The following is a 115,343-nucleotide window of genomic DNA, read 5'->3' on the forward strand; positions in this document are numbered from 1 at the left end:
TTCCAGGTCTCCCGAACGGCGGCCGATGTCATGCCGGGCTCGGAACTGCGGGTGCTCACCGAAGCCGGCCACTGGTGCCACCGCGAGAAACCCGGCGAGTTCAACGCCGCGCTGCGGGAATTCCTCAACCGCGGCGGGAAGCCCTGACTCACGCGGCGGGAAGCCTTGATTCGGATCGCCGGAACCGCTTCGGGGCGGCGTCGATTTCTCGCGAAATCGCCGCGCCGCGGGGCGCGGACTCACGTGCACGGCTGCCCGACCGCGCGCGGGAGCTCCGTCACGAGCTCCCGGAGGGGCCCTGGGGTTTCTTCTCGGCCGTGGCGAAACGAGGCCGCCCCGCCAGATCCGAATGATCCTGCACCTCGGTCAGCGTCCCGCTGTCGTTCATGAGCGCGGGCACCGCCTCGGCGTGCGTGTCGTCGTGCTCGACCGCGAGAACACCACCGGGACGCAGCAGGCCGATGGCACGCGTCAGCACGTGCGGCACGATCTCGAGACCGTCACGACCGGCGAAGACCGCCGCGTACGGGTCGTACTCCCACACCTCCGGAGGCACCGGAGTGCCTTCCGGCACGTAGGGCGGATTGCAGACCACCAGGTCGACGATCCCGTCGAACCCGGTGAGCAGGGTGGGGTCGGTGACGTCCCCGGCGACCACCTCCACGGAGGTGTCCGCGGTGGCACGGAGCGAGTCGGCGTTGTGCCGAGCCCATTCCAACGCGGCCGGATCGTTGTCCACGGCAAGCACGCGAGCGTCGGTGCGCTGCCGGGCGACGGCCAGCGCGAGCGCACCGGATCCACTGCACAGATCGACCACGAGGGGGTCACGCACCGACCGGATGCGGGTCAATGCCCATTCCAGCAACTGCTCGGTTTCCGGGCGAGGCACGAACACGCCGGGGCCGACGGAGAGCGTCGTGCTCCCCAGCGCGGCAGTACCGGTCAGATGCTGCAGCGGGACGCGCTCCGCGCGGCGACGTACCAACTCCTGCAACGAGTCGAGCACGGCGGGTTCGAGGGGTGGCAGCAGCAGCAACCGAGGGCGCTCGACACCGAGCAGGTGAGCCGCGAGTGACTCCACATCGGCACGTGGACTGGGAATCCCCGCCGCTGCCAACACGCGCTCGCCTTCCAGGATGGCCAACCGCAACGGCTTTCGTTCCACGGTGGTAACGATCCTTTCAGGATGCTCGCGGAGGGCGAGTTCGGCGAGAATCACCGTGCGCTGCCCCGGAGGCTTCGGAGACGTCCGAGAACGGACCGACCGAGGCCCGGTGTTCCCGGTGGTCGAGCACGGACGGACTCACGGGCCCCGACCGGCGGATCGGGCGGAAAACCGGAATCAGACCCCGGCCTGCATCCGTTCGTTCCGATCGGCCTCACGCAACGCGCCGAGCACTGAATCCAACTCACCTTCGAGCACGTGGTCGAGGTTGTACGCCTTGAAGTTGATGCGGTGGTCGGAGATCCGGTTCTCCGGGAAGTTGTAGGTGCGCACCCGCTCCGAGCGATCCACGGTACGGACCTGGCTGCGTCGTGTCTCCGCCACCTCGCGTTCGGCCTCTTCCTCGGCCATGGCCTGCAGCCGAGCGCGCAGCACCTGGATGGCGCGCAGCTTGTTCTGCAGCTGCGACTTCTCGTTCTGGCAAGCCACCACGACACCCGAGGGCAGGTGTGTGATCCGCACCGCGGAGTCGGTCGTGTTCACGCTCTGTCCGCCGGGGCCCGAGGAACGGTAGACGTCGATGCGCAGGTCCTTCTCGTCGACCTCGACCTCGACCTCCTCCGGCTCCGGGTAAACCAGCACGCCGGCGGCGGAGGTGTGCACTCGTCCCTGCGACTCGGTGACGGGAACACGCTGCACCCGGTGCACCCCGCCCTCGAACTTGAGCTTGGACCAAACTCCTTCGAGACCGGGCTCGCCCTTGGACTTGACCGTGGCGATGACGTCCTTGTACCCGCCGAGGTCGGATTCGGTGGCGCCGAGTATCTCGGCATGCCAACCCTGCCGCTCGGCGAACCGCAGATACATCCGGAGCAGATCACCGGCGAACAGTGCCGACTCCTCGCCACCCTCGCCGGACTTGATCTCCAGCACGACATCGGAGCCGTCGCGTTGATCCCGCGGCGCCAGCAGTTCGGCGAGCCTGTCCTCCAGTTCCGGAATCCGCTGCTCGAGCTGCTCGGCCTCACTGGCCAGACCGGGATCCTCGTCGGCGAGTTCCCGTGCGGTGGCCAGGTCGGAGCGGGCGTTCTCGAGCTCTCGCGCCGTGCGCACGATCGGAGTCAACTCGGCGTGTCGCTTACCGAGCTTACGGGCCCGCGCCTGGTCGGCATGCACGTCCGGATCCGCGAGCCGCCCTTCAAGCTCGGTGTACTCGGCGAGCAACTCCTCGAGCCTCGACGTCTCCACGGTGCTCCCCACTTTCGCTACGAGTCCGATACGAGAACGGCGCCCGCCACGTTGTCGAAACGGCGGGCGCCGCGGACCCGGCTACTTCTTGGTGCGAGCGTTCTGCGGACGACGACCGTACCGAGCCTCGAACTTGGCCACGCGGCCGCCGGTGTCCAGGATCTTCTGCTTGCCCGTGTAGAACGGGTGGCAGTTGGAGCAGACCTCGACGCTGATGTGCCCGCTGGTCTTGGTGCTGCGGGTGGTGAAGCTGTGCCCGCAGTCGCAGATGACCTGGGTCTCGACGTACTCGGGATGAATGTCGCTCTTCATGTCTCGTCCTCTCTTCGTGGCACCGGGTCCTCGCGGTGTCAACCGGAGGTGAACCGGCACCGGAACCGGAACAGGTCCCGATTCTGTCAGACCGGGGACCGCTGCTCGGCAACGCCCGAAGCAGCGTGGGTATTCCCGGAGGAGGCGCGCCCGGGGACGATGTGAACCGCCCGCGCCAGCTGCTCGTCGATTCCCCGTAGCTCGCGCCACTCGAGAGCGGCCCAACGCCGCGAGGCGAAACCTCACGTGACCTCACGGGCCGGGCACGGCCTGCCCCCGCGAATTTCGTCACGGGCTCCACGAGCCGCAAGGGTCGAGCTTGGGTCGGGCTTGTGTCGCTACGTCGGTTCGGCATCCCCGAGAAGCGGTGGGAACCGCTTCGCGACGGCTCACCGCACCACCGACACAGCCCGTCCCACGCGCTCCCCTACTCGTCCTCCTTGCCCGGAGTGGTCTTGGCGACCTGGGTGAGGAACTCGATGTTGGTACGGGTCTTGCGCAACTGGTCCCGGACCAGTTCGAGAGCCTGCTGCGTGTCCAACGCCGCCAGCACCCGGCGCAGCTTCTGGTGCACGGCCAGTTCGTCGGACGACATCAGCAGCTCGTCCTTACGAGTGCTGGAGGCGTCCACGTCCACCGCCGGGAACAGCTGCTTGTTGGCCAGCTTGCGGTCGAGCTTGAGCTCGGCGTTGCCGGTTCCCTTGAACTCCTCGAAAATCACGGTGTCCATGGCGGAACCGGTTTCCACCAGCGCGGTGGCGAAAATGGTCAGCGAACCGCCGTTCTCGATGTTGCGTGCCGCACCCAGGAACCGCTTGGGCGGATACAGCGCCGTGGAGTCCACACCACCGGACAGGATCCGTCCGGACGCCGGCGCGGAGAGGTTGTAGGCACGGCCGAGACGCGTGATCGAGTCCAACAGCACCACCACGTCGTGTCCCATCTCGACCAGCCGCTTGGCACGCTCGATGGAGAGCTCGGCGACCGTGGTGTGGTCCGACGGCGGACGGTCGAAGGTGGAGGCGATGACCTCACCCTTGACCGAGCGCTGCATGTCGGTGACCTCTTCGGGGCGCTCGTCGGCGAGCACGACCATCAGGTGGCACTCGGGGTTGTTCGTGGTGATCGAGTTGGCGATCGACTGCAGGATCATCGTCTTGCCCGCCTTCGGCGGGGAGACGATCAACGCACGCTGCCCCTTGCCGACGGGCATGACCAGGTCGATAACCCTGCTGGTCATACCCTGCGGGTCGGTTTCCAGGCGGAGCCGTTCGTTGGGGTAGAGCGGAGTGAGCTTGTGGAACTCCGAACGCTTCTTGGCGGCCTCGGGCTCCAGCCCGTTGATGGCGTCGACCCGCACCAGCGGGTTGAACTTCTGCCGTTGCTGCTCACCCTCGCGCGGCTGCCGGACCACACCCTTGAGGGCGTCGCCACGACGCAGTCCGTACTTGCGAACGAGCGAGAGCGAGACGTAGACGTCGTTGGGTCCGGCGAGATAGCCGGAGGTCCGGACGAACGCGTAGTTCTCCAGCACGTCGAGGATGCCTGCCACGGGTAGCAGCACGTCGTCGTCGCGCACCTCGGGCTCGTTGTCGCCGCGGCCACGCCCGCGTCTGCGGTCCCGGAAACGACGGCTGCGCCTGTTGCCGCGATCCTCGTCGTCCTGCCTGTTGTTGTCGTTGCGGTTGTTGTCGCCACGACCGTCCCGACGGTTCTCCTGCCTGTCACCGTTACCGCCGTCCTGGCGGTCCTGGCGATCCTGGCGGTTGTCGGTGCGTTCCGCCCGACCCCCGCCGTCCGCGCCGCCGCCCCGGTCGTTGCGGTCGCCGCGCTCGTCCTGGTCCTGGTTGCCGGACGGACGCTGCGAGGAACGGCGACGACGGTTGTTCCGACGTCCCTCCTCACCGGATCCGTCGTTACCGGAGCGACGTGAACCGCCCCGATTCGGTGCGGAACCGTTGGAGCGTTTCTCGGTGCCGGATTCGGTGGCCGGGTCCTGGGCATCGTCCTTATCGGAGGGCGAGCCCGCGGCGGGTTTGCCGGAGGTCCGCTCCGCCGTCCGGTTCCCGGCGCCCTGATCCCTGCCGCCTCGACCCTTGGTCTGCTGACCCTTGGTGCCTCGGCTTTCGGTGTCCTGGGTGTTGTTCTCCGGGGCCGCCTGCTGGTCGAGAGTCGGCTGACGGGTACCGGACTCCGCCTGGCGTGGCGCGGCGGTACCTCCCTGGCGCTCCTTGATTGCGGCGATCAGGTCGCCCTTACGCAAGCCCGTGGTGTCGATCCCCAATTCGTCGGCGAGTTGCCGCAGTTCGGCGAGCACCATGCCCGACAGGCCACCCCGGCGGCGTGCGCTGCCGTTGGTTCCTGATCCGGAGGCTGCCTGCTGCGACTCGGACTCCTGCCGGCCGGACGGAGAGACGCCGTTGGTCGTCTCGCTGCTCAACAGATCGGTGTTGCTCACGAATGTCCTTCCTGACCGGATCCGCGCCTCCTACGCGGCCCAGCGGATTACCCCGCTCGCTGCGAACACGAGCGGCCTTGTAGTGCTACCGGCCCCTTTATCGAATGAACTCGACGAGGACACCCGGCGCGCGTGGTGTCGGCACCCACTCGAAAACCGGCAGCACCGGGCAGCGGAGGCGCCCGACTCGCGCACCCGTGGTGATATCACTCGTCCACAGCGGTACCACCACCTGCCGGAACAACCGTGACCGTGTCCGTTCACCACTCCCGGATGCGTACCTTGCTGCTCACTCGTTACCGGACTCACCGAATCGACCGATGTCGAGGAGGTCCGCACTGTTCGTTCGGAGCGCGATCCCGCGCGGTCGCGGAATACGGTGACCAGAGAGGCCGAAACCTCCACTGTGGTCACCGAGTTATTCGTGACTGCCGTGCGGAACCACAATCCGTAACGCCAGAGCTCCCAGTCCGACACCGGCAACTGCGTGAAGTTCGACTCGACGACGCGAACCCCATTGAGTTGACAACTCCTGCCTCGGCCACCGCGATCGGCCACCCGCCGTCCTGATCTTCACCCGTAAGGTGCAGTCGATTCACAGCGAGGGATGCATCCCGGAAAGAAGCTCCCGGGCAAGGCACCGGCGCCGATGCGCCCGGTGACTGATTGACCTTGAGGGTATACGCCGAGTCACTCCGGTGCAACAACCAAGAGCATGACACGCCCACAGCTGGAGCGTCCCCTACTCGGTCACGAGTCTGTCGGTCTCACCCGCCGAACCACGAACCCGGTGCGACAGCACGGGAATTCACCGGCCCCGGCTACCGTGCCCCGGGCCTCGCAGGACCGCCGGTCCGACGACGGCGATGCCGACATTCCCTTTATACCACTCGAAACACCGGCCACCACGACCCCGGCCCCGATCGGGATCCACCGTCACGGAACACCTGCCGGGAAACCCCATCGGGGACGAGTTGGGACCGGCGTCACCGCCCCGAGGACGAGCGACGGACGAGGCCGGTGACCACCGCCCCGGTCAACTCATCCGGTCGACCCGCACGCCGGTCCGGTCCACATCCAGCCGCCTGACCTCGAAGTCCCCCACCACCGACGAATCGGGAAGCTCACCGCCGGGTGGCAGGGCGAACACCGTGGGGCCTGCCCCGGAAACGACGGCCGGCACTCCGTTATTCCGGAGCCGGTGGACGAGTTCCAGCGTTTCCGGCATCGCGGGCCCACGGTACTCCTGGTGCAGCCGGTCCTCGGTGGCTTCGAGCAGCAGTTCCGGCTCGGTGGTCAGCGCGTGCACGGCCAGAGCCGTGCGCCCGGCGGCGAACACCGCGTCGGAGTGCGGCACCGTCTCCGGCAGCAACCCCCTCATCGTGTGAGTGGCGGACTCCACGCCGGGGATGAACACCACGGGAGCCAGCTCCGAATGCGGTTCCAGTCGAACGGATCGATAACGATTTTCCACATTCCACGCGACGATCAACCCGCCGAACAGCGCCGCCGCGACATTGTCGGCGTGTCCCTCGTAGGAGGCCGCCAGTCGCAGCGCCTCCGCACGAACCGGCTCGGCGCGAACGTCGAGCCCGGCCAGCCGATAACCGGCTGCCACCCCCGCGACGATCGCGGCGGCGGACGAACCGAGCCCCCGCGCGTGCGGTACGGCGTTCGTGCAACGCAGCCGCAGCGCGGGCGGTGAAACACCGAGTCGATCCATGGTCGCGTGCAGCACCCGAACCACCAGGTGACTCTCGTCGACGGGGACCTCACCGGCGCCGGAGCCGGTGACCTCGACACGCGCGGTCCGCGGTGCGGCATCGGTGCGGGTGATCTCCACGACATCGTGCAGTGCCAACGCCACGGCCAGCGTGTCGAACCCGGAACCGAGATTCGCGGTGGAAGCGGGAACGGTCACCCGGAAAGCGGAATCCGTTCCACCCGCGGCCGATTCGGCGTCGTAACCGGAGGGAAGGACGGCACCGGAACTCAAGACAGCTCCAGAGCCGTGGCCACCGCATCCGGATCGACCGGGAGAGGCTCCACCTCCACCATGTCGGCCAACGCGGTGTCCGGATCCTTGAGGCCGTGCCCGGTGACCGTGCACACAACAGTGGAACCGCTCGGCAACCGGCCGTCGGCCGAGGTGGCGAGCAGCCCGGCGATGCTCGAAGCCGAGGCGGGCTCCACGAAAACGCCCTCCTTCGAGGCCAGCAGCCGATAAGCCTCCAGGATCCGCTCGTCGGTGATCGCCTCGAACAACCCGTTCGAGGCGTTCTTGGCGTCCACCGCCCCGGCCCAGGAGGCCGGGCTGCCGACACGGATCGCTGTGGCCACGGTTTCGGGCGACGCGACGGGCTCACCGGAAACCAGCGGTGCGGCGCCGGCGGCCTGGAAACCGAACATCGCCGGGGCGCGATCGCTGCGCCCCTCGTCGGCGTACTGGCGGTAACCGGCCCAGTAGGCGGTGATGTTTCCCGCGTTGCCCACCGGGAGGCAGTGCACGTCCGGTGCCGTGCCGAGGGCGTCGCAGATCTCGAAAGCCGCCGTCTTCTGGCCCGCCAACCGAACCGGATTGACGGAGTTGACCAGCGTCACCGGGTACTCCACCGCCGTTTTGCGCGCCAGTTCCAGGCAGTCGTCGAAGCTTCCCCGCACCTGCAGGATGCGCGCGCCGTGCACCACGGCCTGGGCGAGCTTGCCCATGGCGATCTTGCCCTGCGGCACGAGCACGGCCGAGGTCATTCCGGCGCGTGTGGCGTAGGCCGCCGCCGAGGCCGAGGTGTTGCCGGTGGAAGCGCAGATCACGGCACGCATGCCCGCGGCCTTGGCGTGGGTCATCGCCATCGTCATACCGCGGTCCTTGAACGAACCGGTCGGATTGGCCCCCTCGACCTTGACGAGGACCCGGCAACCGGTCAGTTCCGAGAGGTACGGGGCGGGCACCAGCGGGGTGTTGCCCTCGTACAGGGTCACCACCTCGGCGTCGTCGGGAACGCCGATCCGGTCACCGTAGGCTTCGATGATCCCACGCCAACCGGTACCTGCCCCGGACGCCGCGAGTTGTGCTTGCGAGGTCAAGACGGTTCACCCTCCACACGCATAACGCTGGCGACCTCGTTGACCGAGGAGAGCCGTGCGATCTGTTCCACGGTGGCGCGCAGCGCGGAGTCCGCGGCGGTGTGGGTGACCACCACGAGGCTGGCATCGGCCCCCCGGCCCTGCTGTCGAACCACGGAGATACTGACGTCGTGCTCGTTGAACGTGGCGGCCACCTGGGAAAGCACACCCGGCCGGTCGGCCACGTCCAGACTGATGTGGTACCGCGTGGGAGTCCAGTCCATGGAACGCGCGGGGAGCTGCGCGTGCGCGGACTCGCGCGGTCCCTTGCCGGAAACCACCACGTTGCGGGCGGCGGCGACGAGGTCGCCCAGCACCGCACTGGCGGTGGGAGCACCACCGGCTCCCTGCCCGTAGAACATGAGCTGCCCCGCGGACTCGGCTTCGACGAAGACCGCGTTGAACGCCCCGCCGACCCCGGCCAGCGGGTGGTCGCGCGGAATCATGGCCGGATGAACGCGCGCGGATACGGACTCGGTGCCGTCCTCGTCGAACACGCGCTCGCAGATGGCCAGCAGCTTGACCGTGCGGTTCAGCGAGCGTGCCGCCTCGATGTCACCGGCTCCGATACCCGAGATCCCCTCCCGGTGGACGTCACCGGCGCCGACCCTGGTGTGGAAGGCCAGTGAAGCCAGGATGGCCGCCTTGGAGGCGGCGTCGAATCCGTCGACGTCTGCCGTGGGGTCGGCCTCGGCGTAACCGAGCCGGCCCGCCTCTTCCAGCGTCTCCTCGTAACCGGCACCCGTGGAGTCCATGGCGGAGAGGATGTAGTTGCTGGTGCCGTTGACGATCCCGGTCACGCGGTTGATGCGATCACCCGCCAGCGACTCCCGCAGCGGACGAAGCAGCGGAATCGCCCCGGCCACCGCCGCCTCGAAGTAGATGTCCACCCCGTTGGCGTCGGCGGCCGCGTACAGTTCCGAGCCGTGCTCGGCCAGCAGTGCCTTGTTGGCGGTCACCACGGACTTACCGGCGCGCAGCGCGGCCAGCAACAGCGAACGCGCGGGTTCGATACCGCCGATCAGCTCCACGACCACGTCCGCACTGCCCTCCACCAGGGCGGCGGCGTCCGTGGTCAGCAGCTGCTCGGGTACATCGGGGTGCTTGTGCGGACGACGTACCGCCACTCCGGTGACACGAACCGGCGCACCGGTTCGAGCGGCGTACTCGGTGGGGTACTCCTGCAGCAGGCGCACCACCTCGGTGCCGACGGTGCCGCAGCCCAGCAGCGCCACCCTGATCGGTTCCCGATCCTCGATCACTCACACCTCCAGGCGAAGCAGGTCGTCCTCGGTCTCCCTGCGGAGCAACAACCGCGACTGCCCGTCGCGTACCGCGACGACCGCGGGCTTGGGGAGTCGGTTGTAATTGCTGGCCATCACGTAGCAGTACGCACCGGTGGCGGCCACCGCCACCAGATCCCCCGGTGCGACATCCTCGGGCATCCAGCTGTCGCGCACCACCACATCGCCGGATTCGCAGTGTTTGCCCACGATGCGGGACAACGCACCGCTCCGTTCCCCGGCGCGCGAGACCAGTCGGCAGTCGTATGCGGCGTCGTAGAGCGAAGTGCGGATGTTGTCACTCATACCGCCGTCGACGCTTACGTAGCGGCGGGAAGCCCCACCGTCGAGGGCGACGTCCTTGATCGTGCCCACTTCGTAGAGCGTGACCGTGCCGGGTCCCGCGATGGCACGACCCGGTTCGACGGCTATCCGCGGCGGGTCGAACCCGGCCGCCGCGCACTCCTTGCGCACGATCTCGTTCAGCCCGGCGGCGAGCTCGGCGGGCGGCAGCGGATCGTCGTCGGCGGTGTAGGCGATGCCCTGGCCACCGCCGAGGTCCACCGTTCCGACCGTCTCCAGCGCCCGCTCACCGTGTTCGGCACGCAGTTCGGCCAGCAGACCGATCACCCGGTGTGCCGCCAGTTCGAAACCGTTGTCGTCGAAGATCTGCGAGCCGATGTGGCTGTGCAGCCCCACCAGCAGCAGCGAATCCGACTTCAGCACACGGCGCGCCGCTTCGGCGGCGTCGCCGGAGGCGAGCGAGAAACCGAACTTCTGGTCCTCGTGCGCGGTGGCGATGAACTCGTGGGTGTGCGCCTCCACGCCCACGGTCAGCCGGATCATCACCCGCTGACGCGTACCGTGCTCGGCGGCGAGGTGCTCCAGCCTGGCGATCTCGTGGAACGAGTCGAGCACGATCGCGCCGACCCCGGCTTCGAGCGCGGACGTCAGCTCCGCCGTTGACTTGTTGTTGCCGTGCATCGCGATGCGCTCCGGTGGGAAGCCGGCTCGCAGCGCCACTCGCAGTTCGCCACCGCTGCAGACGTCCAGCCCGAGGCCCTCCTGGTCGACCCAGCGGGCCACCTCGGTGCACAGGAACGCCTTGGCGGCGTAGTGCACGGCGGCGGGATCGCCGAACGCGGCGGTGTACTCCCGGCACCGGGCACGGAAGTCGTCCTCGTCGAGCACGAACAGCGGCGTGCCGTACCGCTCGGCCAGTTCCCGGACGTCGCATCCGGCGATGGTGGTAACCCCGTCGGCACCCCGCGTCGCGTTGCGGGGCCAGACGGCGGGGTGCAGTCGATTGGTCTCCTCCGGGGAGGAGGGGGCCGGTCCGGCGGCATCGGCGTTCACGGCGACGTCGGCGTGCCTCGGCCCGGCTGGATGGGCGCGCATCATGCGCCTCCTCTACATCTGTTCGGGAGCACTGACACCGAGCAGGCTCAGGCCGTTCGCCAGCACCTGGCGGGCCGCTTCACAGAGCTGCAGCCGGGCGATGGTCAACGGCCCCGGCTGATCGTCCCCTGGTTGCAGGACGCGGCAGGAGTCGTAGAAGCGGTGGTACGCGCTGGCCAGGTCCTCCAGGTAGCGGGCCACGCGGTGCGGCTCGCGCAGCTCCGCGGCCGAGCGCACCACCCTGGGGAACTCGCCCAGCGTGCGGATCAGGTCGCCTTCCCGGTCGTGCGTGAGCAGCGCCAGGTCCGCGGCCTCGACGTCACCCCGGTCGATACCGAGCGAAAGCGCGTTGCGCTGCAACGAGGACAGCCTGGCGTGCGCGTACTGCACGTAGAAGACCGGGTTCTCGTTGGTGTGCTTGCTGATGAGGTCGAGGTCGATGTCCACGGCCGAGTCGACCGAGGAACGGATCAGGGAGTAGCGAGCCGCGTCCACCCCGACCGCCTCGACGAGGTCCTCGAGCGTGACGACCGTGCCCGCGCGTTTGCTCATCCGCACCGGCTCGCCGTGCCGAACCAGGTTGACCAGCTGGCCGATGAGAACTTCCACCGAGTCGGGGTCCTGGCCCATCGCCGCCGCGGCGGCCTTCAGCCGCGAGACGTAGCCGTGGTGGTCCGCGCCGAGCATGTACAGGCAGAGTTGGAAGCCGCGGTCACTCTTGTCCCGCAGGTAGGCGATGTCACCGGCGATGTAGGCGGGTGCGCCGTCGCTCTTTATGACGACCCTGTCCTTGTCGTCGCCGAACTCGGAGGAGCGCAACCACCACGCCCCCTCGGCGTGGTAGAGGTTGCCGGAGTCCTTGAGCCGCTGCACGCATTCGGCGACCGCGCCGGAGTTGTGCAGCGAATCCTCGTGGAAGAAGACATCGAAGTCGGTGCCGAACTCGTGCAGGCTGCGCTTGATCTCGTCGAACATGAGCCCGACGCCGACCCTGCGGAACACCTCGTCGCGTTCCTCGGCGGGCAGCGCGAGCACGTCGTCCGAACGGGATTTCACGACCTCGGAGGCGATCTCGGCGATGTACTCCCCGCCGTAACCGTCCTCGGGGATCTCCTCGCCCAGCGCGGTGGCGACGAGTGACCGCACGAAGCGGTCGATCTGCGCGCCGGCGTCGTTGAAGTAGTACTCCCTGGTCACCTCGGCGCCCTGTGCCGTGAGCACGCGCCCGAGCGCGTCACCGACGGCGGCCCAACGACTTCCCCCCAGGTGAATGGGACCGGTCGGATTGGCCGAGACGAATTCCAGGTTGACCCGCAGCCCGCTGTAGAGCTCACCAGCGCCGAAGGCAGCCTGCCTGGTCAGCACGTCGCGGACGATGGCCGCCTGGGCATCGGCGGCGAGCCGCAGGTTGAGGAAACCGGGTCCCGCTACCTCCGCGGAAGTGATCTCGTCGCGCTGTGCGAGCGATTCGGCGAGCCACCCCGCCAGCTCCCGGGGATTGAGACCGGCCGGTTTGGCGACCTGCATGGCCAGGTTGGTCGCGTAGTCGCCGTGCTCCGGGTTTCGGGGACGCTCGACCGTGACCTTCTCCGGCAGCACCGAGGTGTCCACCCCTCGGGCGGACAGGACGTCGGCAGCGGTCGTTCGGACGAGTTCGGCAAGCGCGGCTGGTGTCACCTGATGAAGTCTAAGAAAGCAATGCCGCTGGTTAACGAGCGGGTGGCCGGGACAGTGGGTTCCGGAACGGACCGGGCGAACATGGTCTCACCATCTGAGAGAATGACAGCCGGTGGTGCGGTCGTGCGGCTCGATCTGCAGGGTCGCGTGCTCGATGTGGTATCGCTCGGAAAGCAGCCGCTGCGCACTGGCCAGCACGTCGCAGTGGTCGGCTTCGGAGACCGTGGTGAGGTGCGCCGAGGCCACCTCCATGCCGGAGGTCAGCGTCCACACGTGCAGATCGTGCACCTCCGTCACCGGCTCGATGTCGACGAGATCACCGTGCATCCGTTCGACGTCGACCCCTTCCGGTGCCTGTTGCACCAGAATGCGCAGCGCCTGTCGTGCCAGCTTGTAGGTCCGGGGCAGCACGAACAGTCCCACTGCCACGGCCACGATCGGATCCGCCAGTCCCCACCCGAAACCCCAGGTGAGCGCACCGCCGATCAGCACACCGACCGAACCGACCGTGTCGGCGAGCACCTCCAGGTAGGCGCCGCGCACGTTGAGGCTCTCGTCCGCGCCGCGTCGCAGCAGCGCGAACACCACGAGATTGGCCACCAGCCCGGCCGCGGCGGTGAGCATCATCGGCAGCCCAGGGACCTCCGGAGGGCTCGCCAGGCGCCCGATCGCCTCGTAGAGGATGTATCCCGCCACGCCGAACAGCAGCACGGCGTTGGCCAGGGCGGCCAGCACCTCCACCCGGTAGAGCCCGAAGGTGCTCCTGGAACCGGAGGTCCGACGTGCGGCGGTGATGGCGGCCAGGGCCATTCCGATGCCGAGCACGTCGGTGAGCATGTGGCCCGCGTCGGAGAGCAGGGCCAACGAGGACGTCATGAAGCCGACGACGACCTCGACGACCAGGAACGCCAGTAGTACGAGCAGGGACAGCGCCAGTCTGCGCACGTAACGTCCCGAGGCACTGGCGGCCGCTTCTCCGGTTCCGCCGTGTCCGTGACCGTGTCCCACAGCCGCACCTCCCGAATGACTTCCGACGGACACATAGTGACATATGCATAAGTCGACGCAACAAGAGATACGCACCGCATGGGTGACATCACTCACGAAGGGGCGCCCGGCGGGGTTTCGCCCCGAGGTAACCGGTCAGCGACACCCGGACGTGGAACTCCCGAACCGAAACACCCGAGTCGGGATACCCGCGAGGAAGGCACGGAACACCCGGATCCGACCCGCGAACCACGGCATCGCGCGAACGTGAACACGCACGCGCGAGCTGCCTCCCCGAAACGAACGGACAGGACCGACTCGGCGACGAGGCACGGGATCCGAGACACGGGTAGCCGCGACGCTGGTCACGACTATCCGATCACCCCCACCGTCGAACCCCGGCGCGGCATGGGTTAGGCTTTGGGAAGTTCAACAGTAAAGCCCTCGTAGCTCAGCGGATAGAGCACCGCCCTCCGGAGGCGGGTGTCGCAGGTTCGAGTCCTGCCGAGGGCACCCTTCGTCAATTTCTCGCGAAATCGCCGGGCGCGTACCCCGCGGCCTCGCACGGGGCACGTTTCCCGGCCACCGGCAGAGAGATTCCCGGTCACCGGTAGAGATCCGCCGTGAGCATCGGCCAGGAACGGTGCAGTGCGCGTTCCCAGTACGGCCAGCTGTGCGTTCCCCGCCCGTAGAAGTCCGTCGTCACGGAAATGCCGTTGGTCCGCAGCTTGCGCACGAACAGCTTCGAGGTGTACAGCGCCGCCGGTTCGAGGGCGTCGAACTTCGGCTTCGGGTCCAGCGGTCCACCGATGCCGTTACCACCGGACACGTAGAGATCGGTGCCGCGCAGCGCGCCGACGTTGTTGTAGGGGTTGTGGGCGCGCCACAGCTCCCGGTTGGCCCGATCGTCTCCCCAGAGCGCCCTCCAGTCGTAGTATCCCTCGCGGATGAGGATTCCCTTGACGATCTCGGGCACGAACGGACCGGTGGTGTGGAGCATGCCACTGTAGGAGGCGGCCGCCCGGAACATGTCCGGACGCCGGAACGCGTAGTGCATCGCCCCGAAACCACCTATGGAGACACCGGCGACCGCTCTGCGGGTCCCCGCGTTGTAGTTGCGTTCGAGGATCTGCCGCACCTCGGTGAGGTGAAAGGTCTCCCAGTCCGGGACGGTCGCCATTCCGAAGTTGCGCCACTGGCTGTACATCCCCGCGGAGCCGTCACTGGGCATGACCACCATGACGGGCTTGTCGGCGACGAACCGGCGAACATCGGTGAACTCGGTCCACGACCGGTAGTCGGCCGGCTCACAGCAGCCGTGCAGCAGGTAGAGCACCGGCCATTCCTTCGAGGGCTGCGCGCGCCAGCCGGGGGGCAGCAGCACCCGCACCATCCCGACATCCGCCAGCGAGGGGGACCGGATCCCCAGGTCCAGTGCTCGTTGCCCCACCCAGTTGCGCGAGACGACCCGCGCACCGTTGTCGGCGGGCTCGCCGCGTGCGCCGGAGCCGTCGTGTACCCAGGACGGCAGACCGGCCGAGAAGAGCTCGGTATCGGGGCCGTTGTCACCGCCGGAGTCGGCCGCGACCCCGGGGGCGGTGGCGACGGGTAACTGCGAAATCACCAGTACGAGTGATAACGCGAGTGCTCGTCCGGCAACGCGTAGGGTTCTTCGTATCGACAAGAGTTCATCGCCTCGAATTCTTCACTCGACTCGTCGGTCGCTCCCCTGGAGCGGGGGCGTTGGAAACGGGTCGCAGCAGTGACCAGGCCAGTACCGCCGCGATCACCTGCAGCGAGGCCGCGAGCAGGACTCCGTGCGTGTACCCCGCGGCCAGCGCGGCCGGTTCCGGACTGCCGGTAGCGATCCGGTGCCGCAGCACGGTGGAAACGACCAGTCCGACAACCGCCACCCCGAAAGCGCTGGACAGTTCCCGGGACGCTGTGAGCACCCCGGAGGCGGTCCCCGCGTCGTCCTCGTCACTGCGGTCCAACGCGTGGGAGGTGATCGGGGCGGTGAAGGCCGACCCCGCACCGATCAGCAACAGCGCCGGGACGCGCGGGAGTATCGCGGCGACGGTGTTGACCGCGGCGAGTCCGAACAGCCCCAGCGCGACCACACCGAGCCCGCAGGCGACCACCCGATGTGTGCCGAACCCGCGGGCCGCCGGCCCCACCAGCGGTGTCGCGGCGGTCACCCCGAACGCGACCACCACCAGTGGGAGACCGGCCGTACCGGGGTCCAGCCCGAGATAACTCTGGTGCACCAGCGGTGTGAAGAAGACCACTCCGCTGATGCCGATCCCCCACAGCAGCAACAGCACGTTGGCTCCCGGGAACACCCGCCCGCGCAACAGCCGCCGCGGAACCAGGGGTTCGGCGGCACGGCGCTCACCGAGCACGAACCCCACCAGCAGCAGTGCGCCGAGCACTCCCAGCGGCACTGACCACGAGGGATCCGTGCCGGTTTCCGAAGCTGTCACCAGTGCCGATGTCAGCAGCACCAGTCCGGTGGTAACCGCCAGCGCGGCGGGCAGGCGCACCTTCGCGGCGCGCCGCCGGTCTCCTTGTGAGGTCCCGAGCGAGACCAGCACCACGGCGGGCAGCACGAACGGCAGATTGCCGTAGAAGATCCAGCTCCAGTGCAGGTACTGCGAAACCACACCCCCCAGCCAGGGCCCGAGTGCCAGCGCGGCGGCCAGGGCCGCGGTCCAGGTGGCGGCGGCGGTGGCGCGCAGCCGTTCCGGGAGTTCGGTGCGCAGCAGTCGCAGCGTCCCCGGCACGATGAAGGCGGCGGCGACTCCCTGACAGGCCCGTCCCAGCAGCAACGGGACGGCACTGCCCGCCGCACCGCAGACCACGGCTCCGGCCGCGAACACACCGAAACCGGCCAGCAACGCACGATCCCCGAGTCGGTCGAGCACGGTTCCCGCGACCAGCACCAACCCTGCGTAGGGCAGCATGTAGGCGATGCTGACCCACTGCAGCGTCGCGAGGCCGATTCCCAGGTCACGTCCCACGGAGGGCGCGGCGGCCGCGACGATCGTGTTGTCCAGCGCCGTGACGAAGCCGACGAGCGCCACCACGGTCAGCACCGTCACGGGGGACCGTCCCGGGCTCGTCACGACGGGAGCGGTGTCACTGGGGACCGCTCTCATGGGATCAGCTGATCGGGGCTCGTCATGGGATGCCGACACCTCCGGCTGGTCGAAGTCGTGAACGGGATCTCGCGAGAGACACACCGCCCGGCAGCGGAGCACTCGTGTCCGGTGCATCGAAGTGGGACGGGAATCCGAATCGACACGTCAGGTCCACACGCGACTCCCGAACAATCCGGTCCTCGCCACACCGAAGCCCGTGGCGGAAAGCTACTGCCGAAGGGATCTCCGCACAACCGAAAACCGCTGTGCCGGAAACGATCCATAATCCCGGTGACAAACAGGATCCGCACCGGACTCACTCCGGTGCGCGAAACCGCGCTGTTGGCACGTGGTTGCCATAACCGGAATCCGGAGTTGTCCGCGAAATGACAGAAAAGCGAGCGAATCCGCTCCGCTGGTCGCTTTCCACTCGTTTGGAGCATTGAACCGGTTCCCTCGTACTCGGACGCTGAACTCGCCGTTTCACGCTTCCAACGACTCGGCGCCGTCCCACGAGGAAAACCGGGTTTCGGTTCGGGAGTCGGAGCGAAAACGGCGACCTGAAAATCCTCGGTCTCCGCGCGCGAACGCGGTTTCACCCAGTGCGCTTCGGACGACCGGGAATTCGAGAGGAGCCAGGATGAACCGAGCGGCGCGACTACTGCGCGGTCTGGTGGCGGGCACGGGTGCCCTGGCACTGGCCACTGTCACCGGAATCGGGATGACGGGTGTTTCCAGTGCCGAGGACACCGCGGTGGAAACCGGCCCACGACAGGACGACTTCCTGAGCGCGTTCGCGTACTCGCAGCAGCACCCGAACGCCGTACCAGCCGGATCGAACGATTTCTCGTGCGAACCGGGTGACGAGCATCCGGATCCGGTGGTGCTGGTGCACGGGACCTTCGAGAATCGGTACGACAACTGGGCGGAGCTGTCACCGGAACTGGCCGAACGTGGCTACTGCGTGTTCTCGCTGAACTACGGCGGCGGCGCGAACAGCGCTATCAAGGGAACCGGCGAGATCACCCGTTCCGCCCGGGAGCTGAGCGGGTTCGTCGACCGAGTGCTCGCCGCCACCGGAGCGGAGGAGGTGGACATCGTCGGACACTCCCAGGGCGGGATGATGCCCAGGTACTACATCGAGAACCTCGGCGGCGCTTCCGAGGTGGATTCGCTCGTCGGCCTCGTTCCGTCCAACCACGGCACCACGCTGTACGGGCTCGACCAACTGGCCGGATTCCTGCCCGAGGGGCAGCCCCCGTGCGCCTCGTGCACGCAGCAACTGGCGGGATCCGACTTCATCACGGAGCTGAACTCGGACGGTGAAACGGTACCGGGCGTGGACTACACCAACATCGCCACCAGGTACGACGAGGTGGTCACGCCCTACACCTCCGCCTTCCTGGAAGAAGGTCCCAACGTGACCAACCTGACGTTGCAGGACTTCTGTGCCATCGACCTGACCGAGCACATCGGTATCTCTTACAACGGAACGGCACAGCAGCTGGTGTTCAACGCTCTCGATCCCGCCGACGCGCAGCGCCCCGGCTGCTGATGTAACGAGTGCCCGACGGGATCGCTCGGATGGTCGGTTAGCCGTCACGTGAGTCGGCGCCTTGCCGCGTTGGTCCGGCGCGGCGATTTCGCGAGAAATCGACACCGCGCCGAAGTCGGGGCGGAACCTCTCGCACGGCTCTCGCTGTGGGGAGGCCCGACATCGAGTAGGTAGGGCTGCTCGAGTGGCGGGGCGCGGGGTGGGCGGGAACTCCGGTGACCGGGTTCCCGCTCACGCGTTCTCGCCGGTCCGCTGCTCGAGCGGACCCGCCGCCAGTAGCGTCTCGAGTTCCGCCAAGGGCATCGCGGGCGCGAACAACCACCCCTGGAAAGTGTGCACACCGACGTCACGCAACAGCTCGAACTGCTCGAACGTTTCCACTCCCTCCGCGGTGCAGGTGCACCCGATCGCCTTGGCCAGATCGGCGATCGCCTTGATGACCATGAGGTCGGCCCGGGTGTTCGCGACATCGGTGACGAAACCCCGGTCGATCTTGATGACGTCGATGGGAAGTTCGCGCAACCGCGCCAGTGAGGAGTACCCGGTGCCGAAATCGTCCACGGCGAACCGCAACCCCTGCTCGGTGAGTCCGCGCATGGTCCTTCTCCCCCGGTCGGAGAGGTTGATCAACGAGGTTTCCAGCAGTTCCATGACCACGTGTCGCCGGTCGAGCCCGGTCTCTGCCTCGGTCGTGTCCAGCGTGGCCGCGAAATCCGGATCGCCGGGTGACAGTTCGGCGAGGTTGATCGACACCGCTGCCTGCTTCCCGTCGGGCTTGACGGGCCAGCCCGCGGCGTCACGCATGGCCGTGCGCAGTACGCACCGGTCGAGTTCCCCGAGCAGGTCGGCGCTCTCGGCCACCGGCAGGAAAGTGTCGGGGCCGAGCAGCCCCCGGCTGGGATGGCGCCAGCGAACGAGTGCCTCGGCGGCCACGATCGCGCCGCTCGCGCGGACTATCGGCTGGTAGAACAGCGTCAGCTCGTCGGACTCGATCGCCGCGCGCAGCTCGCTTTCGAGCTCCACTTTGCGGTCCGTCTCCGAGATGGTCCCCGGTCCGGCGACCGAGATCCGTCTGCGCTCGTTCGCCTTGGCTTCCATGACGGCCGCGCCTGCCGAACGCAGCAGGTCGTCGACGGTGGAGGTGGTCTCGTCGCCCACCGCTATGCCGATGGAGGCGGAGACCCGGATCGGTGGGTGTCCGCGCAGGTACACGGGACGGTGGAACAGCTCGCCGACACTGTCGGCGATCGTCTCGATTCCCCCCACCGTGGCGGGCTCGGGGCACACGATCAGATACTCGTCCGCTGCCATCCGGGCGGCCAGCCAGTCCCTCGGCAGGTCGCTGCGCATCCGCTTGGCCAGTTCGATGAGCAGCTCGTCCCCCGCGCGCAACCCCAGTGATTCGTTGATCCGCCGGAAGTTGATGATGTCGCAGTACAGCATCGCGAAACCACGCGTGTCGGTTCCGCTGAGCAGCTCGTTGACCGCCGCTCGGTTCGGCAGTCCGGTCAGGCTGTCGTGCGTCGCCCAGTAGCGCCATTCCTCCGCGCGCCGGTGGCGTTCGGTAACGTCCTGGAACACCGCCAGCCAGAACGACTCCCCGCTGGCGCGAACAGATTTCGCGATGTGTAGTTCGCAGATCACCCGTCGTCCGTCGGCACGGATCATGGACCACTCCTGAGTGAGGTCCTCGTTCGGCGGGTTCCCGGAACGGAACGCCCGACGCAACGGTTCCCTGCCCGGCTCGTCCGGGTGGACCATGTTGGCGATGTGCGCGCCGCGCATCTCGTTCTGGTCGTATCCGAGCAGCTCGCGCAGCGCCGGGTTGGAGTCGAGCACGTAACCGTACCGGTCGAACACGCCGATGCCGACCGGTGTGAGTCCGAACAAGTCGCGGAACTGACGCAGCGAACGCTCCAGCCTGGAGTGCAGCTCGGTGTCGTCCCTGGTGACGCGGGCGAAACCCCGCAGCGTCCCCGTGCTGGACCACAGCGCGATGGTGGTCACGTGCGCCCAGAACCTGGTGCCGTCCTTGCGCACCCGCCAGCCCTCGTCGGTGTGGCTGCCGAAGCGGGCGGCCCGTTCGAGCAGTTCCTCCGGTTCGCCCGCGGCGAGCTGCTCGGCGGTGTAGAACACCGAGATGTTGCGCCCGATCACCTCCGCGGCCGAGGCACCTGTGATTCGTTCCGCTCCGGGGTTCCAGGTCGACACGACGCCGAACGGGTCGAGGGTGTAGACGGCGTACTCCCAAAGCGACGCGCCGAACCTGCCGATCAGTTCCTCCGCGTCGGCCCCGATACCGGGTTCGTTCTCCACTCCGCTCATCACCAGCTCCGGCCGCCGGGACACGACGACCTGCACGAACCGAGTCGTCACCGGTATGCCCACCCGGGCACGGAGCTCACCCGCGGTGTGAGCTCCGAGACCCCGGAAGCGACGTCCCGGCCGTGAGGCCCACCCCGAGTGTCCGCCCGCCCCACCGTGTGTGCACGGCACCGCGGGAAACGAAAAATGCTCGGCTCAGCCGTCCGGTAATGCTCTGTCGGGGCTCACCGTACTCGCGGCACGAGAGCCCGCGCGGGTTCCCGCCGAGCGGTGACAGGGAGCGGTCACAGGGGAGCGCGAAGTCAACGAATCCCCGTGATGGGGATCTCGAAGTGGACCGTGGAACTGTGCCCGGGATCCCGCCTGGCGTCGTGGACCTCCTTGGCGATGGCGCGCCAGAAGGGCTCGGCACCGTCGATGGCCGGGTTGGTGTGCAGATAGATCGACTCGTAGCCGGGTACGGAGGCGATGAACGAGCAGGCCGACCGAACCAGTTCGGTGGCCAGACCCTGCCTGCGGTGTTCCGGGTCCACGTAGGTGCGGAAGATCTGCGCCGTGGGGCCGGACGGGTAGCGCTCGGCGATCCATGCCGGGTGGGGCGGGCTCTTGGGGCCGTCGGCGCGTACCGAGGCGGTGCCCACGACCCGCTCGCCGCGCACGGCGACGAACAGCGCGTGTCCCGGAGTGCGGAAGTAGGTTCCCTCGATGTCGATCACGTCGGCGTGCCACCGCGGCACGTAACCGTGTCCCAGCACCCGGTAGAAGGTGTCCAGCATCAGGGTGCGCGCACCCTCGACGTCGGCGGGTTCCGCGGGGCGGACCACGTACTCCCCCACCACCCGGGTCTCCTCGGTCATCTCGCTCCTTCGGGAGTTCTCGAACGGCTCGAACGAACACGGCAGTCGCCATGCGATGTCTGTTGCACAATAGTTGCATCGAATTCGTTCGTACGGGTGGCCGGACACACCCCGCTGAGCTGGAAAAGTTCTCGGATGCCGCGATGTCGTGATCCGCCGCACCTTGACAGGGCACCTACGGGCTGTGAACGTCTGACTCCGGAACAACCGAACGACGGCGTCCAGGAAGCCGGTGCGACTCCGGCACGGTCCCGCCACTGTGAGTGGGTAGCCACCACCAACATGCCACTGTCGAGTGAGTCGACGGGAAGGCGGTGGACGGTGAGGAACCACGAGTCAGGAGACTGCCGCCGTCGTGCCGATTCGTACGGGGTCGCGGAGCCCCGGAGGAGGTAACGACGTTGCCGCACCGAGTTGCGAGCACGACACCGTTCGAGCCGTCCCGTCGCGGAAGCCGCGACGCACTCGCGCTGACACCCGCCCCACTCGGCGTGCGCGCCTGAACGACCTCTCGCCAACAGTCGCGGCCGACTCCTCCGATTCCCCGGAGCGAACCGGGACGCGCGGAGACACCTATGTCTACTACGGACTTATCTTCTCCGGATCCTCATCGCACCGTGCTGGACGACCTGATCCGGCGCACCCGCACGGCAGCGAACGGGCTCCCCGACGAGAACACCCCACGGCGAACGACCGCCTCGGTGGCGTTCCGCACCGAACAGAGCGCACGACACAGCGGCAGAAGCACAGGATACGTGAACTCGGTGCTCAGCATCCGTGTCGGCGAGGTGATCGGTTCCTGCGCCACCGAGCCCGGCGAACTCCACGCGGGAGCGCTCACCGGGATAGCGGGCAGCAGTGTCGACGAGCTGCTCCGACACCCCGTGACGGCGGTGCGGGTCGCCGCGCTGGACGCGTATCTGACCTGGCTCCGGCCGCACACCTCCCATCCCGCTGCCCGAACCGTGCGTGTCCCGGCCGGCGACTCGCTGCGGAAGTCGACCGCGCGGGCCGAGATCGTGGCGAACCTGCTGCCCGAGAGCGCTACCGGTCCGGTGGCGGTGATCGGCGTGGTGAACTCGCTGCTGGCGGCGCTGACCGGACGCGGCTTCGACTACGTCCCCTGTGATCTCAAGGGTGGACACACCGAATGGGGCGAACCGATCCGGACCGAGCACTCCGAGGCGATCCAGGAGGCGGGAGCGGTGCTGGCCTCCGGCATGGTACTCGGAAACGGGACCTTCGACGGGATCGCGGCACACTGCCGCGACAGCGGTGTTCCGCTGGTGGTGTTCGCGCAGAGCGGCAGCGCCGTCTTCCGGGAACTGCTCGGCGACGAGGTGACCGCCCTGTCCGCGGAGCCGTACCCGTTCTTCTGGCTGACCGGCGAGGCCGGTGACATCCACACCTACCCGGCCACGACCCCACCGCGGGCCGACGAGCGCACCGAGGCGGGCACCGCCCCACCACCCTCTCGGACGGCGCCCAGCACGGAAGGTGGTGCGGTGTGAGCGATCCGGAGCGCGTACCCGGCGGCAGGAAGTACCACTCCCTCTCCGAACTGGTCGGCAACACCCCGCTGCTGCGCGTCACCACCCCGCTTCCCGATCCGCAGCCGGGGTTCTGGGCGAAGCTCGAAGGACTCTCCCCCGGTGGCATGAAGGCCAGAGCGGCACTGTCCATGGTGACCGGAGCACGCCGCCGCGGCGAGCTCGCCGAGGGCGGCACGATCGTGGAGTCCACCAGCGGAACACTGGGTATCGGACTGGCCTACGTGGGAATCGCGCTCGGCCACCCCGTGATCCTGGTGACCGATCGGGAGATCGACGCGCTGACGCTGACGCTGCTGCGCGCCTACGGTGCACGGGTCGAGATCGTCGGAGAGCCACACCCGCGCGGCGGTTGGCAGCGGGCACGCCGCGACAGGGTGAACGAGCTGCTGGCCGAGCACGCGGGATCCTTCTGGCCGGATCAGTACAACAACCCGGACAACGCCGCGGGCTACGAACCTCTCGGCCGAGAGCTGCTGAACCAGCTCGACCGACTGGACACAGTGGTCTGCAGCGTCGGCACCGGTGGTCACAGCGCCGGTATCGCGTCCGCCATCCGCCCGCACCGGCCGGACGTCCGCATCGTCGGAGTCGACTCCCCCGGTTCCACCCTGTTCGGCGAACCACCGGAGAAACGCCTGATGCGGGGGCTGGGAAGCAGTATCCATCCGGACAACGTCGCCTACGACCGGTTCGACGAGGTGCACTGGGTCGGCCCGGCCGAGGCGGCGCGGACGTGTCGGGAACTGGCCCGGGGAAACTTCGTCAGCGGGGGCTGGAGTACCGGCGCGGTCGCTCTCGTCTCGGCCTGGTACGCGGCCGAGATCGGGTCGGACCGGATCGTGGGCGTCTTCCCGGACGGCCCACACCGCTACTGGGAAACCATCTACGACGACGAGTTCGTCGATCGCAACGGACTGCACGCCACGCGGGGAGAGCGGCGTCCGGTCGATCGGGAGGACGAGCGCCACGAGGGGACCGCCCGCTGGAGCAGGTCCCGCCGCGTGGCCGACCCGTGCCCGGGGCGTACCGCCGGAACCGACTGCCCGGTGTGCGGACAGGACGGTGCACTGTCTTGAGCGGAACCACTTTCCGCGGGTTGTCCCCCGCGGCACGACTGCTGGTCGTCAACCAGTTCGGCATCACCCTCGGCTTCTACATGCTGTTGCCGTTCCTGGCCTCGTACATGAGCGGGCAGCTAGGGTACGGCGCGGCCGTGATCGGGCTGGTGCTGGGAATCCGCAACCTCAGCCAACAGGGCATGTTCCTCGTCGGCGGCACCGCGGCCGACCGGCTGGGATGCAGACCGATGATCATCACGGGCTGCGCGTTGCGCGTGGTGGCGTTCGGCTCGTTCGGGCTGTTCACCTCGCTGCCCGGACTGATCGTCGCCGCCGTGCTCACCGGGCTCGCCGGTGCGCTGTTCAACCCCGCTGTGCGCACCTACCTCATCCACGAGGCGGGCGAGCGCAGGGCGGAGGCGTTCGCGGTGTTCAACGTGTTCGCCCACGCGGGCACCCTGGTCGGACCGCTACTCGGTGCGGCGCTGCTCAGCGTCGACTTCCGACTGATCGCCACCTCGGCCTGCGTCGCCTTCGCGGTGCTGACGGTCGCGCAGCTGGCGGTACTGCCACACCGGGACATCGAGCGGCAGGAGAACGGTGTGCTGGGCAGCTGGCGAGAGGTGATCGCCAACCGCCGTTTCGTGGCCTTCACGCTGTCGCTGTCGGCTTACTTCGCGCTGTACAACCAGCTGTACCTGACGATGCCGCTGGAGATTCAACGTGTCTCCGGACTGTCCTGGTCGATCGCCGCCGTGTTCGTGGTCTCCACGCTGATCGGGGTGTTCGGGCAGGTGCGGATCACCGACTGGTGCCGCCGCAACTGGGGCGCGGGACGCTCGGTCTCGACCGGGTTGTTCTGCATGGGTGCGTCCTTCCTACCGGTTCTGCTCACGAACCCGTTCATCCCGACGCACTCGGGCGCGGGCGACGACTCCTGGCTCGGGATCGCGCTGGCCTGTCTGCCGGTACTGCTGGGCACGGTGCTGTTCACCGTGGGCATGGCCGTCACCAACCCCTTCGCCATGGAACTGCTGCCCATCGTGGGCAGTGAACGGCTGGCGGGCACGTACTACGGCTTCTACTACCTGGTTTCCAGCGTCGTGGCCGCGGCGGTGAGCTGGCTGGCAGGCAGCCTGCTCGACGGCTTCAGCGGCTCGGCGCTGGGATGGCTGCCCTGGCTGGCGCTGCTTCTGGTGGGGCTCGCCGGCGGCAGCGGCGCCGCGGCGATGCGGCGGCGCGGGCTGCTCGCTCGATCGAGCGAGCCGAATCGATCGGAAGGAAAGGAGACCTCGGCGTGAACGCGGGAGGTATCAGCAGAAGACGGGTGCTGTCGACGACACTGGGCGCTCTGGCACTCGGCCCACTCGCGGCCTGCGGGGCGAACACGGGCGCGAGTTCGAGCGAGAACCGGCTGCGGGTGGCGTTCTCCACCTCCGGGGACCGGGAATCACTGGATCCGCACACCAGCACCCTCTTCGTCGACCAGGCCCGATCGAAGGCGCTTTTCGACACCCTGCTCGGTTACGACCAGGACATGAGCCCCATCCCTCGCCTCGCCGAGTCGTGGGAACCCGACGATACCGGCAAACGGTGGCGGATCCGGTTACGCGAGGCCAGGTTCCACGACAACAAGCCGGTGACCGCCGAGGACGTGCTCTACAGTTACCGACGCATCGCCGATCCCGCCACCGGCTCCCCCGCCCAACCCCAGTTGTCGGGAGTGGATTTCGAATCCAGCAAGGCGAACTCGGATCGCGAACTCGTCCTGGTGCTGTCCGAACCGGACTTCACCTTCCCCACCGCGATGGGCGCCCCTGCCACCGAGATCGTGCCCGCGGGCACCACGGACTTCGGCAAGCCGATCGGCAGCGGCCCCTTCCGGTTCGTCTCGTTCGAGACCGGCGAATCGGCGGTGTTCGAGAAGTTCGCCGACCACTGGAACGGCGCCCCGAAACCGGCCGAACTGGAATTCGTGTCCGTCAACGAGGAGGACGCACGGGTATCGGCACTGCTGTCCGGGCAGGTGCACTACTCGCACGACATCGGCGCCAACTCGGTGTCGACCGTGGACAACGACAGCGGGGCGAGGATCCTGGCCGCGCCGTACAGCACCATGCAGGCGGTGGCGTTCAAGGTGGACAGGCCACCGTTCAACGACAGCCGGGTCCTGCGCGCGGTGCTCTCGGGCGTCGACCGCGAGGCGCTGGTCAAGGTCGTGCTCAACGAGCGCGGCAAGCTCGGCAACGACCTGTTCGGCAAGGGACTCAAGTACTACCCGGATGAGATTCCGCAACGCGAACGCGATGTGGACCACGCCCGGGGCCTGCTGCGCGAGGCCGGGGCGGAAGGGCTCGACTTCGAGCTGAACACCAGCTCCGCCGACCCCTACTTCGAACCGGCCGCGAACCTGATCGCCGAGCAGCTGGGCGAGATCGGTCTGAAGGTCACCCCCCGGGTCGGCCCATCCGAGACCCACTACTCGGACATCAAGAAGAAGGGCGTCGCCGGGCACACCAGGACGGCGACGCTGCCGATCACCAGCTACCTGTCCAAACGACTGCGCGAGGCATCGGTCAGCGCCAACTACACCGGTTACGACTCGTCCGAGTTCAACAACCGCTACGACGAGGCCGTCGCCACGCCGGACGAGCGGAAGCGCGACGAACTGCTCACCGAGGCACAGCGGCACGCACGCGACCACAGCGGCATGATGGTCTGGGGATTCAGCAACTGGAACGTCGGAGTGTCCAAGCGGGTCAGCGGTCTGCGCGCGGCCACGCCGAACTCGACGCGCTGGGCCAGGTTCGACGAGGCCGAACTGGGTTGACACTCGCGTACGTACCGAGACGGGTGGCGGTCGCGGTACTGCAGATCCTCGGTGTCGCCGTGGCGGTCTTCGCACTGAGCGCGCTGCTGCCCGGCGACACCGCGGTGGTGATCCTGGGCAAGCACGGCACCCCGGAGCAGATCGAGACGCTGCGGCAGCAGCTGGGCCTGGACGAACCGTTCGTGCGGCGCCTGCTGGCCTGGTTCGGAGGTCTGGCGCACGGCGATCTCGGCACTTCGCTGCTGACCGGCGCGCCGGTCACCGCCGAGCTGGCCGACGGACTGGCCACCACCGCCGTGCTCACCGGTGTGGCGCTGGCCGTGATCGTGCCGCTGGCGCTGCTCATCGGAGTCACCACCGGGCTGCGCCAGGGCTCACGGCTGGACAAGGCGGTCAACTCCGTCATCGTGGTGCTCGACTCGATACCGGAGTTCGCGCTGGGACTGCTGCTGGTGGCGCTGTTCTCACTGCGGCTGGGCTGGTTGCCCGCCACCGCGGCCGGGCTTTCCGGGACCTCGCTGGCGACGCACCCCGCGGTGCTGGTGCTGCCGGTGGTCGTGCTGGTGTGCAAACAACTCTGCGCGCTGACCCGGCAGATCCGGATCGGGGTGGCCGAGGGCAACACCGCGGAGTACACCAGGCACGTCCGTACGCACGGGCTGCGGGAAAGCACCGTGCTGTTCAAGCACGTGCTGCCTAACGCGGCAGGACCATCGGTGCAGCAGCTCGCGCGCACCGTGGACGGCCTGCTGGGAGGCGTGGTGGTCGTGGAAGCGCTGTTCGCCCTTCCCGGCCTGGGTTCGGGTTTCGTCGACGCGGTGATGGCTCGCGACCTGCCCACGGTGCAGGGCTACGCGCTGGTGTTCGCGGGCACGACGGTGACGGTCAACCTGCTCGCCGACATCGCCGCGTACCGGCTTGTACCGCGACACCGGAGTGCGTCTTGAACCGATCACGACACCGTTTCCCGATCACACCGGTCGGCTGGATCCTGCTGCTGGTGCCGGTGCTGACGGCGTTCCTCGGGCCGCTGGTGGCCGGTTCGACGCGTTCGGAGGGTGGTTCGCTCTCACCTCCCGGCCCCGGACATCCGCTGGGCACCGACGAGCTCGGGCGCGACGTGCTGGCGCTGGCGCTCAGCGGCGGCACCTCCATCGTGACCATGGCCGCGGCCGCGCTGCTGCTGTCCTACCTGATCGGGGTTCCGATCGCGCTGGTAATCGCCGGAGGACGACGGCGGTGGGCGGACCGACTGGTGCTGCGGCTGCTGGACTTCCTGCTGGCGCTGCCCGGACTGCTGGTGCTGCTTGTGCTGGCGGCGACAGGCTGGCGGGGCACCACGACACTGGTACTCGCGATAGCCACGCTGCAGCTGCCCGCCGTGGTCCGGATAGCGCGCACCGCCGCGCTGAGTCCCGGGACCAGCACCGCGGTGGAGTCGATGCTCATGCAGGGCGAGGGGCGTGCCCGGATCAGGCTGGGTTATCTCGGCCGCTCGGTGCTCGGGCCGGTGCTGGTGGACGCGGCGTCCCGGCTCAACCTGGTGCTGTACCTGATGGCCTCGGCGAACTTCCTGGGGCTCGGGCTGGCCTCGTCGGCCACCGACTGGGCGGTGTTGATCGAACTGAACCGGGACGCGCTGTTCATCCAGCCGTGGGCGGTGACCGTCCCCGCACTGCTGCTGGTGTCGCTGTGTACGGGGGTCAATCTCGTGGTGGACCGGAGCCTGTCGAACCGACGGACGGTACGACGTTGAACCAATCGCTTCTCGAAATCACCGGCCTGGCGGCGAACGCGGCGGGAACCCGCCTGCTCGACGACGTGACGCTGGGCGTGAATCCCGGGGAAACGCTGTGCGTACTCGGGGAGTCCGGCAGTGGCAAGACGACACTGGGGCTGGCCGCCCAGGGCGAGCGCGGCAGCGGTGTCGAGCTGTCCGGCAGCGTACGGCTACGCGGGCTGGATCTGCTCTCGCTGCGTGAACGGCGACGGCGAGCCGCCCGCTCCCGGCGGATCGGTTACCTGCCCCAACACCCGGCCGCGGTGCTCAATCCGGCGCGGCGGATCGGCAGTGTGCTCGGTGAACTGGCCCCGCCGAGCCACCGGAGCCGCGAGCGGCGCCGCGATGCGGTTCGCCGGGCGCTCGAAGCGGCGCACCTGTCCCCGGACGAACGACTGCTGCGGCGGTTTCCGCACCAGCTCTCCGGAGGACAGCAACAACGAGTGGCCCTGGCCCACGCGCTGATCATCGAACCCGAACTGTTGATACTGGACGAACCCACCAGTGGCCTGGACACGGTGACCCGGGCCGAAACCGTCGACACGCTGCGCGAGCTCATCGGCACGGGGACCGGGGTGCTGCTGCTGACGCACGACCTCGGGTTGGCGCGGGAACTGGCGGACGGGGTGATGGTGCTGCACGACGGGGAGGTCGTGGAGCGGGGAGTCACCGGAAGGGTGCTGCGCGAGCCGGCGCACGAGTACACGGGTGCGCTGCTCGCCGCCGAACCACGGCTCCCGGAGTCCGGACACGGAATCGCCGAACCGGATCGGTCTCCCCCGGTGGGTGGTCTGCGCGCGGACGGTCTCCGCAGTACGAGCCCCACCGGTGTTCCGCTGCTGCACGAGGCCGAACTGGCCGTTCCCCCGGGGCACCGCGTTGCCGTCGTGGGACGTTCCGGTGCGGGCAAGACCACGCTGGCACGCTGTCTCGCCGGGCTCACCCCGGCCGATTCCGGTCGGATCGAGCTCGACGGCGCCGTACTGGACAACGACATCCACCGACGGAGCAGACGGCAGCGCGGCGCGGTGCAGTACGTACACCAGGACGCCAGGGCCTCCTTCGACGAGTTCCGCACCGTCGGAAGGCAACTGGCCCGCACCGTCCGGCTGAACCGGGGTGGCACCCTACGGTCGGCGCGGGAGGAGACCGCACGTGCGCTCCGCTCCGTGGGGTTGGACGAGGCCACGCACGAGCGGCGTCCGGCCGAGCTGTCGGGAGGCCAGCTGCAACGCGCGGCCCTGGCTCGGGCGTTGCTGGCCGAGCCGGCCGTGCTGATCTGCGACGAGATCACGGCCGCGCAGGACGTGGTCAACCAGTCCGAACTGCTCGGGCTGCTGCGCGAGATCACCGAACGTTCCGCGATCGGGCTCGTGCTGATCAGTCACGACCTGGCGGCGGTGGCACCGTTGGCCGACGAGGTCCTGGTACTGGCGGAGGGGCGCTGCGTGGAACGGGCTCCCACCGGAAGGTTGCTGGGATCGCCCCGATCGACCGTGGCAAGCCGTATCGTCACAGCCGCACGGCGGTAGCACTCGACCTGCCCTGGGGGCGGCGATTTCTCGCGAAATCGCCGCCCCCAGGGCCGCTACCCGATGTCGGGGCACCCGCGGCGAGAGCCGCGCGAGAGGTTCCGCCACCCGGCCACCTCGACGAACCGAGCGGCGACCCCCTACTCGGTGGAGGTCCATTCGAAGTGGACGCGGTGCGGGAAGTGGTCGGACAGCGGTTCGCCGGATTCGTCCAGGAACGCGGTGTGCTCGTTGCCGTAGTCGACCGCCGTGAGGTCGAGACCACCCCTGTCGCGGTACAGGATCTTGTCCACCACCTCGCAGGAGTCGCTCGGCGCGTCGGGATCGCACTCCAGCGGAGCGGCACCGGCGGCGGGACGGCTCCCGCCCCGTTCGAGCCGCACCCAGGCGTCGGTGAGCCCGTTGTCGTCCACCAGTTGGCGAATGTTGTCACCCTCCCTGGTGTAGCGGGTGTTGGTGTCGCCCATGACGATCACGGCCCTGTCCCGCGAGTTCCGCTGGATGTACTCGGAGAGCTGTGCCAGGTTGGACCGACGGGCCGCGAGATCGCCGGAGTCGGTTCCCGCGTTGGCGTGCACGTTGTACAGGTCGAACCCGGTTCCCGCGGCGAGCTCGATCCGGGCGTGGCTGAAGCCTTTCGGCGTCAGGCAGTCGGTTCCGTAGCACTCGTCCCAGGTGATCCGTCGGAAGTCGGTGATCGGATCGCGGGAGAGCGTGTTGAGCCCGTCGCCGAAGACGGCGGGACCACTGGTCTCGGTGCGATGCCGGTGGTCGTCGGCGGCGTACAGCTCGTCGTGGTAGTTGAAGTCCTCCTGAACGTTGATCAGGTCGTAGTGCGGCAGCCGCTCGCTGATCAACGGTGTGTTGGTCGCCGGGTCGCTGCCGGAGACAAAATCGGGCAGTCCGGCCACGTTGTAGGTCAGTGCGGAGAAGCTCCCGTCGGTTCGGGGCTGTTCGGCCGCGTGCGCGACCCCGGGGCCGGTGGCCAGCGGCGCGGCCAACGCGAGCGAACAGAGGGCTGCGACCGAGCAGAGGGCGCTGCGTCGAGGCATGTCGTTACTCCGAATGAGACTGCGATCACCAAACGAATACGAAAACAACTCGCATTGAAGGTACGGTCGGGCGCCCGGAACCTCAACCCGCGACAGGAGCACCCGGAAACGGCCTTCGGAAGTATGCTCTGTGCCATGCCGAGCGAATCGCCCGACTTGCGTGCGTCAGACGACGACAGGGAACAGATCGCGGCCCTGCTGCGACAGGCACAGCAGGAAGGTCGGTTGACGCTGAACGAGTTCGACGAGCGGGTCGCCGAAGCGTATCGTGCGCGAACCTACAGCGAGCTGGCACCGCTGATCAGCGATCTGCCCGACGAGACCGGCAAAGCGGCGGGGACCGGCACGTCCTCCCGTGACTCGACCTCGGACTCGACCCCGGGCAGGACGGCGGTGGGGATCATGAGCTACACCGAGCGCGCCGGCCCCTGGCGCGTGCCTCCGCGTTTCGCCACGTTCGCCTTCTGGGGCGGTGGCAGCATCGACCTCCGGGAGGCCTACCTCGACGCGGACGAGGTCGAGATCCGCTGCTACGCGATCATGGGCGGAATCGAGGTCATCGTGCCCCCGGGCACCAGGATCGAGGACCGGTGCGCCGCGATCATGGGCGGTGTGGAGCGAGAGGTGCGCGGCGCGGCCTCGCAGAGCGAGATCAAGGTACTCATAACTGGTTTCGCGTTCTGTGGCGGAGTGAGCATCTACAGCAAAGAGCCCGGTGAGCGGGCCGACTGAGTGAGCGGTGCGGATTCAACCGGCCGTCCCGACCGGGGTGAGATCGTCCCCTGCCGGATGCACCGCCCGGGCTTCGGCCAACCGCCGTCGAGCCGTCACCGTGTCGGCGGTGAGCACAGTGGTCAGCGATCCCCCACCCGCCAACGGCTGCAGTGCCCAGTCCACCTCCGAACGCGGCTCGGGATCCCGGCCCCAGACCACGAACTCGTTGGCCAGCACCCGGGCGCCTCCGAGATGGGCGTGACTGGCACGCAACCGCTGCCGCCCGGCCTCGAAGGTGTGTCGCAACAACGGCCTGCCCGCGCACTCCAGACTCGTAGTGGTCACCAATCCGCCCGGTTCCTCCCCGGTGCGCCCCAGCACCAACGTCTCCCGGAAGCAGGCCCGCGCCGAGTCGGCCAGTCGCACCGAGAGGTCGGCACGGTGTTCGGCGCGGGAGGTCACCACCGTGGGCTCGGGCAGGTACTCGACGGTGCCGCCCTCCTCGACGTCGATGCTGATCGAACCGCGGCTGCCACCGGGGCCGTGCCCCGGCAACGCCAGTGAAGCCGCGATACCGCGCAACAGCAGCCGGGCACCGGCACCGACCCGGACCCGCAGCGTGAGATCGTCCCCGCCCAACGGCGAGGTGGCCGAGCCCACCAGGTGCACGACCGCCCCTCCCGTCGAGGGAGTGCGACGACGGCGCGGTACCAGGGTCAGCGGTGCCATCGAACGCAACCGCCGCACCACCGAGTTGCCCGCACCGTCGAGTTCGACGGTCAACGAAGCGGCCGACTTCATTCCGCGCTCGGCCCCACGGCGGCACGGTGCTCCGCGACCTGCCGCCTCACCCAGTCGGCAGCCGCCGAGGCTGCCGGATCCTCGGTCAGCGACTGCGCGAGCACGGCCAGCTCACCACGCATCCGGTGGGCGTCGGCGAGCATGACCGCCATGTCCGCACCGACCCGTTCGGCCAGATCCACCTTGTTGACGACCAGCAGATCGGCGGTGGTCACACCCGGCCCGCCCTTGCGGGGAACCTTGTCGCCGCCTGCCACGTCGACCACGAAGACCTGCACGTCCGCCAACCCGCGGCTGAACACCGCGGTGAGGTTGTCGCCGCCGCTCTCGACGAGCACGAGATCCAGCGAGGCGTAGCGCTGTTGCAGCCGCTCCACCGCGTCCAGGTTCGCGGTGATGTCGTCCCTGATGGCGGTGTGCGGGCAGGCACCGGTCTGCACCGCCTCGATCCGACCGGGATCCAGCACTCCCGCCTGCCGCAGGAAGTCCGCGTCCTCGGTGGTGTAGATGTCGTTGGTGACCACCGCGAGTTCGAGTTCGGCCCCGAGGGTGCGGCACAGCGCCGCGGTCAACGCGGTCTTGCCGCTGCCGACCGGACCTCCGATGCCGATCCGCACCGGCCTGCTGCCCGAGGCCGCGGGCGCGAACGGATCGGGGCCCGCCGCGGTCGGGTCGAAATCGACCGGATGGCGGTGGCCGCCCTGGCCGTGTACGTGGTGCTGGTGTTCAGCTTGCAAAGAGCCGTACCTCTTCCCGGTGGTGTCGTTGGTGTTGTTCGGCGAGCAGATCGAGTGCCGGAGAACTGGTACCGGGCAGGCTCTCGGGCCGGTGGCCCGCCGTCCGTGCCGCTTCCGCCGCGATGCGCTCGGTATCGGCCCGCAACGCGGTGACCGCCGCGTTGGCCGCGAACGGGTCCAGCCCCAGCAGCCGAACCGCGGCGGACGCCGGACCGCTGACCGACAGATAGGCAACCACGGAAGCGGCATCGGCCGGTGAACCGGACGCGCCCGCCCCCAGCAGCACACCGACCACGATCGGATGATGCGGACTGCCCGTTGTGGCGAGTAGCTCGTCGAGGGCCCGCGAGGGCCACGCCGCCCGACCCGCGCGAAGCGTGCCCCGGCCCTGCGCACGGCTCGCCGCGCGCTGGGCGGGCGACGGTGTTCTCGCGTCGAGTTCGGCGTCCAACAGCGACCAGTGGTCCGGACGCACTCCCCTGGCGGCGGCGTGTGCGGCGGCAGCGGCGAAGACCGCCGCCTGCGCACCGGCTCCGTGCAGCCTGCCGTGTAGGAACTCGGCCAGCTGCTCCGGCCCGGACACGGCACCGCGGTGCACCGCCTCCTCCAGACCACCGGAGTGCGCGTGACCACCGCCTGGGAACCGTGAGTCGGCGAGCGCGAGCGTCGCGAGTGAAACCGTGGGCACCGCGGGTGTCATCAGAACAGGAAGTAGCGCTGCGCCATGGGGACCTCGGATACCGGCTGGGGCTCGACGAGTTCACCGTCCACCCGCACCGCGAAACTGTCCGGATCGATCCGCACATCCGGGGTGGCCTCGTTGTGCCGCATGTCCCGCTTCGTCACAGCACGCGTGTCAGAGGTCCCGACGAGCTCTCGACGCAGCCCCAACCGTTCCGCCAGCCCCGTCCCGAGCGTCTCGGGGGCCACGAAGGACACCGCTCCCGCTGCCGCCGCTCGCGGTTCGGCACCGAACATCGGGCGGGACAACACCGGCTGCGGCGTGGGGATGGAGGCGTTGGCGTCGCCCATCGCGGCCCGTACCGCGAATCCACTCTTGAACACCGCGTGCGGTCGGACTCCGAAGAACTTCGGCTCCCACAGCACGAGGTCGGCGAGCTTGCCCACCTCGACGGATCCGACGGAGCCGTCGATACCGTGCGCGATCGCCGGGTTGACGGTGTATTTGGCGATGTAGCGGCGGGCGCGTCGGTTGTCCGCGGCGCCGTCGCCCGACAGCGCTCCCCTGCCGCGTTTCATGACGTGCGCCGTCTGCCAGGTGCGGGTTACCACCTCGCCGATCCGGCCCATGGCCTGCGCGTCCGAACCGATCATGGAGATCGCGCCGAGGTCGTGCAGCACGTCCTCGGCCGCGATGGTGGTCGGGCGGATGCGGCTCTCCGCGAAGGCCAGGTCCTCCGGGACCGAGGGGTTCAGGTGGTGGCAGACCATCAACATGTCCAGGTGCTCGTCGATGGTGTTGACCGTGTGCGGCCTGGTCGGATTGGTCGAGGAGGGCAGCACGTGGGAGTGGCCCGCCACCTTGATGATGTCCGGCGCGTGCCCGCCGCCGGCTCCCTCCGCGTGGTAGGCGTTGATCGACCTGCCCGCCACGGAATCCAGAGTGGACTCCAGGAAGCCCGCCTCGTTGAGCGTGTCGGTGTGGATCGCGACCTGGACACCGCTGCGGTCGGCGGCGCGCAGCGCGGCGTCGATGGCCGAGGGAGTCGCGCCCCAGTCCTCGTGCAGCTTGAGCCCCCCGGCACCGCCACGCAACTGCTCGGTCAGCGCCTCCTGGCTCGCCGTGTTCCCCTTGCCCAGCAGCAGGGTGTTCACCGGCGCTGTCTCCAGCGCGAGCAGCATCCGGGAGAGGTTCCACTCGCCGGGCGTGACCGTGGTGGCCTTGGACCCCTCGGCCGGGCCGGTGCCGCCTCCGATGAGGGTGGTGACGCCGGAAGCCAGCGCGGCCTCGATCTCCTGCGGGCAGATGAAGTGCACGTGGCAGTCGATGGCGCCTGCGGTGAGAATCCTGCCGTTGCCCGCGACGATCTCGGTCGCCGGGCCGATCACCATCGCGGGATCGACCCCGTCGGCGGTGTCCGGGTTTCCCGCCTTGCCGATGCCGACGATCCGCCCGTCACGCACGGCCACGTCGGCTTTGACCACACCCCAGTGGTCGAGGATCACCGCTCCGGTGATGACCAGGTCCGGTGCCCCTTCGGCCCTGGTGGCGGTCGACTGCCCCATGGACTCGCGCACGACCTTGCCACCGCCGAACACGGCCTCCTCGCCGGAGCCGTGCGGACCGGTGGCCAAGTCCTCGGTGACCTCCACGAGCAAGTCGGTGTCGGCGAGCCGGATCCGGTCACCGGTGGTGGGCCCGAACAGTTCCAGGTAGCGCTCCCGGTCGATCTCCTTGGGATCGCCGTGGTCAGTCATGCGGGTCCTTTCCGGATCGCTCCGGATCCTCGGGCTCGGAGCCGCCGTCCCGGAAACGGCCGGGATCGAGACGGATGGGATCGAGACGGGCGGCATCGAAAGACGCGGAGTCGAGGGGGCCCGCGAACTCGGTACGAAGCCCCGGCACGGTGCGCGCACCACCGATCGGGACCAGCTCGACCTCACGTTCGATCCCCGGTTCGAAACGAACCGCGGTGCCCGCGGCGATGTCCAGCCGCTGCCCCCATGCGGCGTCCCGGTCGAACTCGAGCCCCGGGTTGGCCACGGCGAAGTGGTAGTGCGAGCCGACCTGCACCGGACGGTCGGCAAGGTTGCGGACGGTCAGCCGCACCCGAGGCCGTCCCGGATTGAGAGGCACGGGCTCGGCGGCGGCAATGATCTCTCCGGGATACACACGGACTCCTGCTGGATCGGCGAGTGCCCTACTGAATCGGCGAGTGCCCTACTGAATCGGCGAGTGCACCGTGACGAGCTTGGTCCCGTCCGGGAACGTGGCCTCCACCTGAACGTCGTCGATCATCTCGGCCACACCCTCCATGACCTGCTCCCTGGTCAGCACGTGTCGGCCACTGGACATCAGTTCGGAGACGCCGCGCCCCTCGCGCGCCCCTTCGACCACGTGATCGGTGATCAACGCGATCGCCTCGGGATGGTTCATCCGCAGCCCGCGTTCCAACCTGCTGCGGGCGAGCTGGGCCGCGACGTAGACGAGCAGCTTGTCACGTTCCTGCGGTGCCAGGTGCATGGCACATTTTTAGCATTGCGAAGTAGTTTGGGCAGCAGCACCGACACGGAATTAACCACGACGAAACAAGCCGCCCGGATCGTTCATCCGCCTGATACAGCCACAATCGTCCGGAAAGCGAAGCACGTCACCGTACCTGGTCACAGTTCTGGATCAAGCAGTCGACGCACGGTACCCGCTCACTCAACGACACTTCGCACGAGACCTCGAAAGGGAGACGGAACTCAGGTGGGCAGCCCGCGGTCATGTCGATGACGGCCCCACAAAGGTGGCCGGACGTACCCAGTAGACCCGACCACCCTTGCGAGCGCCCGACTTCACGACTAGGCCGCTTCGGCCGCCTGCCAGTACGTCAGATACTTCGAGACTTCGCCGGCGATGAAGGTATCCAGATCGTCCTCGTTCGTGTTGGCCCGCAACCGATGCGACCTAGCACGTCGAACGTCCAACACCACCGGTGTAGCGCCGGGCAGCACCCTGTCACGACCGAGTTGAAGAATCCGCAGAACAGGAGCCGCGTCCTGCGTACTCAGCTCCGGTTCCTTGAGGTAAGGCAGCACCAGTTCCACGGCCCCGCTGGAATGACGCAGCCCGAGCAAGCTCCTCTTCGACAGCGTGACCTCCAACTCGTCGTGCCACCACGAGCACGACTCGACCTGGACGCCGGTAGCTTTCGTTCCACTCAACCACGCGCACATCCCGCGCCGCAGTTCCTGAAAGTGTGATCGCTGCTTCGGACCGGCCTTGTCGACCACAGCGGTGAGCACTGCCTCAGGATCAGGGGCACTGATCGCGCGGCGAACTCCGCTGCGAAACGGTTGGTAGAAGGCCCACGCCTGACCACCCGAACCGAGATACATCGCACGCTGTCTCCGCACCAGCCGTACCGAGTCCTGCGGTCCACTACGAACGAAGTCGAGGAACGACCCCAAAGCTATACGTGCCATCGGCGCGTCAGCTCCTTCCCACTTGATTTATGGGGGGTTCAGAGCAACGCTCGCCACGATGGAGTGAGCGAGACAACTTGCAACTTGACAAGCAGGCAACCACTCCATACTGTTCAAGTACATCACTACTTCACAGTTGGGCGAGCAGAGCTCAACGTGAATAATTACACCCAAATCGGACTTTACCACGTGATCGCGAACTCACGATCACGTTTCTTGGGTGACCTGAGTCACTTTTTGCGTATGCGCAGACATGCGGAATTCAGGATGCCGCTTCGGCTACACCTCGGCGCGGCATCCTGCTTTCAGGACAGCTCGCGTCTCGTACTCGGCAGGCTTCGCGAACCCGCGTTTCACGTCCGCGGAAGCCGCACGACTGACCATCCTCGCTCATTCGACGAATCATGGTTCGAACCGTTGCGACAGCTGAACACAGCGATCACGAGGTGCCCCTCCCCACCACCGGTGGAACATCCCGGGGACACCGGAGAACAGCCAAAACACGGTTACCGGGCCGACACCAGTTCCGTGAGACGGAGTACGCCGCCTCGGACCCGTCCCGGCTGGACCGCCGGAGTGCACACTCGGTAAGTGTCCACTACCGACCAGCCTTTCGAACTGGCGAAGGTCGGTTCAGTCCTGAATACGCTGCTGCCGCAACCGTCGGCGCTCGCCAACAGCGGCGATGAGAACGATCATCGCGCTCATGAGCGTGGCCCAGGTGCCGGCGGGATCGCGCCGCACCACAGCCGTGATCACGGCACAGAGCGGAATCACCGCCAGTGAACCCCACATGAGGGCCTCCCAGACATTCACCGGCTTGATCACGCCAACTCCCCTCGATGCGTCATCTCGATCTTACCGGTTCTCCGTTCCGTTCAACAGCCGAGCGGTCGACTCGTGTTCCCACGTATTCCGCGAGACACGAGGGTCCCCCGCGATGTCCACCGGAGCCGCGGGAACGGGTCGCGCGGTGGGCAACCAGTCGTGCGCGGTGCGCCAGGCCCAGTCGATCAGTGCGGCCGAGTGGCGGAACGAGTAGGGCGAAAGCCGCTCCACCTTCGGCGAGGGCAGCACGTAGAGTTCGCAGTGCGCCGCGTTGAGCTGCATATCCAGCGTCGAGGCCGCGAACATGGCCGCGCTCAGCGCGGCACCGTTGATACCGCTGATCGACCTGGCCGGTCGCCTCGGGGGCGGCAGCATCCCGAACCGCGCCTCGTCCGACTCCAGGGAACGGGTTCCGCTGCAGGGCAGCACGTACACGCGTTCCGCGCCCCGCGCCACCGCCCGGCTGATCGGCATGAACGCCGCCGGACCACCGTCGATGAGCGAACGTCCCGCCACCTCGACGGGCGGGAACACGCCGGGAATGGCGCACGAGGCCACCAGTGCGGGCAACGCCGGGCCGCTTTCCAGGAACACCGCCTCACTGGTGTCCACATCGGTCGTGGTGACCGTGAGCGGCAACCGCGCCTCCTCCAACGTCCGAAAGGGCAGGGTTCGGTGCAACCACGTCGCCAGACCGCGATTGCTCATCAGGTGGTTCGACATCCCCAACTTGCCCGCCAGGATGCGCAGCGGGTCGACGGGAAACACGTCGCGGCGCCGCATCCCCGTCCACAGTTCCCTAAGCCGCTCGGCGCCGCGCGAGGTCGGGTCCGCTGCCAGCCAGGCCGAGTTCAACGCCCCGGCCGAGGTGCCGACCAGCATGTCGGGGGTGATACCGCTCTCGAACAGTGCGCTGATCAGACCTGCCTGCACCGCGCCGAACGTGGATCCTCCCGGCAGCACCCACGCGGTGGTTCTCGTCGTTTCCCGCCCGATAGTCACGACCACAAGATATCCGCGGTACGCCGCGATCGCCGGGAATCGGAGCGGCGGATCACATCGCGACGTTCGGCCGAGAGTTCCTCGGCTGCGCCCGAGCGCGCGAGCACCAACTCCCCCGAACGCACCCTACTCTTTTTGGGAGCGCTCCCATAGCATACTTCCCAGCCACGGCGACAGCGGCGTTGCTCCACGCCCCGAACCGGACCCCCGGGAAAGCCGTGGCGAGCGGCCACTTCCCGCTGGATCGACCGGCGAAACGGAACCGATCAGCAACCGCACCCCGACAGGGAGAGCGAAATGCGACGAAGAACCGGCACGATACTCCTGTCACTGGTCCTGAGCGCGGTAACCCTGGGCGCACCGGCCGTGGCGGAATCCCCCACCGGAACCACCGGGACCACCACCGCCCGAGCGCAGCGACCGGCGCTGACGGACCTGAACGTCACGGCCACGAGGGTGGACACGGAGCGACTGCGACGTCCCACCGACATCACGTCCGCTTCGGACGGCACCGGCCGAATGCTCATAGCCGAGAAACCGGGCACGGTACGCGCCTACGACCCCACGAACGGCACGATGGGGCAACCGGTACTCGACATAACGAACCGGGTGGAGAACGCGGGCAACGAGCAGGGGCTGCTCGGCATAGTTCCCTCTCCCGAGGACACCGGGAACAACACCCTCTACGCCGCCTACACCCGGGCCTCCGATGCCGCCGTGACCCTGTCACGGTTCTCGCTGGCGGCGGACGACCCCGCCGCCTCCGAGGAAGTCCTGCTCAACCAACCACACGCCGAGCACACCAACCACAACGGTGGCGACCTCGCCTTCGGTCCGGACGGGTTTCTCTACATGGGAATCGGCGACGGCGGAGGCGCGGGGGACCCGCTGCGCAGCGGACAGGACCTCGGCACGCTGTTGGGCAAGGTGCTGCGGATCGACGTCAGCAGGAAGTGCGGTGATCTGCCGTACTGCGTACCACCGGACAACCCTTACGCGCACACTCCCGGAGCGCGTGACGAGATCTGGAGTTACGGACTGCGCAATCCGTGGCGGATCTCCTTCGACCCGGAGGGCAGATCGCTGTGGATCGCCGATGTCGGGCAGGGTTCCCTCGAGGAAGTGAACCGGATCCCGCAAGGAGTGCGCGATCAGAACTTCGGCTGGTCCTGCATGGAGGGGACGGAGCGATTCGCCCCGGACCGGTGCGACCCGGCCGCCGACTACGTGGATCCGGTGTTCACCTACCAGACCTCGGTGGAGGGTTGCGCCGTGATCGGCGGACGGGTCTATCGAGGAGAGCGGTACTCGGACGTCGCGGACGGCACCTACCTGGCGGCGGACTACTGCTCGGCCAACGTGTGGGGCATCCGCAGCGACGACGGCGGGCACACCTACCAGAGCGCCAAGCTCGGGAAGCTGCCCATTCAGGTCACCGCCTTCGGAGCGGACAGCTCCGGCGAGCTGTACGTGGTCAACGACCTGCCCGGCATGCTGTACCGGCTGTCCTTCTCCACGGACTCCTGATACTCCGACACGGCTCGTGAACAAGACGAACCGGCCGGGTGGAGCCCTTCCACCCGGCCGGTTCCGTCACTCATCGGAGTGAGCGCTCATCACGAGAAGCGCTGCGCGGCCCTACCTCACCCGCATCGCCGCTGTCTCGGCGTCGATTTCTCGCGAAATCGCCGCGACGCTCCTCGGAACGGGACCACGCGGGTAAGCAACGCATGGAACCCCGGTGCGTGAGTCGGATGCATTGCGAGGCCGGGCCGCTCGCCGCGTAGGCCGCTACTCAACAGCCAGCCCAACGCCACCTCACGTCCGCTTCGGCGCTCCCAGCGCCGAAACGAACACCTAAGCAGCCCGACCAACCGTGGGTTCTCCGGTGCGGCTCTCGCGAGGAAGGCCCGACGTCGTGTAGTAACTACCCAATGTCGGGCCTCCCGGAGCGAGAGCCGTGCGGGAGGTTCCGCCACCCGCACCGTCACGCAAACCGACCGACACACCTAGTTCGAAGGGTCGGCGTATATGACGCCTCGTCCGTTGGTACCGAGGTATACCCGCCCGTAGACATCGGGATCACCGGTGATGGCGTCGCCGATGTTGCCGTACTGATGCTGGTCGTCGTTGATCCGCGTCCAGTCGCGTCCCGCGTCGTCGGAGCGGAACACACCGGTCACACCGTCGACGGTGGCGATCGAGTACATGGCTGGGTAGTCGCTTCCCGGTGCGGACTTGCCGAATCCGATGTTGTCGGAGTCGGCCACTCCGGAGATCCTGCTGAAGGACTCTCCCGAGTCGGTCGAGTGCCAGAGTCCGCCTTCGCCGGTCAGCCAGATCTCGCCGGCACGTCCGGGAACGGCCTTGAAGTAACCGCTGCCGGTCGGGAGCTCGGAAGCGGACGAAGCGGTGAAGGTGGCCCCACCGTCGGTGCTGACGTAGAAGGTTCCCTGGTGGAAACCGTAGAACTTGTCCGGGTCGACGCGGTCGGACTCCACGCGCGCACCATCGGGGATACCGCTGGCGGACTGCCAGCTCGCGCCCTGGTCGGTCGTGTAGTGCACCCCGGTACCTTCCGGGCTCCATACGAAGCCGCTGCCGTCCGCGGCGGCCGCGACGGTGCCTCCGCCCGTGACACCGGAGGGTTCGGTGTTCTGGAACCAGCTCTTCCCACCGTCGTCGGAGAACGCCACCCGGCTGTCATCGGGCCTGCTCGACTTGTCGAACTCACCCACCCGGACGATCGTGTCGGGCGAGGTGCCCGCGTAGTCCATGCTCGTGGTACTGGTGAAGACGGGGTTCTCGTAAATCGTGTCCGGGATCTCGTCCAGCCGCTCGTGCCGGAAACCACCGAGGTCACCGAGGGCGGACAGCACCGGAGCGCCGCCCGGTGGGCTGATCAGGTCGAACACCGCGGTCTCCTCCAGTCCGGCCACCCGCGGTTCGATGGTGATCTTGTTTCCCTTGTCCCACTCGGTGAGGTTGTCGGTCCCGTAGATCGTGGCGCCGGTGCCGTAGAGCATCCGATCGGAGTCGAACGGGTCTATCTCCACCGATTCGGTCATCCAGCCGAGCTTCGGCGAGGTCTCCGGCGGGGCGGGTTGCTCGGTTCCGAAGGTCAGCCAGGGAACCGAGGAGATATCCATCTCGTAGTTCAGTTCCCGGTTCGGATAGGCGCCCCAGTCCCAGATGCGGCTCCAGTTCTGGCCGCCGTCGGTACTGCGGAAGAGGATCACGTCCGGATACCACGAGACCTGGGTGGCGACCATGAGCGTGTCCGGGTTCTGCCGGTCGATGGTCAGCCCGCTGTAGCCGTAGTAGTTGTCGGAACTGGTCGACGGCACCGGGCTTACCCGGGTCCACGCACCGCTTTCGGTGTCGAGTTTCCACACGTCGCCCGAGCTGCCGTCGTACGGGCCTCCGGTGTCGCTGGTGGCCATGTAGAGGTAGCCGTTCCGGCTGTCGATCACTGCCTTGTGGGCGAGGTGGCCGGTCGGCTGGTTCGGCACACGTTCCCAGGTGGCTCCGGCGTCGGTGCTGCGGTAGATCGTGTTCTGCTTGTCGGCCACCCCGACGTAGATGTCGTCGGTGGGGGAACCGCCGGATCCGCTGCCGCGGTCGAAGGCGACCCAGGTGACCCCCTGGTTGTCCGAGTACAGTCCGGTGGTGTCACTCGGGTCGGCGACGTAGTTGCCGGGATTCGGGAAGTTCCCCACCTCGGACCAGGTCTTGCCGTGGTCGGTGCTGCGCCACAGACCGTTTCCGCTGGGGGTGCCCAGGTAGAGCACGCTGTTGTCGTTGGGATCGATCGCCAGCCGTTCTCCCATGCCGCGGCCGGGCATGTTCCCGCCGAGTTTGAACGGCAGTTCGGTGACCTTCCAGCTCTCGCCGCGGTCCTTCGAGCGCAGGATGGCGCCGTTGTTGGGGTCCCAGCTGTTGGTGTACATGCCGACGGCGGCGTAGACCCGGTCCGGGTTCACCGGGTCGGTCGCCAGGCTCGCCACACCGTTGTAACCCCAGTTGTCCTGGCCAACCCAGTCCAGCAGGGGTACCCAGCGACCGTCGGTACCGGAGTCACGTCGGTAGGCACCACCGATGTCGGTTCTCGCGTAGACCAGTCCCGGCTCGGTCCGGTTGAACACGATCCCCGGGACGAATCCGCCACCGCCGATCCGTGCGTTGCGCCAGTCGTACCGTTCACTGTGGGCCGCGGGCTCGGCCTCCGCCGAGGGTGCCGTGCTCGCCGGGCTCGTGAGCGGCACGGCAGCCAACAGCGTGGCCGCCAGCAGTACGGGTAACCGTCGCCACATGAGCTACCTCCGAAGTTTTGGGAGCGCTCCCAGAATCGAAGCGCTTCACATCGCTGTCAACGAGGCGACTCACGGAAACGCCGGAATGGACCAGTGTGGACTCCGGACGCGGACATGCGTCCGGAGTCCACGGCGAGAGTCGGCCGGAGGGTCCGGCACGACACTGTGCGGCGTCGATTTCTCGCGGAATCGCCGGGCCTTCGACGCGGCGGCCCGAACCCCGCGTACCAGCCCCGCACGAGAGGCTCCGCCACGGAACCCCCGTCGAGGGCTGAACGCGATGTTCCGGTCAGCCCTGCTCGGGCGTCTCCATCCGTCCGTTCACGCGACGCGGCACTCCCAGCGGGTTGCCGTCCCGGAGCGCTTCGGGCAGCACCGCCCGCGGCGCGTTCTGAAACGACACCGGACGTAGGAACCGCTCGATGCCCGCCGTGCCGACCGAGGTGTGTATCGGCGCCGTGGTGGCGGGGTACGGCCCACCGTGCTGCATGCCGTGGCTGACGCTGACCCCGGTGGGCCAACCGTTCCAGACCAACCTGCCCACGCGTGCGCGCAGCGTCCGGTACAGCGGCGCGACGATGCTCTCCTCCTCGTCGCCGTGCACGGTCGCCGTCAGCTCCCCGGTGAAGACACCGGCCGCTTCCAGCAACTCGTCGGTGTCGGAGTAACCCACCAACAACGAGGCCGGGCCGAAGCACTCGGCCGTGAGCTCCTCCCGGTTGTCGACGAGCTCGCGCGCGCTGGTGTAGAGCAGGCTCGGGCCGACCTCGCCCTCGGAGCGACGCCCGGAGACCAGGGTTTCCACCGCCGCGTGGTCGCCCAACGCACCGAGGGTTTCCCGGAACGCGTTCTCGATGCCGTCGTTGAGCATGGGGGCTGCGGCCCGCTGTTCCACCTCGGGGATGAGAACATCGCGGAACCGCTGCGCCACGCTGGACGGCACCAGCAGCAGGCCGGGCTTCGTGCAGAACTGCCCGACTCCCAGCGTGTAGGAGTCGAGGTACCCCCTCGCGATCTCCGCGCCCCGACCGGCGGCGGCCTCGGGAGTCACGAAAGCGGGGTTCACGCTGCCCATCTCGGCGTAGAACGGGATGGGTGAGTTCCGGGAGCAGGCGAGATCGAACAGCGCACGGCCCGCCGTGTTCGAGCCGGTGAACGCACCGGCCCGGACCCGCTCGTCCAGCAGAACGGCCTTGGCCTGCTCGGTCCCCTCCACGAGCGCGAAGGTCCCCTCGGGGGCCCCGGCACTCGTCAACGCCCCCGCGACGATCTCGGCGGTTCGACGGGACAGCTCGGGATGACCCGGATGCGCCTTCACCACCACGGGACAGCCCGCGGCCAAGGCGGAGGCGGTGTCGCCCCCGGCGACGCTGAAGGCGAACGGGAAGTTGCTGGCCGCGAACACCAGAACCGGGCCGAGTGGCAGCACGGTACGACGCAGATCGGGGCGGGCACCGGTCGGCCAGTCCGGATCCGGGGTGTCGATGGTGGCCTTCAGGTGTGCGCCTTCCTCGACGGTGTCCGCGAACAACCGCAGTTGGAACGTGGTGCGCACGAGCTCGCCGCGCAGCCGTCCCTCCGGCAGGTGGGACTCCCGCTGCGCCAGCGGCACGAGTTCCTCGGTGTGGGCGTCCAGCTCGGCCGCCACCCCACGGAGCAGACCCGCGATGTCCGCCGGACTCGTCGCGGCGAGCTTCTCGGCGGCGGCGGTGGCGTTGTCCAGCACGGTTTCGTGGTCTTCACCGGTGGAAACGACTCGGGACGTTGTCATGGGACTCGGTTGCCTCCTCTGGTCGGAGTTCTGCGTTCGGACTGCCGGGGTCACGGGCGCAGCAGGATCTTCACGTCCGCACCCCGCTGTTCGCCGAGCAGGCGCAGCGCTTCGGAAGCCTCGTCCAGTTCCAGCTCGCGGGTGACGAGCAGAGCCGGATCCAGCACACCGCTGGTGAACGTCGATACGGCGTGTTCCCACGCACGGGAGGGAGCGCCGAAGACGGTGTGCACCGTGAGCTGCGAGAGCACCAGGCGTGCCGGATCCGGTGGTTCCGGATCGTCGGCGGCCACTCCGGTGAGCACCACTCTGCCGCCGGGCCGTGCCAACCGGGTGGCGAGCGCGGCCGTGCCCGGCGCCCCCGCCGCCTCCAGCACGGCGTCGTAGCTTCCCGCCAGCTGTTCGACCGCCGCGGGATCGTGGAGGCCGGTGGCACCACAGGCGGTGGCGACCCCGGCCCGCTCGCCGGGCTCCACCACGGAAAGCTCCGCGGGCGAGGCAGCGGCGATCAGCTGGGTGGACAACAGCCCGAGACTCCCGCCGCCGACCACCGCGACTCGCTCTCCGGGGACCACCGCGAGCTTGAGGGTGGCCGCGGCCGCGCACGCGGCCGGCTCCAGCACCGCCGCACCGCGCGGATCGGCGTCGTCGGGCAGCACGTGCAGCAGCCTCGCGGGCAGTGTCAGGTAGTTCGACCAGCCACCGGGCCGGGTGAAACCGGTTTCCTCGTACTGCGTGGCGCAGAGATTGTTGTCGCCTCTGCGACAGGCGGAGCAGACCCCGCAACCACGGAATCCCTCCCCCACGACCAACCGGCCACGGAGATCAGCCGTGACGTCCGGCCCCACCTCGACGACGGTGCCGGACCATTCGTGGCCGGGGATCACGGGGTAGCTCACGAAGTCGGCGGGCCGGTTGCCGGTGAAGACCTCGCGGTCGGATCCGCAGATGCCGCTGCGGGCGATCTCTACGAGTGCCTCCCCGGGGCCGGGTTCGGTGGGTTCGGTGGGAACGACGCGAATGCTGCCGGGTTCGTCGATGCGTACCGCTCTGGCATCGCTCACGAGGCGCTCTCTCCCTTCGTGCCCCGAAACTGCCAGTCCTCGGCGTAGAGGTCGAACCTGGCGCCGCGTGCCGGGTACTCCCGCACGAAGTCGACGTCGAGCTCCACCCCCAGGCCGGGGCCCGTGGGAAGTGCGAAGTAGCCGTCCTCCACCTCGGGAACTCCGGGAGCGGCCCGCTTCACGTGGGAGTCGGCGAAGTCGTTGAAGTGCTCCTGAATCTTGAAGTTCTCGGTCACCGCCGCGAGGTGCAGGTTGGCCGCGGTGAGCACCGGGCCGCCGACGTTGTGCGGGGCCAGCAGCACGTAGTGGGTCTCGGCGGTGGCGGCGACCTTCCGAGTCTCCGTTATTCCGCCGAAGTGCCCGATGTCGGGTTGGATGATGTCGGCGGACTGGTGCGCGAACAGCTCGCGGAACTCGATGCGGTCGTGGATACGCTCACCTGTGGCCACCGGCAGCGTGGTGTTCCGCGAGACCTTGGCCAACGCCTCCTGGTTCTCCGGTGGCACCGGTTCCTCGATCCAGCTGGGATCGAACGGTTCGAGCTCCTTGGCGATGCGGGTGGCCTCAGCGGGGGTGAACCGGCCGTGCATCTCGACCAGGATCTCCACGTCGGGGCCGACGGCGTCCCGTACGGCCGAGACGAGTTCCACGGAACGCCGCGACTCGGCGGGTTCCAGTTCCCAACGGCCCGGGCCGAACGGATCGAACTTGAGCGCCCGATATCCCCTGTCGACCACCGCGCGGGCCGCTTGGTGGAATTCCTCGGTGGTCCGCTCGACGGTGTACCAGCCGTTGGCGTAGGCCTTTATCCCGTCCCGGACGTTCCCGCCCAGCAACCGCCAGACGGGTTGCCCGAGTGCCTTGCCGATGATGTCCCAGCAGGCCATCTCCACGCACGCGATGCCGGACATGACGACCTCACCGGCGCGGCCGTAGTCCCCGCGCTTCATGCGCCACACCAGCGCTTCGATGTTGAAGGGGTCGGCGCCGATCACGTGGTTGCGCGCGGCCTCGTTGAAGTAGCCGAGCAGCGCCTCGGTGTGACCCAGCATGCGGGTCTCCCCCACACCGACGATGCCGTCGTCGGTGTGCACCCGCAGGTAGGTCAGATCGCGCCAGGGCGTGCCGAGTACCAGGGGTTCGAGTTTCGTGATCCTCATCGGTGTTCACCCACTTCGGTCGGGACGGCCAGATCGGACACGGGCAGCTCGGATGTCTCCGCCTCGGGCATGTAGCGGTGCAGCATGTCCAGCCCGATGCGGGCGCGGCGCACGCGTTCCCTCCCGAGGCCGACGGCCGTGTCGGTGAGATGGCTTCCGCTCGGATAGATGTTGGGGGCGTTGCGCAGCCCGAACTTGACGTAGACCGGCGCGGCCACCCGCACTATCTCGGCTATCTCGTAGTGCCGGACGAATCCGCCGAGATCGTCGGGGGACTCGATGTAGACGTCGAGCGGAAGGTCCGTGGCCGCTCGGATCGCGGCCAGTTGTGCCGGGGAGAGATCGGTCGGCACGTTGTAGGTGTCGGCGCCGAACTCCTCCGCGATACGTATAGAGGCCGGATTGGACAGTGCCATTTGGACACTGATTTTGAAGCGCATGTCCGGGGGGAGTTCCCGCTGGGCACGCATTCTGGCAGCCACGGAGAGCACTCCCAGATCGGTGATCAGCACGCTGCGCACTCCGGCCGCCGCGCTTCTGCGGATGTCCTCGAGCACGTGAACCAGCTGCTCGGTGCCGCGCGCCTGGGACGCGACCGCGCCTCCGGTCGGGGACGAGGCCATCGCACCGGTGTGCCAGCCGGCTTGTGGGCGGGCGAACAGGCTCAACTCGACGTGGTTGCGGGCGGCGGTACCCGCCATTCGCGCGAGCTCGTCGTCGGTGAGCAGCATCACCCCGCTTCCCTGGGAGATCCGGTGCACCGGAACATCGCGCTCATCGGCCTCGGCAAGCACCGCGTCGAGCACTTCCGGCCCCTCGGTGCTGGGGATCTCCACCCGGTAACGAGCACCGTCCGGGAAACGCTTCGAGCTGTCCGGCGGTGACTCGGCGTCCCCGGATGGCAATCCTTGGGATCGCAAGAACGTTCGTGCTTCCAACGCCTACTCCGTTCGAAATATCGGACGTTGTTCGGACAACTTAGTCGCGGAAGTTCCGCGAGGTCAATAGACGGCGCCGCGAGCAACCGGCCACTCCGTTCGGTAGGCTGTTCGAAATACCGGTCAAATACCGAGGTACAACCGGCAGGCATCGCGGGCCGGGTCACAGCGCGCCCCGGCTCGACGGCAGGAGGACGAATCCGGTGGCACGAGCGGTACCCGCACTGCAGCGGGCATTCGACATCCTGGAGCTTTTCCTGGACGAACCGGAGCTCAGCGCTCCGGAGATCACGGGAAAGCTGGGACTGCCGCGCACAACGGTGCACGAGCTGCTCAGCACGCTCGTGGAACGCGGGTATCTCGTCCCCTCGGGACGGGGAGGCGCTCGCTACCGACTGGGGGTGCGGGGTTTCCAGCTCGGCTCCGCCTACGCCGACCGCCTCGACCTCGCCCGCGAGGGGCAGCTGGTGGCGGAGGAAGTGGCCGCCGAGTGCAACGAGACCGTGCACATCGGCATCCGCGAGGGAACCGAGGTGCTCTACATCGCCAAGGTCGACAGTGGGCACCCGGTGCGGATGGTCTCGGCCGTGGGTAGACGATTGCCTGCCCACTGCACCGCTGTCGGCAAGGCCCTGCTCGCCTCGCTCCCGAAGCGGGAGCTCGACGAGCTCTACGGTTCGGAGGCGCTGCGCGCGATGACTGACAACAGCATCACCGACCTCACGAGCCTGCGAGCGGAACTCGACAGCGTTGCCGAGCACGGTCGGTCACGGGAGTACTGCGAGTCCAACGACGCGGTCGCCTGTGTGGCGGCTCCGGTGCACGATCACTACGGAGTCGTCGTGGCCGCGATGAGCATCGCGGTTCCCATCCTGCGCTGGAGCGACGCCTCGGAGGGTGAACTCACCGGAACCGTGATGCGGGGAGCGGAGAACCTTTCGGAACGGTTGGGCCACCGCGCGTGACGGGGCTTTCGTTCCGGCCGGAACGAAAGCCCCGTCGGCGGGTTCGTGCGACGTAAACCCGATCAGTCGCCCTCGTCGCCCTGCGTAGGGGTTTCCAGCGGACGCAACCGCACCCACAGCAGGAAAAGCGCTCCCAGGACCAACATCGACAGTCCCGTCCAGAGATTGATGTTTACCCCCTGGGCCTTGTCCAAGCCCTCCTCGGTGGGAAACAGCCCGGCCGATCCGACCAACAGGCCGTAGACCACGAACAGGCCGCCTATGACCGTCCGCACGTCGAACAGCTTCGCCGATCTCTCCCGTCGCGCGGCGTCCGCCTGCTCGCTTCCCGGTTCACGTGACTCCGACATCGCTCACCTCCACCGAACCTGCTGTCCTTCTTGATCCAAAACCACGACTCCCCGACTCAACGAACACCACCTCTCGGCCCGAGAGCATCTCCTCGTCGAACTCCCCGATCGGCCGGGTCGAGGTGCGACGATCCCCTTCGGTGCGACAGCTCCGAACTCCATCCACTCCCGCAGGTCGAACTCCCACCACTCACGCGGTCGGCACCGCGGCGGGTTCTCCCGTGCGGCTCTCGCGAGGAAGGCCCGACGTTGTGTAGGTCGCTACCCGATGTCGGGCCTCCCGGAGCGAGAGCCGTGCGAGAGGTTCCGCCACCCGCACCGCCAAGCAACCCGGCCGGGAACTTCCGTCAGAGGGAGAAGGGGACGTAGCACAGCACGGCGAGCACGATCGCACCCCAACCGAGCAGGGCCGGTTTGCGGTACCAGGCGTCGTCGCCCCGCTGCATCTCTCCGGAGTCCGTGGCATCGGCCCTGGTGTAGACCAGGCCCACGAGTTCGGCCTCCGGCTTCGGTGTCGTCGCCAGCGCGATCGGGACACTGACCACGAGGTCGGTCACGAGCGCGATGATGGCCGCGATCATGTTCACGCCCTGCGCGCTGTCCATGTCCACTATTCCGGCCCGGTACATGCTGTAGAACGCGATCGGCGCGAGGGTGCCGAGCAGCAATCCCCAGAATCCCGCCTTGGCGGTCATGCGTTTCCAGAACAACGCCAGAATGAACGTGGCGAACAACGGGACGTTGAAGAACGAGAACAACGTCTGCATGTAGTTCATGATGTTGCTGAAGGAAGCCGCGATGAACGCCGTTCCGATACCGACCACCACACCGATGGCGGTGATGACACGGCCGACCGTGAGGTAGTGCGAATCCGGCATGTTCGGCTTTATGTACGGCTCCCAGATATCCGCGGTGAACACGGTGTTGAAACTGGAGACGTTGGCCGCCATACCGGCCATGAACGAGGCCATCAGACCCGTGACCGCCAGCCCCAGCACGCCGTTCGGCAACAATTGCGCCATGAGCAGCGGAATCGCCGAGTTGTAGTCGTACTGGCTGCCTGGTTGCCCGATGTTGGGCTGCATGATCAACGCGATCAGACCGGGCAACACCACGACCAGCGGGATGAACATCTTGGGGAACGCCGCGATCAGCGGAGTACGCCGGGCCGCCGAGAGGTTCTTGGCGGACAGGGAACGCTGCACCTCCGCGAAGTTGGTGGTCCAGTACCCGAAGGAGATCGCGAAGCCGAGGCCGAGCGAGATGGTGAGCCAGTTGGCCCCGAGCGGGTTGTCCTGCCCGAATCCGGTGCCGCCCCAGGCGCTCAGGAACTGCGCTCCCTCGGAGGCGGTCACCTTGTCGATGACACCGCTGACGCCGCCGACCCTGATCAGCCCGAGCACGGTGAGCGGCACCAGCGCCGCCACGATGACGAAGAACTGCAACACCTCGTTGTAGATGGCCGAGGTGAGTCCACCGACGGTGATGTAGATCAGCACGAACACACCAGCTATGACGATGGACAGCGGGATCGGCCAGCCGAGCAGCGCCTGCAGCACGATGGCCAGCGCGTAGAGATTCACACCGGCTATCAGAACCGAGGCCACCGCGAATATGACCGCGCTCAACAGGTGCGAGGAACTGCTGAACCGCCGCAGCAGGAATTCGGGAACACTGCGCACCTTCGAGTTGTAGTAGAACGGCATCATGACCAGGCCGAGGAAAACCATGGCCGGAATCGCGCCGATCAGATACCAGTGCACGGTGTAGGCGCCGTACTGCGCACCGTTGGCGGCCATGCCGAGAATCTCGGTGGCTCCCAGATTCGCCGAGACGAACGCCAGTCCCGTCACCCACGCGGGTAGTGAACGCCCGGACAGAAAGAAGTCGAGCGTGGAGTGGACGCTTCGTTTCGCGGCGAACGCGATACCTAGCACGACCACGAAGTAAATGACAAGAATGAGACTGTCCATCCAGTTCATGGACAGCCGTAGCCCATCGGCCAGAGTGTGCATTGTCGTCCGATCCTGTCGCCGTCCGCGAGTTGGCTCTCCAATCGCATGTCCGGAATACCGAACGTTGTTCGACAACGTACGACACGATCGGGTGACGGTCAACACATACGAGACGGCAGGTTCTCCCTCGAACGGAGTACCAGCGCCAGCCGTCCGATGCGCACGGCAGCACCGGAGGAAGCCGACGAAACACTTTGTGCACAGCGGACACCCGCGAGCACGGAGTTCCTTCGAGAGCGCTCACACGGCGTCGCTCGTCCGCGAGAGAGGCGCACGGTCCGGTGCACCGGGAATCCACGTTTCACGGAGTGGTCCCCGCGGTCCGAAACGCTCACCGCCGGATACCGGGCAACCACCTCCGACAGCGATCCGCCCCGGGAAACCGGGGCGGTTCCGCGGGGCGGGGCTTTCGGGTTTCGGGCTTCGGGTTCCGCCGAGGCGCGGTCACCCGTCGGCTCGGGTCCCGACGCGGCGGCTGTTTCCCTCCGCTCGGGGAATGACGAGGTTCCGCGCGGACTCGCACCGGAGTCTCACTCCCAGGGCAGCGTCCCACCCGGAACGGGTGCCGAGGGGTCGTAGGGCCTTCTGGTGAAGACGAAGGTGTTGAGATCCAGATGTGTGACGGACCCGTCAGCGGCCCGGACGACGCGCAGCCGCTCACCGCGGTGGTACCCGTCCAGCCCGATCCAGTCGTCTGGTCCGTCCGGACGGAAACGTGACTGCCGCCCCGGGCCCTGCCACGCCGAGAGATCGAGCATGCCGTCGGGCAGCACCCGGAGCAGTTGGGGCACCGGACCCCAGTACCACAACCCGGTCAGTTCCAGCAGCTCCTCGGACACCCCTCCCTCGGGAACCCACTCCGGAGGGATGCGGGGTTCGTGCTCGGCGAGGATCTCGAGCAGATCCACCGCGAGCGCGCCGTTCGCCCCCGCGGTCGTGTTGGCGAGAAAGATCACACCGGTGGACTCGGCGGGCTCGGCCAGCATGTTGGCCAGAAAGCCCGGCATGGAACCACTGTGCCCGACGAGCGCACGCCCGTTGTGCCGTGCCAGTTGCAGCCCCAGCCCGGCTCCCCTGGTCCACTGCGGCCCGTCGTCCACACTGGCCGGTTTGCGCATCTCGTCGAGCGTGTCGGGGTGTAGCACCTCCCCGGTCTCACCGGCCAGGAAACGCAACCAGCGGAGCATGTCGTCCACCGTGGACCAGAGCTGACCGGCCGGAGCCATCGCGACCGCGTCCTCGAACGGTTCGGGTTGCAGCACGTCGGCCCAGGGGTGCACCGCCAGCCCCGGCGCGTACGGCGGGACGGGGCTCTCCGTGGTGCGGCGCATCCCGAGCGGTTCCAGGATCTCCTCGTGCAGCACCGTCGTGAAGTCCTTGCCGCGTACGCGCTCGATCAACTGCCCCAACAGCCCGAAAGCGGTGTTGGAGTAGTGGAACACGTGCTGCGGTTCGGGACGCAGCTGGTCGCTGTCCACACCCGCGAGGAAGTCCTCGGCGGCCTCACCCTTGGTCCGCTCCCACCACTGACCGGCCGGCTCGGAGCTCAGCCCACTGCTGTGCGCGAGCAACTGCCAGATCTGCCGGTCGTCGACGGCCGTGCCCGGCACGTGGTCGCCGAACCGGTCGGACAACGACAGCAGTCCCTCGTCACGCAGCCGCAGCACCAACACAGCCACGAAGGTCTTGGTGATGGACCCGATGCGGTACTGCGTATCGGAATCGGGCCGTCGATCGCCCACCCACCCGCGGGAATCCACCCAGATCGTCTCACCGTCGCGCACCAATCCGGCGATGATCGAGGGAACACGGTTCCCCGACTGCTCCAGTGCCAGTCGGCGCAGCAGTGCACGTCGGGTCGCGGGCAGCAGTTCACCGGCCATGTACCACATACTTTCGCGCGACCACCGTCGTTGGCAAGTTCGCCACGCACCGGAACGCGGTGTGACCGCTGATACACCGAACGGCGAAACGGCAGCCGAGCGACGGTACGAACGTGCCCATCAACCGCCGTGAAAGAGGGGCGGGGCTTGCCAAACCGGGCAGGGCACGCAACCATACGAGCGCCGATGGTTCAGCGGCGAGGGCACAGACCTCGTCGCTGAGGCAAGAGGGAATCCGGTGCGAATCCGGAACTGCCCCGCAGCGGTGAGTGGGAACGAACGTCGTCACCGCCGCGCTCCCTGCCCGGGATCGCGAGCGGAACACGGCACTGGACCCGGGGTCCGGGAAGCCGACGACCAGTAGGAGAACCGGCTACAGCCGGCGGTGCCCGCGAGTCCGAAGACCTGCCGTCGGTGCGCACCGCGAGCGGTGCGCGAGTCCGGGACCTCGAGGGAAGGTCGGCAGGGCGGTCACGTCGCGAGCTCCCACGCGACCGTGGACACGTATGCCCTCATTCCTCGAGGTGCTCGGTCGACCATGTCGTCGAGCTCGCGAGGAGAGAGCTTTGACCAGCGAAATCGGATCCACCGTACTCGGATACCCCCGCATCGGCCCGCAGCGGGAACTCAAGCGGGCCCTGGAGAGCTACTGGGCGGGCAGGAGCGGTGAGGAACAGCTGCGCGAGACCGCCCGCACGCTGCGTGCCCAGAGCTGGCGGGAACTGCACGAGGCGGGTCTGGGATCCGTTCCCAGCAACACGTTCTCCTATTACGACCAGGTCCTGGACACCGCGGTGACCTTCGGCGCCGTACCGGAGCGCTACCGCGAGCTGGAGCTGGACCCGTTGGACACCTACTTCGCCATGGCACGCGGTGTGGAATCCACCCCGCCGCTGGAGATGACGAAGTGGTTCGACACCAACTACCACTACCTCGTTCCCGAGATCGGTCCGGACACCGGGTTCGGCCTCGCCGACCGCACCCCCGTGGAGCGGTTCCAGGAGGCGCGGGAACTCGGGATAACCACCCGCCCCGTGCTGGTGGGGCCGCTGACCTTCCTGCTGCTGTCCAAGAGCGCCGAGGGGGCACCGTCCTCCTTCGCGCCGCTGCACCGGTTGGACGACCTGCTGGAGGTTTACGCCGAGCTGTTGCGGGAACTCCACCGCGCCGGTGCGGAGTGGGTGCAGCTGGACGAGCCCGCGTTCGCGGCCGACCGCGAGCCGGCGGAACTCGAGAAGCTGCGCGGCGCCTACCGCAGGCTCGGTGAGCTCACCGCACGGCCGAAACTGTTCGTGCCCACCTACTTCGGCGATCCGGGCGAGGCCCTCGGCGTGCTGGCCGCCTCGCCGATCGAGGCGGTCGGGGTCGACCTCGTGGCGGGCTCGACCACGATGGAGGTGCTGTCCGGACTGACCGGCCTGCGGAACAAGACGCTGGTGGCCGGTCTGGTGGAGGGCCGCAACATCTGGCGGACCGACCTCGACGACGCGCTGTCCAAGGCGGCGACGCTGCTCGGTCTCGCCGGTGAGGTCTCGGTGGGCACCTCGTGCTCGCTGCTGCACGTGCCCTACGACGTCGAGGCCGAGCGGGACATCGACCCGCAGGTCAAGTCCTGGCTGGCGTTCGCGCGGCAGAAGGTCGAGGAGGTCGTGCTGCTCGACCGCGCCCTGCACGAGGGACGCGAGGCGGTACGCGACCAGTTGGACAAGGCCCGCGCTCCGATCGAGGACCGGCGGAACGCGGCCAGGCTGCACGACAAGGCGGTGCGTGATCGCATCTCGAAACTGCGCCCGCGGGACGCGGATCGCGGTGAGTACACCAAGCGGCGTGCGGATCAGCAGCGGGCACTGGGACTTCCGCCGCTGCCGACCACGACGATCGGCTCGTTCCCGCAGACCACGGACGTGCGCAAGGCGCGCGCCCAGCTCCGGGACGGCAAGATCGACGAGGCCACCTACAACACCAGGATGGTCGACGAGATCCAGCGCGTGATCACCATGCAGGAGGAGCTGGGCCTCGACGTGCTCGTGCACGGCGAGCCCGAGCGCAACGACATGGTGCAGTACTTCTCGGAGTACATGAACGGCTTCGTGAGCACGCTGAACGGCTGGGTGCAGTCCTACGGCTCGCGCTGCGTGCGCCCGCCGATCCTGTTCGGCGACGTCTCGCGGCCCGAGCCCATCACCGTCGAGTGGGCCAAGAAGGCCCAGAGCATGACCAACAAGCCGGTCAAGGGCATGCTCACCGGCCCGGTCACCATCCTGGCCTGGTCCTTCGTCCGGGACGACCAGCCGCTCGGGGACACGGCCAACCAGGTGGCGCTGGCGATCCGGGACGAGGTGAGCGACCTCGAATCGGCCGGTATCGGCGTGGTGCAGGTCGACGAGCCCGCACTGCGCGAGCTGCTACCGCTGCGTTCCGAACGGCACGGGCAGTACCTGGAGTGGGCGGTGCGCTCGTTCCGGCTGGCCACGGCGGGCGTCACCGACGCCACGCAGATCCACACCCACCTGTGCTACTCCGAGTTCGGCGAGGTCATCAACGCGATCGTGGACCTCGACGCGGACGTGACGAGCCTGGAGGCCGCTCGTTCCCGGATGGAGGTGCTGGACGACCTCAACGAGGTCGGGTTCGCCAGAGGCGTCGGCCCGGGTGTCTACGACATCCACTCACCACGTGTGCCGGATTCCGACGAGATCGAGAAGCTGCTCGGCGCGGCCCTGGAAGCGGTGCCCGCCGAGCGGCTGTGGGTCAACCCCGACTGCGGGCTCAAGACCCGTGGTTACGAGGAGGTGCGGACCGCCCTGGAGAACATGCGTGTCGCGACCGAGCGGGTGCGCGGCTCGTCGCGGAGCTGAGCGCACCCGACGGTTCGGATCGTCGGACTCGCGTCGTGCGCGTTCACCAGCCATGAGTTCCCCGCGCGGGAACGACACGCGCACGGCGTGAAACGGGTCGCCCCGGGGTTCACGGAGCCCGGGGCGACCCGTTCGTGTTCGGCCGAAGCTCCGGACCACCGGAACGGTGCGAGGTTCCGCCGATCGCCCCACGGAACCCGGGATGTGCGATTTCCGTGGCGAATGTCGGCGATCACCCGCTGTATGTGTGGGACTCGGGTTGGCAGAATTACCGGGATGAGCTCCGAGTACGACCGAGTGGACGTTCGCGGGGTGGTCGGCTTCGTGCTGATCGCCTACATACCGGCATGGTTGCTGACCCTGCCGCTGTGGCTTTCCGGCCAGGGTCTTTCCTGGGGCTGGTACCCTCCGTTGCTGATCGCGATGATGTTCATGCCCGCCGTGGCGACGTTCGTGACGAACCGCTGGATCAGCCCGCGAGGCCGGATACTCCGTGAGACCGGTGTGACCCATCCCAGCGGGATACGCGGCTGGTGGCGCTACGGGCTGCTCGGCTGGATCGGTGCGCCGGTGGCGATGCTGCTGGCGCTGTTGGTCGGCTGGGCGCTGACCGTCTACGACGCGCACTGGTTCGACTTCACCGGGCTGCCGGGACAGCTCCGCTTCGCGCTGACCGACCAGGCCCCGGACTCCGCGTTCGTGGGGGGCCTGCTGCTGGTGTCGCACGTGTTCGTGTTCGGCTGGCTGAACGTGATTCCCGCCGCCGGTGAGGAGTGGGGCTGGCGGGGTTACCTCACCCCGGCCCTGCTGCCGCTGGGCCAGCCCGCCGCGTTCCTGATCACCGGAGTGCTGTGGGGGCTCTGGCACGCTCCGCTGCTGATACTGGGGTACAACTACCCGACCGTGCCCGTAGTGGCCGCCTTCATCATGATGATCATTTTCTGCGTGCTGGTCAGCGCGCTGCTCGGCTGGCTCAGGCTGGCCTCGCGCAGTGTGTGGCCCGCCGTGGTCGCGCACGGTTTCCTCAACGCCGCGGCCGTGCTCCCCGCCGTGTTCAACGCACCGGAGGAGACGTTCTCCAACGTCTCGGTGGGTCTGCTCGGCTGGACGGGCTGGATCGTGCTGGGGTTGCTGATCCTGCTGCTGGTGGCGCTGCACCGGCTGCCGGTGCACATCTCACGGCAACAGGTGGAAGAGGAGGGCCTCACCAGCGGCGTCTCCCGGTTCCACCACCGCTGATCTCCCGCGTCCCGCCGGGGAGGGGAACGGGGGCCACCGGCCGTGCTCCCCGTTCGAGCCGGTGCCACTGTGGACCGAACACACCGAACGAAAACGGTCCGGCCGGTCACCTGGGGTACGACCGGCCGGGCCGTCGTACGTCTCAGAACTCGGGCAGCTGCTCGACCGGAAGACCCTCGTGCACCGTGTTCATGGCCGGATAGAACGTCCGCGCCGGAATGGTGCCACCGAAGAGGTTCCCGCCCGTGTCACTGCACTGGTACGGCGCCGCGCTGCCGTTGACGCAGATGCCCTCGTAGGGCGGCCCGTCGGTGTAGGTCATCACGGCACCCGCCATCTGCGGAGTGGCACCGACCAGCACGGCGGACTGGTAGTACTGCGTGGTTCCCGTCTTCGCCATCAGCGGCCTGGTCCAGCCCGCGGACTCGGCGGCGGCGTGCGAGGTACCGCCCGCCTTGTGGTCGTCGGCCAGCCCCTGCGCCAGTCCGTGCGCGGTGCGCGGCGCGACCACCTGTGAACAGGACTCCTCGTTGACCTGGACCGGGTTGCCGTCGCGGTCGGTGATCGACTCCACCGGAGTGGGCGGGCACCACTTGCCGTCGCTGGCGATGGTGGCCATCACGTTGGACAGCTCCAGCACGCTCACCGGTGTGACACCGAGCGTGAACGAGCCCTGCCTGCTCTGCTTGATGTCCTTCGCCTTGGTGATCTTCTTGTCCGTCTCGGAGTCCCCGTCGGCATCCACCATCCGACTGAGACTGTGGCGCAGCCCCAGTTTCTCTGCCATGTCCACGGCGTTGTTCAGTCCGACCCGCTCCAGCAGCCACACGAACCCGGTGTTCGGGGAGGTGGCCAGCGCGTCCCGCAGGCTTCTGTTCCCGGAGGAGACGCCCTCGGCGTTGTGCACGGTCCACTGCTGCCCGTGGCCGAACTGGTGCGTCGTGTAAGCGGACGGAACCGGAATCGTGTCGTTCGGGCTCCACCCCTGCTGGATCGCGGCGGCGGCGGTGAAGATCTTGAACACCGAGCCGGATCCGTAAGGAATCACCTCGGTGGTGATGTTGTAGGCCGTCTGTCCCTTGCTGGCGTCGTTGCCGTAGTCGCGGTTGGCGACCAACGCCCGGACCTTGTGGCTGTTCTGGCCCGGTTCCACGATCGCCATGGGGTTGGCGATGTTGTCGGAGTTCTTGGGCACCTGCTCCTCGGCCGCCTTCTTGGCCGACTTGGTGGCCTCGGGATCCATCGTGGTGTGGATGGTGTAGCCGCCGTTCTCCAGCTCCTTGTCACTGAAACCGGCCTCGTTGAGGTAGTCCCGCAGGTAGGAGCAGAAGAATCCGTTGGTGGCGCTGCCGCCCGCGCTCACGCAGCTGCTCGGCGGCCGACCCAGCGGGGAGAGCACCCCGAGCGGCTGCTGCTTGGCGCGCTCGGCGTCCTCCTTGGTGATCCGGAAGTTGTTGTTCGGCTGGGCCATCCGATCGATGACCTCGTTGCGCCGTTCCCGCGCCGCGTCCGGGTTGCTGTTCGGGTTGAGCGCGCCGGGGGCGTTGACGATCGCGGCCAGCAGCGCGGCCTGCTGAATGTTCAACTGGTCCGGGCCGATGCCGAAGTAGGTCTGGGCGGCGGCTCCCACACCGAACGTCTGGTTGCCGAACGGCACCACGTTCAGGTAAGAGGAGAGGATCTTCTCCTTGCTCATGGTGCGTTCGAGCTCCACGGCCAACCGTGCCTCGCGCAGCTTGCGGGCGATGGTGGTGGCCTGGGCGTCGTGGCGCTCCACCTTGTTGTCGGCCGCCACGTGCACCAGGTAGTTCTTCACGTACTGCTGCGTGATCGTGGAGGCGCCCTCCTGCACGGAGCCACTGCTGATGTTGGTGGCCAGCGCGCGCATGGTGCCCTGCCAGTCGACACCGTTGTGATCCCAGAACCGCTTGTCCTCGATCGCGGTGATGGCCGAGCGCATGGTGTCGGCGATCTGATCCGAGGAGGTGGGGACCCGGTAGTCGTCGTAGAAGTGGGCGATCGGATCGCCGTTGCGGTCGAGCACCTCGGTGGTAAGCGGCATTCGCGCCTTCTCCAGCGAATCCGACATCCGGGACATGGCCGAGGTCGTCTCGTTCACCATCGCACCGGCACCGATGGCGGCGGGCAGCATCAGACTCGCCACCAGCACACCTGAAAGCACACAAAGACCGAAGAGTTTTAACAGCACGCCGCCGCGCCGCACGCAAGCCCCAATCACACTCGTGTTCACCGAGCAGAGCATCGACATCGGGGCCCGGCGCGCATGCCGCGTTCCAACGGCGCTGCTGGATTCGGACCCCGCGAGGGAAAGGTGGCGCCGGGTCGGACCGGGCACCGATCCCGGATCCCCCGTCGTCGCTCGCTTACTTGATATCACACCGCACGTCGCCAGTAACCGGGTCGCACCGGAAAAAGTGGACTTCACCGGGGAAAACCACCCGAACGCAGGCGTCCGGGTGAGTGATGTCACCGAAAAGCAACCGGAATCGTGTGACGACGCTCGGTAATTCGCGAAGACCGCCGCGCGAGCCGGAAAGCCCCTACCCGAACACCGGTGAACCCCGCGGGCGCGAGCCCGAAGCGCAACGGATCGCACCGGTGTCACTCACGAATCGCGAACACAGTGGATACCCGAATGGCTACACTGGGCGAATGACCGATCCCTTCCTGGACTCCATCGCCGCGGCCCTGGCCGGGCAGGCCGCGGCGGCGCTCGGCAGCGCGGGCTCGGCGGCGCTGGTGAAGGTGCGGGAGCTCGTGCGAGGCAAGTCCGAAGCGGACCCGCGAACCGGGGCGGCGCTGGAAGCCGCCGAGGACCGCCCCGCCGATCACCCGAAAGTCAGTGCGCTGGCCGAACGGCTCGAACAGCTGGAACACGACGATCCCGAGTTCGGCACGCGATTGCGCGAGGTGGGTGAACCCGTACATCAGCGGCTGCGGGCCACCGGCAACCGGACGGTCAACCAGTTCAACGGCAACGCGCACAACGTGGTGCAGGGCGAAACGTTCGACCGGATCGAGTTCAACGGCTAGTTGAACTTTCCGACTGACCGTCGTAGGTACGCGGGTGGCGGAACCTCTCGCACGGCTCTCGCTGTGGGGAGGCCCGACATCGGGTAGCGACCTACGCGGCGAGCGGCCCGGCCTCGCGATGCATCCGACTCACGCACCGGGGACAACCGCGCTGCTTACCCGCATGGTCCCGTCCCGACGAACAGCGCCGCGATTTCGTGGGAAATCGACGCGCCCGGTACGGCGGCGCGCCCCGAGCTCCGTCGATTTCTCGCGAAATCGGCGCGGGCGAGTATCAGCGGCGTCGTGAGTCGGTGGCGTTGAGCTCGGCGAGGTAGCGGTTGTACTCGGCGAGCTGCGGATCCTCCTCCTCGGTGACCGAGGGCGCGCGCTCCGGAACCGGGGAACGTCTCGGGTGCTCCGGACCGCTGTCCTCGGCGACACGGTTCGGGACAGCCGTGGACGGCGATCCCACATCGTCCGCCTCCTCGTAGGCATCGGCAGCCGGAGCGGACGGTTCCGGTGCCATGACCGGTTCGGCCGCTTCCTCCTCCGCGCTGCCGAGAGAGATCCGGACCACCTGGTACCACAGGAATACGGTGAACGCACCGAACAACGGCCACTGCAGTGCGTAGCCGAGGTTCTGGAAACTACCCCCCGCGTCGTGGGCACGTTCCCACTGCCACCAGCCCAGCCAGCCGGTGGCGACGACGGCGGCGAGAAACACCAGGTGCAGCAGTACCCAGCCCGGCGAAAGCAGACGGCCCTTCACGCGACCCATTGTAGGTTCGAGTGCACCTCGCCGCCGCCACTGCCTCTCCGCGAGTCAGGCTTCCCGCCCGCGCACGACCGAACCGGCGTGCGGCGTACCGCGCGGCGAGTGAGGAACACACCACTCGCCACCCGGTACGCGACCGGCGCCGTCACCGGGTGCCGAGTTCCTCCAGCCTGCGCTGGGCCTCGTCGAGCTCGCGCTGCAGCTGCTCCACCCTGGCGCGCTGGTGTTCCCGCTCCGCCTCCAGCAAGGGCTCAACCGCCTGCGCGACGTCGTCGTGCAGCGCTTTCGCCGCCTGTCCCACGGCGGAGGCCGGGACGTCGGTCGGACGCAGTACCCGCTTCCTACCGTTGCTGACCTCGACGCTCCAATGCCCGTCGTCGCCCGCGGTGAGAATGATGGTCGCACCCGCGGGACGACGCGAGGAGTTGTTCTTGGACGTGCTCCCGCCCGTACGGGAAGTACCGTTGCGCTTGGAACCGGTCGACTCGGTCTTGTTCGACTGTTCCCCTGCGCTCGAGGAGGACGCTGAACCACCGGATCGTTTCGACGTCCCGACGGTGTCGGTGCCGCGTTCGGCCGCTCCGGAGTCCTTCGCCGTGTTCGTCGTGCCGCCCGGATCGCCCGTAGCCGCGGACGCGGTGGCGGTCGGTCCGGTTCGAGCCGGTTCGGCGGGGGTATCCGGCTGAGCGTCGTCGGCACCCTTCTTCTTGGCGGCCCGACCGGTCTCCTTACGTTTCGGCGCGGGCTTGTCCAGGGTCACCTCGGCTGCCGAGAAGGACAGCACGTCCTTGGATCCTGCCGGTTTGACCTGCAGGAACTCCCCTTCCGCAGGCTCGTCCATGGCGACGACCTTGCCGGAGCGCCCGGCGTCGACGCCGACCGCCGAACCGGTGAACCACACGGTGGGTGTGGTTCCGTTGTCCAGTTCCTCACGAAGGCCGCTGATCTGTTCGGAGGACAGCGCACGGGCCTCGGACATTTACGCTCCCGAGTGGACAACGGCAGCCGCCCGCCTCGCCGCTCGGCGTATCGGACACCGGTCGTACCCGCGCGGAATCCGCGGGAGCCGCTCCGACGCGCGGCGGTCGGGAGGCTTGCCGGGATGGGCTCACACGACCTGACCGCCGCAGCTTATCGAACGTCCGTGCGAATCCTCAACGCGCCCCGGAGCGCTGGAGCTCGTAGTCCTTCGGATCGGCCTTGCGGGTCTGCCACCAGTAGTTCCAGGTGAAACCGGGCCAGAGGGTGCGGTTGACCCCGTTGGCGTCCAGGTACCAGCTCTGGCAACCGCCGTCCGACCACACGGCATCGGCGAGGTGCGACTGGATCCGCTCGTTGAACTCGTCCTGGGCCGACTGGCGCACGTCGGCCTGGGTGAACTCGCCCCGAAGCAGTGGGCGCAGGATGCTGAGCACGTAGTTGATCTGCGACTCGATCATGAACACCACCGAGTTGTGCCCCAGGCCGGTGTTCGGCCCGAGCAGGAAGTACAGGTTGGGGAAACCGGAGACCGTTATCCCCTTGTGCGCCTCCATACCGTCCTTCCACGCGTCCCGCAGCTTGCGGCCGCCCCTGCCGACGATCTCCAGGTGGTCGAACGCGTCGGTGACGTGGAATCCGGTGCCGAAGACGATCACGTCCACCGGGTGTTCGACCCCCTCGCCGTCGACCACCGAGTTCTCGCGCACCTCGGCCACACCGCTCGTATTGAGATCCACATTGGACCGGTTCAGCGCGGGATAGAAGTCGCTGGAGAGCAGGATCCGCTTGCACCCCATCGAGTAGTCCGGGGTGACCGCCTCACGGACACGCTTGTCGTGCACCTGTTTGCGGATGAACCGCTTGGCCAACCACTGCGAGACGCGCTGCAGCCGGGGCTCGCGCAGCACGGCCACCGAACGTATCTCCAGCGTCATGTAGATGGCGAACCGCACGGCACGCTGCAGGAAGGGAACGTAGCGGAAGGCGCGGCGCAGTTTCGCCGGGATCGGGCGATCCGGCTTCGGCTGGATCCACGGTGGCGTGCGCTGGAACAGGTTCAGCCTCGACGCCTGCTTGGCGACCTCCGGGACGAACTGGATCGCGCTGGCCCCCGTCCCCACCACCGCGACCCGTTTGCCGGTGAGGTCGTAGTCGTGGTTCCAGTCGGCCGAGTGAAAGGCCTCGCCCCGGAAGCGCTCCAGTCCCGGGAGGTCCGGGTAGTTCGGGATGTGCAGTGCGCCCACTCCGGAAACCAGCGCCCTGCCCACGTACTCGGTGCCGTCGGCCGTGGAGACGTGCCACCGGTGCGCCTGCTCGTCCCACTCCGCGCCGGTGAACTCGACCCCGTAGTGGATGTGCTTCTCGACGTCGTACTTCTCGGCGCAGTGGCGCAGGTAATGCTCGATCTCGCCCTGCTCGGCGAACATCCTCGACCAGTCGGGGTTCTGCTCGAAGGAGAACGAGTACATCAGCGAGGGGACGTCACAGGCGCACCCGGGGTAGGTGTTGTCCCGCCAGGTCCCCCCTAGATCCCGGGACTTCTCCAGCAGGACGAAGTCCTCGACGCCCTCCATCTTGAGCCGGATGGCGGTGCCCAATCCCGAGAAACCGCTACCGACGATGACCACGGAGGTGTCGTACCTGTGTTGTTCCCGCGGTTCGTTACCCATCCCCCGGTACCTCCCGAACGAAGCGACGTGAGCTTACCAGTCAGTAGGTTACTACGAGTAGGTTACTTGCGGTAGGGTTGATTTCGTGGAGATCGCACAGCGGGCGGGCTCGGGCCGCAAACGGATGTCGAGGGCCGAACGGGAACAGCAGATCCTGGGGATCGCGGAGGAAGTGTTCGCCGAGCGCGGCTACCAGGCTGCGGCCATGGACGACATCGCGCAGCGCGTCGGCCTGTCCAAACCGATGCTGTACGAGTACTTCGGTTCCAAGGAAGGGCTGCTGCTGGCCTGTCTGGAGCGGGCCAAACGCGAGCTGCTGGAGTGCACCTCCGCCGCGGCGGCCAGTGCCGAGAGTCCCGAGCAGCTGCTGCACGACGGACTGCTGGCCTTCTTCCGGTTCGGCGAGGACCACAAGCAGTCCTGGGCGCTGCTGCGCAACGAATCGGCCGTGCCCGGCATGGAGTTGGACACCGAGCTGGAGGGGATCCGCAGGCAGCAGGTGGGTTTCACCTCGGACATGCTGCGCATGTCGCTGCCGGAGACCGACGAGTACCGCATGGAGGCCTTCGCCGAGGCGATCATCGGGGCCTGCGAGCGCATGGCGCTGTGGCGGGAGAATCACCCGGAGGTCACCCCGGAGATGGCCACCGAGCACCTGATGGCGCTGATCGGCCCGAGCCTGTCCGGCGAGGCACGCTCGTTCTCCGAACCGGCGTCTTCCGAACAGACCTCCGTCACGTGGGAACCGCTCGGTCGAACAACCCGCTCACCGGAATCGTCTTCACACGATCAGGGGTAGTAGAAGCTCAGGTCTCAAGATCCACGAGTGCCCTTCCGATGCGATCGCGTAGGTCGATTGTCACGTGTACGCGCGTCCTCCGAAAGGACGCCGCGCCCGGCGTGTCACGACCCACGCCCGTGAACTCGGATTCAAGGAGTACTGATCTTGCGCCCCTGGACCACGCGCACGTTGAACGCTGTTGTTGTGGCCGCGGGGTTCGCCGCAGCCGGAACGGGAGTGGCAGCCGCCGACTCCCCCGAAGCAACGACGCCGGACCTCACCAAGCCGGACCTCTCCCAGGTTCCCGACGAGATCGACTTCACCGCCCCGCTGGACACCTGCAAGAACCCGGGTGGTGTCCCCGGACGGGAGAAGATGCCCTGCGCTGACACCACGCTGCGCACGAACGCCCCCAACCTCGTCAAGGAGGTCGGCACCGAGATCGCCAGGCTCGGCCACGGTGTCGCCGACGAGGTCCGTGACGGCGAACCGACACTGCAGTCGGGTGAGGCGACCAGGTTGCTCGGTCAGGTGGCGACCACCACCGCACGAGCCGAGCAGTGGACCAAGACCCGGCCGGAGGTCGGCGTCAACGTCCAGCCCGACCACACCGGTGTGTTGCGGGAGAAGAACGATAACGCCGAGTTGCTCGACGCGGAGGTCGGACCGCGCGGTGAGACCCACGAAGGTGTGTCCACCCTGGACACCGCTGTGGACGCCACCGTCGCGCAGGGCTACGACAGCAAGCCGCTGACCAACCCGGTCGGTGCTGTGGGCAAGGTGGCCGAGAACAACCCGCTGCGGATGTCCGGCAAGCCGGTCGAGCTGCCCGAGGTGGAACACGTGGTTCCCGCGACGAAGCAGGTCCCGACGGTTCGCCGGGTGGACGACAACCCGTCCGGAGCGGTGCGGGACGCGGCGACTGGCCTGGTCGAGAACCCTTCGGAGACACTGTCACTGGGCAAGGGAACCAGCCTCAACGAGGGCAGGACCCTTCCCGTCGGTGAGGTGCTCCGCAACGCGCCACTGAACTGACCGACGCTCGGGCGCGGGGACTCTCCCGCGCCCGAGCCGAGCGGCCGTCGGGACGACGAGCACCGCGACCACCGGGACAGCCATCTTGAACTCCAGCATCGGTACCGGTGTTGCCCAGGAATGTGTGGTCGTGCGAGACCCCGAACTGACCGGGGAGGCCGAGGACGCGGCAGCGGGGCCGGAGACGAAGTGAGCGGGTCGCCTCCCCCGCCCAGGGAGGCGACCCGCTCACGTCTCGGAAGGACGGAATCAGGCCGCGGCGGCGGCCACGATCTCCTTGTCCGGTTCCCCGATCTCGAAGACCTCACCGGATTCGGCCCTGGCAACCAGGGAGGCGGGGGGCTCGAACCGGGCACCGTACTGTTCGGCCAGCTGCCGGGCACGCGCCACGAAACCGCGCAGTCCGCCCTCGTAGCCGTTCATGTACTGCACCACGCCCCCGGTTCCGGGCGGGAAACCGATCCCGAAGATCGAACCGATGTTGGCGTCCGGCACGGAGGTGAGCACCCCCTCGTCCAGGCAGCGCACCGTCTCCAGCGCCTGCACGAACAGCATGCGTTCCCGTAGGTCGTGCAGCACGATCCGTTCCGGATCGACCCCGTCAGTACCGAAGTGTTCGCCCAGTCCGCTCCACAGCCCCAACCGGCTGCCGTCCTCGGAGTACTCGTAGAAACCGGCCCCGGAGGAACGCCCCTGGCGGCCGAACTCCTCGACCATCCGATCCAGGACGGGATCCGCCGGGTGATCGCTCCAGCTACCGCCCGCGGCCTCGACCGCCTTGCGGGTCTCCTCCCGGATCTTGCGGGGCAGCGTGAGGGTGAGCTCGTCGTACAGCTGCAGCACCGGGGCGGGAAAGCCCGCCTGCGAGGCGGCCTGCTCGATCGAGGGGGCAGGTATCCCCTCGCCCAGCATCGCCACTCCCTCGTTGAGGAAGGTGCCGATCACGCGACTGGTGAAAAAGCCACGGCTGTCCTGCACCACGATCGGCGTCTTGTTGATCTGGCGGACCACGTCGAATGCCCTGGCCAGCGCACGGTCACTGGTGCGCTCACCGCGAATGATCTCGACCAGCGGCATCTTGTCCACCGGCGAGAAGAAGTGCAGCCCGATGAAGTCCTCCGGCCTGCTCGCCCCCTCCGCGAGGTCGGTGATCGGCAGTGTGGAGGTGTTCGAGGTGAGCAGCGCGTCGCTGTCGACGTACTGCTCGGCCTCGGCGTAGACCCGGTGCTTGACCGCGGGGTCCTCGAAGACCGCCTCGATGACGAGGTCACAGCCCTCCAGCTCTCGCGCCTGGTCGGTGGCGGTGATCCTGGCGAGCACGTCATCACGTTCCCGCTCGGTGATCCTGCCCTTGTGCAGTGCCTTGTCCAACACCTTGGCCGAGTACTGCTTGCCCTTCTCGGCGGACTCGGCGGAGACGTCCTTGAGCACGACCCGCATTCCCGCCTTGGCGCAGACGTAGGCGATGCCCGCCCCCATCATGCCGCCACCGAGCACACCGACCTTCTCGGCCGACCACTGTGGCTGGCCGTCCGGCCTGCTGCCACCGGAGTTGATGTGTTCCAGGTCGAAGAAGAACGCCTTGCTCATGTTCTTCGAGGTCTGCCCGCACATCAACTCGACGAAGTAGCGCCCCTCGATGGTGAAGGCGGTGTCCACATCGACCTGTGCGCCCTCAACCGCGGCGCAGAGGATGCTCTTGGGAGCGGGCAGATCGGCGCCCTTGAGCTGTTTGCGCACGTTGGCGGGGAACGCGGGCAGGTTGGCCGCGAACTTCGGATCGGATGGGGTACCGCCTGGGATCCGGAAACCCTTGCGATCCCAGGGCTGGCTCGCCTCCGGGTTCTCCTTGATCCATTCCCTGGCGCGCCGCAGCATGTCGTCCCGGTCGTCCACGACCTCGTCGATCAGCCCGATCTCGCGAGCCTTCTCCGGACGCAGCCGCTGGCCCTGCGTGAGCACCCCGAGCAGCGCGTCGGCTATGCCGAGCATCCGCACGGTACGAACGACACCACCACCGCCGGGCAACAGGCCGAGACTCACCTCGGGAAAGCCGAACCTGGCCTTGGGTGAGTCCAGCGCGACGCGGTGGTGGCAGGCCAGCGCGATCTCCAGCCCACCGCCGAGCGCCGTACCGTTGAGGGCGGCGACGACCGGCACGCCGAGGGTTTCCAACCTGCGGAGCTGTTGCTTGGCGGCGGTGCTGCTCTCGGCGGCACGCGTCACGTTCTCGGGGCGCGCCTTGATCAGCTCCCGCAGGTCACCACCGGCGAAGAAGGTGCTCTTTCCCGAGGTGAGGATTACCCCGCTGATGCTCTCGCGTTCGTTCTCCAGCCGCTGCACGGTTTGTTCCATGGAACGCAGGTAGCGCTCGTTCATGGTGTTGGCCTGCTGCTCCGGGTCGTCGAGAGTGAGAACGACGACGCCGTCGGCGTCGGGACCCTCCCAGCGGATGGTGCTCTGTTCGCTCATTGATCCGTCCTTGGAAGCCGTTTTCGGAAGTTGGTCGGGTGGCCTGGGTGGAGTGAATGAACCGCGCGGCCCGGGATTCGGCCGGAGTGGCCGAATCGGTCGCGGCTCGGCAGCCGGGATCCGGCGGCTTCGGGTTCTACCCGGGGGCTTCGGGTTCTACTCGGTCACTCGTTCGACGATCGTCGCGATTCCCATTCCGCCCCCGATGCACAGCGTCGCCAGGCCGTAGCGCTGGCCGCGTCGTTCGAGTTCGTCGACGAGCGTGCCCAGGATCATCGCCCCGGTCGCGCCGAGGGGGTGTCCCATCGCGATCGCGCCGCCGTTGACGTTGACCTTCTCGTGCGGGACGCCGAAGTCCTTCATGAACTTCAGCGGCACGGCCGCGAACGCCTCGTTGATCTCGACGAGGTCGATGTCGGAGATGTCGAGCTCCGCCTTGCCCAGCGCCTTGCGGACGGCGGGTCCCGGGCCGGTGAGCATGATCGTCGGGTCCGCGCCGCTGAGTGCGGCGGAGACGACGCGGGCGCGCGGGCGCATCCCGCTGCGCTCGCCGAACCGCTCACCGCCGATCAGGGTGAGCGCTGCTCCGTCGACGATGCCCGAGGAGTTGCCGGGCGTGTGCACGTGGTTGATCTTCTCGACCCAGTGGTACTTCTGCTGGGCGACGGCGTCGAAGCCACCCATGTCGCCGATGCCGGCGAACGAGGGTTCCAGACCGGACAGCCCCTCGACGGTGGTGTTGGGCCTGACGTGTTCGTCGCGTTCCAGGACGGTCATGCCGTTGCGGTCGCTCACCCCGACGACGGATTCGGAGAAACGGCCGTCGGCCCACGCCTTGGCGGCGCGCGTCTGCGACTCGGCGGCGAAGGCGTCGACCGCGTCCCGGTCGAAGCCCTCCAGGGTGGCGATCAGATCGGCGCCGATCCCCTGGGGGACGAAGGACGTTTCCAGGTTCGTCTCGGGGTCCATCGCCCAGGCTCCGCCGTCGGTGCCCATCGGCACGCGGGACATGGCCTCGACCCCGCCGGCCAGCACGGCGTCCTCCCAGCCGGAACGGATCTTCTGGGCGGCGGTGTTCACGGCTTCCAGCCCGGAGGCGCAGAACCGGTTGAGCTGCACGCCGCTGACGGTCTCGGGAAGTCCCGCCGCGAGCGCGGCGGCCTTGGCGATGTCACCGCCCTGGTCACCTACCGGTGTGACGACGCCGAGCACCAGGTCGTCGAGAACTTCCGGGTCCAGGTTGGGGTGACGGCGGCGCAGCTCCTCCACCAGCCCGACGACGAGGCTGATCGGCTTCGTCCCGTACAGCGCGCCGGTTTTCTTGCCGCGACCGCGCGGGGTGCGGATCGCGTCGTAGACAAAGGCCTCGGACATGTGTGGGGTGCCTCCTCGTTGCGGCTTTCCTCCAGGGAGAGTGTGACACCAAGACTGTCACAGTCAATAGGATATATTCTCCCGGAACCGGCGGTGTGTAGTGCCTACTCGGTGTAGTACCTACTCGATGTCGATCCGCCCGGAGCGAGAGTCGGCGGAAGGTTCCACCGAACGGGCATCCCGACGAGCCGACGGGAAAAGCTCGATCAGGCGGAGTCGCGCAGCAGCGACTCGACCGAACGACCGCGGATCGCGGCGTCGAGCAGCTGCACCGTGTGTGCCATCGGCATTCGCTCCCCCTTGGCACGCAGCGCCGTCCGGATCTGCATCGAGCAACCCGGATTGGCGGTCACCAACAGGTCGGCCCCGGTGTCGAGCACGTTGTCGGCCTTGCGCGCACCGAGCTCGGCCGCGGCGACGGGACGCAGCAGGTTGTAGACCCCGGCCGACCCGCAGCACAGCTCGCCACGGTTGATCTCACGAAGTTCGAGTCCGGGAATCGTCCGCAGCAGTTCGCGGGGTTGGGCCCGGACACCCTGACCGTGACTGAGGTGGCAGGCGTCGTGATAGGCGATCCGCACCGGCAGCGAACCGCGCGTCGCCACCGGCCCCAGTTCGACGAGCACTTCGGAGATGTCGCGCACCCGCTCGGCGAACTCCGCCGCGCGCGGGGCGTACAACGGGTCCCCCGCGAGCAGTCGCGGGTACTCCTTCATCGCAGAACCGCAACCCGCCGAGTTGACCACCACGTAGTCCACCCCGGCGGTGTCGAACGCGTCCAGGGTCGCCCGCGCGAACCGCTTGGCCTCCTCCTCGCGGCCGGAGTGCTCGCTCAGCGCACCGCAACATCCCTGGGCGGGCGGAATCACCACCTCGCAGCCCTCCGCCGCGAGCACCCTCGCGGTCGCCACGTTGACGTCCGGGAAGAAGGCGTGCTGCACACAGCCGGTGAGCATGCCCACGACGGCTCGGCGCGGACCGGCGGCGGGCACACGCTCCGGAAGCGGCGCGGCGCGCCTTATCGGGGGTGCGAGCGACTCCATCGTGCGCACCTCGGCGGGCAGTCTGTTCAGCAGTCCGCTGCGCCGCAGCAAAGCCCCGAGCCCGAGGCGCTGGTACAGCGCCAGTGGGCCGCGCAGCAGGCGCAGGCGGCGTCGGTGGGGAAAGAGCGCGAAGATCGCCGCGCGCCACCAGCGCTGCCACCTCCCGCGGGGATGATTACGTTCCACCTGGGCACGGGTCTGACTGAGCAGCGTGCCGTACTGCACCCCCGAGGGACAGGCAGTCACGCAGGCCATGCAACCCAGGCAGTTGTCGAAGTGCTCGACCATGCTCTCCGAGAGGGGCTCCCCGTCGAGGCCCGCTTCCATCAGGTGAATGCGGCCACGCGGCGAATCCATCTCCTCGCCCCACAGCTCGTAGGTGGGGCAGGTGGGCAGACAGAATCCACAGTGCACACAGTCGTCGATCAGTCCCCGCTCGGGTGGGTTGAACACGTCGAACGCACCGTCCGGACCGGAACGCTCCGAGCCCTCACTCATCACTGCCCCCTGGGAACTATCCACAACCTGTTCAACCGATCACCGCACGAGTGCCGAGACAGGACTTCGGACATATCACCAAGTACTACGAATGGCGTCATCCCGCTGTCTCCCTCCTCGACACACCGGCGCCGAATCCCCACTGTTCTCGCAGTCGGCACCACCGCGGGTTCTCTCGTGGTGCTCTCGCGAGGAAGGCCCGACGTTGTGTAGGTGCCTACCCGATGTCGGGCCTCCCCGCAGCGAGAGCCCGCGAGAGGTTCCGCAAAGCGACCACCCAGGCGAACCGGGTAACGAAACACCGCTAGAGGCCTCCCACGAAACGCCCGGGTGATAGCCGGTACTCCGGGTCGAACTGCTCCTTGACCCGGCGCAGCAGGTTGAACACCCCCGGCTCCGGTTTCTCCCAGGGCTCGACCAGCTCCAGCACCGCGATCGGGGCGCGCAGCACCGTGGTGTGACCGTGCAGCCGAGCGGTCGCGGACCGCAACCGGGAAACCGCATCACTGGTCCGGGCGGCTCCGGCTTCGGCCGGGACACCACCCAGCAGCACTCCGGCACCCGCCGATCCGCGCACGGCCAGCGAGACCCCGGCCTCACGTGCCGACCGCTCGGTGTGGTCCAGCAGCGACGCGAGCTCGGCCGGTTCCGCGGCGAAGCGCAGCCCGGTCGCCGTGCCGGGGCCGAACGGATACTCGCTCCACCACGACGGCGCGGCGCGTTCCACCCCGGCGGTGACGTCCAGTTCCGTCCCGAGCCACTCGGCCAGCTCCCACGCACGCTGCTCGGTCGCCCCCGGCATGCCCTCCAACTGCGCGCAGACCTCGAAGGGGGAGTCGGGATCCGGCCGGTCGAGCTCGATCCCGGTGGGCACGGCCTGCGAGGAACGCAGCGAGCGCACCGCTGCCGCCGCCGCGTCGGCACGGGAGACGCGCAGCGTGACCCACCGGTACTCGGCCGCCAACGGGTGCAACCGGAAGGTCGTCTCGGCGATCACGCCGAGGGTGCCGTAGGAACCGGTGTAGAGCTTGCCGAGGTCGTAACCGGCGACGTTCTTGACCACCTTGCCGCCGGAAGCGGTGATCTCACCGTCGGCACGGACCACCCGGACACCGATGAGCAGGTCCCGCACCGTGCCGAACAGCTGACGACAGGGGCCGGCGGAGGCGGTGGCGACGATTCCGCCGAGAGTGGCGCCGGGCAACGGGTGATCCACGGAAAGCTGCTGCCCCGCCGCCGCGGCGGTCCGTCGGACCAGGGAAAGCGGGGTGCCCGCCGTGGCACGCAGCACCAGGTCGCCCGAGGCGTACTCCAGCACGCCCTCGGTTCCCGAGGTGTCGAGAACCAGGTCCACGCCGCTGGGCGCCGCACCCCAGTCCAGCTTGCTGCCCCCGCCGCGCGGCACTACTCGCAGCCGGTGCGCGGCGGCCACGCGCAGTACCTCCGAGATCTGCTCCGTGCTGTTCACCCGCGCCACCCAGCGCGGGGGCACTCCCCGCACCGCGTCGGCCTCCGTGGCGTCGTGCAGATCGTCGGTGCCCAGCACGCCCGCCAGTTCGGTGCGTGCGGAGTCCACGGTCCGAGAAGTCATCAGAATTCGTCCGCCAATCCGGCCTCGGCGAGTGGGTGCGCGCCGCGTCGCGGTCCCGGCACCTCGCCACAGAGCCTGGGAGTCGGGAAGACCTTGCCGGGATTGCACACCCCGACCGGATCGAACGCGCAGCGCACGTACTGCATGGTGTCCAGGTCCTGCGGGGTGAACATGCGCCCCATGTAACGGACCTTGTCAGCTCCGACGCCGTGCTCACCGGTTATGGACCCACCGTGCTCGACGCACAGGTCCAGGATCGCGCCGGAGACCTCTTCGGCCCGCTCGGACGCGCCGGGAACGGAGCTGTCGAACAGCACCAACGGGTGCAGGTTCCCGTCACCCGCGTGGAAGACGTTGGCCACCCGGACCCCGGATCGTGCCGACAACTCCGCGATCCGGCGCAGCACCTCGGGAAGCGCCGTCCGGGGGATCACCCCGTCCTGCACGATGTAGTCGGGGCTGATCCTGCCGACAGCGGCGAAGGCGGACTTGCGGCCCTTCCAGATCAGGGCCCGTTCGGCTTCGTCGGCCGCGCTCCGGATCTCGAAGGCGCCGCGCTCGGTGCAGTACCTCCTGACCTCGGTGAAGGTGTGCTCCACCTCGGCTTCGGGGCCGTCCAGCTCCACGATGAGCACCGCCCCCGCACCTTCGGGGTAGCCGCACCGCACGGCCTGTTCCGCGGCGGCGATGGAGAGCTCGTCCATCATCTCGATGGCGGCTGGGGTAACTCCGGCGGCGATGATGGCCGATACCGCCTCCCCCGCCTCGTCGGTGGAGGAGAACCCGGCCAGCAGGGTTCGCACCTTCTCGGGTTGCCGCAGCAGTCGCACGGTGATCGAGGTGACCACGCCCAGCGTTCCCTCGCTGCCTACGAAGGCACCGAGCAGGTCGTAGCCGGGTGCGTCCCTGGCGGGGCCGCCCAGTTCGACGGTCGCCCCGTCCGGGGTCACCACGGTCATCGACAGCACGTGATTGGTGGTGAAGCCGTACTTCAGGCAGTGCGCTCCCCCGGAGTTCTCGGCCACGTTGCCGCCCACCGAGCAGACCTGCTGGCTGGAGGGATCGGGGGCGAAGTAGTAGCCATAGGGCGCGGCGGCCTTGGTGACGTCGAGGTTGATCACGCCGGGCTCGACGACGGCCCGCTCGTTGTCGATGTCGACCTCCAGAATCCGACGCATCCTGGAGGTGACCACCAGCACCCCGTCGGATCGGGGCAGCGCCCCCGCCGAGAGCCCGGTACCGGAACCACGCGCCACGAAGGGCACCCCGTGCTCGGAGCAGATCGCCACCGTCGCGGCCACCTGCTCGGCGTCTTCCGGCAACACCACCACGGCGGGAACCGAGCGGTGGGAGGAGAGACCGTCGCACTCGTAGGTGCGCAGCTGCTGCCGGTCGGTGATCACCGCCCCCTCGGGCAGCGACGCGCGCAGCCGCGCGACGCACCCCTCGACATCCGGTGGACCCGTCCCCTCGCGCGACGGGGACGTCGTCTCCCCATGCCGGGGGATATCGGTGGTGGACATCGGCGGACTCCTCACCTGGCCGTGCAACACGGAGCGCACCTGGCAGTGGCGTGACGTGGACCATAGGTCCGCGTTGACACCGACCACAACAGATCAACCGGGTGTGTTCGACACCACAACGAGAGTCTACGCGTGGTCACCGACTCCTGATTTTGTGAACAGGGCACGAAATCCCGCGGGAGCGCGATAAAGTCCGCCACGGACGAAGTCGATCTTTCAGGGGAACATCGTGGCCGTTTCGGACCGCATCCAGCGGATGATGTCCGACTTCGAGCAGCGGGCCGCCAAGGCAGCCGAGGTCAAGGACCGGATGAGCGAGCTGCGCGGCACGCAGCGAGGACGGCAACATCGAGGTCACTGTCGCCCCCTCGGGAGCGGTGCTGGACCTGCGACTCGAATCGGGGGCTGTGCGGCAGTCCCACACCGCACCGCAACAGTCCCTGTTGGACACCATCCGGCAGGCGACCCAGGACGCCGCCGCGCGAATGGACGAGACGGTGCAGCCGCTCCTCGGTGACCGGGCGGAGCAGTTCAAGCGGGCGTTCAACTCGCACGGCGCGCAGCCGGTGACTCCGGAGTCGGGTGGTGAAGCGGCCGGAGGCGGAACGGGCACCGCGTCCACCGGTTCGACGAACGCTCCGCGAGGGTCCTCCGGCGCGGGTGGCAGCCGCCCGGAGGGGGACAACGAGGACGACGACTTCTCCGACGGTTCTTTCCTGATGTGAGCTGCCGTTGTCCACGAAACTGGGAGTGCGAACCGAGGCGCTCTACGCCTACCGCGACGGTTCGCAGCAGGTCGCGGGACATCTGGAACAACTTTCCGAGGTAATTGAGCAGGCCAGGGTCAGCCATGACTGCTTCGGGCCGATCGGCTACATGCTGGCGCGGGGCTACTTCAACTCACTGCAGGAGTGCCGGGACTCGGCCTCGAAGGCCGGCCAATTCATGGACAACACCGGCAAGGCCGTCGCCGAATGCGCCCAGAACTACACCGACACGGACGAGGCCGAGTCCGGCAAGATCGCCAAGATCGACCTGAGTGCCATGCGACCGAGCGGGTCCGGACCGGGCGTTCTGTCCGATGTGACCGGTGCCGGTGCGGACCAGGCCCGTACCGAGATGGAGCAGATCGCGAGTTACGGCAGTTCCTGGGCCTCGTCGTCGCAGAGCCTGGAACGGGCCGGTGATCCGCCGAGCATCGCGATCGCCACGGTCAACGCGCGTTCCGAGCAGCTCAACGCGCTGACCAGCCCGGGCCAGGCGTTCATCGACAACGGGCTGGGCTTTCTCATCTCGATCGTGATCAGCCCGCTGGTGGAGCTGATCCTGGAACCGGCCGTGGGAGATCCGGCCCAGATGCGCGGCACCGGCAAGGGCTGGGCCGAGGTCGCGGACTGGGTGGACCGGCTCGCCGGGCACGAGGGCGATCGCGCACAGGCCACCGAAACCGTCTGGGAGGGGCAGGCCGCGGACGCCTTCCGCAAGCAGACGGACGAGTTCGTCTCGGGAGCCAAGGCGCTGGCGACCGACATCCGAGGGATGAAGGAGTCGCTGGACCTCGCGGCTGATCTGTTCGACGCGTTCGTGGAGATGTGCATCGACATCATCCAGGAACTTGTGATCGGACTGATCGTCGAGTGGCTGGCGGCGCTGGCCGCCTCCTGGATCACGGCGGGGGCCTCGGTGGGTGCGGCCTCCGGAATGACCGCAGCGCAGGTGGCCATCACCGGAACCCGGCTGGGCAGCAAGGTCGCCAACCTGCTCCACAAGCTCAAGCCCATCGTCACCGAGCTCGAGGACCTGCTGCAGAGCCTGCGCAAGGGGCCGTTGAACGAGCTCGTGAAGAAAATGAACCACCTTCGCAACGGGAACATGATCCAACGGTGGGCGGGGCGGCAGCTGGATTCGAATCCGGTCACGAAGCTCGTCACGCGGGGCTCCGACAACGCCACCGAGATCCGCAACGCGAAGACGGCTTTGGAGAATGCTCAGGACGCCCTCAAAAAGAATGATTCAGATTCAATCGAAGTAAAGAGAAGACTAGAAGCGGAGAAAGAGCTAGCACAAAAACGCTGCGACGAGATCAACACCGCCTCGACCACCCCGAACCGGTTCATGAAGGACCGGGAGGCGGACCCGGAGACCAGTTACAAGAACGACGGCACTGTTCGGACGTCCTGGACCGGCAACATCAAGACCTACCAACCCGGTGTCCAGGATGAACAGGCTTCGGCGGCCAACATCGCCCAAGCCGGGCTCAACGCGGCCGGGTTGACCGGCGAAGCACGCTTCACCAGCGCCGTGTGGCATCAGGGCATGGATGCGGTAGTCAGCGAAGGCGTCGAGCAAGGTCAAACAGGGCTACGACGAGAGCACCGAACGCACCTACGAACAGCGTCAAGCCGCGCAGGAACGCGGCTTCACCTGATTCCTTCGGACAAGGAGACCGGATGGGTTTGGACTCCCCACTACCCCGATCACTGGAGGCACGCGCCACCTGGTGCCATCCCGACGAGGCGATCCGCTGGGTATTCGCGCAACGGTCGGTCCGCTACGAGGTGACAGGACTGGACACCACCGGCAGCCCACTCCCCGGGTGAGGAAAACGACTCGGCCAGGGAATCAAACGAGCCGCGGGCGGCGCGGGGATGGCCGTGCTGGGGGCGGTGCTCTCGATAGCCACCGGTGAGATCCCGGTACGTGAAGGCGGAACCAACGGCCCCGCGCCGAGCGTGCCCGACTTCCCGAACGTCACAGTGTTCGGAGCGGACCCGGACAGCGAGGCAGCACGCCTGCTGTCGCAGCAGGAGCTGGCACGGCTGATGGGCAACGACAGCATCAACCTGGACAAACTGGCGGGCGACTGGATCCTCACCTCACAGCGACTGGCGCTTCTGGTTCCGGAGGGTGGATTCGCGCAGCGGTCCGACGCGGCGGGCATGGTGCGCGGCGCGGTGTCGTGGGCGGGCAAGAACGTGCGCAAGTACGGCGACAACGAGGCGGGCAAGCCGTTGGAGCCGAACACGCTGACCGGCTTCCTGGAAATCCCCGTTCCTCGATCACCGGTTTCGACACCGCGGACAGGTCCACGGGCAGCGAGGAGAACCCGCGGACCGAGCGGTGCTTCCGGATAACACTGCGGGACGGTTCCGGTTTCGATCTCCACAAACCGAAACCGGCAGCAGAAGAACTAGCCGAAATGACCAGGTGAACACGCCATGTTCGAAAAAATAAAAACCAACAAGACACTGAAAGAATTCGACCAAAGAAAAGAGTGGGAAAACAGGATCAAGGAGACCTGGGCACTACCGGACGAAGAGTTCGAATCAGTAATAACGACCTCTCCCAAACATGCCGCCTCGATCGTCAACGGCGAGCCGCACATCCCGCACACCCCGCTCAGCGAGACTCCTGGAGTCGAACTCGACCGCCCCGAGTGGCCATTGCCCTCCGAAATCATCTCCAATGGGTGTTTCCTGGAGGACGAGTGGGCAAATGATCCCACGATCGGCTACTTGGCCGTGGCAACCAGCCCGAAACACGAGGCGGTAAGGGTGGTCGACCACTTGTCGGTGGGCTACGAGCGATCAGCTCTGGTAATAACCGACCGACGCCTGGCCGTGGTAATTGAATCCCAACTGCTGAAATCCCCACCCGCGAACAAGAACAACCTCGGAAGCAACATAATCGGCAAAGCAAGTCGCTTCGCGAGGCAAACCCAGGAAACAGCCGAAAAAATGAGCGAACAAGAAACAGAAATCTCATTTTCGACGCTACACGAGACCGATATATCAAAAGTGACGAACAAGCAGTACGTGCTTCTCGGCAAGGAAGTTCCGCGTCGCAGCTTCTTCGTAGTGGACTTCAGCGACGGGTCGCGACTCTACCGTTGACGAGAACGACATTTCTCACCTCCGAACCCGACAATACGACTTCCCGAAAGTCGTACAACCGGCGGCACCCGAAACGATAGGAACCATGGTAAAAGTCAAGACGAACGAGCCGACGCGCCGCAAGGACAGGTCGGCCCCGTTCTGCGTCATCACCGGCGTCCTCTTCGTGGTCTGCGTGACCATCGCAACTGCTATCGGGGAGTTGAACCTCGACTACGGCACGAGCGGTTCCACCCGGACGCCCGTATTCAACGCCGCGCTGACGGCGGCGTGGGTGTTCGACCTGCTGTTCCTGATCGGCTATCTGAACGCGGGCGAAATCTCGGGGAACTCCGACAACATCCTGGCGAACATCGCCAAGGGCCTGCTGAAGGTGGTGATGATCCTGTTCGGAGGCGTCTACCTGCTCATCATGCCGCTCAACCTCATCGCGATCTGGTAGGGCTCACCGGTCCGGCAGCGCCCCGAGGTCACCGAGCCGGTAGCCGTTCGGATATCCGGGGTAGCTGAGCTTCTTGCCGCGTCCCAGCCTGCTGACCTGTCGCGCGGGACGCAGGCGTTCGAGCGCCCCGTGCAGCCGCAGCGCGGCGGTGACCGCACTCGTCTCCCAGCTCTTCGGCTCCGGAAAACCGAACGCCGTGCGCATCGCCGGTTCCAATCCGGCGATGAAGCCACGGCGGGCGAGCCCCCGCAACGGCTTCGGGAACCAGGCGCAGACCATCGCGAGGTTGTGGCGGCCGACCTCGTGGTTGCTATCGGCGTACCTGAAGTGCTCGGCCTCGTAATCGCGGTTGAACCGGTCGAACTCCTCGTAGCCGGGAATCCCGCGTATCCCCATTCGAACGCCGATCTGGTGGTAGTGCCAGTACGCCGCCGTCCGCTCGTGGTCGCTCAGGGGTCGCCAACCGTAGGCGTCGATCCACCTGATCGGTTCGTAGACGAAGGTGGACAGCACGTAGAGCATGTCGTCGTTGCTGATGTCGTAGCGGCCGTGCATCCGGTTGACCATGCGCAGCGCCTGCTTGCCCCGCTGCGAGTCGTAACCGTGCCTGCCCATCTCCTCCATCAGTATCGAGGTGTCGTCGTAGCGCTGCTGGGCCCTGCACTCGAACTCCCCCGTGTGACGCAGCAGTTCGGAGATGCTGGGGACGCAGAAGGTGCGGAACAACGCGAGTTCCAACGCCCGAGTGTAGTCCCAGGGGAACTCCAAACCGGCCGAGATCCGGTACACCAGCGTGTGCTCGCGCTCCGGATCCAGCCGTAGGATCAGCCGCAGCCGTGCGTACTTGCCCAACGGATCGAACCCGCGTTCACCAGCGGTACGGGACACCGAAAATCACCCTCGCGCGACCAGCAGTGGAATGTACTGCTCGTCGGCGGTCAACGAGCCGTGCTGCCCGAGCAGTGCGGCGGCATGGGGCTCGGCCGACGAGCGGATCACTCCATTGTGGCGTGCGATAGCGATCACGTCACCTATCCGGGCAAGAACTCCCTCGGAGATCACCGATCCGAACCAACCGGCCGCGATGGCCTCCTCCGCGGTGAGTACCGTCGCGTCGGGACCGAGCCTGCTCCGCCACGTGGCCAGCACGTCCTCGGCCGCTCCGGGTTCGGTGTAGACGTGCCGAACACGCACCTCGCCGCCGACCAGCCGTACCCCCTCGGAAAGCTCGGGGTCGGTGTCGGCGTCCGGCGAGCTGCCCGGCTCGAAGGGGACCATGCCGTGATCGGCCACCACCAGCAGCTGGGTTCCCGCGGGGAGCCGTTCGGCGATCGACTCGACCAGTCGGTCCACCTGACGCAGCTGCATCCGCCACGGCTGCGATCCCGGCCCGTGAACGTGTCCGAGCATGTCCAGCTGCCCGTGGTAGCCGTAGCACAGCACGGGGGACGGGGCCTCCATCCCCGCGAGCAGCTGCGCTGCCAGGTCCCCGAGCGCGTTGACGCCCCGCAGTTCGCCACCTCGTAGTGCCGCCCTGGTCAGCCCGGTTCCCGCGAACTCGGCCGGTACCGCCAACCGGGTGTCGACCCCGGCCGCCACGGCACGCTGCGGCACGGTCTCCTTCGGTTGAACCGTCTCGGGAGGCCATGCGTCGAGCAAGCTCGTGTCCTTGCCGGAACCGTCCCGCCTGCTCCAGGACAACGGTCGCAGCAGCGCGCCACCGGGTTCGGCGAAGGAGTAACCGACCACGCCGTGCTCCCCCGAGCAGCAACCGGTCCCCAGCGAGGCGATGCTGGTGGCGGTGGTGGTGGGGAAACCGGCAGCGCCCGGCCTGCCGGTGTCCAGTTCGGCCAGTACCGGGGCATCGGCGGCGTACTCGCGCAGCAGCCGCCAACCGAGACCGTCGACGAGCAACACCGCCGCCGAGGAGCACTCGGACAGTCCCATCCGGTCGGTGAATCCCGGCGTCCCCATCGCTCCCAGCGCCGAGGGCAGCGTGTCCGCCAGCTGCCACTCGGCCGCGTCCGGGGCGACGATCCAGTCCATGGCCGAACCTCCGTCGGTGCCTGCTCACGAGCCGGTTTGCCGATAGACGGACTCCACACCCGCGTGACCGGGTGCGGGGAACCGAAATCTCGGTAACAGCCTCTCACCGATGCGGTCCGCCGTGCTACGTCCCACGGTGGTGTTCTTCGGCGCACCCGGCGTCGATTTCTCGCGAGATCGCCGAGCGCGGTGAGATCAGATGTCCAGCTGCCGCCCCACGATCTCCTTCATGATCTCGGTGGTGCCGCCGTAGATGGTCTGCACCCGGGTGTCGAGGAACGCCTTGGCGATGGGGTACTCGAGCATGTAGCCGTAACCGCCGTGCAGCTGCAGGCACCTGTCCACCACGCGCTTGTTCATCTCGGTGACCCACCACTTGGCCATGGCGGCGTTCTCGATGCTGAGCTCGCCCTTGAGGTGCTCGCGGACGCAGCGGTCGACGAACACCTGGCCGATCTCCACTTCGGTGGCGATCTCGGCCAGTTCGAAGCGGGTGTTCTGGAACTTGCCGATGGGCCTGCCGAAGGCGGTGCGCTCCCGGCAGTACTCCTTGGTCATCTCCAGGGCCTTGGCCGCGCCCGCGGCCGAGGCGACCGCGATGGAGAGCCGTTCCTGGGGCAGGTTCTGCATCAGGTAGATGAAGCCCTGTCCCTCCTCGCCCAGCAGGTTCGTGGCGGGCACGCGCACGTCGTTGAAGAACAGTTCGGCGGTGTCCTGCGACTTCTGGCCGATCTTCTCCAGGTTGCGTCCACGCTGGAAGCCGGGGCGGTCGCTCTCCACGACCAGCAGGCTGATGCCCTCGTGCCCGGCGTCGGGATCGGTGCGGGCGACCACGATCACCAGGTCGGCGTTGATGCCGTTGCTGATGAAGGTCTTCTGCCCGTTGATCACGAACTCGTCGCCGTCGCGCGTCGCCGTGGTGCGGATGCCCTGCAGATCGCTGCCCGCCTCCGGCTCGGTCATCGCGATGGCGGTCACGGTCTCACCGCTGCAGAAACCGGGCAGCCAGCGGCTCTTCTGCTCCTCGGTGGCCAGCTTGTTCAGGTAGGGCACGTTGATGTCGTTGTGCACGGGGGCGCCGAACCCGGTGACCCCGGCCGCGATCAGTTCCTCGTCGAGGACGATGTTGAAGCGGAAGTCGTCGATACCTCCCCCGCCGAACCTCTCCTCGACGGCGGTGCCGAGCAGACCCTGCGCACCGGCCTTGCGCCAGGCGTCCTTGCTGACCACACCGGCCGCTTCCCACTCCTGCTGGTGCGGCACCAGTTCCTTGGCTACGAAGGTCCGGCAAGTCTCGCGGAAGGCCTCGTGCTCCGCTTCGAACAGTTCCCTGCGCATTGGCCTCACGTTCCTTTCACTGTGCGGGAACCGCGCCGGTTCCCGTCCGGGATCGGTCGACGGATCAGGAGGGATCGTCGAGTTCGCCGTGCACGGCGCCGGAGGACAGCAGACCGTCGTGGTCGGCGACCCGCCATTCCCGGAGGACACGCCCGGTGTGGGCACCCGGCTCCGCGACCGGGCCTGGCTCGGGGTTGGGGGTGTGCGAGAACCTGGGTGCGGCGGCGGGCTGCACCACTCCCTCGGATTCGACGAGGGTCTTCCTCGCGAGCACGTGCGGGTGGCGGGCCGATTCGGTCATCGACAGCACCGGGCTCACGCAGGCGTCGGTGCCGTCGAAGACCTCGGTCCAGTGCTGTTTGGTACCACTCGCGAACACCTCGGTGAGCCGCTCGCGGATCTCCGGCCAGTTGGCGGGATCGTCGCGGTCGGGCAGCTCACCCGACAGCCCCAGCCCCGCCAGCAGCTGCTCGTAGAACCCCGGTTCCAACGCGCCGACCGCCATGTACTCCCCGTCGGAGGTGGCGTAGACGTCGTAGAACGGTGCGCCGCCGTCCAGCAGGTTGGTACCTCGGCGGGTGTTCCACCCTCCGGTCGCGAGCATACCGTGCAGCATGGTGGCCAGATGCGCCGATCCATCCACTATGGACGCATCGACCACCTGCCCGCCGCCACCGGCGCGGGCACGCAGCTGGGCGGCGAGGACGCCCACTGCCAGATACATCGCACCGCCGCCGAAGTCACCGAGCAGGTTCACCGGAACGCGGGGTGGCCCGTCCGCCTCGCCGATGGTGTGCAGCACCCCGCTGAGCGCGATGTAGTCGATGTCGTGGCCCGCGGTGTCGGCCAGCGGACCGTCCTGACCCCAACCGGTCATGCGGCCGTAGACGAGATCGGGATTGCGCTCGAAGCAGGGCGCGGGCCCCACGCCGAGCCGTTCGGCGACACCGGGGCGGAACCCCTCGAGCAGGATGTCCGCGCGTTCCGCCAGGGCCAGCACCGTCTCGGGACCGCGTTCGTGCTTGAGGTCGACGCGCACGGACCGCTTGCCCCGGTTGAGCAGGTCCTCCTTGCCGCTGCCGCCGACGGGACGTTCGACGCGCACCACGTCGGCCCCCAGGTCCGCCAGCAGCATGGCGCAGAACGGCGCGGGTCCGAGTCCGGCGAGTTCGACGACCCGCACTCCGGCCAACGGCCCCATCCCGACCGTTCGCTCATCCGATGGCGCCACTGGAGCACACTCCCTCGTTCGCAACGGAAGGTGATCGCGACCACCCTTAATTCGACGGAGTTAGTGTTACATTTCTGGTGTCACATTGGTCAAGTAGTATCCTGCTGTACATGCTCCGAACAGCCGACGAAGACCTCACGATCGACGAGCTGGCAGCCAGGGCGGGCGTGACCGTGCGTACGGTGCGCTTCTACGCGTCACGTGGTCTGCTGCCACCACCTCGACTGCGCGGTCGCGTCGGGTTGTACGGGGCCGACCACCTGGCCCGCCTGGACCTGATCCGGGAACTGCAGAACCTCGGTTTCACGCTGACGGCCATCGAGGGGCATCTGGAACGGATCCCCGACGACGCTCCACCGGAGGAACTGGCGCTGCAACGCGCGCTGCTGGCTCCCTGGACGAGCGATCAGGCCGAGGAGATCGACCGAGAGGAACTGGACCGGCGCGCCGGTCGTGCCCTTTCCGACGAGGAGACCGAGCAGCTGCTGACGCTGGGCATCCTGGAACGGATCACCGACGGGACGGACGACAACGACGAGCAGCGGCTCCGCCTGACCAGCACGTCCATGCTCAACGTGGGATTACAGATCACCGAGCTGCGACTGCCCCGGGAAATGCTGCTGCAGGCCAAGCACATCGTGGAGCAGCACACCTCGCAGATGGCGAGCGAGCTGCGCGAGCTGTTCGCGGCCAACGTGCTGCGCCCCTACGTGGAGCGGGGCCGGCCGGAATCCGAGCGGGAACGGGTCAGGACAGCGGCCGACCAGCTGCGTCCACTCACGATTCAGGTACTGGTCAACGGGTTCCAGCGTGCCGTCAACGACGTAATCCGCGATCATGTCTGACCGGGGTGTTCGGGGACGGTTCTCCCGAACCTTCCCGCCGGGATCCGCCGCTGTCTCGTGAGCCGAGTTCTCGTAGTGCACGTGCACTGTGACCTCCGTGCTCGGGGAACTCCGTGCTCGGGGAACTCCGTGCTCGAGAACTCACAGTCCAAGTTGCTTCCACGATCGACGGAAACTCGATCCGGTGATACTGCCCCGTGATTGCGGCGCGGTACTGCTCCGACCGGGTAAGTATTTCCCGAGGCGATCCCCTATCGACACGGAGGAAGCACAACATGAGCTTTTCCGGACCGCTCGGCCGCACTCTGCTCACCGCCTGCGCGGTAGTCACGGGCATGCTGTTGCCACTGGTACCGCACACGGGCGCCGAGCGGGCTTCCGCCACGACCACGACCTCGGCGAACGAAGCCCAGCCGGCGGTCAGCGTTCTCAGTCTGCGGGTCGTTCCGACGAACCGTGCGGAGGGGACGCGAGCGGCGACACTGCGCTGCGAACCGGCAGGTGGAACTCATCCCCGGGCCGAGCAGGCGTGCGAACGGCTGGCGAGCAGCGAGGGCGAGTTCGGCGCGCTCCAGGAGCAGCGGAATCCGATGTGCCCGCTGGTGTATCGCCCGGTCACCGTCCACGCCACCGGGATGTGGCGGAACCACGCCGTCGACCACCGCGAGACGTTCTCCAACGAGTGCGAGATGCGGGCGAAGACCGGTGAACTCTTCGAGTTCTGATGTCGCACCGGCGCGATTTCGCGAGAAATTGACGCCCCGGTGCGGGGAGATGCCCCGGGCGGGCGTCAATTTCCCAAGAAATCGCCGGGCCACCAGCACCGACGAGTAGCCCGCACTCCCACCACTCCCGCGAGCCGAACCCCCACCACTCCCGCGGGCCGCGCTCCGACCACCCTCGCAGTCGGCACCGCAGCGGGTTCTCCGGCGAGTGCCTCGCGAGGACGGCCCCGACGTTGTGTAGTACCTACCCGATGTCGGGGCACCCGCAGCGAGAGCCGTGCGAGAGGTTCCGCCACGGAACCTCCTACGGAGGCAACTGCGACATCGGCCGTCAACACTCGATGACGTTCACGGCCAGTCCGCCGCGTGCGGTCTCCTTGTACTTGTCCTTCATGTCCTCGCCGGTGGCCCGCATCGTCTTGATGACCTTGTCCAGCGAGACGAAGTGACTGCCGTTGCCGCGCAGCGCCATCCTGGCAGCGGTGATCGCCTTGACCGAGGCCACGGCGTTGCGCTCGATGCAGGGAATCTGCACCAACCCGCCGATCGGGTCACAGGTGAGGCCGAGGTTGTGCTCCATGGCGATCTCGGCGGCGTTCTCCACCTGGGCAGGCGTGCCACCGAGCACTTCGGCCAGCCCGGCCGCGGCCATGGAGCAAGCCGAACCCACCTCGCCCTGACACCCGACCTCGGCGCCGGAGATCGAGGCGTTCTCCTTGAACAGCACCCCCACCGCGCCCGCGGCGAGCAGGAACCGTGCCACTCCGTTCCCGTCCGCACCGGGCAGGAACCGCATGTAGTAGTGCAGCACGGCCGGAACGATGCCCGCGGCACCGTTGGTCGGCGCGGTCACGACCCGCCCACCGGCCGCGTTCTCCTCGTTGACCGCCAGCGCGTAGACCGTCACCCACTCCATCGGGTCGTCGGTGTCGCCGAGTTTGGCACGCAGTTCGGCGGCGCGTCGTTCGACCCGCAGACCACCCGGCAACGAGCCCTCGCTGTTACAGCCGTTGTGCACGCACTCGCGCATGACGTGCCAGATCGACAACAGTTCGTCGTGCACCCGCTGTTCGTCGCGCCAGACCAACTCGTTGGCGAGCATGAGATCGCTGACCGAGTAGCCGGTCTCGGCGCAGTGCCGCAACAACTCGGTCCCGGTGCGGAACCGGTGGGGCAGTTCGGTGCCGTCCTGTTTGATCCGGTCGGTGCCCGCGGCCTCCTCGTCGACGACGAAACCGCCGCCGACGGAGTAGTACACCGCACCGCACAGCTGTTCCCCCGACTCGTCGAGCGCGGTGAACCGCATGCCGTTGGGATGCACCGGTAACGTCTCGCGCCGATACAGCACGAGATCGTCGTCGTAGTCGAATCGGATTCCGTTGGTGCCGTTCAGCAGCAACCGGCCGGTCGAACGGATCTCGTCGACCCTGCCGGAAACCGCGATCGGATCGACCGATTCCGGTAGGTGGCCCTCCAGGCCGAGCAGTACCGCCTTGGGACTGCCGTGCCCGTGTCCGGTCGCGCCGAGCGAGCCGAACAGTTCGGCCCGCACCCGTGCGGCGCGTGGCAGCAGGTCCCGCTCGCGCAACCGCGCCACGAACCGCGCGGCGGCGCGCATGGGTCCCACGGTGTGCGAACTGGAGGGGCCGATCCCCACCGAGAAAAGATCGAAGACACTGATCGCCATTGATCGTCTCTTCTTCGTACGTGAGGTGTGGTTCGCCTGCCCCGCCACCTCGTCGTGGCGGGGGCCGTCAGTCAGCGGCGGCGGGGGTCACTCACCCGTGAGTTCGGCGTACTGCGTGGCGTCCAGCAGCGGGCCGTACTCGCTGACGCGCAGCTCCAGCAGCCAGCCCTCGCCGAAGGGGTCGTCGTTGATCTTGGAGGGGTCGTCCACGACGGCCTCGTTGACCGAGACGACCTCACCGGTGGCGGGGGCGTAGAGGTCGCTGACCGACTTGGTGGACTCCAGCTCGCCGCAGGCCTCACCGGCGGTGATCTGCTTGCCCACCTCGGGCAGGTCCACGTAGACGATGTCACCGAGCGCGTTGGCCGCGTAGGGGGTGACCCCGACACGCACGACGTCGCCGCGCTCGGCCAGCCACTCGTGCTCCTGGGTGTACTTGAGGTCCGTGGGCAGACTCATGGGGGAGGCTCCATTGCTGTCGTTTGGACACCGATGTCCGACGTCCCGTGGGGCCGTCGGACACGAGCATTCTCGCGTGCCGCGACTCCACCCGGCCGGGCGGCATGCCGCGAACACCGGAGTCCGCGTACTTGGTGGCCTCCCCCTCTGTTGCGGAACCTGAGAGCTTCACCGCGACGTCGCGGTTTGCACCGTGGGTGCGCACGCCTTCGTCGCGGCGGCGCTTTCCAGAGTTGCCTCGATCGGACGGTACGGATGCCTGAGAGTTTACGGGGAGTTTTGCTCCTTCGGCGCCCGTTCGGTGACACCGTGTGCACGGTGCTCACCCGCGGGACTCTCCCGCCCGGTGTCGTGGGCCGATATGCGATTGTCGCTGTGTTCGGCAACGATAACCCGAGGGGTGGGCGTATCCAACCCCGGATATCGCGAAGCGGCGAGTACGGACCCCGAATGGAGCGTCGAAGCTCGCGCGGTGTGCCCACGATCACCGTCGGAGGTCGCCACGGACCTCACGTGGTCGGGCGGGAGAGCTCCCTTCCGATCTGATCCGTCGTGAACGACCCGGGAGGGGTGATGGTCGACATACGGGGCCTGGTCGAGCGAGTCGGCCCCACGCTGCTGCGTCCGGTGGTGATGCCGGACGAGACCGGCGGTGTTGGGGATGTCGTCATCGCCGAGCCCGAGGAGCCAAGCGGGATCGGAACGGCCGACGTGGTGCTCGGCGTGGGGGGTACCGACCGGGCGTGGGCCGTGGAGCTGGTGCGTGAGTGCGGTGTGCGGCATGCGGCGGCCGTGCTGCTGAAACCGCCGGTGTGCGCCGAGGAGTCGGTGATCTCGGAGGCGGAGGAAGCGGGGCTCGCGCTGATCGAGGTCCGGCGGGGCGCGGCGTGGGCACAGCTGGTGTGGTTGCTGCGGGGCGCGTTGGCGGGAACGGATCCGGGCGCGGCAGTCGGCTCCCCGCAGCAGGTGGGCTCGGCGGGACTGGGCGATCTGTTCCGGCTCGCGGACGCGGTGGCCGAGGTGGTCGACGCCCCGGTGACCATCGAGGACGCGCATTCGCAGGTGCTGGCCTACTCGGCGCGGCAGGACGTGACCGATCCAGCCCGGGTTTCGACGATCATGGGGCGTAGGCAGCCGGACGACGTGCTGGCGAAGTTCCGGGCACGGGGCACGTTCCGGCAGCTGAGTCGCGGCGGCTCGGCCGTCTACGTCCCGGAACAGCCGGACGGCACGCTGCCCCGGCTGGTGGTGCCGATCCGGATGGGCGGTGAACTGCTCGGATCGATGTGGGCCGTGGTCACCGACGAGGTGTCCGAGCAGCGCGCCTCGGCGTTCGCCGACACCGCCGCGCTGGTAGCGCTGCAACTGCTTCGCTGGCGGGTGATGACCGACTCGGAGCGGCAGCGTTCGGCCGGGCTGGTGCGGTCGTTGCTGGAGGGCTCCGAGGGCTGGCGCGCGGCTGCCAACGAGTTGGGGGTACGTGCCGAACCCCACCGGGTGGTCGCGATCGACGTGCGCGCCAGTGACGGCACCGACGAGGGGCACCGGCTCGCGATGTGGGAGTGGATCACCCGGGGAATCGGCCGCGGCCCGATGGTCGCCGAGTCGGGTGGGGTGCTGTACGCGGTGGTGCCCGACCGTTCCGGCACGGGTGGCTGGCCCGCCCTGCGGGAGGCGCTGCTGGCGCACATCCACGAGATGGACGCGGCGGATCCGCGCCCGCTGGTGGCGGTGGGCACCGCCACCCCGGTGGCGGAACTGCCGGACTCCCGCGGCAGGGCCGACGAGGTGCTGGCGCTGCTGCGCACGGGCATGGTGGAACGCGAGGTCGCGGTCCACGAGCAGCTCTGGCACGCCCTGGTGCTGGCGAGGGCGGCCGGTGCCGCCAGCGACGCCGGTGTGGGATCGCTCGGCCCGCTGCAGCGGCTGCGCGACAACGACCACGGCCACGGGACCGACTACCTGCGCACCCTGCACGCCTGGCTGCGCCACCCGGGGGATCCGCGTGCCGCGAGCCGGGAGCTGCGGGTGCACCCGAACACCTTCCGGTACCGGATGAAGCGAGTGAGCGCCCTGCTGGACGTGGATCTCGACGACGCGGACGTGCGTTCGGCGCTGCTGGTGCAGTTGCTGGCCGAGCGGTGGAACCCGCACGGCTGACTGTTGTGCCGACAGCACAAGAGTACCGGTGCGATCTCATCGTGCGGGAATGATGCGGCCGGGCCGGTGACGGAGCATCGTGGTGCGCGACAGCGCCGCGCCGTCCCTCCCCGCACCGGGGCGGACGGACGGCGCGGTGCGGAGAAAGCCCCCGGCGCACCCGCCGGTTCGGTGATCACCCGAACGGAATCGAACACCATCCCTCGGAAGGAAACCGCAGTGAAGATCGCCGTACCCCGCGAGATCAAGAACAACGAATACCGCGTCGCGCTCACACCAGCGGGGGTGCACGAGTTCGTCGGCAAAGGCCATGAGGTGTTCGTGGAGGCGAACGCGGGGGCGGGCTCGTCCATCCCCGACGAGGAGTTCCTCGCGGCGGGAGCGAAGGTTCTTCCCGGCGCCGACGAGGTGTGGTCCGAGGGCGAGCTGGTGCTCAAGGTCAAGGAACCGATCGAGGAGGAGTACCCGCGACTGCGGCGGGACCAGGTGCTGTTCACCTACCTGCACCTGGCGGCGTCGGGCGGACTCACCAACGCGCTGCTGGACTCCGGAGTCACCGGCATCGCCTACGAGACGGTGCAGACCGCCGACGGCGCGCTGCCGCTGCTGGCCCCGATGAGCGAGGTGGCCGGTCGACTGGCTCCACAGGTGGGGGCCTACTCGCTGATGCGCCCGAGCGGTGGGCGCGGGATGCTGCCCGGCGGTGTTCCCGGCGTGCACCCGGCCCGGGTCGTGGTGATCGGCGGTGGCGTCGCGGGGCTGAACGCCGCGCGGGTCGCGCTCGGCATGGGCGCCGACGTCGAGCTGCTGGACACCAATGTGGACAAGCTGCGGGAGATCGACCGGGACTTCGACGGACGTATCCGCACGGTCACCTCGAACCGCTACAGCGTCGAGCAGGCGGTTCGCGCGGCCGATCTGATCATCGGCGCGGTGCTGATCCCCGGAGCGAAGGCGCCGAAGCTGGTCTCCAACGAGCTCGTCGGGCGGCTCAAGCCGGGCAGCGTGCTGGTGGACATCGCCATCGACCAGGGCGGGTGCTTCGCGGACTCGTACCCCACCACGCACGACGACCCGACCTACCGGGTGCACGACTCGGTGTTCTACTGCGTGGCCAACATGCCGGGGGCGGTGCCGAACACATCCACTCACGCGCTGACCAACGTGACACTGCCGTACGCGCTGCGGATCGCCGAGCGGGGCTGGCGGCAGGCCTGCCGCGAGGACGCGGCGCTGGCCGCGGGGCTGAACACCCACGACGGCACGCTCGTCAACGAACCGGTCGCCGCCGCGCACGGCCTGTCGCACGACAGCGTGGCGAGCGTGCTCGGAGCGTGACGACGAGTCGTCTCGCCGGGAAACCGGGTGAACGGAGCACGGGAAGAGAAACGGGGCCTCTCTCGCGAGAGAGGCCCCGTTTCGTTCGAGGCGGCCTGCTCAACCAGCCTGGGGGTCACCGGGAGCTGGCCGCCGATTCCCAGTGTAGAACACGAATGCCCGGTTACCGAAGCCCTGCGACCGGATGTTCAGCTGATTTTCTGTTCGCTGCGCTATCAGCCTTCACCCGCGTTTCACACGAAAGTGTGATGAAGCGGGCAAAACCTGAAGTCCTTACGGGTGAACGTCGATGGTCCAGTCAGGTGCGGTACCACTCCACCGCTCCCACGCAACGAGCAGTTCGGGAGGATCCGTATGGAGATCGGGACTCGTCGGCCGACCCGTCCGAACAACCCCACGACGACGCTGGGTGGCGATCTGAGCGAAACCACCGTCGAGCAGGCGCGGCCCGATACCGGGGAGGCCCGGGACGGCTTCGAGGGCATCACCGCGGCGGACGATCACGAATCCTTACAGCGACAACTCGACCGACTGGAGCAGCTGGCCGACGAGGGATCCGCCGAGGCGGTGCTGCCGCTGGCCCGCTCGGAACTGCACCGGTTGACGGAAGGGCTGCGCGCCCTGCTGGCGGAGCACGGCCCGGACGAGAGCGGGCGGTGCCCGATCTGTCCGGGCGGACTGCGTGCGCGCCGCTGGCCGTGTGAGGTCTGGATCACCGCGCACGCCCAGCTGATCGGCGAGGATCCCGACCCGGTCGGCAGTGCCAACCGGTCCAAGCTGGCCCGGCTCCGGGAGAGGGCTCCCCGCAACCCCTTCGGACAACAACGCGCCACTCGCACTCCGAAGATCCCGGTGGTCAGCACGGCCGTCGTCTCCGGTGGCGCTCGCGGCCCCGGCGATTGGAACACCGGCGAGTTCACGCTCCCGGAACCGGCGAACACGCCGGACAACAACACTCCGGACGACGCGGCCACCGAGGAACTGCCCGCCGTACCTCCCGTCGGCGGTCACCTGGAAACCGACCGCAACCGGATCCACCGCGCCGGCATAGCCTCCAGGGAGGACCCCGGATAACCACTCGAGGAGCACCGTTCCGCGGCGAGGTCCACGGGTCAACCGCACACCGTTCCGGCTGGTGTGGGCGCAGACACGAAAGATCCTCGCGGACACCGGGACCGATCCGGTCACGCATGAGGCAGGATTGGGTGCAGCGTCCAACGATCAGCCACGGATCCGTTCCGTGGCGACCGCGTGGCGCCACACGGACCGCGAGGATCGGGGTGTCCCCGTGAACTGGAGGAACGAGTGCACGACGGCAGCGGCCGCATCCTGGTGCAACAGTTGCACAAAAGCTTCGGGCCCCTGACCGCGGTCGAAAACCTCGATTTCGCGGTCGAACCCGGTTCGGTGACCGGCTTCCTCGGCCCCAACGGGTCGGGCAAGACCACCACGCTGCGCATGATCCTGGGGTTGATGAAACCGACCTCCGGTGCCGCCTACGTCGAGGGTGTTCCGTTCACCAGGCTCCGGAACCCCGCGAGGATCGTGGGTGCGGTGCTGGACTCGCAGTCCTTTCACTCCGGACACACCGCACGCGGTCATCTGCGCTGCTACACGGCCGCCCTGGGGTTACCGGACGAGCAGGCCGACCAGGTGTTGGAACTGGTGGGGCTCGGCAACGCCGCGCGGCGCAAGACCAAGGGGTTCTCGCTGGGCATGCGGCAGCGGCTGGCGCTCGCCACCGCACTGCTGGGGGATCCCCGGATCCTGGTGCTCGACGAGCCCGCCAACGGGATGGATCCGGAGGGGATCGCCTGGCTGCGGGGCTTCCTGAAGGCCTACGCATCCACCGGGCGCACCGTGCTGGTCTCCAGCCACCTGCTCCGCGAGATGGAGCACACCGTGGATCACGTGGTGATAGTCAGCCGCGGCCGGTCGGTCTACAACGGAAGCCTGGAACAGCTGCGCGCCAGTAGGCCGTCCCGGGTGCTGGTTCGCGTGTCGGATCCGATGACGCTGAGCTCGATGCTGCGGGAGAGCGGTGTGAGCACGGAGTACCTGTGGGACGGCAGACTCGCGGTCACGGGGGTGGACACACGCGGCATCGCCGACCTGGCGTTACGCGCCGGAGTGGCGATCCAGGAGTTACAGGAGTCCTCCGGTGATCTGGAGCAGCTGTTCTTCCAGCTCACCGAGGGACAGTTCGCCGGCTCCGAGCAACCGTTCGGCTCCGGGCAGGGGGCGACTCCCGGCGCGGCCGGACAGCAACAGCAACAGTGGCAACCCCAGCCCGCGCAGCAACAGGGACACGGACAGCAGCCACCGCAACCGTGGCAGCAGTCCCAGCAGTCGCCGTATCAGCAGTCGACCCCCCAACAGCCTTCGCCGGATGCCGCGGCACCGAGCCCGTGGGCGCCGGACGGTGCCGGGCAGCGATCGTCCGAGAGTTCCCCGCCCGAATCGGGCCCACCCGGTCTGGGGGGTGGCTACCGCCCCCGAACGGATCAATCGGAACAGCGGGAACCGGAACGACACGAGGCCGAGCACGCCGGGGCCGACGAGGACGCGCACGGGGGTGAGAACCGGTGAAGGGACTGATCAGAGCCGAGTTCCGCAAGATGCTGCCCACGCCGCTGTGGTGGGTACTGCTGATACCGGTGGCACCGTGGAGTCTGCTGGTCGCCTGGTACGGCACGGCGATGGGCCAAGTGGAGATGCTCCAGGAGATCACCGGGCAAGCGCTGCCCACCGGATTGCTGGCGATGTCGCTGGCCACGAACTACAGCACCATCTTCGCCGCCCTGCTGGGGGCGTTGATCATGACCCGGGAGTCGTGGAACAAGACCATCACGACCACTTTCCTCACCTCGAATCCGCGCAGCTCGGTGCTGGGCGCGAAGCTGGTGCTGTGCCTGGCACTGTCGGTGGTCTACGGGATCGTCAACGCCGTCTTCGGGTTGTTCGGGGGCTATCTGGGCGGCTCGCTGGGCAACGCCACGGGCGGTGTGGGCGGCCTGGACCAGTGGCTGATCATCGGCGGCGCGGGTGTGCTGGCCACGGTGCTGTGGGCGCTGGTGGGATTCGGGTTCGGCGCGCTGGTCAACAACTCCGTGGCCGCCGTGCTGGTGCTGGTGTTCTACAAGTTCATGGTCGACGTGATCGCCTCCATATGGCTCGCGGGCAGCGAGTTCGCCTGGCTGAGCGGCTATCTGCCCGGCGCGGCCTCGAACGGGATCGTGGGCAATCTGGCGGTGCCGATGTTCATCTCGGAGTTCGCGGGGCCACGCGAGTCGATAGTTCCGGCGCAGGCCTTCGAACAGCTGCACGCGATCTTCGGCGGGGACTACGGCTTCGCCTGGTGGGGCAGCCTGCTGGTGTTCGCGGGCTATGCCGCGCTGCTCTGCGGCGGGGCGATGCTGCTCGTCCGCAACCGGGAGATCAACTGAGACGAACGCGCCCGCCGTAGCGTGTGTTCGTCGAGGGACTCGCACCCACACCCCCTCGCGGAGGTCGTGCTCGGTGGACTCGACCAGTCCCTCGGAGGGCCATTCGGCCAACCGATCCACCAGGATCTTCTCCAGGTCGCGCCGCACATGCGGCAGGCACCGCGCGGTGACCACTGCCTCGACCGACGAGGTACCCCTCCCATCGAGGCTCGGGCCCGGCGGCACAGCGATGGAGCACATGCGGACCGCTCATCTCCCCTCCACATGCCTCATTCCGCAAATGGAACTAGGTGCTGATCGTCAGGGTTGAAAATTTATGCTCGCCGTAGCAGAATAGAGGTGTCACGGCAGGAGCACAGCGAAACAGGGCTCAACGAGAACAGTTGGATACGGACAAGGAGGAACTCGCCATGACCGTGGCTTTCGACCCGCTGTTTCGTGACCTGAACCGGCTGGCCACCGAGGTGTTCGGCTCCAGCAGGGCCCCGCAGAGCATGCCCATGGACGCCTACCGGTCCGGGGAGAGCTACATCGTCGAGTTCGACCTGCCCGGTGTCGCCCCGGAGTCGCTGGACGTTCGTGCGGAGAACAACACGCTGACCGTGCGGGCCGAGCGGTCCGGACGCAGGAACACGCAGGGCGACGGCGAAGTCAACTACGTGGCCGCGGAGCGTCCGCGCGGAACGTTCTCCCGTCAGCTCTCCCTCGGCGACGGCCTCGACGTCGACAACATCACGGCCGACTACACGGACGGCGTGCTGACCGTGACGCTACCCGTGGCGGATCAGGCCAAACCGCGCCAGATCAACGTCGAGCGCGGCAAGGGCGGCCAGCGGGTCATCGAAACCGGCAACGAGTGAACCACCGGCGGGATCCCGTGCGGCATCCCGCCGAGCCGAACCGATCGGAACCGGTCCATCGGGGCATCCGACCAACCGCGTGCCCCGGTGGGCCGTGATCACGTCACGCTCGCCGCTCGTCCGATGTCTCGTTCTCCTCGTTCGGAGAACGATCAGACGGAGGAGTCCTTCGCCTGACCACCGGAGGGATCCTCGTCGGTGTACTCGGCGAGCTGGTCCTCCAGGCTGATGATGCGGCAGGCCGCCGCCACCGGAGTTCCCTGGTCCACCAGGCGACGCGCCCGCTCCGCCTTGCGCAGTTGCCGCCGCGAGTACCGACGGTGTCCACCGGCCGAACGCTCCGGAACGACCAGTCCCGCTTCCTCGAGTGAGCGCAGGAACGGCTGTGCGACTCCCACCATCTCCGCCGCACGTCCCATCGTGAAAGCGGGATAGTCCTCATCGTCGAACTTGCTCACCGACCGCGACGGGTCACTGCTCATCGCACTACCTTTTCCGTGCGCACATTGACAGTCCCCCGGCGCGTCCCGGAATCCGCCAGGGGTTCGGAGAGTTCGCTCGACTACCGCAGCACAGTGACCGATCCGCCCGCGCGAGAAGGCCAAGCCGCGAGCGGATACGAACGACGCCTACTCCCCCGCGGGGTCGCGGTCCACCCCGCCGGTCGTGTCGGCCCGGAACTCCCGTCGAACCGCGACCACTCCAACGCACGCAGCACGACTGGTCGGCGACCTCTCCTGTCATCTCCGTACTTCCAAGAGATTAACCGTGAAAAAGAAGGATGTCTATGGTCACGAATACAGATTTTCTCAGGAGTATACCCCCTTCCGAAGGAACCCGGAGAACGCAGCGAGGTGCGAGCCAGTGGCATCGGTGGGCTCGTGCGGGTGGGGCTCGGCGCTGACTTCGGACCCGAGTGCGGCCGAATGAGCACGGACCGTCTTCCGCGAGTGGGCGGGGCCAGGCCACCCGATCCCCCTCGTGGACGAGAAATACATCCGTGTTCGCGATACCCAGGCCCTGCCGAGTCCACGACAATCGGAGCCGGAGCTCTCGTGCTCGACGACAGGCACCTCGACAGGAGTCAGCGATCGTGAACGTATCCGAAGCCGAGGACCGAGCCGACACCTTCGTACGACACGACCATCCGGAGCGGACCGTCGACCTCGGAGAAGTCCGCATGAACTACGCGGTCGCGGGCGATCCGGACTCCCCCGCGCTGCTGCTGATCCCCGGGCAGAGCGAGTCGTGGTGGGGATACGAACCCGCGCTGGAACGACTCGCCGAGCACTTCCGCACCTTCGCGGTGGACCTGCGGGGACAGGGCCGCTCCACGTGGACGCCGGGGCGCTACACCCTCGACAACTTCGGCAACGATCTCGTGCGGTTCATCGACCTCGTCATCGGGCGCCCCGCGCTCGTGGCGGGACACTCCTCCGGTGGCGTACTCGCGGCGTGGTTGTCCGCCTACGCGAGACCCGGTCAGATCCGCGGGGCCGTGTACGAGGATCCACCACTGTTCTCCTCGGAGACCGAGCCCGCCTGCGGCCCCTCGATCCGGCAGGGGATGGGACCGGTGTTCGCGGCGTGGCACAAGTGGCTCGGTGACCAGTGGTCGATCGGTGACTGGCACGGACTGCGGCGGGCCCTGTCCGACGAGCTCCCGCCCGTGCTGCTGGAGGGTCTGCCGGGGATGCGCCCGAACGAGTCCGGGAGCGAATCCGTCGCCGGACCACCGCAGAACCTGCGGGAGTACGACCCGGAGTGGGCCCGGGCCTTCGTCTCCGGCAACGTCACGGCGGGCTGCGACCAGGCCACCATGCTCTCCCGTGTGCGGGCACCGGTGCTGCTGACCCATCACTTCCGACGGATAGATCCGGACACCGGGCACCTGCTCGGCGCGGTCGCCGACGTGCAGGCACAGCGGGCCCGTCAGCTGATCGAGGCGGCCGGACAACCGGTCAGCTACCGGTCGTTACCCGAGATGCCGCACTCGATGCACGCCACGGATCCCGAGTTCTACGCGCGCACCGTCACCGAGTGGGCGAAGTCGCTGGCCTGAAGCCGCTGACCTGGAGTCGAGGAGCGTCCGCTCGATCAGGGGCTCTGTCGTGATCGGCGGCGTAGATTTCGCGAGAAATCGACGCGGCACCGGCACAGTCCCCGAGGCGCTGCGGGGGCTGACCGGGTGGGCATCAGGAGTCCGGTGGCGAGGTGTTCCGCTGCCGGTGACGGTCGAGGTAGCGATTCATGAGTTCCCAGTAGACGAGCAGCGACGCCAGCTGTGCCGCTGTGGCGGTACCCGCGGGAACGGGGCGCCGCCGACGCGCGGCGACGAGCGCGAGGAGACCGGCCACGGTAGCGGCGATGTTGACGCCCAGCGCCGCGTCGCGGGGGCGATCGACGATCCACTGCTCCTCACCGAGCATCGCGCGAGTTGCCCAGGCGTGCTCGTCGGCCGGTTCCGGGAAGACCACCGGGTTGAGCGCCATCCACGCACCCACGACCGCCGCGTGGCTCCAACGCCGCGTCCACATCGGAACCAGCAGCAACGGTGTGCTCGCCCAGCGGCTCCACGCACTCCACGGATTGGCGTGTCGGGCGAAAACCGCACGTCGAAGCCGCGCGAGTCCGCGCGAGGAGTTGGAGGTCATGGGTGTCCGTCCTCCTGGAACGTTGCCTCGTCAACGCCGACCGGATTCCCCGGCACTCCCGGAAGTACCCTACTCCGACGACGGTCCCGTCGACCCCCTCGCTCGGGTATGCAGCGGCCAACTCACCGGGTCGTGCGCGCTCCTCCGTTGACGTTGATCACTTGACCCGTGATGAAACGCGCTCCGGTGGAGGCGAGGAAATGCACGGTCGCAGCGAGCTCGTCGGGGTGGCCGTGCCTGCCCAGCACGGTCCGCGAGATCAGTTGGTCGTGAACCTCGGCGGGAAGACCGTCGCCGAAGAACTCCGTACCGGGGAAATAGCCGGGAGCCACCACGTTCGAGGTGATGTCACGTGGTCCCAGCTCTGCGGCCAGCCCGGCACTCCAGGACGCCAGCGCGGCCTTGGCGGGACCGTAGGAACCACCTCCCTGATCCGCCCCGATCGAGCCGATGTGAACCAATGCCCCACCGCGCGCGAGTTTGTTGTCGAGTGCCTCGGTCAGCAACGCCGCGCTGATGACATTGGCATCGACGTTGGCCCGCCATCGATCCAGTGTTCCGCGCAGGCCACCTCCGGCGGGCATCCGAAAATCGGTGTTACCGCCGGCATTGTTAACCAGAACGTCGACGTCGCCTTCGATCTCGGTGACCACCCGCTCCACCGCCTCGGGGTCGGTGCCGTCGCACCGCAACGCACGAACCCGGTTTCCGAGCGATCGGCATGCCTCGTCCAACACGGCCGCCCGCCGACCGGTGATGTACACCCGGTCCTCGTCCTCGGCGAATCGAGCGGCGACAGCCAGGCCGAATCCGGTTCCTCCACCGGTAACCAGCACAGTCCGACTCACGAAGCACTCCTCCACGTCCACTTCCGGATCCTCGGCTTGCGGCTCGGCAGACGCCCGCCCAGCCCCGCAGGACTTATTTAGATCTAAACGATATCATGAACAGCGGGACGCACCAGGGAGGAACCGTGACTGAACAGTGGGACGCCGACGACCCGGTGGACGCGATCGCGCTGGCCTGGCTCCGGGAACGGCCGGGAACCCCGGTCGAGGGAATCGGCATCGTTACCCGGGTATGGCAGTGCGCCAAGCTGTTGGGCGAGGAGCGCCGCCGAGTACTGACCGCAGCAGGGGCCGACACGGCCATCCTCGATCTACTCAGCGTCCTGCGCCGCAGCGGATCGCCCTACCGGTTGACCACGCGCGAACTCACCGAGCGAACCCTGGTCACCGCCGGGGCCATCTCGCAGCGCGTCGCGCGCGCCGAGCGCGAGGGGCTGGTCGAGCGAGCGACCGAAACCGACGGCTCCCGCACCGTGACCGTCACACTGACCACGGCCGGTCACGAACTGGTCGAAGAACTCGTCGACAGCGTCCTCATACGCGAGGCCGAGCTCGTCTCCGGGCTCACCGAGGACCAACGGTCAGCCCTCACCGAGATCCTTCGCCGTTTTCTCGACGAGCTGCACACTCGGCTCGGTCAACAGGGCACCAGCCACGTCGGCTCCGTCTGACGACGCGATCCGTTCGGTGCGCTCCCACGCCGGATCCGCGACGTGCACTGCGGAGATCAGCTCGACGGATCATCGCCCGGGCACCGCACGGGGACACACAGATCGTGCAAGTGGATACGCAACAAGCCCTCGACCCTGGCGGGGGATGTGCGCTCCGGACGAGCGAGCAGGTGCGCGGCGAATCCGTCGAGCAGTGCGTGAAGCCGCTCGGTCTCGCTCTCGACCTCCCGGCTCGCGGCCATGCAACCGAACTCGACCAGACTGTCGAGGGTGTGACGGCACTGCTGACGGATCCCGTCATCGGCGTCCTGGCGGATCTCGGCGATGACGGAGTCATTCGCCGCCTCCGCGACGAATGCCTGGTAGATACGCGCCTCGGTACCTCGTTCCTCGTCGAGCGGAAGCAACTCCAGCAGTAGCGCCAGCGCCGCTTCCACGACCCGACCCTCGTGCGCGTCCGCGAGCCGGAGTTCCGCACCGGCCGTGATCCGTCGGCCGATCTTGTCGATGAGCTCACGCATGGCGAAACGCCGAAGCTCGTCCTGGGTGGAGAAGAAGTAACGAACCGAACCCATGGACAGCTCCGCCTCACGTGCCACCCCGCGCACTGAGGCTTCCCGCAGACCGTCGCGCAGGGCGATCCGCCAGACGGCCTGGGCAAGCAGAGAACGACGTTCCGCGTGATCGATCCGCACTGGCACTCCCATATATTAGCACAGCTGTGCTAGATTGCCTTTTAGTAACACAGCTGTACTAGAAAGAGGTCTGTCATGATCGACGAAACAGTCCCTCGCGGCAGATGGGCACCCTGGTGGATGTACGTGTTGCTCATCGTGGGTGCGAACCAGCTGCGTCAGTTGATACTGCCGTTCGGAACGGTGCCCGAATGGGCCGATGTCGTGATCGCGGCGCTGGTCGCCGCGATCTGCTTCGCACTCATCACACTCGTTTACCGCGCCGGAGCCGATCGCTGATGTCGGCACCGGTCCCGTACGAGGCAGCACCAACCGGACGGACCGCGATACCGCTGCCCCGCAGCGCCCGGGCGAGCGTGTGGCTCGCGGTGATCGGACTCGCGAGTGGTCTCCCCGCATCGCTAGCGGTGGCCGCGGGCTGGGAGAACGCTGGTTTCGTACTTCCACCGATCATCGCGGCGCTGCTGGCCACGACCGCGGTTTTCCTTCATCGAGCCGTGCGACCGCTGCTGTTGGTCCTGACCGCTTCGGTGACCGGGTTGTGGCTCATCACCGTCGCGTTGGAGCTGGCGGAACCGCTCCTGCTCGGATTGCCGACCGCAGCACGCGTGCTAGCGGTCAACGGCGCCAAGGTGTTGCCACTGGCCCTCACCGCGATCGTGCTCGTCCGGTACCGACCGAGCCGGTACGAGATGGCACTACGACTCGGCCAGTGGCGCGCGGACAGCGGACTACGCGTGGCCGGATACCGGATCGACTGGAGATTGATCGGCACGACCGTCGGCTTCGTGGTCTGCTGTGGAACCATCGCCACCGGAGTCGAAGCATTCAACGTGGCCGGGCTGAGCGAAGCCCTGATCTGGCTGCCTGTCTACACCGCCGCGGCAGTCGTCAACGCCACTGCCGAGGAGTTCCTGTTCCGGCACGCGATCAACGCGGTCGCCGGACCACTGATGGGCAGGACAGCACTCATCGCACTCACCTCGGCCTACTTCGGAACCACCCACATCAACGGCACACCGAGCGGTCTCGCCGGGATCCTGCTGTCCGGCTCCTTCGGCGTAGTACTCGCGCTGGCTATCGACCACACCAGGGGGTTCTGTTTGAACTGGACACTGCACTTCATCGCCGACATGGCGATATTCTTCACGCTGATCGGCACGGCCGCCTCGGGAACCTGACGACGAAACACTGTCACTCGCCGAGCTCAGCGAAGAAGTAACTCGCGCCCCGGTCTCGCACCGCTGTCGACCGGTGACAGTCGGGACGACACGCATCGCTGGAAGCTTCGAGCCGCGCGAATGGCGATGCGGTCACCCCGGACGGCCGACACGGTCCCGCCGTTCCGACTGGCACCGGACAATCCGGCTCTGATACCTTGCACCACGTGCCTACGGGAAGTCTGTTTCTCTGACCCGCTCCTCGGACGGATGCGGAAGGCCGGAGTGAGTTCTCCTCCGGTGCTGTGATGCCGGGCGGTGCCCGCATCACTTCACTTTTCGTGCCCTTTCGGCTCGTTTCCGCATCGGCGTCCCTTCGGTGATCCCGTTTTCGGTTACACGACGAGAGTTGAGCGAGTCATGACGACTGACCACGTTTCCGTGTCGAGCACCCCGAATACCGACTGGTTCCGCGAGCACACCAGCCGCCTGAGCGGTTCGGACGTCGACGCCCCGCTGGACGACCTCGAACCGTTGCGCGACGTCATCGGCGACGCCCGTGTGGTCGCCGTGGGTGAAGGCGCCCATTTCGTCGGCGAGTTCACCAGCACCCGACAGCGGGTGCTGCGTTTCCTCGCCGAACGCTGCGGGTTCACGGTGCTGGCCTTCGAGTTCGGATTCGGAGAGGGAATCGCCCTGGACAGCTGGCTGCGGGGCGAGGGTGACGACGCCGAGCTCGCCGCGGTGGGCGGAACCACGAATGCCGGGGTCAACCCGCGCATGGTGCGCTGGCTGCGTCGGCACAACCGCACCAGCTCCCACCCGCTGCGCTTCGTCGGGATCGACACCCCCATGGCCGGCGGACGACTTCGCCCGGATCTGGAACCACTGGCCGAGTACCTCCGCGAGGTCGATCCGGAGGTGGTCGGCCTGATCGATCGGGCGCTGGGCATCGCCGACCGGTTCACCGGTGGCTCGGTGGCCGTGGCAGCACCGGGATGGGCGAGGTTGGAAGCGGCCGACCAGGACGCGCTGACCGCATCGCTGGCACGGTTGTCGCTGCGGTTCCGCTCGATGGAGCCGCTGTACGTATCGCGTGGTGGCCGATCCGCTTACGATGTGGCGCTGCGCCACCTGGAGGCGGCCCTGCACACCGACTACATGTTCGGTGCCATGCGCGACGTCTTCACCGGTCAGGGGCTGGAAGGTGACACTTCCGTCCGGGACCACCACATGGCCGAATCGGTGCGTTGGCACCTCGACAACGCCGATCCGGACACGCGCATCGTGCTGGCCGCCCACAACAACCACATCCAGAAGACACCCGTGTACTTCGACGGTGAACTCGCGGCCCTGCCCATGGGTTACTACCTCGACCGGGTGTTCGGTGCGGACTACCGTGCGCTCGCCCAGACGCACACCGCCGAACAAGTGGCGGATATGTCCCCGGACGAGAGAGCCGAATCCGGGCTGACGGTGGCCGAGGAGCCCCTCGACACCCCTGAGCCAGGAAGCGTCGAGGCCGCCGTCATCGACGCCGGTTACGGCGACGACATCAGCCTCACCAACCTCCGGGAGGCACCCGTGGGGAGGCTGGACCGCATCCGCACTCAGAGTGCCACGCAACTCACTCCGGTGGTTGAGGCGTTCGACGGAGTGCTGACCGTTCCCACGGCCACCACCTACTACACGACCGGTCTGCGAGAGGAGTAGCGGGAAACCGGGTTCGTTCCCCGGGACAACGCGTTTTCCGGGGAACGAACGCCTCCCGAGCCGGGGCACTCGTCCCGGTACGGCGACGTCGAAGCTCATCCGGCGCGAACTCTCGGGCGTTCCGGGGAGTCAGTCGGAGGTACTGGGCGACTCCATCGGCTCGTGGGGGTAAGCGGCGATTCGGCGGGCCTCGGCGATGACCTCGGCATCCAACTCCGCCACCGTGTATTCGGTGTACACGACAGTGTCGTAGGCCTCGTGGAGCCCGACGAACGGCAGGGCAAGATCCACGTTGGATCCGTAAACCCGGCTGATACGCCAGGCGAACGTCCTGGGCATCACCTTCCCCGCCAGCAACCGTCCCGCGAGCAGCCGCACGGCGGGTTCTGTCGCGGCCTCGCTGTCGAGCGGGTAGAAGACGAGCCCGAGCTCACCGAGCGCCGTGGGAAGCAACTCGCGTACTGCTTCAGTGGCCTCGGCGCGGGTGCACGCGGCGAGAACGCGCAGCGTGGGACTGTCGAGACCGGCGACGAGCGCGTCGCAGGCGGAGCGAACGAACTCCTCGGCGCGGATCTCCCGCGCACTCCACAGCACCGCGTGCTCCTGCAGCACGGTCGCTGCCGTTTCGGGCGAAGTCATCCTTCGATAGTCCGATTTCCGCCGTTGTTCGTGCAACGTTTTTCACCACGCAGCACCGCGCCGACCTCGTACCGTCACGATCCGGCCCCTTGCGGGATTACCCGGGACGAGGTCGTTCCGGTAGTAACGATCCAGGTCGTCGAGGAGTCGTCGATGCCCCGCGCCGGAGACATTGAGCGGACCGTCGCGGCGCGGACTCCGCGAGAGACCGGCCACGTTCGCACGGATTCCGCCACCGGCGTAACCGATTCCACGCGTACGGCCGTGGGCCTATCGTGGCCGCATGAACTCACCGATCACGGGCACGGCCGCCGGGGTACCGTTCACCGCCCTGCCACCGGCGGACGAGGGCTTCGCGCCGCTGATCGTCACCTGGCACATGCTGGACGCGCCGAGGTCGGACGCCGCGTTCGCCGCCGCGTTGCCGATGAACGACCTGCCCGCCTGGCGGGTGCACCTGGGCATGCCGATGTGCGGGGCGCGCATGGTCGACGGCAGCACCGACGCCATCGTGGAGCTCGCCCGCGAGGACGCGCTGATGTCCTTTCTGCACCCGTTCGTCCGGCAAGCGAGCGAGGAGTTCCCGGCGGCACTGGAGTCGATCCGTGCGCGACTTCCGGTGGACGACGGACCCGTAGGGGTGCTCGGTGGCTCGCTGGGTGGGGCCGTCGCGCTGCGGATACTGGCCGACACCGACACACCGGTCTTCGCCGGGGCCGTGGTGAACGCCGCCATCCGAATGAGGTCCGCCGTGGACCTGTTTCCCGGTGACTACCCCTACGACGCCGAGTCCGCCGAGATCGCCGCCGATCTGGACTTCGTCACCAAGGCGGGCAGGATCGCCGATCGCGCGCCGCTGCTGGTCGTCAGCGGCGAGCGGGACCACCCGGCGCTGCGTGCCGACGCGTTGGACCTCGTCGACGCCGCGGGGCAACGGGCCGAACTGCTGTCGATTCCCGAGCTGGCCCACCCGCTCGCCGAGGAACCCGGCATCGAACCCGCCCCGCAGCAGCCGCTGGCACGTGAGGTGGACCTCGGTCTGACCGCGTGGTTTCGACGCCACCTTCCGGAACGGGGCTAGGTAAGACGGCTTACTTCTTGAAAGCGCGGCCCGGCTGTGAGCCGTGTCCGTGAAGCCAGTCGGGCGCCTGCGGGGAGGACACGGTAGGAAGTCGTGGAAGGAGCGTGGCTTCGGAGCGGCGAGAGGTACAGGGACGGTATAAGTTGGACATGATCCGCAACGCGCGAGCCGATGAGCTTCCGATGCTCCGGGAAATCGAGACGGCCGCGGGCGCGGCCTTCCGTGAGATCGGCATGCACGAGATCGCCGACGACGAACCACCCACCACCGCCGAGCTCGCCGCCTTCCAAACGGACGGTCGCGCGTGGGTCGCCGTCGGCGCCACGGATCGTCCCGTCGGTTATCTGCTGGCGAGCCTCGTGGACGGCGACGCCCACATCGACCAGGTGTCGGTCCACCCCGACCACGCGCGCCAAGGGCTGGGGCGGGCACTGATCGAGGTCGTCGTCGGGTGGGCACGCGGCCGTGGTCTGCCCGGGGTGACGTTGACCAGTTTCACCCGGGTGCCCTGGAACGCGCCCTACTACGAACGACTCGGCTTTCATGTCCTGCCCGACGAGCAGCTCACGAGCGGACTGCGTGCCATCCGTGACGAGGAGTCCGCGCGGGGTTTGGACAGCTGGCCGCGCGTCACCATGCGCCGGGTTGTCACCGACCTTCCGCGCTGAACGCTCGTCGGTGCGACGCCGCCCGGCCGGACGATGCGGGGGCAGCACTCCATCGGAGGATTTTCGGTGGCTGTTCACCGGAGGTATGCGGCAGGCTGACGACGTGTCCATGTCTACTGCTGACGCGGCGCAGGAAGCCGCGGTGGTCGAGCTGGTGCGGTCGGTACTCGACGGGGACCTGATCGGCGTACAGCGCTACGGTTCGGCGGTGCACGACGGGCTGCGACGTTTCAGCGATCTCGACCTGCTCGTCGTCACCCGGCGAACGATCGGGCCTGCTCGACGGCGGGCGCTGGTGGAGGGCTTGCTCGGCATTTCCGGCCCCGAGCCCGGAGCGCGGCCACGTCCGGTGGAACTGACTGTCGTGGTCGCCGGTGAGGTGCGGCCCTGGCGATATCCGCCCCGCGTGGATCTGCAGTACGGCGAGTGGTTGCGCCCAGAGTTGTCCACCGGTGCCGAACCGCCCTCCGGCCCGGATCCCGACCTGGCGGTGCTGCTGACCTCGGTCCGCGAGCGCGGTGTCGCACTGGCAGGGCCGCGAGCCACGGAGTTGCTGGATCCGGTGCCACACGAAGATTTGGTGCGGGCCGTGCTCGACGGGCTGCCGGGGCTGCTCGCCGAACTGCACACCGACACCCGCAACGTGGTGCTGACCCTGGCCCGGATGCTGGTGACCGTGCGGACCGGGCGGATCGCGCCGAAGACGGAAGCGGCCGAGCTGGTGCTTCCGCGACTCTCCGACAACGACGGAAACGTCCTGGCACACGCCCGCGCCGTGCACGCGGGCGAGCAGGAGGCGCTGCCCGCGGAGCTTCCCGGGCTCGACGATTTCGCCGCACGCATGGCAGCGGCGATCCGACAGGCGGCGATCCGGGCGGATGCCGGATGACGAGCGGTGCTGAAAAGCCCCGAAGCGAGCGGACATGGTGCGGCCGGACGCGAGCTACCGGGCGCGGAAAGGATCGCCGGGTGGCCGAACGTCCAGCCGGTTTCGGGTGGCCGTCCGAGTTCAACGCGATGTCCGGGGTGGCCGCACGATAGACACGTTCTCGGACAGCGGGGTGATTTCGCGCTCGGGCCAGCGGTGGGCCAAGCCGTGCAGTCGCTCCAGCAGCAGCGTGGACGCACCGAGGAGGTTGCCCGGTTCCTCGTCGGTGAGATCGGTGAGATCGAGGTGCAGCAGGTAGTCGTGCGGTTCTGTGTCGGCGAGCCAGCGGAACCGCACCACGAGAACGCTGCCCACCGCTACGGCGTGGAAACCGACGATGTTGTCCAGCACACCGGCACGCTGGGCCACCTCGTCCGGATCCGAGCCCAGCGGGGCGTAGGCCACCCACTCTCCCCCACCCGACCGCAGTGCCTCGTCCACGACCTCGGGCGGCAGCGGCGGCGTGGGACGGGGAACCTCGGCGGGGTCGCGCTCCGGTCGGGCGCCCCACTCGGCGTTCTCCAGCTCGGCCAGGCGCCGTACTTCCTCGACGTCCACGGGAACAGAATGGCAGCGGAGAACAACGGCGCGAAACTCCCCGAGGAGTCCGCCCGCCGTCGTGCTCAACCGTTCGCGATACCTCGGCATCGTAGCGATCACCGCTCCAGCAACAACGGAATTCGCAGCGTTTTCGCGGCTCGCCCGATGAAGCCACTGTAAGCTCGGTCGTCGTGAGTTGGTTACCCGACGACTTCGTCCACCCTGGCTACACACCCGTGCCCGACACCGCGCTTCACCTGCGGCCGATCCGGGAGGCGGACACCGCCCTCGACTACCCCGCCGTGATGGGTTCCCAGGAGCGCTTATGGGAAATCTTCGGTCCGGCCTGGGGTTGGCCCCGGGAGACGATGACGTACGAGGAGGATCGCGTCGAACTGCTGCGGCACGAGAGCGAGGCAGCCGCACACCGCTCGTTCAACTACGCCCTGTTGGACGAGGCGGAGACGGCGATCCTCGGCTGCGTCTACGTCGATCCTCCCGAACGCATCGGCGCCGACGGCGAGGTGTCCTGGTGGGTGGTGGACGAACTCGTCGGCGGTGATTCCGAGGAGGCACTGGACGCACTGGTGCCGCGGTGGATCGCCACCGAATGGCCCTTCCGAAACCCCCGGTTGCTGGGTCGAGACATCACCTGGCAGGACTGGCTCGCACTGCCACGCGTCTCCTGACACGCTCGATGCCGATACCGGATCTCCCGGTGGCCTTCGGCCCTGCCTTTCGTTCCCGATTCGGCACCGAGCCGGAACGGCCACCAGCGGAGTATCTCTCGCTATTATTAATGAGTACGCAGCACTCCGACTACGTGGCAATTGTCAGGCAGGTGCCAGGAGTCGATGGCATCCGATGTAGCCGGACTCCGGTCCGAGGCTGTCGGGATGCGGGCGGCAGCCGAGCAGTTCGGCGATGTCCTGCTCCACCAGGCTGGGGCCGTTGCGGTGCCTGCCGGGACTGATCGGTGGGAACGGCGCGGGATGGCTGGGAACCTCGCACGCGGAGAACCACCGTGGATGGTCCGGGTCGTCCAGTGGCCAGTGAATCTCGGTGGTTCGCTCGGTCGTCGCTTCGGGGTGTTCGGGCACCGCGTGGGTCGGCGGTGTTCGTGGTTCGGGCATCGGCCGGGGCGCGAGCTCCCCGGAATCGGGCGGGGACGTCGGCGTGGCGAATGCGTGGTGCTCGGTGAGACTTCTGACGGTGAGCGCGCCCGGCCCGGCGTCGGCGTGCTGCCCGTTGCCGCCGCGCAGCGGGAGGAAGGTGCAGAGCACCACCGCGAGCACTACTCCGAGGAGCCAGATCGGGCCGAACGGTTCGTAGGGTGGCATCACAGGAACTCCGTGCCGAATTGGTCGTGCAGTCTGCGGCGGGCGTCGCGGTGGCGTTGTTCGCGGTTCTCGCTGCGGACGAGGGCTTCGGCCATGCAGGAGTCGCAGGTGGGCAGTAGCCAGTCCGCATCGGACGGTTCGGTGAGCGTCACCGAGACGCCGCACAGGGTGTCGCGGTGCTCTTCGGGGCGCGGCGGGGTGTCGGGGCCGAAGGCGTGTCGGTATCCGGCGATCGGGTTCCACCACACCACCGGACCGCGCCAACCAATGCTGAACACGTGGGTCTCCCTTCCATCGGGACGAAAGCTCGAGCCCGGGGCTCGAGACACGTAGGAGTTCGGAGTCGAGGGCGAGCGCGCAGCACTCACCCGTACGGAGGACGTTGCTCGTGCGAATGGCGTTGTCCGCCATCGGGTCCGCCACTGGCGGGCGCGCTCAGCAGCACCCGCATCACGCACGCCGCGCAGGGCTCTCCCGCAGCGCCGCGTGGGGCGTGTCGTGGATCGGTTACCCACTCGGTGTCGCGGCGGGAGAACTGCCGCCCGCAAGGGGAGATCAGGTAGTCGCGCCCCACCGCGACGTCCACGGCGTGCGCCAACCGCTCGGACTCGGCCGCCACACCCTCCCGCCACCGAAACCACCACCAGGACATTTGGCTCCTCTCGAAGTACACAACAAGCATTGCAAGTCGCAATGCGACTTACAATTACACTTAAGGGTGATACTGAAGCGGATCGTGAAGAGGCAGGATCGACTGGCATGAGCGCACCGAGCCCGGCTGTCTGCCGTCTTCTGCTGGGGAGAGAACTACGTCAACTTCGAGAAGCAGCTGACATGGAGCGGGAGCAGCTCGCTACGTCCACGAAGTGGCAGCCCAGCAAGATAAGCAGAATCGAACAGGGTCAAGCCACCCTGCAACGAGCGGAGCTGGAACAGCTGGTCGAACTGTTCTGGCCCGACGAGGAACAATGCGAACGACTGCGCAGGCTAGCGACCGAGGCGCGAAAGCGCGGCAAATTCGGAAAAGTTCCGGACTGGTCACGCCAGTACGTAGGGTTGGAAGCGGATGCCAGTGCGTTGACGATCTGGGACGGGGAACTCGTGCCAGGGCTCGCACAGACCGAGGAATACGCGAGGGCGATAGTTTCGACCTCCGTGGTGGTACCGCCGGCCGAGGTCGAACAGACAGTCAAGGCGCGACTGGCAAGACAGCGCATCCTGAGCAGGGAGACACCGCCCGAGCTTGGAATAGTGCTGGGAGAAGCGGCACTCTGTCGGACGGTTGGTAGTCCGGCTGTACTGCGCCGTCAGCTACAACACCTGCGTCAGCTGGCTACGCAACCGAACATCACGCTTCAGATCCTGCCCTTCAGTTCCGGCGAACACGCCGCTATGGGCGCTTCGTTCACCGTGTTACGGCTGGACCTGGAAGACCTCACCTTCAGCTATGCCTACCTGGAGAGTTTGACCCGAGCAGATACTTTGGACGGTCAACAGCACATCGAGACCTATCAGCTCGTCATCGAACAACTGCGTATCGCGGCCCTCGGACAACGTGAGACACTGAACTTACTCGATCGTGTGATCGCCGAGCTAGCGGAGGCCCGAGAGTGAGCAACGAACCAGCATCCGTCGACTGGCGGAAAAGCACTCGCAGTAGTGGGGGCGCGAACAACTGCGTCGAGGTCGGTTTCGCCACATCAGCCGTGCTGATCCGCGACACCAAAGACCGCGACAGCGGCACACTCGCGGTATCGCCTGATGTTTGGCACAGCTTCCTCTCCACCCTGAAACACACCTGATATCAAAACACGGTGACGTTCCCCTATCGTCGCCTAACGTTGCCCACACCGAGCAAGATCAGTAAAATTAGCTGGTTACAGGCACGAGTCGATGATGGGGAACAACGTCACCATGAGCGACAAGCAAGCATCCGTCAACTGGCGGAAAAGCACTCGTAGCACTGGCGGAGGCAACTGCGTCGAGGTCGGCTTCGCGACCTCGACCGTGCTGGTCCGCGACACCAAAGCCCGCGAAGGCGGCTTGCTCTCCCTCTCTCCCGCTGCCTGGCAGAGTTTCGTCGGCACCCTCAAACACAGCACTCCGACATCCGGATGAACTTTCTCTAATAACCGAGCATCACCCTGCGGAGCGTTCGGCCGGAGAATTTCCTGTAAATGACGCTTACCGGGCAGTTCACCGTGCTTGATTTCGAGCAGGTTCGCTCGATCGTCTACAGCGAATTGCACGACGGTGCGGTGTACATACAGGATGAAGAGCAGGTTGACTCGTATACGATGGCTGCGGAGAGTCTTCAACGGGTCGCACTCGGCCCGGAACAGTCGAGAGACCTGATCGAAGACATGCTGAAAGCTTAGCCCCAGGAGTACCCATGTTATTCCGCGATAAGAATTCGGTCATCTGGCACACGAGTAGCTACAGCGGCAACAACGGCACCTGTGTGGAGGTCGGTTTCGCGACATCGGCCGTGCTGGTGCGCGACACCAAGGACCGCGAAGGCGGCTTACTCGCCCTCTCCCCCGCTACCTGGCAGAGCTTCGTCGGCACCCTCAAACACAGCACTCCGACATCCGGGTGAACCACCGGCGTGACGTATACCCCGTCAGCGCGAAGCCGTTGACCCTCATCGAGCAAGATCAGTAACCTCGAAATTTCGTAGGGCACACGCCGACGATGGGGGAATCAACGCGTCACCATGAGCGACGACCAGAACCTGACCGACAACCTGTCGGCCACCAACGACGCCATGCAGGGCATCATCACTGCCGCCAATAACGGCCAGTTCGTCATCACGCCCGACGCGGGCGACGAACTCATACAGATCTTCCAGGAAATCGAGGACTGGACAATCGATGCCAAGTTTGACATCGAAACTTTGAAGCAGGACACCCCCTTGGGAAACAGCCCTGCCGGAAAAGAAATATCGAATTTCAACAAAAGAGTAGCAGCAGGCGATGAAGATTCCTACGAAGAACTAATCAACAAAATCAAAGAAAATTCGCCGAAAGTTGTAGAGGCAATAAAAAACGGAATAAGACTCTACCAGAGCGCCGACGAATCAAACTCTTCTGAAATCGAAGGCATCGAATGATACTTATCCAAGACAGGAAATTCGAAACTTTACTGGGAATCCTCTGCCTAGTTTTCGTAGCATCCGGATGTTCGCAATCACCTGCTCAGGACTCACCCAACAGCGCCACGGAAAGTACCGAAAAAACACTACTGTCGAACTTGTCTCCCTGCGAAGCACTTACCCAGAAACAAGAGAGCAAGATTGAGGCTTCTGGACCAGGCTCACCCGAGGAGGTAGTTGACGTCAAAGCATGCAGATGGGGTCTCACCTCGGGTAATATAAATATTTCATTTTATCCAGAAAAAACAATAAACGACCTAGACTTCTCTGAAGGCCAAGTAAGCGGCTTCAAAGTCGGAAACAAACAGGGGAAACTAGTCAAGGGGAACACTGAGGACCTCTGCACAGTAGCAATACCGGTCAATAATAATTCAGAGTCAATCTCAGTAGATGCCCAGGGAAAAGGGAACACCACCTCGTGCGACCTCGCCAAGAAGATCGCACCGATGGTAGAGCAGAACATTTCGGACAGCTGAGAACCAGGGGGATTTCGTGTCCGAGGGGGACCAGGGCTACCGCAGCCACGAATACATCGCCGACCGGGAACGCGAGGCGTACAACCGCGCCCGGGGTGACTTCGAGCACCAGGCCGGCGGGCACGTGCCGGTCGGCAACGGCGACATGAGCACGCAGCGGGCCAAGGAAGTCGCCGCGAACGCCGCTGAGCACTACGGCACCCAACAGGCCAAGGCCATGTCGGGCGACCAGTCGCTGCGCGGTCGCCCCACCTCACTGGGGTGCACCGCATACGAGTCCTATCCGCACGCGGAACTCGAGAAGTTCGTGCGGGAAGAATTCGAGCCGACGAAGGTGCACGACGTAGGCCGTATCTACCACAGCCACGGTGCCAAACTCATCGACTTCTCCGACCGCATCAAGCAGGCCGCCGCGAAGACGGAGCAGAACTGGCAGGGCCGCGCGGGTGACGCCATGCGCGCGCAGATGAACACCGTCTCCGCGCACATGGGACATTCCGGCGAGGCCGCGCAGCTGACGGCGAACCAGATCGGGTTGCAGGCCGAGGCCGGTGAGCAGGCCCGCAACTCGATGCCGGAGGACCCGCAGTTCAGCCTGATGCATGAGCTGTCCGCAGTCGCCTCGGACCCGAACCCGGCCACGATCGTGCAGCGCGCGGCTGAGATCCGCCAGCGCGCCGATGAGGCCAAGCAGGCCCACCAGGAAGCCGCCCGCGTGGTGTCCACGATGGAGAACGACTTCGGCGGTGCCGCCGAGAACACCCCGCGCTTCGCCCCTCCCCCGCAGTCCACCGACGAGAACGCGGGTGACTCCGGCACCGGCTACAACGGCACCGGATCCGGCGGCAGCGGTTTCGCGACCGTCGGCGGCACCACCCCGTCGAGCACCTACGCGGCCTCCGCCCCGAGCGGCACCACGGCACCGCCCTCCTCGGGCGTGTCGAACGCGCCGGGCGGCTACTACGGCCAGAACCAGCAGCCCTCCACCACCGCGCCCGCCTGGAACTCCGGCGGCAACGCGGGCAACTCCGGCCTGCCACCGGGAGCGGTGCGCGGCCCGGACGGCACGAACTACCGGCAGGACCCCAGGACCGGCCAGTGGCAACGGCAGAACTCCGCCAACGGCAGGTGGGCACCCGTCCCACCCGGCCAGCAGGTGCCGGGCGGCGGCCGTGCGGGCGGCATGACCGGCGGACGAGCCGGTGGCTACGGCGCGGGCGGCTCCGGATCGGGTGGTTCGGGACTGGGCTCCGGCGGACGCGCGGGGGTCGGTAGTGCTCCGACCGGCGGCCCCACCAGCGGCACGGCCGCGAACTCCTCGGGGCGCGGCGGCGGCCGGATGCCGATGGGCGGTGCCGGAGCGGGCGCGGGCCGCGGCCAGGGCGAGGACAAGGAGGAGCACGAGCGCAAGTACGTGCTCGAAACCGACGAGATCGGCGACGATCTCGGGCTGCCCCGGGTGGCTCCCCCGGTCATCGGCGCCACGCCGGAAGAGGAGGGCGGCCGTAACTGATGCCGAGATCGTTCACGCTCTCGACACGTGCGGCCGACATCCTCTGCGAGGACCTCGGCGTCGACCTCCGGAGCTTCCCGTTCGAGCTGGATTACCACGGCGGCACCACCGACGAGCGCTCCCGCGTCCGCGCGGAGGTGTGGCGGGAGCTCGCCAACCGTGGGCTGGCCGATGATCGGGAGCCGGACCAGGACGTGGAAGCGGCCCTGCGGCTGCTGCACTCCCCGAAGGTGGACATCGCGGTCACCTGGCTGGAGACCGCGACCGAGGAGGTGTTCCGCGCCCGCACCGCCGTTTCCGGCAGGCTCGGTGTACAGGCGGTGCAGGGCACCGACGGGCTCCGGGTCCGGTTCGTCGACACCCGGAGCCTGGTTCGCGGCTGCACCGACCTGCTGCCCGAGGTGGCGGCGGGAAAGCTGGAGACGGCCACCGTCAACACCGCCGCCGGGTCCGACGGCGGCCCGGAAACCGGCGGGGACTCGTGGCTGACCGGTGCGGAGCACAAACCGCCCGCACGGAGCAGCGATCGGCAACTGCGGGCGGCGCAGCGGATCCTGACACTGCCCACCGAGCGGATCGGCTACTTCTTCGTCAGCGGCAGCCCGAACAACGGCGAGACGCTCCGGCTACCGGCGATCGGCTGGCGCGACACCGAGGACGGCCGCTACAGCATCACGTCCCGGCGCAACAACGACGGTGCCGACTGGAACACCTTCGCCCCCGCCGACAAGCAGCGACTCGCCGGCTACCTCACCGAACAGCTCAACGCGCTGGCAAGTGGATGACGGCGCACCGGTGTCTGGGCGCTCGACGCCCCGCGTTCCCGCGAGTTCCGCCGAACCGGGTGGTGGCGGTGTGCTCGGCACTCTCCCAACTGCCGGACGTGGTCACTCCTCGGTAACTCCGAAGACGATGTCGTTCTCGGTGAGGATCAGGCCGGGAGCGGCGTGGAGCTCCAGCTTGAGTGGTCCCCGCGCGGGTCGCCGAGGGGCCTGCCACTCCATGAGGACGTGTGCCGGGTGCGGGGGCGCGAAGTCGTGGACGACCATCGCCTCCCACTCGGCGGGCCGTTGCGGGCCGCTCCACCTGCCGGGCGTTGCTGGAAACCGAGAAACTGGGCAAACGCTTCGGCAACCGCTGGGCGGTCCGCGACATAGAACAACCCTTCCGCGGATTAAACAGCTGGTGATGCCACGACACCCGAATCCGGTGCGGCGGCCCGATTGACGATGATGCTGGCCATGCTGCCAGGGCTGCGCTGGGTCGAACTGGCCGATCCGTTCCTGGTACTCACGGCATACCCTGTGCTCTACGCCCAGAGCGGCACCGTGCTAGCGGTGAAACTCGCAGCGAACCTGCTGGTGTGGGGTGGGTTGTGCGGGTGGCTGCTGCGCCGCCCGCGCCACAACGCCGCGCTGCTGGCCGTACCGAGCTGAGTGGTGTTCGCCCCTCCCCCACGTAACGGCGGGAGCGGCGACCACACACGGGAAAGGAGACCGCACGCGCGTGTCCGCGACCCAGTGGCTGGAACGCCACCAGATCCCGATCTACCTCGGCGGGCTGGCCGCCGGTGCCGTCGTGGGCCTGGCGCTGCCCGCGAGCGCGCCCGGCTGGGAGCACGCGATCTACCCGGTGCTGGGGACACTGCTGTACGCGACGTTTCTGCAGGTTCCCTTCACCCGGCTGACCCGTGCGTTCCGCGACGGACGGTTCCTGACGGCGACGCTGCTGCTGAACTTCGCGGTGGTGCCGCTGATCATGGCCGCGCTGACCGCCGTGGTGACCTTGCCGCGGGCGGTGCTGCTCGGGGTGCTGCTGGTGCTGCTGACCCCGTGCATCGACTACGTGATCGTGTTCACCGGGCTGGCGGGCGGGGACAGTCACCGCCTGC

At 67.6% G+C, this 115,343-nt stretch carries 107 protein-coding genes, 1 tRNA gene and 3 riboswitches (2 of these 111 only partly in view); of the genes, 51 read left to right on the top strand and 57 right to left on the bottom strand.

Annotated elements, in window-relative coordinates; genetic code table 11:
* Positions 1–147: the 3' portion of an alpha/beta fold hydrolase gene (locus tag BM394_RS07740; RefSeq protein WP_092975919.1), read on the top strand. 729 nt of this gene lie to the left of the window's left edge; only the last 147 of its 876 coding nucleotides appear in the window; its start codon lies off the left edge, out of view; the stop codon is at positions 145–147.
* Positions 148–277: 130 nt separating this feature from the next.
* On the opposite strand, the gene prmC is transcribed toward BM394_RS07740, so the two are convergent.
* The 10 genes from prmC to BM394_RS07790 form a co-directional block, all read right to left on the bottom strand.
* Positions 278–1,165: a peptide chain release factor N(5)-glutamine methyltransferase gene (prmC, locus tag BM394_RS07745; RefSeq protein ID WP_092976322.1), complete on the bottom strand. Its 888-nt coding sequence runs from the start codon at positions 1,163–1,165 to the stop codon at positions 278–280.
* Positions 1,166–1,342: 177 nt separating this feature from the next.
* The gene (gene prfA, locus BM394_RS07750; RefSeq protein ID WP_092976325.1) at positions 1,343–2,413 is read right to left on the bottom strand and encodes a peptide chain release factor 1; all 1,071 of its coding nucleotides are present in this window, start codon (positions 2,411–2,413) and stop codon (positions 1,343–1,345) included.
* An 81-nt stretch (positions 2,414–2,494) separates the two neighbouring features.
* Complete coding sequence (rpmE, locus tag BM394_RS07755; RefSeq protein WP_092923946.1) at positions 2,495–2,725, bottom strand: 50S ribosomal protein L31; 231 nt, start codon at positions 2,723–2,725, stop codon at positions 2,495–2,497.
* 427 nt (positions 2,726–3,152) lie between these two features.
* Positions 3,153–5,183 (bottom strand): transcription termination factor Rho, encoded by a 2,031-nt coding sequence (gene rho / locus BM394_RS07760; protein WP_092975921.1) that lies wholly within the window; start codon positions 5,181–5,183, stop codon positions 3,153–3,155.
* 1,036 nt (positions 5,184–6,219) lie between these two features.
* Entirely contained in the window at positions 6,220–7,104 is an 885-nt protein-coding gene (thrB, locus tag BM394_RS07765; protein ID WP_165400774.1) for a homoserine kinase, read from the bottom strand.
* Between the two features lie 71 nt (positions 7,105–7,175).
* A complete protein-coding gene (gene thrC, locus BM394_RS07770; protein ID WP_092975927.1) occupies positions 7,176–8,267 on the bottom strand; it encodes a threonine synthase in 1,092 nt (363 codons plus the stop codon).
* A complete protein-coding gene (locus BM394_RS07775; RefSeq protein WP_092975930.1) occupies positions 8,264–9,568 on the bottom strand; it encodes a homoserine dehydrogenase in 1,305 nt (434 codons plus the stop codon). The genes thrC and BM394_RS07775 overlap by 4 nt, the downstream gene beginning before the upstream one ends.
* Positions 9,569–10,987 carry a diaminopimelate decarboxylase gene (lysA, locus tag BM394_RS07780; protein ID WP_092976328.1) on the bottom strand — a complete coding sequence of 473 codons (1,419 nt, stop codon included), beginning with the start codon at positions 10,985–10,987 and terminating at the stop codon, positions 9,569–9,571.
* Between the two features lie 12 nt (positions 10,988–10,999).
* Positions 11,000–12,664 carry an arginine--tRNA ligase gene (gene argS / locus BM394_RS07785; RefSeq protein WP_092923961.1) on the bottom strand — a complete coding sequence of 555 codons (1,665 nt, stop codon included), beginning with the start codon at positions 12,662–12,664 and terminating at the stop codon, positions 11,000–11,002.
* 87 nt (positions 12,665–12,751) lie between these two features.
* Positions 12,752–13,672 carry a cation diffusion facilitator family transporter gene (locus tag BM394_RS07790; protein WP_092975933.1) on the bottom strand — a complete coding sequence of 307 codons (921 nt, stop codon included), beginning with the start codon at positions 13,670–13,672 and terminating at the stop codon, positions 12,752–12,754.
* Between the two features lie 419 nt (positions 13,673–14,091).
* Here BM394_RS07790 and BM394_RS07795 point away from each other — a divergent pair.
* Positions 14,092–14,164 (top strand) — tRNA-Arg (locus BM394_RS07795).
* Positions 14,165–14,255: 91 nt separating this feature from the next.
* On the opposite strand, the gene BM394_RS07800 is transcribed toward BM394_RS07795, so the two are convergent.
* Both BM394_RS07800 and BM394_RS07805 read right to left on the bottom strand, forming a co-directional pair.
* Positions 14,256–15,275 (bottom strand): alpha/beta hydrolase, encoded by a 1,020-nt coding sequence (locus tag BM394_RS07800; RefSeq protein WP_217643402.1) that lies wholly within the window; start codon positions 15,273–15,275, stop codon positions 14,256–14,258.
* Between the two features lie 64 nt (positions 15,276–15,339).
* Positions 15,340–16,752: an MFS transporter gene (locus tag BM394_RS07805; protein ID WP_217643403.1), complete on the bottom strand. Its 1,413-nt coding sequence runs from the start codon at positions 16,750–16,752 to the stop codon at positions 15,340–15,342.
* Positions 16,753–17,431: 679 nt separating this feature from the next.
* On the opposite strand from BM394_RS07805, the gene BM394_RS07810 reads away from it, so the two are divergent.
* Positions 17,432–18,346, top strand: a complete 915-nt coding sequence (locus BM394_RS07810; RefSeq protein WP_092975939.1) for an esterase/lipase family protein — start codon at positions 17,432–17,434, stop codon at positions 18,344–18,346.
* A gap of 231 nt (positions 18,347–18,577) precedes the next feature.
* Here the strand turns inward: BM394_RS07810 and BM394_RS07815 are convergent, their stop codons facing one another.
* Together BM394_RS07815 and BM394_RS07820 are read right to left on the bottom strand one after the other, a co-directional pair.
* Complete coding sequence (locus BM394_RS07815) at positions 18,578–20,722, bottom strand: putative bifunctional diguanylate cyclase/phosphodiesterase (protein ID WP_245780042.1); 2,145 nt, start codon at positions 20,720–20,722, stop codon at positions 18,578–18,580.
* 251 nt (positions 20,723–20,973) lie between these two features.
* Positions 20,974–21,528: a GNAT family N-acetyltransferase gene (locus BM394_RS07820; RefSeq protein WP_207227157.1), complete on the bottom strand. Its 555-nt coding sequence runs from the start codon at positions 21,526–21,528 to the stop codon at positions 20,974–20,976.
* Positions 21,529–21,726: 198 nt separating this feature from the next.
* Positions 21,727–21,897: riboswitch (cobalamin riboswitch) on the top strand.
* A 206-nt stretch (positions 21,898–22,103) separates the two neighbouring features.
* Between BM394_RS07820 and BM394_RS07825 the strand changes: the two genes are divergently transcribed.
* Genes BM394_RS07825 through BM394_RS07855 form a run of 7 tightly spaced genes read left to right on the top strand, consistent with a single transcriptional unit; the run spans position 22,104 to position 30,281 of the window.
* The gene (locus tag BM394_RS07825) at positions 22,104–23,039 is read left to right on the top strand and encodes a hypothetical protein (protein WP_175530005.1); all 936 of its coding nucleotides are present in this window, start codon (positions 22,104–22,106) and stop codon (positions 23,037–23,039) included.
* Positions 23,036–24,157 (top strand): PLP-dependent cysteine synthase family protein, encoded by a 1,122-nt coding sequence (locus tag BM394_RS07830; protein ID WP_092975942.1) that lies wholly within the window; start codon positions 23,036–23,038, stop codon positions 24,155–24,157. The genes BM394_RS07825 and BM394_RS07830 overlap by 4 nt, the downstream gene beginning before the upstream one ends.
* A complete protein-coding gene (locus BM394_RS07835; RefSeq protein ID WP_217643404.1) occupies positions 24,154–25,440 on the top strand; it encodes an MFS transporter in 1,287 nt (428 codons plus the stop codon). The genes BM394_RS07830 and BM394_RS07835 overlap by 4 nt, the downstream gene beginning before the upstream one ends.
* A complete protein-coding gene (locus BM394_RS07840) occupies positions 25,437–26,969 on the top strand; it encodes an ABC transporter substrate-binding protein (protein WP_175529991.1) in 1,533 nt (510 codons plus the stop codon). Before BM394_RS07835 ends, BM394_RS07840 begins: the two co-directional genes overlap by 4 nt.
* Positions 26,966–27,916: an ABC transporter permease gene (locus BM394_RS07845; RefSeq protein WP_217643405.1), complete on the top strand. Its 951-nt coding sequence runs from the start codon at positions 26,966–26,968 to the stop codon at positions 27,914–27,916. The genes BM394_RS07840 and BM394_RS07845 overlap by 4 nt, the downstream gene beginning before the upstream one ends.
* The gene (locus BM394_RS07850; RefSeq protein WP_217643406.1) at positions 27,913–28,725 is read left to right on the top strand and encodes an ABC transporter permease subunit; all 813 of its coding nucleotides are present in this window, start codon (positions 27,913–27,915) and stop codon (positions 28,723–28,725) included. Before BM394_RS07845 ends, BM394_RS07850 begins: the two co-directional genes overlap by 4 nt.
* A complete protein-coding gene (locus tag BM394_RS07855; RefSeq protein ID WP_092975948.1) occupies positions 28,722–30,281 on the top strand; it encodes an ABC transporter ATP-binding protein in 1,560 nt (519 codons plus the stop codon). Before BM394_RS07850 ends, BM394_RS07855 begins: the two co-directional genes overlap by 4 nt.
* Before the next feature lie 140 nt (positions 30,282–30,421).
* On the opposite strand, the gene BM394_RS07860 is transcribed toward BM394_RS07855, so the two are convergent.
* Positions 30,422–31,333: an exonuclease/endonuclease/phosphatase family protein gene (locus BM394_RS07860; protein ID WP_175530006.1), complete on the bottom strand. Its 912-nt coding sequence runs from the start codon at positions 31,331–31,333 to the stop codon at positions 30,422–30,424.
* Between the two features lie 135 nt (positions 31,334–31,468).
* Between BM394_RS07860 and BM394_RS07865 the strand changes: the two genes are divergently transcribed.
* Positions 31,469–32,065, top strand: coding sequence for a DUF1707 SHOCT-like domain-containing protein (locus tag BM394_RS07865; protein ID WP_165400568.1), 597 nt, complete (start codon positions 31,469–31,471; stop codon positions 32,063–32,065).
* A gap of 15 nt (positions 32,066–32,080) precedes the next feature.
* Here BM394_RS07865 and BM394_RS07870 read toward each other — a convergent pair whose 3' ends face one another.
* The 9 genes from BM394_RS07870 to BM394_RS07910 form a co-directional block, all read right to left on the bottom strand.
* Positions 32,081–32,848, bottom strand: coding sequence for an urease accessory protein UreD (locus tag BM394_RS07870; protein WP_092975955.1), 768 nt, complete (start codon positions 32,846–32,848; stop codon positions 32,081–32,083).
* Positions 32,845–33,585: an urease accessory protein UreG gene (gene ureG, locus BM394_RS07875; RefSeq protein ID WP_092975958.1), complete on the bottom strand. Its 741-nt coding sequence runs from the start codon at positions 33,583–33,585 to the stop codon at positions 32,845–32,847. The genes BM394_RS07870 and ureG overlap by 4 nt, the downstream gene beginning before the upstream one ends.
* A complete protein-coding gene (locus BM394_RS07880; RefSeq protein ID WP_092975961.1) occupies positions 33,575–34,285 on the bottom strand; it encodes an urease accessory protein UreF in 711 nt (236 codons plus the stop codon). Before BM394_RS07880 ends, ureG begins: the two co-directional genes overlap by 11 nt.
* Positions 34,285–36,024 carry an urease subunit alpha gene (locus BM394_RS07885; RefSeq protein ID WP_092975964.1) on the bottom strand — a complete coding sequence of 580 codons (1,740 nt, stop codon included), beginning with the start codon at positions 36,022–36,024 and terminating at the stop codon, positions 34,285–34,287. The genes BM394_RS07880 and BM394_RS07885 overlap by 1 nt, the downstream gene beginning before the upstream one ends.
* Positions 36,017–36,439, bottom strand: coding sequence for an urease subunit beta (locus tag BM394_RS07890; RefSeq protein ID WP_092975967.1), 423 nt, complete (start codon positions 36,437–36,439; stop codon positions 36,017–36,019). Before BM394_RS07890 ends, BM394_RS07885 begins: the two co-directional genes overlap by 8 nt.
* 48 nt (positions 36,440–36,487) lie before the next feature.
* The gene (locus BM394_RS07895) at positions 36,488–36,790 is read right to left on the bottom strand and encodes an urease subunit gamma (RefSeq protein ID WP_092975970.1); all 303 of its coding nucleotides are present in this window, start codon (positions 36,788–36,790) and stop codon (positions 36,488–36,490) included.
* 323 nt (positions 36,791–37,113) lie between these two features.
* The gene (locus BM394_RS07900; RefSeq protein WP_139235167.1) at positions 37,114–37,737 is read right to left on the bottom strand and encodes a hypothetical protein; all 624 of its coding nucleotides are present in this window, start codon (positions 37,735–37,737) and stop codon (positions 37,114–37,116) included.
* Positions 37,738–38,370: 633 nt separating this feature from the next.
* Complete coding sequence (locus BM394_RS07905) at positions 38,371–38,565, bottom strand: hypothetical protein (protein ID WP_092975976.1); 195 nt, start codon at positions 38,563–38,565, stop codon at positions 38,371–38,373.
* A gap of 30 nt (positions 38,566–38,595) precedes the next feature.
* Positions 38,596–39,567, bottom strand: a complete 972-nt coding sequence (locus tag BM394_RS07910) for a patatin-like phospholipase family protein (protein ID WP_245780044.1) — start codon at positions 39,565–39,567, stop codon at positions 38,596–38,598.
* Between the two features lie 297 nt (positions 39,568–39,864).
* Here BM394_RS07910 and BM394_RS07915 point away from each other — a divergent pair, with 297 nt between their 5' ends.
* Complete coding sequence (locus BM394_RS07915; protein ID WP_092975979.1) at positions 39,865–41,094, top strand: PQQ-dependent sugar dehydrogenase; 1,230 nt, start codon at positions 39,865–39,867, stop codon at positions 41,092–41,094.
* Positions 41,095–41,576: 482 nt separating this feature from the next.
* Here BM394_RS07915 and BM394_RS07920 read toward each other — a convergent pair whose 3' ends face one another.
* The 5 genes from BM394_RS07920 to BM394_RS07940 form a co-directional block, all read right to left on the bottom strand.
* Positions 41,577–43,880, bottom strand: coding sequence for a beta propeller repeat protein (locus tag BM394_RS07920; RefSeq protein WP_092975982.1), 2,304 nt, complete (start codon positions 43,878–43,880; stop codon positions 41,577–41,579).
* A 289-nt stretch (positions 43,881–44,169) separates the two neighbouring features.
* On the bottom strand, positions 44,170–45,651 hold the full coding sequence (locus BM394_RS07925) for an aldehyde dehydrogenase (NADP(+)) (protein WP_092975985.1): 1,482 nt from the start codon (positions 45,649–45,651) through the stop codon (positions 44,170–44,172).
* A gap of 50 nt (positions 45,652–45,701) precedes the next feature.
* Positions 45,702–46,715 carry a zinc-dependent alcohol dehydrogenase gene (locus tag BM394_RS07930; RefSeq protein ID WP_092975988.1) on the bottom strand — a complete coding sequence of 338 codons (1,014 nt, stop codon included), beginning with the start codon at positions 46,713–46,715 and terminating at the stop codon, positions 45,702–45,704.
* Complete coding sequence (gene dgoD, locus BM394_RS07935; RefSeq protein WP_092975991.1) at positions 46,712–47,875, bottom strand: galactonate dehydratase; 1,164 nt, start codon at positions 47,873–47,875, stop codon at positions 46,712–46,714. Before dgoD ends, BM394_RS07930 begins: the two co-directional genes overlap by 4 nt.
* Entirely contained in the window at positions 47,872–48,780 is a 909-nt protein-coding gene (locus tag BM394_RS07940; protein WP_245780045.1) for a U32 family peptidase, read from the bottom strand. Before BM394_RS07940 ends, dgoD begins: the two co-directional genes overlap by 4 nt.
* Before the next feature lie 236 nt (positions 48,781–49,016).
* On the opposite strand from BM394_RS07940, the gene BM394_RS07945 reads away from it, so the two are divergent.
* On the top strand, positions 49,017–49,778 hold the full coding sequence (locus tag BM394_RS07945; RefSeq protein WP_092975998.1) for an IclR family transcriptional regulator: 762 nt from the start codon (positions 49,017–49,019) through the stop codon (positions 49,776–49,778).
* A 62-nt stretch (positions 49,779–49,840) separates the two neighbouring features.
* On the opposite strand, the gene BM394_RS07950 is transcribed toward BM394_RS07945, so the two are convergent.
* The 3 genes from BM394_RS07950 to BM394_RS07960 all read right to left on the bottom strand — a co-directional run bounded on the left by BM394_RS07950 (position 49,841) and on the right by BM394_RS07960 (position 54,026).
* Positions 49,841–50,128 carry a hypothetical protein gene (locus tag BM394_RS07950; RefSeq protein WP_092976000.1) on the bottom strand — a complete coding sequence of 96 codons (288 nt, stop codon included), beginning with the start codon at positions 50,126–50,128 and terminating at the stop codon, positions 49,841–49,843.
* A 347-nt stretch (positions 50,129–50,475) separates the two neighbouring features.
* Entirely contained in the window at positions 50,476–52,143 is a 1,668-nt protein-coding gene (locus BM394_RS07955) for a sodium:solute symporter family protein (protein ID WP_092976003.1), read from the bottom strand.
* Positions 52,144–52,673: 530 nt separating this feature from the next.
* Complete coding sequence (locus tag BM394_RS07960; protein ID WP_092976348.1) at positions 52,674–54,026, bottom strand: serine hydrolase domain-containing protein; 1,353 nt, start codon at positions 54,024–54,026, stop codon at positions 52,674–52,676.
* 170 nt (positions 54,027–54,196) lie between these two features.
* A riboswitch (cobalamin riboswitch) is annotated at positions 54,197–54,453 on the top strand.
* Positions 54,454–54,592: 139 nt separating this feature from the next.
* On the opposite strand from BM394_RS07960, the gene metE reads away from it, so the two are divergent.
* Positions 54,593–56,884, top strand: a complete 2,292-nt coding sequence (gene metE / locus BM394_RS07965) for a 5-methyltetrahydropteroyltriglutamate--homocysteine S-methyltransferase (RefSeq protein WP_092976006.1) — start codon at positions 54,593–54,595, stop codon at positions 56,882–56,884.
* A gap of 276 nt (positions 56,885–57,160) precedes the next feature.
* Entirely contained in the window at positions 57,161–58,123 is a 963-nt protein-coding gene (locus BM394_RS07970; RefSeq protein WP_175530007.1) for a CPBP family intramembrane glutamic endopeptidase, read from the top strand.
* 142 nt (positions 58,124–58,265) lie between these two features.
* Here BM394_RS07970 and BM394_RS07975 read toward each other — a convergent pair whose 3' ends face one another.
* Positions 58,266–60,287: a transglycosylase domain-containing protein gene (locus BM394_RS07975; RefSeq protein WP_245780046.1), complete on the bottom strand. Its 2,022-nt coding sequence runs from the start codon at positions 60,285–60,287 to the stop codon at positions 58,266–58,268.
* Between the two features lie 509 nt (positions 60,288–60,796).
* On the opposite strand from BM394_RS07975, the gene BM394_RS07980 reads away from it, so the two are divergent.
* The gene (locus tag BM394_RS07980) at positions 60,797–61,177 is read left to right on the top strand and encodes a hypothetical protein (RefSeq protein WP_092976012.1); all 381 of its coding nucleotides are present in this window, start codon (positions 60,797–60,799) and stop codon (positions 61,175–61,177) included.
* A gap of 274 nt (positions 61,178–61,451) precedes the next feature.
* Here BM394_RS07980 and BM394_RS07985 read toward each other — a convergent pair whose 3' ends face one another.
* The 3 genes from BM394_RS07985 to BM394_RS07995 form a co-directional block, all read right to left on the bottom strand.
* Positions 61,452–61,928, bottom strand: coding sequence for a hypothetical protein (locus BM394_RS07985; RefSeq protein WP_092976354.1), 477 nt, complete (start codon positions 61,926–61,928; stop codon positions 61,452–61,454).
* 151 nt (positions 61,929–62,079) lie between these two features.
* Positions 62,080–62,913 (bottom strand): DUF6319 family protein, encoded by an 834-nt coding sequence (locus BM394_RS07990; protein WP_092976015.1) that lies wholly within the window; start codon positions 62,911–62,913, stop codon positions 62,080–62,082.
* Positions 62,914–63,088: 175 nt separating this feature from the next.
* The gene (locus BM394_RS07995; protein ID WP_092976017.1) at positions 63,089–64,585 is read right to left on the bottom strand and encodes a flavin-containing monooxygenase; all 1,497 of its coding nucleotides are present in this window, start codon (positions 64,583–64,585) and stop codon (positions 63,089–63,091) included.
* Between the two features lie 85 nt (positions 64,586–64,670).
* Between BM394_RS07995 and BM394_RS08000 the strand changes: the two genes are divergently transcribed.
* A complete protein-coding gene (locus BM394_RS08000; RefSeq protein WP_245780047.1) occupies positions 64,671–65,384 on the top strand; it encodes a TetR/AcrR family transcriptional regulator in 714 nt (237 codons plus the stop codon).
* Between the two features lie 147 nt (positions 65,385–65,531).
* A complete protein-coding gene (locus BM394_RS08005) occupies positions 65,532–66,401 on the top strand; it encodes a hypothetical protein (RefSeq protein ID WP_092976020.1) in 870 nt (289 codons plus the stop codon).
* 249 nt (positions 66,402–66,650) lie between these two features.
* Here the strand turns inward: BM394_RS08005 and BM394_RS08010 are convergent, their stop codons facing one another.
* From BM394_RS08010 to BM394_RS08030, 5 genes are all read right to left on the bottom strand, one after another.
* Positions 66,651–68,873: a 3-hydroxyacyl-CoA dehydrogenase NAD-binding domain-containing protein gene (locus tag BM394_RS08010; RefSeq protein ID WP_092976023.1), complete on the bottom strand. Its 2,223-nt coding sequence runs from the start codon at positions 68,871–68,873 to the stop codon at positions 66,651–66,653.
* Between the two features lie 156 nt (positions 68,874–69,029).
* Positions 69,030–70,247 carry an acetyl-CoA C-acetyltransferase gene (locus tag BM394_RS08015; protein ID WP_092976026.1) on the bottom strand — a complete coding sequence of 406 codons (1,218 nt, stop codon included), beginning with the start codon at positions 70,245–70,247 and terminating at the stop codon, positions 69,030–69,032.
* Between the two features lie 206 nt (positions 70,248–70,453).
* Entirely contained in the window at positions 70,454–71,788 is a 1,335-nt protein-coding gene (locus tag BM394_RS08020; RefSeq protein WP_092976029.1) for a (Fe-S)-binding protein, read from the bottom strand.
* A 304-nt stretch (positions 71,789–72,092) separates the two neighbouring features.
* A complete protein-coding gene (locus BM394_RS08025) occupies positions 72,093–73,379 on the bottom strand; it encodes an FAD-binding oxidoreductase (protein WP_092976031.1) in 1,287 nt (428 codons plus the stop codon).
* Positions 73,379–74,902, bottom strand: coding sequence for an FAD-linked oxidase C-terminal domain-containing protein (locus BM394_RS08030; RefSeq protein WP_092976034.1), 1,524 nt, complete (start codon positions 74,900–74,902; stop codon positions 73,379–73,381). The genes BM394_RS08025 and BM394_RS08030 overlap by 1 nt, the downstream gene beginning before the upstream one ends.
* 377 nt (positions 74,903–75,279) lie before the next feature.
* Between BM394_RS08030 and BM394_RS08035 the strand changes: the two genes are divergently transcribed.
* From BM394_RS08035 to BM394_RS08055, 5 genes are all read left to right on the top strand, one after another.
* A complete protein-coding gene (locus tag BM394_RS08035; protein ID WP_092976037.1) occupies positions 75,280–75,627 on the top strand; it encodes a hypothetical protein in 348 nt (115 codons plus the stop codon).
* Between the two features lie 7 nt (positions 75,628–75,634).
* Positions 75,635–77,464, top strand: coding sequence for a WXG100-like domain-containing protein (locus BM394_RS08040; RefSeq protein ID WP_139235171.1), 1,830 nt, complete (start codon positions 75,635–75,637; stop codon positions 77,462–77,464).
* An 86-nt stretch (positions 77,465–77,550) separates the two neighbouring features.
* Positions 77,551–78,036, top strand: a complete 486-nt coding sequence (locus BM394_RS08045; protein ID WP_092976043.1) for a hypothetical protein — start codon at positions 77,551–77,553, stop codon at positions 78,034–78,036.
* 84 nt (positions 78,037–78,120) lie between these two features.
* A complete protein-coding gene (locus BM394_RS08050) occupies positions 78,121–78,795 on the top strand; it encodes a hypothetical protein (RefSeq protein WP_092976046.1) in 675 nt (224 codons plus the stop codon).
* 85 nt (positions 78,796–78,880) lie between these two features.
* Positions 78,881–79,237, top strand: coding sequence for a hypothetical protein (locus BM394_RS08055; RefSeq protein ID WP_092976049.1), 357 nt, complete (start codon positions 78,881–78,883; stop codon positions 79,235–79,237).
* 3 nt (positions 79,238–79,240) lie between these two features.
* Here the strand turns inward: BM394_RS08055 and BM394_RS08060 are convergent, their stop codons facing one another.
* From BM394_RS08060 to BM394_RS08075, 4 genes are all read right to left on the bottom strand, one after another.
* Entirely contained in the window at positions 79,241–80,125 is an 885-nt protein-coding gene (locus BM394_RS08060; protein WP_217643407.1) for an oxygenase MpaB family protein, read from the bottom strand.
* A gap of 6 nt (positions 80,126–80,131) precedes the next feature.
* Positions 80,132–81,283 (bottom strand): alkaline phosphatase family protein, encoded by a 1,152-nt coding sequence (locus BM394_RS08065; RefSeq protein ID WP_092976052.1) that lies wholly within the window; start codon positions 81,281–81,283, stop codon positions 80,132–80,134.
* 195 nt (positions 81,284–81,478) lie between these two features.
* The gene (locus BM394_RS08070; RefSeq protein WP_092976055.1) at positions 81,479–82,621 is read right to left on the bottom strand and encodes an acyl-CoA dehydrogenase family protein; all 1,143 of its coding nucleotides are present in this window, start codon (positions 82,619–82,621) and stop codon (positions 81,479–81,481) included.
* Positions 82,622–82,685: 64 nt separating this feature from the next.
* Positions 82,686–83,822, bottom strand: a complete 1,137-nt coding sequence (locus BM394_RS08075) for a CaiB/BaiF CoA transferase family protein (RefSeq protein WP_092976058.1) — start codon at positions 83,820–83,822, stop codon at positions 82,686–82,688.
* Between the two features lie 140 nt (positions 83,823–83,962).
* On the opposite strand from BM394_RS08075, the gene BM394_RS08080 reads away from it, so the two are divergent.
* Entirely contained in the window at positions 83,963–84,697 is a 735-nt protein-coding gene (locus tag BM394_RS08080) for a MerR family transcriptional regulator (protein WP_092976061.1), read from the top strand.
* 275 nt (positions 84,698–84,972) lie between these two features.
* A complete protein-coding gene (locus BM394_RS08085; protein WP_092976064.1) occupies positions 84,973–85,422 on the top strand; it encodes an SSI family serine proteinase inhibitor in 450 nt (149 codons plus the stop codon).
* A 331-nt stretch (positions 85,423–85,753) separates the two neighbouring features.
* Here the strand turns inward: BM394_RS08085 and BM394_RS08090 are convergent, their stop codons facing one another.
* Both BM394_RS08090 and gcvH read right to left on the bottom strand, forming a co-directional pair.
* Positions 85,754–87,109 (bottom strand): L-serine ammonia-lyase, encoded by a 1,356-nt coding sequence (locus tag BM394_RS08090; protein ID WP_092976067.1) that lies wholly within the window; start codon positions 87,107–87,109, stop codon positions 85,754–85,756.
* A gap of 87 nt (positions 87,110–87,196) precedes the next feature.
* Positions 87,197–87,568, bottom strand: coding sequence for a glycine cleavage system protein GcvH (gene gcvH, locus BM394_RS08095; RefSeq protein WP_092976070.1), 372 nt, complete (start codon positions 87,566–87,568; stop codon positions 87,197–87,199).
* 237 nt (positions 87,569–87,805) lie between these two features.
* Positions 87,806–87,920, bottom strand: a riboswitch (glycine riboswitch).
* A 221-nt stretch (positions 87,921–88,141) separates the two neighbouring features.
* Between gcvH and BM394_RS23505 the strand changes: the two genes are divergently transcribed.
* The 6 genes from BM394_RS23505 to BM394_RS08125 all read left to right on the top strand — a co-directional run bounded on the left by BM394_RS23505 (position 88,142) and on the right by BM394_RS08125 (position 95,372).
* Positions 88,142–89,728: a PucR family transcriptional regulator gene (locus BM394_RS23505; protein WP_092976363.1), complete on the top strand. Its 1,587-nt coding sequence runs from the start codon at positions 88,142–88,144 to the stop codon at positions 89,726–89,728.
* Between the two features lie 219 nt (positions 89,729–89,947).
* Positions 89,948–91,066 (top strand): alanine dehydrogenase, encoded by a 1,119-nt coding sequence (gene ald / locus BM394_RS08105; protein ID WP_092976366.1) that lies wholly within the window; start codon positions 89,948–89,950, stop codon positions 91,064–91,066.
* A 354-nt stretch (positions 91,067–91,420) separates the two neighbouring features.
* Positions 91,421–92,140, top strand: a complete 720-nt coding sequence (locus tag BM394_RS08110) for a hypothetical protein (RefSeq protein WP_217643408.1) — start codon at positions 91,421–91,423, stop codon at positions 92,138–92,140.
* Between the two features lie 231 nt (positions 92,141–92,371).
* Positions 92,372–93,655 carry an ABC transporter ATP-binding protein gene (locus tag BM394_RS08115; RefSeq protein WP_092976073.1) on the top strand — a complete coding sequence of 428 codons (1,284 nt, stop codon included), beginning with the start codon at positions 92,372–92,374 and terminating at the stop codon, positions 93,653–93,655.
* A complete protein-coding gene (locus BM394_RS08120; RefSeq protein WP_092976076.1) occupies positions 93,652–94,512 on the top strand; it encodes an ABC transporter permease in 861 nt (286 codons plus the stop codon). Before BM394_RS08115 ends, BM394_RS08120 begins: the two co-directional genes overlap by 4 nt.
* 410 nt (positions 94,513–94,922) lie before the next feature.
* Complete coding sequence (locus BM394_RS08125; RefSeq protein WP_092976372.1) at positions 94,923–95,372, top strand: Hsp20/alpha crystallin family protein; 450 nt, start codon at positions 94,923–94,925, stop codon at positions 95,370–95,372.
* Positions 95,373–95,524: 152 nt separating this feature from the next.
* Here BM394_RS08125 and BM394_RS08130 read toward each other — a convergent pair whose 3' ends face one another.
* Positions 95,525–95,854 carry a helix-turn-helix domain-containing protein gene (locus BM394_RS08130; protein WP_092976079.1) on the bottom strand — a complete coding sequence of 110 codons (330 nt, stop codon included), beginning with the start codon at positions 95,852–95,854 and terminating at the stop codon, positions 95,525–95,527.
* Between the two features lie 611 nt (positions 95,855–96,465).
* On the opposite strand from BM394_RS08130, the gene BM394_RS08135 reads away from it, so the two are divergent.
* Positions 96,466–97,434, top strand: coding sequence for an alpha/beta hydrolase (locus tag BM394_RS08135; protein WP_217643409.1), 969 nt, complete (start codon positions 96,466–96,468; stop codon positions 97,432–97,434).
* A 133-nt stretch (positions 97,435–97,567) separates the two neighbouring features.
* On the opposite strand, the gene BM394_RS08140 is transcribed toward BM394_RS08135, so the two are convergent.
* Positions 97,568–98,026 (bottom strand): DUF6653 family protein, encoded by a 459-nt coding sequence (locus BM394_RS08140; RefSeq protein WP_175530008.1) that lies wholly within the window; start codon positions 98,024–98,026, stop codon positions 97,568–97,570.
* Positions 98,027–98,148: 122 nt separating this feature from the next.
* Entirely contained in the window at positions 98,149–98,874 is a 726-nt protein-coding gene (locus tag BM394_RS08145) for an SDR family NAD(P)-dependent oxidoreductase (RefSeq protein WP_092976381.1), read from the bottom strand.
* A gap of 125 nt (positions 98,875–98,999) precedes the next feature.
* Between BM394_RS08145 and BM394_RS08150 the strand changes: the two genes are divergently transcribed.
* On the top strand, positions 99,000–99,545 hold the full coding sequence (locus tag BM394_RS08150; protein WP_217643410.1) for a MarR family winged helix-turn-helix transcriptional regulator: 546 nt from the start codon (positions 99,000–99,002) through the stop codon (positions 99,543–99,545).
* Positions 99,546–99,601: 56 nt separating this feature from the next.
* On the opposite strand, the gene BM394_RS08155 is transcribed toward BM394_RS08150, so the two are convergent.
* Positions 99,602–100,246, bottom strand: a complete 645-nt coding sequence (locus BM394_RS08155) for a TetR/AcrR family transcriptional regulator (protein ID WP_175530009.1) — start codon at positions 100,244–100,246, stop codon at positions 99,602–99,604.
* Between the two features lie 69 nt (positions 100,247–100,315).
* Here BM394_RS08155 and BM394_RS22740 point away from each other — a divergent pair, with 69 nt between their 5' ends.
* The 3 genes from BM394_RS22740 (at position 100,316) to BM394_RS08165 (ending at position 103,113) form a co-directional block, all read left to right on the top strand.
* Positions 100,316–100,519 carry a hypothetical protein gene (locus BM394_RS22740; RefSeq protein ID WP_175530010.1) on the top strand — a complete coding sequence of 68 codons (204 nt, stop codon included), beginning with the start codon at positions 100,316–100,318 and terminating at the stop codon, positions 100,517–100,519.
* Positions 100,519–101,421 carry a CPBP family intramembrane glutamic endopeptidase gene (locus BM394_RS08160; protein ID WP_175530011.1) on the top strand — a complete coding sequence of 301 codons (903 nt, stop codon included), beginning with the start codon at positions 100,519–100,521 and terminating at the stop codon, positions 101,419–101,421. Before BM394_RS22740 ends, BM394_RS08160 begins: the two co-directional genes overlap by 1 nt.
* A 399-nt stretch (positions 101,422–101,820) precedes the next feature.
* The gene (locus BM394_RS08165; protein WP_092976091.1) at positions 101,821–103,113 is read left to right on the top strand and encodes an erythromycin esterase family protein; all 1,293 of its coding nucleotides are present in this window, start codon (positions 101,821–101,823) and stop codon (positions 103,111–103,113) included.
* A 129-nt stretch (positions 103,114–103,242) separates the two neighbouring features.
* Here the strand turns inward: BM394_RS08165 and BM394_RS08170 are convergent, their stop codons facing one another.
* Positions 103,243–103,752: a hypothetical protein gene (locus tag BM394_RS08170; RefSeq protein ID WP_092976094.1), complete on the bottom strand. Its 510-nt coding sequence runs from the start codon at positions 103,750–103,752 to the stop codon at positions 103,243–103,245.
* Between the two features lie 283 nt (positions 103,753–104,035).
* Between BM394_RS08170 and BM394_RS08175 the strand changes: the two genes are divergently transcribed.
* The 3 genes from BM394_RS08175 (at position 104,036) to BM394_RS08185 (ending at position 106,390) form a co-directional block, all read left to right on the top strand.
* Entirely contained in the window at positions 104,036–104,833 is a 798-nt protein-coding gene (locus BM394_RS08175; protein WP_092976097.1) for an alpha/beta fold hydrolase, read from the top strand.
* Between the two features lie 149 nt (positions 104,834–104,982).
* Positions 104,983–105,501 (top strand): GNAT family N-acetyltransferase, encoded by a 519-nt coding sequence (locus BM394_RS08180; RefSeq protein WP_092976100.1) that lies wholly within the window; start codon positions 104,983–104,985, stop codon positions 105,499–105,501.
* A gap of 85 nt (positions 105,502–105,586) precedes the next feature.
* On the top strand, positions 105,587–106,390 hold the full coding sequence (locus tag BM394_RS08185) for an aminoglycoside adenylyltransferase family protein (RefSeq protein ID WP_092976103.1): 804 nt from the start codon (positions 105,587–105,589) through the stop codon (positions 106,388–106,390).
* A gap of 120 nt (positions 106,391–106,510) precedes the next feature.
* On the opposite strand, the gene BM394_RS08190 is transcribed toward BM394_RS08185, so the two are convergent.
* Entirely contained in the window at positions 106,511–106,987 is a 477-nt protein-coding gene (locus BM394_RS08190; protein ID WP_092976106.1) for a hypothetical protein, read from the bottom strand.
* Positions 106,988–107,160: 173 nt separating this feature from the next.
* On the opposite strand from BM394_RS08190, the gene BM394_RS08195 reads away from it, so the two are divergent.
* Complete coding sequence (locus BM394_RS08195) at positions 107,161–107,658, top strand: GNAT family N-acetyltransferase (protein ID WP_092976109.1); 498 nt, start codon at positions 107,161–107,163, stop codon at positions 107,656–107,658.
* Between the two features lie 144 nt (positions 107,659–107,802).
* Here the strand turns inward: BM394_RS08195 and BM394_RS08200 are convergent, their stop codons facing one another.
* The 3 genes from BM394_RS08200 to BM394_RS23305 form a co-directional block, all read right to left on the bottom strand.
* Positions 107,803–108,309: a hypothetical protein gene (locus BM394_RS08200; protein WP_092976112.1), complete on the bottom strand. Its 507-nt coding sequence runs from the start codon at positions 108,307–108,309 to the stop codon at positions 107,803–107,805.
* Complete coding sequence (locus tag BM394_RS23300) at positions 108,309–108,587, bottom strand: HC3 family zinc finger protein (protein WP_092629857.1); 279 nt, start codon at positions 108,585–108,587, stop codon at positions 108,309–108,311. The genes BM394_RS08200 and BM394_RS23300 overlap by 1 nt, the downstream gene beginning before the upstream one ends.
* A gap of 86 nt (positions 108,588–108,673) precedes the next feature.
* On the bottom strand, positions 108,674–108,961 hold the full coding sequence (locus BM394_RS23305) for a hypothetical protein (protein ID WP_092976115.1): 288 nt from the start codon (positions 108,959–108,961) through the stop codon (positions 108,674–108,676).
* Positions 108,962–109,068: 107 nt separating this feature from the next.
* Here BM394_RS23305 and BM394_RS08215 point away from each other — a divergent pair, with 107 nt between their 5' ends.
* The 9 genes from BM394_RS08215 to BM394_RS08255 all read left to right on the top strand — a co-directional run bounded on the left by BM394_RS08215 (position 109,069) and on the right by BM394_RS08255 (position 114,237).
* Complete coding sequence (locus BM394_RS08215; protein WP_281246425.1) at positions 109,069–109,923, top strand: helix-turn-helix domain-containing protein; 855 nt, start codon at positions 109,069–109,071, stop codon at positions 109,921–109,923.
* On the top strand, positions 109,920–110,111 hold the full coding sequence (locus BM394_RS08220) for a DUF397 domain-containing protein (RefSeq protein WP_092976121.1): 192 nt from the start codon (positions 109,920–109,922) through the stop codon (positions 110,109–110,111). Before BM394_RS08215 ends, BM394_RS08220 begins: the two co-directional genes overlap by 4 nt.
* Before the next feature lie 112 nt (positions 110,112–110,223).
* Positions 110,224–110,427, top strand: a complete 204-nt coding sequence (locus BM394_RS08225; protein WP_092976384.1) for a DUF397 domain-containing protein — start codon at positions 110,224–110,226, stop codon at positions 110,425–110,427.
* Positions 110,428–110,486: 59 nt separating this feature from the next.
* Positions 110,487–110,687, top strand: coding sequence for a Scr1 family TA system antitoxin-like transcriptional regulator (locus BM394_RS08230; RefSeq protein WP_092976124.1), 201 nt, complete (start codon positions 110,487–110,489; stop codon positions 110,685–110,687).
* Positions 110,688–110,701: 14 nt separating this feature from the next.
* Positions 110,702–110,908: a DUF397 domain-containing protein gene (locus BM394_RS08235; RefSeq protein WP_092976127.1), complete on the top strand. Its 207-nt coding sequence runs from the start codon at positions 110,702–110,704 to the stop codon at positions 110,906–110,908.
* Positions 110,909–111,025: 117 nt separating this feature from the next.
* The gene (locus tag BM394_RS08240; RefSeq protein WP_092976130.1) at positions 111,026–111,421 is read left to right on the top strand and encodes a hypothetical protein; all 396 of its coding nucleotides are present in this window, start codon (positions 111,026–111,028) and stop codon (positions 111,419–111,421) included.
* Complete coding sequence (locus tag BM394_RS08245; protein ID WP_092976133.1) at positions 111,418–111,939, top strand: DUF3558 family protein; 522 nt, start codon at positions 111,418–111,420, stop codon at positions 111,937–111,939. Before BM394_RS08240 ends, BM394_RS08245 begins: the two co-directional genes overlap by 4 nt.
* Before the next feature lie 16 nt (positions 111,940–111,955).
* Positions 111,956–113,452 (top strand): hypothetical protein, encoded by a 1,497-nt coding sequence (locus BM394_RS08250; protein ID WP_092976136.1) that lies wholly within the window; start codon positions 111,956–111,958, stop codon positions 113,450–113,452.
* Positions 113,452–114,237, top strand: a complete 786-nt coding sequence (locus tag BM394_RS08255) for an ESX secretion-associated protein EspG (RefSeq protein WP_092976139.1) — start codon at positions 113,452–113,454, stop codon at positions 114,235–114,237. Before BM394_RS08250 ends, BM394_RS08255 begins: the two co-directional genes overlap by 1 nt.
* A gap of 102 nt (positions 114,238–114,339) precedes the next feature.
* Here BM394_RS08255 and BM394_RS22745 read toward each other — a convergent pair whose 3' ends face one another.
* Positions 114,340–114,501, bottom strand: coding sequence for a hypothetical protein (locus BM394_RS22745; protein ID WP_175530013.1), 162 nt, complete (start codon positions 114,499–114,501; stop codon positions 114,340–114,342).
* Between the two features lie 174 nt (positions 114,502–114,675).
* Here BM394_RS22745 and BM394_RS08260 point away from each other — a divergent pair, with 174 nt between their 5' ends.
* Together BM394_RS08260 and BM394_RS08265 are read left to right on the top strand one after the other, a co-directional pair.
* Entirely contained in the window at positions 114,676–114,888 is a 213-nt protein-coding gene (locus BM394_RS08260; protein WP_245780049.1) for a hypothetical protein, read from the top strand.
* Positions 114,889–114,958: 70 nt separating this feature from the next.
* A protein-coding gene (locus BM394_RS08265; RefSeq protein ID WP_092976142.1) for an arsenic resistance protein crosses the window boundary here: on the top strand, positions 114,959–115,343 show its 5' end (the start). 584 nt of this gene lie beyond the right edge of the window; the window shows 385 of its 969 coding nt (coding positions 1–385); its start codon is at positions 114,959–114,961; its stop codon lies beyond the right edge, outside the window.

The organism is Actinopolyspora lacussalsi subsp. righensis (assembly GCF_900116555.1).
GTDB lineage: Bacteria > Actinomycetota > Actinomycetes > Mycobacteriales > Pseudonocardiaceae > Actinopolyspora > Actinopolyspora lacussalsi.

Bases quoted from the DNA above. Each gene is read 5' to 3' on its own strand.
- rpmE (WP_092923946.1), bottom strand. From the start codon at position 2,725: ATGAAGAGCGACATTCATCCCGAGTACGTCGAGACCCAGGTCATCTGC.
- lysA (WP_092976328.1), bottom strand. From the start codon at position 10,987: ATGCGCGCCCATCCAGCCGGGCCGAGGCACGCCGACGTCGCCGTGAAC.
- BM394_RS07810 (WP_092975939.1), top strand. From the start codon at position 17,432: ATGAACCGAGCGGCGCGACTACTGCGCGGTCTGGTGGCGGGCACGGGT.
- BM394_RS07820 (WP_207227157.1), bottom strand. From the start codon at position 21,528: ATGACCGAGGAGACCCGGGTGGTGGGGGAGTACGTGGTCCGCCCCGCG.
- BM394_RS07825 (WP_175530005.1), top strand. From the start codon at position 22,104: ATGTCTACTACGGACTTATCTTCTCCGGATCCTCATCGCACCGTGCTG.
- BM394_RS07860 (WP_175530006.1), bottom strand. From the start codon at position 31,333: ATGCCTCGACGCAGCGCCCTCTGCTCGGTCGCAGCCCTCTGTTCGCTC.
- BM394_RS07865 (WP_165400568.1), top strand. From the start codon at position 31,469: ATGCCGAGCGAATCGCCCGACTTGCGTGCGTCAGACGACGACAGGGAA.
- BM394_RS07870 (WP_092975955.1), bottom strand. From the start codon at position 32,848: ATGAAGTCGGCCGCTTCGTTGACCGTCGAACTCGACGGTGCGGGCAAC.
- BM394_RS07880 (WP_092975961.1), bottom strand. From the start codon at position 34,285: ATGACACCCGCGGTGCCCACGGTTTCACTCGCGACGCTCGCGCTCGCC.
- BM394_RS07885 (WP_092975964.1), bottom strand. From the start codon at position 36,024: ATGACTGACCACGGCGATCCCAAGGAGATCGACCGGGAGCGCTACCTG.
- BM394_RS07895 (WP_092975970.1), bottom strand. From the start codon at position 36,790: ATGCACCTGGCACCGCAGGAACGTGACAAGCTGCTCGTCTACGTCGCG.
- BM394_RS07900 (WP_139235167.1), bottom strand. From the start codon at position 37,737: ATGGCACGTATAGCTTTGGGGTCGTTCCTCGACTTCGTTCGTAGTGGA.
- BM394_RS07915 (WP_092975979.1), top strand. From the start codon at position 39,865: ATGCGACGAAGAACCGGCACGATACTCCTGTCACTGGTCCTGAGCGCG.
- BM394_RS07920 (WP_092975982.1), bottom strand. From the start codon at position 43,880: ATGTGGCGACGGTTACCCGTACTGCTGGCGGCCACGCTGTTGGCTGCC.
- BM394_RS07925 (WP_092975985.1), bottom strand. From the start codon at position 45,651: ATGACAACGTCCCGAGTCGTTTCCACCGGTGAAGACCACGAAACCGTG.
- dgoD (WP_092975991.1), bottom strand. From the start codon at position 47,875: ATGAGGATCACGAAACTCGAACCCCTGGTACTCGGCACGCCCTGGCGC.
- BM394_RS07950 (WP_092976000.1), bottom strand. From the start codon at position 50,128: ATGTCGGAGTCACGTGAACCGGGAAGCGAGCAGGCGGACGCCGCGCGA.
- BM394_RS07955 (WP_092976003.1), bottom strand. From the start codon at position 52,143: ATGCACACTCTGGCCGATGGGCTACGGCTGTCCATGAACTGGATGGAC.
- BM394_RS07960 (WP_092976348.1), bottom strand. From the start codon at position 54,026: ATGGCCGGTGAACTGCTGCCCGCGACCCGACGTGCACTGCTGCGCCGA.
- BM394_RS07970 (WP_175530007.1), top strand. From the start codon at position 57,161: ATGAGCTCCGAGTACGACCGAGTGGACGTTCGCGGGGTGGTCGGCTTC.
- BM394_RS07980 (WP_092976012.1), top strand. From the start codon at position 60,797: ATGACCGATCCCTTCCTGGACTCCATCGCCGCGGCCCTGGCCGGGCAG.
- BM394_RS07990 (WP_092976015.1), bottom strand. From the start codon at position 62,913: ATGTCCGAGGCCCGTGCGCTGTCCTCCGAACAGATCAGCGGCCTTCGT.
- BM394_RS07995 (WP_092976017.1), bottom strand. From the start codon at position 64,585: ATGGGTAACGAACCGCGGGAACAACACAGGTACGACACCTCCGTGGTC.
- BM394_RS08010 (WP_092976023.1), bottom strand. From the start codon at position 68,873: ATGAGCGAACAGAGCACCATCCGCTGGGAGGGTCCCGACGCCGACGGC.
- BM394_RS08015 (WP_092976026.1), bottom strand. From the start codon at position 70,247: ATGTCCGAGGCCTTTGTCTACGACGCGATCCGCACCCCGCGCGGTCGC.
- BM394_RS08020 (WP_092976029.1), bottom strand. From the start codon at position 71,788: ATGAGTGAGGGCTCGGAGCGTTCCGGTCCGGACGGTGCGTTCGACGTG.
- BM394_RS08025 (WP_092976031.1), bottom strand. From the start codon at position 73,379: ATGACTTCTCGGACCGTGGACTCCGCACGCACCGAACTGGCGGGCGTG.
- BM394_RS08030 (WP_092976034.1), bottom strand. From the start codon at position 74,902: ATGTCCACCACCGATATCCCCCGGCATGGGGAGACGACGTCCCCGTCG.
- BM394_RS08045 (WP_092976043.1), top strand. From the start codon at position 77,551: ATGGCCGTGCTGGGGGCGGTGCTCTCGATAGCCACCGGTGAGATCCCG.
- BM394_RS08050 (WP_092976046.1), top strand. From the start codon at position 78,121: ATGTTCGAAAAAATAAAAACCAACAAGACACTGAAAGAATTCGACCAA.
- BM394_RS08055 (WP_092976049.1), top strand. From the start codon at position 78,881: ATGGTAAAAGTCAAGACGAACGAGCCGACGCGCCGCAAGGACAGGTCG.
- BM394_RS08065 (WP_092976052.1), bottom strand. From the start codon at position 81,283: ATGGACTGGATCGTCGCCCCGGACGCGGCCGAGTGGCAGCTGGCGGAC.
- BM394_RS08070 (WP_092976055.1), bottom strand. From the start codon at position 82,621: ATGCGCAGGGAACTGTTCGAAGCGGAGCACGAGGCCTTCCGCGAGACT.
- BM394_RS08075 (WP_092976058.1), bottom strand. From the start codon at position 83,822: ATGGGGCCGTTGGCCGGAGTGCGGGTCGTCGAACTCGCCGGACTCGGA.
- BM394_RS08080 (WP_092976061.1), top strand. From the start codon at position 83,963: ATGCTCCGAACAGCCGACGAAGACCTCACGATCGACGAGCTGGCAGCC.
- BM394_RS08085 (WP_092976064.1), top strand. From the start codon at position 84,973: ATGAGCTTTTCCGGACCGCTCGGCCGCACTCTGCTCACCGCCTGCGCG.
- BM394_RS08090 (WP_092976067.1), bottom strand. From the start codon at position 87,109: ATGGCGATCAGTGTCTTCGATCTTTTCTCGGTGGGGATCGGCCCCTCC.
- gcvH (WP_092976070.1), bottom strand. From the start codon at position 87,568: ATGAGTCTGCCCACGGACCTCAAGTACACCCAGGAGCACGAGTGGCTG.
- BM394_RS23505 (WP_092976363.1), top strand. From the start codon at position 88,142: ATGGTCGACATACGGGGCCTGGTCGAGCGAGTCGGCCCCACGCTGCTG.
- BM394_RS08110 (WP_217643408.1), top strand. From the start codon at position 91,421: ATGGAGATCGGGACTCGTCGGCCGACCCGTCCGAACAACCCCACGACG.
- BM394_RS08125 (WP_092976372.1), top strand. From the start codon at position 94,923: ATGACCGTGGCTTTCGACCCGCTGTTTCGTGACCTGAACCGGCTGGCC.
- BM394_RS08130 (WP_092976079.1), bottom strand. From the start codon at position 95,854: ATGAGCAGTGACCCGTCGCGGTCGGTGAGCAAGTTCGACGATGAGGAC.
- BM394_RS08140 (WP_175530008.1), bottom strand. From the start codon at position 98,026: ATGACCTCCAACTCCTCGCGCGGACTCGCGCGGCTTCGACGTGCGGTT.
- BM394_RS22740 (WP_175530010.1), top strand. From the start codon at position 100,316: ATGATCGACGAAACAGTCCCTCGCGGCAGATGGGCACCCTGGTGGATG.
- BM394_RS08160 (WP_175530011.1), top strand. From the start codon at position 100,519: ATGTCGGCACCGGTCCCGTACGAGGCAGCACCAACCGGACGGACCGCG.
- BM394_RS08165 (WP_092976091.1), top strand. From the start codon at position 101,821: ATGACGACTGACCACGTTTCCGTGTCGAGCACCCCGAATACCGACTGG.
- BM394_RS08170 (WP_092976094.1), bottom strand. From the start codon at position 103,752: ATGACTTCGCCCGAAACGGCAGCGACCGTGCTGCAGGAGCACGCGGTG.
- BM394_RS08175 (WP_092976097.1), top strand. From the start codon at position 104,036: ATGAACTCACCGATCACGGGCACGGCCGCCGGGGTACCGTTCACCGCC.
- BM394_RS08180 (WP_092976100.1), top strand. From the start codon at position 104,983: ATGATCCGCAACGCGCGAGCCGATGAGCTTCCGATGCTCCGGGAAATC.
- BM394_RS08185 (WP_092976103.1), top strand. From the start codon at position 105,587: ATGCGGCAGGCTGACGACGTGTCCATGTCTACTGCTGACGCGGCGCAG.
- BM394_RS08200 (WP_092976112.1), bottom strand. From the start codon at position 108,309: ATGCCACCCTACGAACCGTTCGGCCCGATCTGGCTCCTCGGAGTAGTG.
- BM394_RS23305 (WP_092976115.1), bottom strand. From the start codon at position 108,961: ATGTCCTGGTGGTGGTTTCGGTGGCGGGAGGGTGTGGCGGCCGAGTCC.
- BM394_RS08215 (WP_281246425.1), top strand. From the start codon at position 109,069: ATGAGCGCACCGAGCCCGGCTGTCTGCCGTCTTCTGCTGGGGAGAGAA.
- BM394_RS08225 (WP_092976384.1), top strand. From the start codon at position 110,224: ATGAGCGACAAGCAAGCATCCGTCAACTGGCGGAAAAGCACTCGTAGC.
- BM394_RS08230 (WP_092976124.1), top strand. From the start codon at position 110,487: ATGACGCTTACCGGGCAGTTCACCGTGCTTGATTTCGAGCAGGTTCGC.
- BM394_RS08235 (WP_092976127.1), top strand. From the start codon at position 110,702: ATGTTATTCCGCGATAAGAATTCGGTCATCTGGCACACGAGTAGCTAC.
- BM394_RS08240 (WP_092976130.1), top strand. From the start codon at position 111,026: ATGAGCGACGACCAGAACCTGACCGACAACCTGTCGGCCACCAACGAC.
- BM394_RS08245 (WP_092976133.1), top strand. From the start codon at position 111,418: ATGATACTTATCCAAGACAGGAAATTCGAAACTTTACTGGGAATCCTC.
- BM394_RS08255 (WP_092976139.1), top strand. From the start codon at position 113,452: ATGCCGAGATCGTTCACGCTCTCGACACGTGCGGCCGACATCCTCTGC.
- BM394_RS22745 (WP_175530013.1), bottom strand. From the start codon at position 114,501: ATGGTCGTCCACGACTTCGCGCCCCCGCACCCGGCACACGTCCTCATG.